Source organism: Acidiphilium acidophilum (assembly GCF_033842475.1).
GTDB classification, from domain to species: domain Bacteria; phylum Pseudomonadota; class Alphaproteobacteria; order Acetobacterales; family Acetobacteraceae; genus Acidiphilium; species Acidiphilium acidophilum.
This window is the reverse complement of the sequence record NZ_JAWXYB010000001.1, coordinates 1-112547: the sequence shown is the minus strand read 5'-3', so window position 1 is coordinate 112547 and position 112547 is coordinate 1. Positions and strand designations below refer to the sequence as shown.

General features: G+C 60.1%; 118 protein-coding genes and 3 pseudogenes (1 of these 121 running past the window's edge). 37 read left to right on the top strand and 84 right to left on the bottom strand.

Going from position 1 to position 112547, the window contains the following annotated elements:
• Together istB (SIL87_RS00595) and SIL87_RS00590 are read right to left on the bottom strand one after the other, a co-directional pair.
• Nucleotides 1–641, bottom strand: the 5' portion of a protein-coding gene (gene istB, locus SIL87_RS00595; protein ID WP_319612379.1) for an IS21-like element helper ATPase IstB. The gene continues 124 nt to the left of window position 1, outside the view; 641 of the gene's 765 nt are visible here — the first part of the coding sequence; the start codon lies at nucleotides 639–641; its stop codon lies beyond the left edge, outside the window.
• Nucleotides 628–1254, bottom strand: a complete 627-nt coding sequence (locus SIL87_RS00590; protein WP_319612393.1) for a Mu transposase domain-containing protein — start codon at nucleotides 1252–1254, stop codon at nucleotides 628–630. Before SIL87_RS00590 ends, istB (SIL87_RS00595) begins: the two co-directional genes overlap by 14 nt.
• Nucleotides 1255–1416: 162 nt before the next feature.
• On the opposite strand from SIL87_RS00590, the gene SIL87_RS00585 reads away from it, so the two are divergent.
• Nucleotides 1417–2598 (top strand): IS256 family transposase, encoded by a 1182-nt coding sequence (locus SIL87_RS00585; protein WP_319612316.1) that lies wholly within the window; start codon nucleotides 1417–1419, stop codon nucleotides 2596–2598.
• Nucleotides 2599–2633: 35 nt separating this feature from the next.
• Here SIL87_RS00585 and istA (SIL87_RS00580) read toward each other — a convergent pair whose 3' ends face one another.
• The 5 genes from istA (SIL87_RS00580) to SIL87_RS00560 all read right to left on the bottom strand — a co-directional run bounded on the left by istA (SIL87_RS00580) (nucleotide 2634) and on the right by SIL87_RS00560 (nucleotide 8121).
• Entirely contained in the window at nucleotides 2634–3488 is an 855-nt protein-coding gene (istA, locus tag SIL87_RS00580; protein WP_319612392.1) for an IS21 family transposase, read from the bottom strand.
• A 216-nt stretch (nucleotides 3489–3704) separates the two neighbouring features.
• Nucleotides 3705–4040 (bottom strand): hypothetical protein, encoded by a 336-nt coding sequence (locus SIL87_RS00575; RefSeq protein WP_319612377.1) that lies wholly within the window; start codon nucleotides 4038–4040, stop codon nucleotides 3705–3707.
• 196 nt (nucleotides 4041–4236) lie between these two features.
• Nucleotides 4237–4992: a hypothetical protein gene (locus tag SIL87_RS00570; RefSeq protein ID WP_319612391.1), complete on the bottom strand. Its 756-nt coding sequence runs from the start codon at nucleotides 4990–4992 to the stop codon at nucleotides 4237–4239.
• An 899-nt stretch (nucleotides 4993–5891) separates the two neighbouring features.
• Nucleotides 5892–6509, bottom strand: a complete 618-nt coding sequence (locus SIL87_RS00565) for a hypothetical protein (RefSeq protein WP_319612390.1) — start codon at nucleotides 6507–6509, stop codon at nucleotides 5892–5894.
• Nucleotides 6510–6939: 430 nt separating this feature from the next.
• Nucleotides 6940–8121: an IS256 family transposase gene (locus SIL87_RS00560; RefSeq protein WP_319612316.1), complete on the bottom strand. Its 1182-nt coding sequence runs from the start codon at nucleotides 8119–8121 to the stop codon at nucleotides 6940–6942.
• A gap of 137 nt (nucleotides 8122–8258) precedes the next feature.
• On the opposite strand from SIL87_RS00560, the gene SIL87_RS00555 reads away from it, so the two are divergent.
• Nucleotides 8259–8387, top strand: coding sequence for a transposase family protein (locus SIL87_RS00555; protein WP_319612389.1), 129 nt, complete (start codon nucleotides 8259–8261; stop codon nucleotides 8385–8387).
• 444 nt (nucleotides 8388–8831) lie between these two features.
• On the opposite strand, the gene SIL87_RS00550 is transcribed toward SIL87_RS00555, so the two are convergent.
• Nucleotides 8832–9209, bottom strand: coding sequence for a recombinase family protein (locus SIL87_RS00550; RefSeq protein WP_319612433.1), 378 nt, complete (start codon nucleotides 9207–9209; stop codon nucleotides 8832–8834).
• A gap of 57 nt (nucleotides 9210–9266) precedes the next feature.
• Nucleotides 9267–9443, bottom strand: coding sequence for a recombinase family protein (locus tag SIL87_RS00545; RefSeq protein ID WP_319612388.1), 177 nt, complete (start codon nucleotides 9441–9443; stop codon nucleotides 9267–9269).
• A gap of 372 nt (nucleotides 9444–9815) precedes the next feature.
• Between SIL87_RS00545 and SIL87_RS00540 the strand changes: the two genes are divergently transcribed.
• Genes SIL87_RS00540 through SIL87_RS00525 form a run of 4 tightly spaced genes read left to right on the top strand, consistent with a single transcriptional unit; the run spans nucleotide 9816 to nucleotide 18919 of the window.
• Nucleotides 9816–12704: an SNF2-related protein gene (locus tag SIL87_RS00540; RefSeq protein ID WP_319612387.1), complete on the top strand. Its 2889-nt coding sequence runs from the start codon at nucleotides 9816–9818 to the stop codon at nucleotides 12702–12704.
• Nucleotides 12705–12708: 4 nt separating this feature from the next.
• Nucleotides 12709–14499, top strand: a complete 1791-nt coding sequence (locus SIL87_RS00535) for an AIPR family protein (RefSeq protein ID WP_319612386.1) — start codon at nucleotides 12709–12711, stop codon at nucleotides 14497–14499.
• 17 nt (nucleotides 14500–14516) lie between these two features.
• Nucleotides 14517–16223, top strand: coding sequence for a site-specific DNA-methyltransferase (locus tag SIL87_RS00530; protein WP_319612385.1), 1707 nt, complete (start codon nucleotides 14517–14519; stop codon nucleotides 16221–16223).
• The gene (locus tag SIL87_RS00525) at nucleotides 16223–18919 is read left to right on the top strand and encodes a DEAD/DEAH box helicase (RefSeq protein WP_319612384.1); all 2697 of its coding nucleotides are present in this window, start codon (nucleotides 16223–16225) and stop codon (nucleotides 18917–18919) included. The genes SIL87_RS00530 and SIL87_RS00525 overlap by 1 nt, the downstream gene beginning before the upstream one ends.
• A gap of 427 nt (nucleotides 18920–19346) precedes the next feature.
• Here the strand turns inward: SIL87_RS00525 and istB (SIL87_RS00520) are convergent, their stop codons facing one another.
• From istB (SIL87_RS00520) to istA (SIL87_RS00490), 7 genes and pseudogenes are all read right to left on the bottom strand, one after another.
• Nucleotides 19347–20075 (bottom strand): IS21-like element helper ATPase IstB, encoded by a 729-nt coding sequence (gene istB, locus SIL87_RS00520; RefSeq protein ID WP_319612383.1) that lies wholly within the window; start codon nucleotides 20073–20075, stop codon nucleotides 19347–19349.
• Nucleotides 20075–20818: a Mu transposase domain-containing protein gene (locus tag SIL87_RS00515; protein WP_319612382.1), complete on the bottom strand. Its 744-nt coding sequence runs from the start codon at nucleotides 20816–20818 to the stop codon at nucleotides 20075–20077. Before SIL87_RS00515 ends, istB (SIL87_RS00520) begins: the two co-directional genes overlap by 1 nt.
• A 199-nt stretch (nucleotides 20819–21017) precedes the next feature.
• Nucleotides 21018–21257 (bottom strand): hypothetical protein, encoded by a 240-nt coding sequence (locus SIL87_RS00510; protein ID WP_319612381.1) that lies wholly within the window; start codon nucleotides 21255–21257, stop codon nucleotides 21018–21020.
• The gene (gene istB, locus SIL87_RS00505) at nucleotides 21254–22018 is read right to left on the bottom strand and encodes an IS21-like element helper ATPase IstB (RefSeq protein WP_319612379.1); all 765 of its coding nucleotides are present in this window, start codon (nucleotides 22016–22018) and stop codon (nucleotides 21254–21256) included. Before istB (SIL87_RS00505) ends, SIL87_RS00510 begins: the two co-directional genes overlap by 4 nt.
• Nucleotides 22005–23504 (bottom strand): IS21 family transposase, encoded by a 1500-nt coding sequence (istA, locus tag SIL87_RS00500; RefSeq protein ID WP_319612378.1) that lies wholly within the window; start codon nucleotides 23502–23504, stop codon nucleotides 22005–22007. The genes istB (SIL87_RS00505) and istA (SIL87_RS00500) overlap by 14 nt, the downstream gene beginning before the upstream one ends.
• 216 nt (nucleotides 23505–23720) lie before the next feature.
• Complete coding sequence (locus SIL87_RS00495) at nucleotides 23721–24056, bottom strand: hypothetical protein (protein WP_319612377.1); 336 nt, start codon at nucleotides 24054–24056, stop codon at nucleotides 23721–23723.
• A 226-nt stretch (nucleotides 24057–24282) separates the two neighbouring features.
• Nucleotides 24283–25182 (bottom strand): annotated as a pseudogene (istA, locus tag SIL87_RS00490) (IS21 family transposase); the annotation flags it as partial.
• Between the two features lie 639 nt (nucleotides 25183–25821).
• On the opposite strand from istA (SIL87_RS00490), the gene SIL87_RS00485 reads away from it, so the two are divergent.
• Nucleotides 25822–26994, top strand: coding sequence for an IS4 family transposase (locus SIL87_RS00485; protein WP_319612376.1), 1173 nt, complete (start codon nucleotides 25822–25824; stop codon nucleotides 26992–26994).
• On the opposite strand, the gene SIL87_RS20090 is transcribed toward SIL87_RS00485, so the two are convergent.
• From SIL87_RS20090 to SIL87_RS00470, 4 genes are read right to left on the bottom strand one after another with little or no spacing between them, the layout of a single operon-like run.
• Nucleotides 26883–27386, bottom strand: a complete 504-nt coding sequence (locus SIL87_RS20090; RefSeq protein ID WP_405055193.1) for a TlpA family protein disulfide reductase — start codon at nucleotides 27384–27386, stop codon at nucleotides 26883–26885. The genes SIL87_RS00485 and SIL87_RS20090 overlap by 112 nt on opposite strands.
• Before the next feature lie 4 nt (nucleotides 27387–27390).
• The gene (locus SIL87_RS00480; RefSeq protein ID WP_319612375.1) at nucleotides 27391–27999 is read right to left on the bottom strand and encodes a hypothetical protein; all 609 of its coding nucleotides are present in this window, start codon (nucleotides 27997–27999) and stop codon (nucleotides 27391–27393) included.
• Nucleotides 27962–29212 (bottom strand): MFS transporter, encoded by a 1251-nt coding sequence (locus SIL87_RS00475; protein ID WP_405055197.1) that lies wholly within the window; start codon nucleotides 29210–29212, stop codon nucleotides 27962–27964. The genes SIL87_RS00480 and SIL87_RS00475 overlap by 38 nt, the downstream gene beginning before the upstream one ends.
• Nucleotides 29213–29229: 17 nt before the next feature.
• On the bottom strand, nucleotides 29230–29973 hold the full coding sequence (locus SIL87_RS00470) for an MBL fold metallo-hydrolase (RefSeq protein ID WP_319612374.1): 744 nt from the start codon (nucleotides 29971–29973) through the stop codon (nucleotides 29230–29232).
• Between the two features lie 108 nt (nucleotides 29974–30081).
• Here SIL87_RS00470 and SIL87_RS00465 point away from each other — a divergent pair, with 108 nt between their 5' ends.
• The gene (locus tag SIL87_RS00465) at nucleotides 30082–30744 is read left to right on the top strand and encodes an ArsR/SmtB family transcription factor (protein WP_319612373.1); all 663 of its coding nucleotides are present in this window, start codon (nucleotides 30082–30084) and stop codon (nucleotides 30742–30744) included.
• A gap of 119 nt (nucleotides 30745–30863) precedes the next feature.
• Here SIL87_RS00465 and SIL87_RS00460 read toward each other — a convergent pair whose 3' ends face one another.
• The 3 genes from SIL87_RS00460 to merA are packed head-to-tail and all read right to left on the bottom strand — an operon-like array spanning nucleotide 30864 to nucleotide 33627.
• Nucleotides 30864–31352, bottom strand: a complete 489-nt coding sequence (locus SIL87_RS00460; protein WP_319612372.1) for a hypothetical protein — start codon at nucleotides 31350–31352, stop codon at nucleotides 30864–30866.
• A gap of 29 nt (nucleotides 31353–31381) precedes the next feature.
• Nucleotides 31382–31960, bottom strand: a complete 579-nt coding sequence (locus SIL87_RS00455) for a TlpA family protein disulfide reductase (protein ID WP_319612371.1) — start codon at nucleotides 31958–31960, stop codon at nucleotides 31382–31384.
• 26 nt (nucleotides 31961–31986) lie between these two features.
• A complete protein-coding gene (gene merA, locus SIL87_RS00450) occupies nucleotides 31987–33627 on the bottom strand; it encodes a mercury(II) reductase (protein ID WP_456304821.1) in 1641 nt (546 codons plus the stop codon).
• Between the two features lie 122 nt (nucleotides 33628–33749).
• On the opposite strand from merA, the gene SIL87_RS00445 reads away from it, so the two are divergent.
• Nucleotides 33750–34244, top strand: a complete 495-nt coding sequence (locus SIL87_RS00445; RefSeq protein WP_319612370.1) for a MerR family transcriptional regulator — start codon at nucleotides 33750–33752, stop codon at nucleotides 34242–34244.
• A 10-nt stretch (nucleotides 34245–34254) separates the two neighbouring features.
• Here SIL87_RS00445 and SIL87_RS00440 read toward each other — a convergent pair whose 3' ends face one another.
• From SIL87_RS00440 to SIL87_RS20085, 4 genes are read right to left on the bottom strand one after another with little or no spacing between them, the layout of a single operon-like run.
• A complete protein-coding gene (locus SIL87_RS00440) occupies nucleotides 34255–34587 on the bottom strand; it encodes a hypothetical protein (RefSeq protein ID WP_319612369.1) in 333 nt (110 codons plus the stop codon).
• Nucleotides 34588–34647: 60 nt separating this feature from the next.
• Nucleotides 34648–35004 carry a rhodanese-like domain-containing protein gene (locus SIL87_RS00435; protein ID WP_319612368.1) on the bottom strand — a complete coding sequence of 119 codons (357 nt, stop codon included), beginning with the start codon at nucleotides 35002–35004 and terminating at the stop codon, nucleotides 34648–34650.
• Nucleotides 35005–35019: 15 nt separating this feature from the next.
• On the bottom strand, nucleotides 35020–35502 hold the full coding sequence (locus SIL87_RS00430) for a hypothetical protein (protein WP_319612367.1): 483 nt from the start codon (nucleotides 35500–35502) through the stop codon (nucleotides 35020–35022).
• A complete protein-coding gene (locus SIL87_RS20085) occupies nucleotides 35499–35888 on the bottom strand; it encodes an ArsR/SmtB family transcription factor (protein WP_405055192.1) in 390 nt (129 codons plus the stop codon). The genes SIL87_RS00430 and SIL87_RS20085 overlap by 4 nt, the downstream gene beginning before the upstream one ends.
• 118 nt (nucleotides 35889–36006) lie before the next feature.
• Here SIL87_RS20085 and SIL87_RS00425 point away from each other — a divergent pair, with 118 nt between their 5' ends.
• From SIL87_RS00425 to SIL87_RS00400, 6 genes are all read left to right on the top strand, one after another.
• Nucleotides 36007–36429 (top strand): HesA/MoeB/ThiF family protein, encoded by a 423-nt coding sequence (locus SIL87_RS00425; protein ID WP_319612366.1) that lies wholly within the window; start codon nucleotides 36007–36009, stop codon nucleotides 36427–36429.
• A gap of 60 nt (nucleotides 36430–36489) precedes the next feature.
• Nucleotides 36490–36771 (top strand): hypothetical protein, encoded by a 282-nt coding sequence (locus tag SIL87_RS00420; protein ID WP_319612365.1) that lies wholly within the window; start codon nucleotides 36490–36492, stop codon nucleotides 36769–36771.
• Nucleotides 36772–37044: 273 nt separating this feature from the next.
• Nucleotides 37045–37626, top strand: coding sequence for a hypothetical protein (locus SIL87_RS00415; RefSeq protein WP_319612364.1), 582 nt, complete (start codon nucleotides 37045–37047; stop codon nucleotides 37624–37626).
• A gap of 228 nt (nucleotides 37627–37854) precedes the next feature.
• The gene (locus SIL87_RS00410) at nucleotides 37855–38541 is read left to right on the top strand and encodes an SCO family protein (RefSeq protein WP_319612363.1); all 687 of its coding nucleotides are present in this window, start codon (nucleotides 37855–37857) and stop codon (nucleotides 38539–38541) included.
• Nucleotides 38538–39098, top strand: a complete 561-nt coding sequence (locus SIL87_RS00405; RefSeq protein WP_319612362.1) for a TlpA family protein disulfide reductase — start codon at nucleotides 38538–38540, stop codon at nucleotides 39096–39098. The genes SIL87_RS00410 and SIL87_RS00405 overlap by 4 nt, the downstream gene beginning before the upstream one ends.
• Nucleotides 39099–39362: 264 nt before the next feature.
• Nucleotides 39363–39977, top strand: coding sequence for a DsbA family protein (locus tag SIL87_RS00400; protein WP_319612361.1), 615 nt, complete (start codon nucleotides 39363–39365; stop codon nucleotides 39975–39977).
• 293 nt (nucleotides 39978–40270) lie between these two features.
• On the opposite strand, the pseudogene SIL87_RS00395 reads toward SIL87_RS00400, so the two are convergent.
• The 4 genes and pseudogenes from SIL87_RS00395 to SIL87_RS00380 all read right to left on the bottom strand — a co-directional run.
• A pseudogene (locus SIL87_RS00395) lies at nucleotides 40271–40462 on the bottom strand (integrase core domain-containing protein); the annotation flags it as partial.
• A 43-nt stretch (nucleotides 40463–40505) separates the two neighbouring features.
• Nucleotides 40506–41687: an IS256 family transposase gene (locus SIL87_RS00390; RefSeq protein WP_319612316.1), complete on the bottom strand. Its 1182-nt coding sequence runs from the start codon at nucleotides 41685–41687 to the stop codon at nucleotides 40506–40508.
• Nucleotides 41639–42454, bottom strand: coding sequence for an IS3 family transposase (locus SIL87_RS00385; RefSeq protein ID WP_319612360.1), 816 nt, complete (start codon nucleotides 42452–42454; stop codon nucleotides 41639–41641). The genes SIL87_RS00390 and SIL87_RS00385 overlap by 49 nt, the downstream gene beginning before the upstream one ends.
• Nucleotides 42451–42738 carry a transposase gene (locus SIL87_RS00380; RefSeq protein WP_319612359.1) on the bottom strand — a complete coding sequence of 96 codons (288 nt, stop codon included), beginning with the start codon at nucleotides 42736–42738 and terminating at the stop codon, nucleotides 42451–42453. Before SIL87_RS00380 ends, SIL87_RS00385 begins: the two co-directional genes overlap by 4 nt.
• A 415-nt stretch (nucleotides 42739–43153) precedes the next feature.
• Here SIL87_RS00380 and SIL87_RS00375 point away from each other — a divergent pair, with 415 nt between their 5' ends.
• Together SIL87_RS00375 and SIL87_RS00370 are read left to right on the top strand one after the other, a co-directional pair.
• Nucleotides 43154–43663 carry an IS630 family transposase gene (locus tag SIL87_RS00375; protein WP_265638298.1) on the top strand — a complete coding sequence of 170 codons (510 nt, stop codon included), beginning with the start codon at nucleotides 43154–43156 and terminating at the stop codon, nucleotides 43661–43663.
• 135 nt (nucleotides 43664–43798) lie between these two features.
• Nucleotides 43799–44941, top strand: coding sequence for an IS110 family RNA-guided transposase (locus tag SIL87_RS00370; protein ID WP_319612358.1), 1143 nt, complete (start codon nucleotides 43799–43801; stop codon nucleotides 44939–44941).
• Between the two features lie 369 nt (nucleotides 44942–45310).
• Here the strand turns inward: SIL87_RS00370 and SIL87_RS00365 are convergent, their stop codons facing one another.
• Nucleotides 45311–46492, bottom strand: coding sequence for an IS256 family transposase (locus SIL87_RS00365; protein WP_319612316.1), 1182 nt, complete (start codon nucleotides 46490–46492; stop codon nucleotides 45311–45313).
• 104 nt (nucleotides 46493–46596) lie between these two features.
• Here SIL87_RS00365 and SIL87_RS00360 point away from each other — a divergent pair, with 104 nt between their 5' ends.
• Together SIL87_RS00360 and SIL87_RS00355 are read left to right on the top strand one after the other, a co-directional pair.
• On the top strand, nucleotides 46597–47106 hold the full coding sequence (locus tag SIL87_RS00360; protein ID WP_319612430.1) for an IS630 family transposase: 510 nt from the start codon (nucleotides 46597–46599) through the stop codon (nucleotides 47104–47106).
• A 66-nt stretch (nucleotides 47107–47172) separates the two neighbouring features.
• The gene (locus tag SIL87_RS00355; RefSeq protein WP_286705482.1) at nucleotides 47173–47805 is read left to right on the top strand and encodes a tyrosine-type recombinase/integrase; all 633 of its coding nucleotides are present in this window, start codon (nucleotides 47173–47175) and stop codon (nucleotides 47803–47805) included.
• 185 nt (nucleotides 47806–47990) lie between these two features.
• On the opposite strand, the gene SIL87_RS00350 is transcribed toward SIL87_RS00355, so the two are convergent.
• Together SIL87_RS00350 and SIL87_RS00345 are read right to left on the bottom strand one after the other, a co-directional pair.
• A complete protein-coding gene (locus SIL87_RS00350) occupies nucleotides 47991–49268 on the bottom strand; it encodes a type II toxin-antitoxin system HipA family toxin (protein WP_319612357.1) in 1278 nt (425 codons plus the stop codon).
• Complete coding sequence (locus SIL87_RS00345; RefSeq protein WP_265638022.1) at nucleotides 49258–49599, bottom strand: helix-turn-helix domain-containing protein; 342 nt, start codon at nucleotides 49597–49599, stop codon at nucleotides 49258–49260. Before SIL87_RS00345 ends, SIL87_RS00350 begins: the two co-directional genes overlap by 11 nt.
• Nucleotides 49600–50026: 427 nt before the next feature.
• Here SIL87_RS00345 and SIL87_RS00340 point away from each other — a divergent pair, with 427 nt between their 5' ends.
• Nucleotides 50027–50347 carry a hypothetical protein gene (locus SIL87_RS00340; RefSeq protein ID WP_319612356.1) on the top strand — a complete coding sequence of 107 codons (321 nt, stop codon included), beginning with the start codon at nucleotides 50027–50029 and terminating at the stop codon, nucleotides 50345–50347.
• 41 nt (nucleotides 50348–50388) lie between these two features.
• Here SIL87_RS00340 and SIL87_RS00335 read toward each other — a convergent pair whose 3' ends face one another.
• The gene (locus SIL87_RS00335) at nucleotides 50389–50793 is read right to left on the bottom strand and encodes a MerR family transcriptional regulator (RefSeq protein ID WP_319612355.1); all 405 of its coding nucleotides are present in this window, start codon (nucleotides 50791–50793) and stop codon (nucleotides 50389–50391) included.
• Nucleotides 50794–50927: 134 nt separating this feature from the next.
• Between SIL87_RS00335 and SIL87_RS00330 the strand changes: the two genes are divergently transcribed.
• The gene (locus tag SIL87_RS00330; RefSeq protein WP_319612354.1) at nucleotides 50928–51161 is read left to right on the top strand and encodes a cation transporter; all 234 of its coding nucleotides are present in this window, start codon (nucleotides 50928–50930) and stop codon (nucleotides 51159–51161) included.
• Nucleotides 51162–51274: 113 nt separating this feature from the next.
• Here the strand turns inward: SIL87_RS00330 and SIL87_RS00325 are convergent, their stop codons facing one another.
• The 4 genes from SIL87_RS00325 to SIL87_RS00310 form a co-directional block, all read right to left on the bottom strand.
• A complete protein-coding gene (locus SIL87_RS00325; RefSeq protein WP_319612353.1) occupies nucleotides 51275–52228 on the bottom strand; it encodes an AAA family ATPase in 954 nt (317 codons plus the stop codon).
• Nucleotides 52225–53070, bottom strand: coding sequence for an ExeA family protein (locus SIL87_RS00320; protein ID WP_319612352.1), 846 nt, complete (start codon nucleotides 53068–53070; stop codon nucleotides 52225–52227). The genes SIL87_RS00325 and SIL87_RS00320 overlap by 4 nt, the downstream gene beginning before the upstream one ends.
• Complete coding sequence (locus SIL87_RS00315) at nucleotides 53067–54521, bottom strand: DDE-type integrase/transposase/recombinase (RefSeq protein ID WP_319612351.1); 1455 nt, start codon at nucleotides 54519–54521, stop codon at nucleotides 53067–53069. The genes SIL87_RS00320 and SIL87_RS00315 overlap by 4 nt, the downstream gene beginning before the upstream one ends.
• An 88-nt stretch (nucleotides 54522–54609) precedes the next feature.
• Nucleotides 54610–55032, bottom strand: coding sequence for a hypothetical protein (locus SIL87_RS00310; protein WP_319612350.1), 423 nt, complete (start codon nucleotides 55030–55032; stop codon nucleotides 54610–54612).
• 191 nt (nucleotides 55033–55223) lie between these two features.
• Here SIL87_RS00310 and SIL87_RS00305 point away from each other — a divergent pair, with 191 nt between their 5' ends.
• From SIL87_RS00305 to SIL87_RS00295, 3 genes are all read left to right on the top strand, one after another.
• Entirely contained in the window at nucleotides 55224–55676 is a 453-nt protein-coding gene (locus SIL87_RS00305) for an SEC-C metal-binding domain-containing protein (protein ID WP_319612349.1), read from the top strand.
• Nucleotides 55677–55806: 130 nt separating this feature from the next.
• Entirely contained in the window at nucleotides 55807–56382 is a 576-nt protein-coding gene (locus SIL87_RS00300; protein WP_319612429.1) for a cation transporter, read from the top strand.
• 3 nt (nucleotides 56383–56385) lie between these two features.
• Nucleotides 56386–57384 carry a cation diffusion facilitator family transporter gene (locus tag SIL87_RS00295; protein WP_319612348.1) on the top strand — a complete coding sequence of 333 codons (999 nt, stop codon included), beginning with the start codon at nucleotides 56386–56388 and terminating at the stop codon, nucleotides 57382–57384.
• Between the two features lie 99 nt (nucleotides 57385–57483).
• On the opposite strand, the gene SIL87_RS00290 is transcribed toward SIL87_RS00295, so the two are convergent.
• Both SIL87_RS00290 and SIL87_RS00285 read right to left on the bottom strand, forming a co-directional pair.
• Nucleotides 57484–58068, bottom strand: a complete 585-nt coding sequence (locus tag SIL87_RS00290; RefSeq protein ID WP_319612347.1) for a cation transporter — start codon at nucleotides 58066–58068, stop codon at nucleotides 57484–57486.
• Nucleotides 58069–58206: 138 nt separating this feature from the next.
• Complete coding sequence (locus tag SIL87_RS00285) at nucleotides 58207–58953, bottom strand: hypothetical protein (protein ID WP_319612346.1); 747 nt, start codon at nucleotides 58951–58953, stop codon at nucleotides 58207–58209.
• 215 nt (nucleotides 58954–59168) lie between these two features.
• On the opposite strand from SIL87_RS00285, the gene SIL87_RS00280 reads away from it, so the two are divergent.
• Entirely contained in the window at nucleotides 59169–60350 is a 1182-nt protein-coding gene (locus SIL87_RS00280; RefSeq protein ID WP_319612316.1) for an IS256 family transposase, read from the top strand.
• On the opposite strand, the gene SIL87_RS00275 is transcribed toward SIL87_RS00280, so the two are convergent.
• From SIL87_RS00275 to SIL87_RS00175, 21 genes are all read right to left on the bottom strand, one after another.
• Entirely contained in the window at nucleotides 60325–60756 is a 432-nt protein-coding gene (locus tag SIL87_RS00275) for a hypothetical protein (protein ID WP_319612345.1), read from the bottom strand. The genes SIL87_RS00280 and SIL87_RS00275 overlap by 26 nt on opposite strands.
• A gap of 15 nt (nucleotides 60757–60771) precedes the next feature.
• Nucleotides 60772–61047, bottom strand: coding sequence for a metal-sensing transcriptional repressor (locus tag SIL87_RS00270; RefSeq protein ID WP_319612344.1), 276 nt, complete (start codon nucleotides 61045–61047; stop codon nucleotides 60772–60774).
• Nucleotides 61048–61201: 154 nt separating this feature from the next.
• Complete coding sequence (locus tag SIL87_RS00265) at nucleotides 61202–61723, bottom strand: GNAT family N-acetyltransferase (RefSeq protein WP_265638017.1); 522 nt, start codon at nucleotides 61721–61723, stop codon at nucleotides 61202–61204.
• Nucleotides 61720–61995 (bottom strand): type II toxin-antitoxin system TacA family antitoxin, encoded by a 276-nt coding sequence (locus tag SIL87_RS00260; protein ID WP_265638015.1) that lies wholly within the window; start codon nucleotides 61993–61995, stop codon nucleotides 61720–61722. The genes SIL87_RS00265 and SIL87_RS00260 overlap by 4 nt, the downstream gene beginning before the upstream one ends.
• A 381-nt stretch (nucleotides 61996–62376) precedes the next feature.
• Complete coding sequence (locus SIL87_RS00255) at nucleotides 62377–63291, bottom strand: hypothetical protein (protein WP_319612343.1); 915 nt, start codon at nucleotides 63289–63291, stop codon at nucleotides 62377–62379.
• Between the two features lie 37 nt (nucleotides 63292–63328).
• The gene (locus SIL87_RS00250) at nucleotides 63329–63760 is read right to left on the bottom strand and encodes a hypothetical protein (protein WP_319612342.1); all 432 of its coding nucleotides are present in this window, start codon (nucleotides 63758–63760) and stop codon (nucleotides 63329–63331) included.
• A 327-nt stretch (nucleotides 63761–64087) separates the two neighbouring features.
• Nucleotides 64088–66763 carry a type IV secretory system conjugative DNA transfer family protein gene (locus SIL87_RS00245; protein WP_319612341.1) on the bottom strand — a complete coding sequence of 892 codons (2676 nt, stop codon included), beginning with the start codon at nucleotides 66761–66763 and terminating at the stop codon, nucleotides 64088–64090.
• Nucleotides 66760–67239 (bottom strand): hypothetical protein, encoded by a 480-nt coding sequence (locus SIL87_RS00240; RefSeq protein WP_319612340.1) that lies wholly within the window; start codon nucleotides 67237–67239, stop codon nucleotides 66760–66762. Before SIL87_RS00240 ends, SIL87_RS00245 begins: the two co-directional genes overlap by 4 nt.
• Nucleotides 67236–68414: a secretion/conjugation apparatus DotM-related subunit gene (locus SIL87_RS00235; RefSeq protein ID WP_319612339.1), complete on the bottom strand. Its 1179-nt coding sequence runs from the start codon at nucleotides 68412–68414 to the stop codon at nucleotides 67236–67238. The genes SIL87_RS00240 and SIL87_RS00235 overlap by 4 nt, the downstream gene beginning before the upstream one ends.
• Nucleotides 68411–68986 carry a lytic transglycosylase domain-containing protein gene (locus tag SIL87_RS00230; protein WP_319612338.1) on the bottom strand — a complete coding sequence of 192 codons (576 nt, stop codon included), beginning with the start codon at nucleotides 68984–68986 and terminating at the stop codon, nucleotides 68411–68413. The genes SIL87_RS00235 and SIL87_RS00230 overlap by 4 nt, the downstream gene beginning before the upstream one ends.
• Nucleotides 68983–69480 carry a hypothetical protein gene (locus tag SIL87_RS00225; protein WP_319612337.1) on the bottom strand — a complete coding sequence of 166 codons (498 nt, stop codon included), beginning with the start codon at nucleotides 69478–69480 and terminating at the stop codon, nucleotides 68983–68985. Before SIL87_RS00225 ends, SIL87_RS00230 begins: the two co-directional genes overlap by 4 nt.
• 14 nt (nucleotides 69481–69494) lie before the next feature.
• Complete coding sequence (gene icmT / locus SIL87_RS00220) at nucleotides 69495–69743, bottom strand: IcmT/TraK family protein (RefSeq protein ID WP_319612336.1); 249 nt, start codon at nucleotides 69741–69743, stop codon at nucleotides 69495–69497.
• On the bottom strand, nucleotides 69733–70938 hold the full coding sequence (locus SIL87_RS00215) for a type IV pilus twitching motility protein PilT (RefSeq protein ID WP_319612335.1): 1206 nt from the start codon (nucleotides 70936–70938) through the stop codon (nucleotides 69733–69735). The genes icmT and SIL87_RS00215 overlap by 11 nt, the downstream gene beginning before the upstream one ends.
• A complete protein-coding gene (locus tag SIL87_RS00210; protein ID WP_319612334.1) occupies nucleotides 70931–71611 on the bottom strand; it encodes a hypothetical protein in 681 nt (226 codons plus the stop codon). Before SIL87_RS00210 ends, SIL87_RS00215 begins: the two co-directional genes overlap by 8 nt.
• Before the next feature lie 88 nt (nucleotides 71612–71699).
• Entirely contained in the window at nucleotides 71700–72914 is a 1215-nt protein-coding gene (locus SIL87_RS00205) for an ATPase, T2SS/T4P/T4SS family (protein WP_319612333.1), read from the bottom strand.
• A gap of 13 nt (nucleotides 72915–72927) precedes the next feature.
• Entirely contained in the window at nucleotides 72928–73896 is a 969-nt protein-coding gene (locus SIL87_RS00200; protein ID WP_319612332.1) for a type IV secretory system conjugative DNA transfer family protein, read from the bottom strand.
• Nucleotides 73893–74033, bottom strand: a complete 141-nt coding sequence (locus SIL87_RS00195; protein WP_319612331.1) for a hypothetical protein — start codon at nucleotides 74031–74033, stop codon at nucleotides 73893–73895. The genes SIL87_RS00200 and SIL87_RS00195 overlap by 4 nt, the downstream gene beginning before the upstream one ends.
• Nucleotides 74034–74112: 79 nt before the next feature.
• A complete protein-coding gene (locus SIL87_RS00190; protein ID WP_319612330.1) occupies nucleotides 74113–74634 on the bottom strand; it encodes a DotD/TraH family lipoprotein in 522 nt (173 codons plus the stop codon).
• 607 nt (nucleotides 74635–75241) lie between these two features.
• On the bottom strand, nucleotides 75242–77275 hold the full coding sequence (locus SIL87_RS00185; protein WP_319612329.1) for a VTT domain-containing protein: 2034 nt from the start codon (nucleotides 77273–77275) through the stop codon (nucleotides 75242–75244).
• 789 nt (nucleotides 77276–78064) lie between these two features.
• On the bottom strand, nucleotides 78065–78709 hold the full coding sequence (locus SIL87_RS00180) for a hypothetical protein (RefSeq protein ID WP_319612328.1): 645 nt from the start codon (nucleotides 78707–78709) through the stop codon (nucleotides 78065–78067).
• A 96-nt stretch (nucleotides 78710–78805) separates the two neighbouring features.
• Entirely contained in the window at nucleotides 78806–79225 is a 420-nt protein-coding gene (locus SIL87_RS00175; RefSeq protein WP_319612327.1) for a MerR family transcriptional regulator, read from the bottom strand.
• Nucleotides 79226–79308: 83 nt separating this feature from the next.
• On the opposite strand from SIL87_RS00175, the gene SIL87_RS00170 reads away from it, so the two are divergent.
• Entirely contained in the window at nucleotides 79309–79686 is a 378-nt protein-coding gene (locus tag SIL87_RS00170) for a mercuric transporter MerT family protein (RefSeq protein ID WP_319612326.1), read from the top strand.
• Nucleotides 79679–79912, top strand: a complete 234-nt coding sequence (locus SIL87_RS00165) for a GDCCVxC domain-containing (seleno)protein (RefSeq protein ID WP_319612325.1) — start codon at nucleotides 79679–79681, stop codon at nucleotides 79910–79912. The genes SIL87_RS00170 and SIL87_RS00165 overlap by 8 nt, the downstream gene beginning before the upstream one ends.
• Nucleotides 79913–80224: 312 nt before the next feature.
• Here SIL87_RS00165 and SIL87_RS00160 read toward each other — a convergent pair whose 3' ends face one another.
• The 8 genes from SIL87_RS00160 to SIL87_RS00125 form a co-directional block, all read right to left on the bottom strand.
• Nucleotides 80225–80446: a hypothetical protein gene (locus tag SIL87_RS00160; protein ID WP_319612324.1), complete on the bottom strand. Its 222-nt coding sequence runs from the start codon at nucleotides 80444–80446 to the stop codon at nucleotides 80225–80227.
• Between the two features lie 520 nt (nucleotides 80447–80966).
• Nucleotides 80967–83012: an ATP-dependent helicase gene (locus SIL87_RS00155; protein ID WP_319612323.1), complete on the bottom strand. Its 2046-nt coding sequence runs from the start codon at nucleotides 83010–83012 to the stop codon at nucleotides 80967–80969.
• 7 nt (nucleotides 83013–83019) lie between these two features.
• A complete protein-coding gene (locus SIL87_RS00150; RefSeq protein WP_319612322.1) occupies nucleotides 83020–84030 on the bottom strand; it encodes a hypothetical protein in 1011 nt (336 codons plus the stop codon).
• Between the two features lie 169 nt (nucleotides 84031–84199).
• Entirely contained in the window at nucleotides 84200–84976 is a 777-nt protein-coding gene (locus tag SIL87_RS00145; protein WP_319612321.1) for a hypothetical protein, read from the bottom strand.
• A gap of 14 nt (nucleotides 84977–84990) precedes the next feature.
• Complete coding sequence (locus SIL87_RS00140) at nucleotides 84991–85893, bottom strand: phospholipase D-like domain-containing protein (RefSeq protein ID WP_319612320.1); 903 nt, start codon at nucleotides 85891–85893, stop codon at nucleotides 84991–84993.
• Nucleotides 85890–86315: a hypothetical protein gene (locus SIL87_RS00135; RefSeq protein ID WP_319612319.1), complete on the bottom strand. Its 426-nt coding sequence runs from the start codon at nucleotides 86313–86315 to the stop codon at nucleotides 85890–85892. Before SIL87_RS00135 ends, SIL87_RS00140 begins: the two co-directional genes overlap by 4 nt.
• Nucleotides 86296–86613 carry a hypothetical protein gene (locus tag SIL87_RS00130; RefSeq protein ID WP_319612318.1) on the bottom strand — a complete coding sequence of 106 codons (318 nt, stop codon included), beginning with the start codon at nucleotides 86611–86613 and terminating at the stop codon, nucleotides 86296–86298. Before SIL87_RS00130 ends, SIL87_RS00135 begins: the two co-directional genes overlap by 20 nt.
• Nucleotides 86610–89174 (bottom strand): ATP-binding protein, encoded by a 2565-nt coding sequence (locus tag SIL87_RS00125; protein ID WP_319612317.1) that lies wholly within the window; start codon nucleotides 89172–89174, stop codon nucleotides 86610–86612. The genes SIL87_RS00130 and SIL87_RS00125 overlap by 4 nt, the downstream gene beginning before the upstream one ends.
• Nucleotides 89175–89274: 100 nt before the next feature.
• Between SIL87_RS00125 and SIL87_RS00120 the strand changes: the two genes are divergently transcribed.
• Nucleotides 89275–90456 (top strand): IS256 family transposase, encoded by a 1182-nt coding sequence (locus SIL87_RS00120; RefSeq protein ID WP_319612316.1) that lies wholly within the window; start codon nucleotides 89275–89277, stop codon nucleotides 90454–90456.
• Here SIL87_RS00120 and SIL87_RS00115 read toward each other — a convergent pair.
• From SIL87_RS00115 to SIL87_RS00070, 10 genes are all read right to left on the bottom strand, one after another.
• The gene (locus SIL87_RS00115; RefSeq protein WP_319612314.1) at nucleotides 90431–91033 is read right to left on the bottom strand and encodes a hypothetical protein; all 603 of its coding nucleotides are present in this window, start codon (nucleotides 91031–91033) and stop codon (nucleotides 90431–90433) included. The two genes, SIL87_RS00120 and SIL87_RS00115, sit on opposite strands and share 26 nt — an antisense overlap.
• Before the next feature lie 7 nt (nucleotides 91034–91040).
• The gene (locus SIL87_RS00110) at nucleotides 91041–91394 is read right to left on the bottom strand and encodes a hypothetical protein (RefSeq protein WP_319612313.1); all 354 of its coding nucleotides are present in this window, start codon (nucleotides 91392–91394) and stop codon (nucleotides 91041–91043) included.
• 38 nt (nucleotides 91395–91432) lie between these two features.
• The gene (locus tag SIL87_RS00105; RefSeq protein WP_319612312.1) at nucleotides 91433–92056 is read right to left on the bottom strand and encodes a hypothetical protein; all 624 of its coding nucleotides are present in this window, start codon (nucleotides 92054–92056) and stop codon (nucleotides 91433–91435) included.
• Between the two features lie 65 nt (nucleotides 92057–92121).
• Entirely contained in the window at nucleotides 92122–92625 is a 504-nt protein-coding gene (locus tag SIL87_RS00100; RefSeq protein ID WP_319612311.1) for a hypothetical protein, read from the bottom strand.
• 176 nt (nucleotides 92626–92801) lie between these two features.
• Nucleotides 92802–93335 carry a hypothetical protein gene (locus SIL87_RS00095; RefSeq protein ID WP_319612310.1) on the bottom strand — a complete coding sequence of 178 codons (534 nt, stop codon included), beginning with the start codon at nucleotides 93333–93335 and terminating at the stop codon, nucleotides 92802–92804.
• 15 nt (nucleotides 93336–93350) lie between these two features.
• Nucleotides 93351–94640 (bottom strand): hypothetical protein, encoded by a 1290-nt coding sequence (locus SIL87_RS00090; protein WP_319612309.1) that lies wholly within the window; start codon nucleotides 94638–94640, stop codon nucleotides 93351–93353.
• Nucleotides 94641–94871: 231 nt separating this feature from the next.
• Nucleotides 94872–96110: a DotG/IcmE/VirB10 family protein gene (locus SIL87_RS00085; protein WP_319612308.1), complete on the bottom strand. Its 1239-nt coding sequence runs from the start codon at nucleotides 96108–96110 to the stop codon at nucleotides 94872–94874.
• A gap of 1 nt (nucleotide 96111) precedes the next feature.
• Nucleotides 96112–97176: a DotH/IcmK family type IV secretion protein gene (locus SIL87_RS00080; RefSeq protein WP_319612307.1), complete on the bottom strand. Its 1065-nt coding sequence runs from the start codon at nucleotides 97174–97176 to the stop codon at nucleotides 96112–96114.
• The gene (locus SIL87_RS00075) at nucleotides 97173–97838 is read right to left on the bottom strand and encodes a DotI/IcmL family type IV secretion protein (RefSeq protein WP_265637972.1); all 666 of its coding nucleotides are present in this window, start codon (nucleotides 97836–97838) and stop codon (nucleotides 97173–97175) included. The genes SIL87_RS00080 and SIL87_RS00075 overlap by 4 nt, the downstream gene beginning before the upstream one ends.
• A 121-nt stretch (nucleotides 97839–97959) precedes the next feature.
• The gene (locus SIL87_RS00070) at nucleotides 97960–98925 is read right to left on the bottom strand and encodes a hypothetical protein (protein ID WP_319612306.1); all 966 of its coding nucleotides are present in this window, start codon (nucleotides 98923–98925) and stop codon (nucleotides 97960–97962) included.
• Nucleotides 98926–100386: 1461 nt separating this feature from the next.
• Here SIL87_RS00070 and SIL87_RS00065 point away from each other — a divergent pair.
• From SIL87_RS00065 to SIL87_RS00030, 8 genes are all read left to right on the top strand, one after another.
• A complete protein-coding gene (locus tag SIL87_RS00065; RefSeq protein WP_319612305.1) occupies nucleotides 100387–100896 on the top strand; it encodes a hypothetical protein in 510 nt (169 codons plus the stop codon).
• On the top strand, nucleotides 100893–101489 hold the full coding sequence (locus SIL87_RS00060) for a hypothetical protein (RefSeq protein ID WP_319612304.1): 597 nt from the start codon (nucleotides 100893–100895) through the stop codon (nucleotides 101487–101489). Before SIL87_RS00065 ends, SIL87_RS00060 begins: the two co-directional genes overlap by 4 nt.
• Before the next feature lie 118 nt (nucleotides 101490–101607).
• Nucleotides 101608–102720, top strand: a complete 1113-nt coding sequence (locus SIL87_RS00055; RefSeq protein WP_319612303.1) for a hypothetical protein — start codon at nucleotides 101608–101610, stop codon at nucleotides 102718–102720.
• Nucleotides 102717–105419, top strand: a complete 2703-nt coding sequence (locus SIL87_RS00050) for a DUF3991 domain-containing protein (protein WP_319612302.1) — start codon at nucleotides 102717–102719, stop codon at nucleotides 105417–105419. The genes SIL87_RS00055 and SIL87_RS00050 overlap by 4 nt, the downstream gene beginning before the upstream one ends.
• Nucleotides 105420–105468: 49 nt before the next feature.
• A complete protein-coding gene (locus SIL87_RS00045; RefSeq protein WP_319612301.1) occupies nucleotides 105469–107946 on the top strand; it encodes a DotA/TraY family protein in 2478 nt (825 codons plus the stop codon).
• Between the two features lie 14 nt (nucleotides 107947–107960).
• A complete protein-coding gene (locus SIL87_RS00040; RefSeq protein WP_287995515.1) occupies nucleotides 107961–108419 on the top strand; it encodes a hypothetical protein in 459 nt (152 codons plus the stop codon).
• A gap of 147 nt (nucleotides 108420–108566) precedes the next feature.
• Entirely contained in the window at nucleotides 108567–108866 is a 300-nt protein-coding gene (locus SIL87_RS00035; protein WP_287995518.1) for a hypothetical protein, read from the top strand.
• Nucleotides 108867–108875: 9 nt separating this feature from the next.
• Entirely contained in the window at nucleotides 108876–109634 is a 759-nt protein-coding gene (locus SIL87_RS00030; RefSeq protein ID WP_319612300.1) for a site-specific DNA-methyltransferase, read from the top strand.
• Between the two features lie 57 nt (nucleotides 109635–109691).
• On the opposite strand, the gene SIL87_RS00025 is transcribed toward SIL87_RS00030, so the two are convergent.
• The 3 genes and pseudogenes from SIL87_RS00025 to SIL87_RS00015 all read right to left on the bottom strand — a co-directional run.
• Nucleotides 109692–109907, bottom strand: coding sequence for a hypothetical protein (locus SIL87_RS00025; protein ID WP_319612299.1), 216 nt, complete (start codon nucleotides 109905–109907; stop codon nucleotides 109692–109694).
• Nucleotides 109904–110200, bottom strand: coding sequence for a plasmid mobilization protein (locus SIL87_RS00020; RefSeq protein WP_319612298.1), 297 nt, complete (start codon nucleotides 110198–110200; stop codon nucleotides 109904–109906). Before SIL87_RS00020 ends, SIL87_RS00025 begins: the two co-directional genes overlap by 4 nt.
• A 69-nt stretch (nucleotides 110201–110269) precedes the next feature.
• Nucleotides 110270–110731: pseudogene (locus tag SIL87_RS00015) on the bottom strand (SIMPL domain-containing protein); the annotation flags it as partial.
• 82 nt (nucleotides 110732–110813) lie between these two features.
• Here SIL87_RS00015 and SIL87_RS00010 point away from each other — a divergent pair.
• Nucleotides 110814–111955 (top strand): IS3 family transposase gene (locus SIL87_RS00010; RefSeq protein ID WP_319612297.1). Its coding sequence is split into 2 segments (ribosomal slippage): nucleotides 110814–111081 and nucleotides 111081–111955, totalling 1143 coding nucleotides; the frame shifts between segments, so codons are not numbered across the junction.
• Between the two features lie 322 nt (nucleotides 111956–112277).
• On the opposite strand, the gene SIL87_RS00005 is transcribed toward SIL87_RS00010, so the two are convergent.
• Complete coding sequence (locus SIL87_RS00005; protein ID WP_319612296.1) at nucleotides 112278–112517, bottom strand: SIMPL domain-containing protein; 240 nt, start codon at nucleotides 112515–112517, stop codon at nucleotides 112278–112280.
• Nucleotides 112518–112547: the final 30 nt, after the last annotated feature.

Below are 112547 nucleotides of genomic sequence, written 5' to 3'. Positions count from 1 at the left end.
ACCAGGGACACGACGCAGGCCGCGTTGGGGAAGACCTCGCGCCACTCAGCGAACGGTCGATTGGTGGTGACGATGGTACTCTTGTTCTGATACCGCCGTGAGATCAGCTCGAACATGAGATCGGCATGACGGTTGGAGTAGGCCAGGTAACCGACCTCATCGATGACCAAGAGTTGAGGGCGGGCGTAGTGGCGGAGCCGACGGCGCAGAGCGGAATCACTATCGAGTGCGGCGAGGTCGCCGAGCATCTGGCCGGCGCTGGTGAACAGCACGGTATGCCCCGCGATCAACGTTTGGTGTGCAATATTCTGGGCCAACGTCGACTTGCCGATGCCATTTGGGCCGACGAAGACGATGTTGGAGGCGTCGGCGAGGAAGTCGAGCGCCATGAGGGCATCGATGGCGGCGCGATCGCATCGCTTTGGCCAGGACCAGTCGAAGTCGCAAAGCGGCTTGAAGCGGCCGATGTGGGCGGTCTTCAGCCGGCGCTCCAGGCTGCGGCAGGATCGCTCTTGTTCCTCCCAGGCAAGCAGCGGGGGTAACCAGGTTTGGGTTGCAACCTCGGGCCAATGTGCGATCAGGCCATGCAGGTGCAGTGCCTCGGCGCGGGCCCGCAGGGCTTCAGGTTCAGTTGTTGTCATCGGAACAATCCTTGATCTGGTCGTATGTTTCGAGGGCATGCGGTTTGACCGGTCGATCGCGGGCCTGAACATGGGCGGGCAGTCCGGCAGCGACCGGCGGCGCAGCGCCCCGTTCCTCGCGCCGCCGATCGAGAGCGAGGCGGACGGCATTGGGATGAGGAACGTTGCGAGTCAGCGCTTCGCAAATACTGGCTTGCAGTTCACCCGCCCCATAGCGATCGAGCAACCGCAGCAAGGTGGCGGTGATGGCGCCGAGATTTTCGCCGCGCTCGGCGGCGCGCATCAGCAAGGTCTGACTGGCAGGTGCCGCCCGCACCAGACGATCGGTCGCGCGATGCTTGCGGGCCGAGCGTTTCTGATCGACCAGAGCCTGAACATGGGCCGGCTCCTCGATCTGCGCACCCTTGTCGTAACAGCGCGGATGGAGGGCAATCACTGCGCTACCATCGACGATTCGTACCTCTTGCGGATCGGCGAGGATGGTCAACCCGCGCCGGACATGATCGTGGGGAACCGAGTAATCGTTCAGGTCGAAGCGGACATAGGGCATCTTGCCGACCCTGACCGCCACCTGCTCGAGCAGAGGTGCCGGGTTGTCGGGTAACGCGAGCAACCGCTTGGCTTCCTCGGCGAAGACCTCGCGGAGGTGGTGTAACCTGACGTCTGGAAATTCATTTTGGGTTGGGAGTTGGTGCCCTTGCCGGGGCATGCCCCGGCAAGGGCTGTTCATTCTGGTATTCCATGCAGTTGTTCACACCAACATGGAGACCGATGAATGGACGCCAAAAAGGATACGATTATCGAGGCACTTTTGGAACATCTGATCGAAAACGGCGCAGGCGATATCGCCACGGTATTTGCCAGGACCTTCGAACTCGCCATGCAGATCGAGCGCGAACGCTTCCTCCACGCCAGTCACTACGAGCGCAACCCCGATCGTCAGGGTTACGCCAATGGCTACAAGCCCAAGCGGATCGATACCCCGGCCGGGTCGATCACCGTCGATGTCCCCAAAACCGCCGGTCACGTGGGCGAACCCTTCTACCCACAGTCCCTCGAACGCGGCCGACGCTCGGTCCGCGCCGTCATGGTCGCCGTCGCCGAAATGTACATCAAAGGCGTCTCCACCCGCGACGTCGAGGCCGTCATGCGCGAATTCGGCATCGAAAGCCTCTCCTCCGCTCAGGTCAGCCGCGCCAGCAAGCTGCTCGATGACGAACTCGCCGCCTGGCGCACCCGACCCCTCGCCGAGATCCGCTACCTCATCCTCGACGCCAGATATGAAAAAATGCGCGATAATGGCGTCGTCCGCGATGCCGCCGTGCTCTCGGCCATCGGCATCGGACCCGATGAACGCCGCCGTGTCCTCGGCGTCTCGGTCGCCCTTTCCGAGGCCGAAGTCCATTGGCGTGCCTTCCTCGAAAGCCTCCATCAGCGTGGCCTGCGAGGCGTCGAATTCATCGTCTCCGATGACCATGCCGGATTGCACGCCGCACGCCGCGCCGTCTTCGGCGCCGCACACTGGCAACGATGCCAGTTCCACCTCGCCCAAAACGCCATCCACCACGCCCCCAACCACGCCATCCGCAAACGCATCGGCGCAGAACTCCGGACCGTCTGGAACGCAAATTCCCTCGCCGCTGCCCAGATCGCTCTCACAACCCTCGTCAATGCCTATCGCGACACCGCACCAAAGCTCGCCGATTGGCTCGAACGAAATATCCCCGAAGGCCTCACCGTCTTCACACTGCCAGAACCCCACCAGCGCCGGCTTCGCACTTCCAACCCCATGGAACGCGGCATCCAGCAGGAACTCAAACGCCGCACCACCAAAATCAGGGTCTTCCCCAACGAAGCCTCCCTCGAACGCCTCGTCAGCGCCGTCCTCGTCGAAATCGATGAAAAATGGGCCGCCGACACCAAGGGCTACATCAAGTGGGACTACCAGGATGCCTGACCCCCGCTCGCCCTATTTTCCAGACATCAGGTTGCTCAATCCTCGCGGACGCTGCGCAGTGATTCCTCGGGGCAGCGGCGGTCGGCAGCCGGGCCGTTGCACCAAGCATCGGCCTGGGTATTGAGATCGGCAAGATCGGTGAAGCGGCGCGCGGCGAAAAAACTATCGCGGACGTAGCGGATCGCCCGCTCGACCCGCCCCTTCTCGTTGCCGCGGGCGATCGCCACGGGGCGCGGCTCATAGCGGTAATGCCCGGCAAAACCCAGCAAGGTGGGATGGAAGCGGATGGCATCACCGCGCCGTTCCAGAACCGCACTTTTAAGGTTGTCGTAGAGCAAAACACGAGGAACCCCGCCCCAGGCAGAAAAGGCCCCAACGTGGCCGCGCAGAAAGTTCTCCATCCGCGCGTCCGGATAGAAACGCAGGAATATCTGGCGCGAATAACTCAGCACCATGACGAAGGCCATCAGCGGTCGCCGCGCGCGCCCGATCTCGAGGTGGCCAAAATGGCCCCAATCCACCTGCGCTTGTTCGCCGGGCAGCGTCCGCAGGCGCAAATAGGCCTCGACTTTTGCCCGGGGTCGGTGGCAGGCGATGATGTGGCGGAAATGGTCAGGACTGCCGCGATAACCGCGCTCGCAGACCATCGCATAAAGCCTGCTCGCGGTCAGGCTGGGAAACGTCTCCAGGGTCTGGTGAATGAACGGCAGATAGGGATCGATCCGCGACGCGCGGGCCGGTGAACCAATCCTGGGAAGACCAGCTTGCCCCAGAACTCGGCGCACCACGCTATGATGAATATGCAATTGTTGGGCGATCGTGCCGATGGTCCATCTCTCGGCATGATAGTAGCGGAGGATCTGTGCCTCGATGTCAGCCGGTATCACCATGTCCAGATCTCCCGCGGGATGGCATCACATCTCGCACGGGACCGCGGCGGCGCAGGAAACCTTGGCGGACCAGCCCAGAGCATCGCTGCCCGCACCAGTGGCAGTGCGCAACGGATCGCTGGACGCAGACTGCCTGAGGCGTTGCGCCGCTCGCACTCGCTGGCGAGTTCGACGCCAGCAGATCACCAGATCGAGCTGGCAGTGAACCCTGATGCGTCACGTTTTTGCATCGAGCCCGATATCGGCGTGCCCGGGCTGCATGAGTAAATCGCCCACGTCGGCTGGTTTGGTAACGTTGAGCGGCGGCGCGTTGCGCCAAACAACGCGCCAGGAGGGCGCATTCTCCCGCACAATAAATCTGGCCGCGATCACAAGACCGACACACCACCACCTGCACGCGGCAGGCTGCACATAAAAACATCCGGGCCGATATCGGGGCCGCACCGTCACAGTCACAATTCCCCTGTAGACGCTGATTATGATTGCGGAAATACTGGCCTTGCATGCGTGCTCCGGCACCGTGCGGGGCACGGCGTCGAGCAGAACCGCCAAGTCGAGATCGGCGCCGTGCTTGCCCCTCAATAGCGGCAAACCTACCCCAGCACCTGACAGCGCGTCACCTCACCCACCGCGCCGTCCACACAACCACGAAATCCCTCGGGAGCCATCGAAACCAGTGCAGGAAGCGCAACCCGACTACCGGGTGCCGCACAAGGCAATTATTGCCGCTCCAAGCGCCCCGCGCCGTTTATGCGCGGATTCTCACCGCCGCCAACAACGGTTCCTTCATACCTTTGTCCTGCACGCAAACCACCGTGCCGACGGTGAACCGTTCCGCGGTGACCGCGGCTGCGCGGAGTGTTCTGGCGCGCCCGGCGGCCATCACCCACTCGGCGGCTGGTCTCGCCTCGCCGCTCGCCGCGGTGACCAGGATATTGCCGCGGAAGCGGATCACGTAGTCGAACTTCAACTCCTCCGTCAGCACCCGGTAGAGCTTATGATCGCCGAACCCACGATCGGCGACGATGCAGACGCGTGTCTCGGCCGGCACGATTTCCGCCAGCGCGACCAACAGGCGGTATTCCTCTTCATTGCGCCGGTTCTTCAGATTGGCCTTATCGACCGAATGCCAGATCAGCGGCGTCGCACGGCCGTGCGAACTCAGCAGCGAGAGCATCAGCGTCGCTTGACCATCAGCGTCGAATTCGGTCCAATCCATCGCGACAACGATACGCTCACGCGCACCGATCACGAACGATACCCAACGCCGCAGCACAACGTCCAGATCAATCCCGGGGTTCGAGAGCATGCGATCGACCTGCTTGATCGCATGCTTGGTCAGTCGCCCACGTGCCAAAGCCAGCCCCTGGCCAATCGCGCCAATCGCCAGCGATGCGGTCTCGATGACCCCCAGCGTTGCTCCTGCCAAGGACAGGATCCGCTTGGCATGCAGATCATCCCCCAGCAAACCTTCCAGAAAGCGCTGAACATCGTCAAACGACATATGTGTCCTCTTGGCAGCCATCCGATCCTCCAGAAATCAGGATTGATTGCCGGGCAACCTTGGAATCGTGCACCGAGGAACAAGGGCTGCCAGAAAATTCGAACGAAAAGAACCTGGATCAACCGATCCCGATTCCTTCCGAAAATCCAACCCGGCCCGTTCGATTCTCTTTAACCGATAGTTGCGGAATCAGTATGAGGGGATGGATGAGCGTCCGGGCGGGTCTTGCTGCTGGAGATCAGAGACCTTGGCTACACCGGCAGCCTATCTCATCTGGGTCGGCTTCTGGCGGGTTGGCACCGTGCCGGTCGCCCTGTCACTGTCGATGCCGCCACGGCTGCAACGCCCAATTTGATCGATCCATTGACCGGACATCTGGTCTCGCCGATCGTGGCCGCTGCATTGTGTGTCAAGCCGCGCGGCTTGCTGACGGACGCCCAGGCGGCAAAACTGGATGCGTTCAAGACAATATCTCCCGCATTCGCCTGTGCAGCTGAGTGCAACAGAAAAGTAGCATAAGGAAGATTACTACTGAACAGCAGGGATTCGCGCATTTATATGTTTCATACAGTGATTATTCTAGAATATTGTTACACGCCTATCCCACGCAAAAGTTACTGCAGAAGTAGATGTTTTCGCACGGGAGTTTTGCGAGGCCTAAGCCGTTGAAATGCCTTATTCCGCCTGGACTTCGCAGAAGTTAGGAGTTTCGCACAAGTGGGTATTTTGCACCGCCTTACGCCGCTTTTCTGTTCCGTTCAGCCGCACAGGCCTACACCACGCAAAGGGGCACGATCCACTCCACCGCCTCGGCTATCCCCAAAAGAGAGACAGCAGAGGTCAGAGTGGGAAGAAACGAAGGAGAAATATCGGCTTCTGCGGGAAAACCTCGGCTTTGATTAATGTAAATTTAGAGAAAAGTATTGTTCTTTAACTTTATTATGGTGTTTATAGTAATAAGCTGCCGCTTCTCTGATTGTAAATGTTGGATTTGATTCGCAGAATTGTGTTATAGATAATATAATTCCGCTAGAATTAGATTGGTGTTCTGTTACACTTTTCTTTTCTGACATTACCTTAATAAGTTTTTCCTCTTTTTGAAGTGTTTTATTTATTTCTTTATTTTCCATTAACTCATGCGCGCCTATCCAATTTTTTATTAATTCATTGATAAATATTTCGCTTTTTAGACCAACTATTTTTTTATCTTTAACTGTGTGCTCCTTTAGAATAGGCGTATCCCCGTATAATATATAGTAATCAGTGTTCGCTTGGGCTTTCGACCCAGCGTCGATGCCAGCCAGATATCCTAAAACCCAATCTTCTTGCTGATATGCTAAGTCATTATCCTTTTCTTGATTGATTACCCAGGAGCCACAGGAATTCGGCATAACAATAAAATATTTTGCTGCCTCAGCCTGCTTCGCTGACAGAAAAACTATCCCGATCGAAAGCATTAGTTGTGCTATTCTTTTCATTTTTTTGCTCCTTTTTTCAACAGAACCTTCGGTACTCAAGTAAGAGAGGCTCCCCTGTTAATCCCAGAAACTCTAATTGTGGGAAGCGGCGAGTAGTCACGGTGCAATCGCTGGTGCCAGGGACGTACGGCGAAATAGTCACAAGCTCGCGGGTAATGGTCAAGCATCCCTACCACGATCTTGCGCGCCGTGCCAGATATGTAGGATTTCGACGCTCGCAGGCGTAATTCGATAGACGATCACGTAAGGCCAGATCACCGTCAACTCAGGGCTGTTCAATCCTCTGAACTGACGGTTTTCTGAGTCCGATATCCAACAGGACGTCGGAAAGTGAGACGGCGGGCATTTTGCGGATTCCCGAAGCGATCGATCTGGGATTCGTGGGGAGGTAACCGATTCGGAGGTTGCCATGGCCACGTTCACCCCGTGATTGAGCAACCTGATGTCTGGAAAATAGGGCGAGCGGGGGTCAGGCATCCTGGTAGTCCCACTTGATGTAGCCCTTGGTGTCGGCGGCCCATTTTTCATCGATTTCGACGAGGACGGCGCTGACGAGGCGTTCGAGGGAGGCTTCGTTGGGGAAGACCCTGATTTTGGTGGTGCGGCGTTTGAGTTCCTGCTGGATGCCGCGTTCCATGGGGTTGGAAGTGCGAAGCCGGCGCTGGTGGGGTTCTGGCAGTGTGAAGACGGTGAGGCCTTCGGGGATATTTCGTTCGAGCCAATCGGCGAGCTTTGGTGCGGTGTCGCGATAGGCATTGACGAGGGTTGTGAGAGCGATCTGGGCAGCGGCGAGGGAATTTGCGTTCCAGACGGTCCGGAGTTCTGCGCCGATGCGTTTGCGGATGGCGTGGTTGGGGGCGTGGTGGATGGCGTTTTGGGCGAGGTGGAACTGGCATCGTTGCCAGTGTGCGGCGCCGAAGACGGCGCGGCGTGCGGCGTGCAATCCGGCATGGTCATCGGAGACGATGAATTCGACGCCTCGCAGGCCACGCTGATGGAGGCTTTCGAGGAAGGCACGCCAATGGACTTCGGCCTCGGAAAGGGCGACCGAGACGCCGAGGACACGGCGGCGTTCATCGGGTCCGATGCCGATGGCCGAGAGCACGGCGGCATCGCGGACGACGCCATTATCGCGCATTTTTTCATATCTGGCGTCGAGGATGAGGTAGCGGATCTCGGCGAGGGGTCGGGTGCGCCAGGCGGCGAGTTCGTCATCGAGCAGCTTGCTGGCGCGGCTGACCTGAGCGGAGGAGAGGCTTTCGATGCCGAATTCGCGCATGACGGCCTCGACGTCGCGGGTGGAGACGCCTTTGATGTACATTTCGGCGACGGCGACCATGACGGCGCGGACCGAGCGTCGGCCGCGTTCGAGGGACTGTGGGTAGAAGGGTTCGCCCACGTGACCGGCGGTTTTGGGGACATCGACGGTGATCGACCCGGCCGGGGTATCGATCCGCTTGGGCTTGTAGCCATTGGCGTAACCCTGACGATCGGGGTTGCGCTCGTAGTGACTGGCGTGGAGGAAGCGTTCGCGCTCGATCTGCATGGCGAGTTCGAAGGTCCTGGCAAATACCGTGGCGATATCGCCTGCGCCGTTTTCGATCAGATGTTCCAAAAGTGCCTCGATAATCGTATCCTTTTTGGCGTCCATTCATCGGTCTCCATGTTGGTGTGAACAACTGCATGGAATACCAGAATGAACAGCCCTTGCCGGGGCATGCCCCGGCAAGGGCACCAACTCCCAACCCAAAATGAATTTCCAGACGTCAGGTTACACCACCCACCCCGTTGCTCGACATCCTGGCTGATGTGCCTGACCCACGCCGCGCGGAGGGTAAACTCTACAAGTTGCCCCACGTGCTTTTGTTTTCGATCCTCGCGATCGTGAGCGGCAGCGATTCCTATGGCCAGAACTGACGAACTGGCCTTCTGATACGCATAAGCGGACAAAAGTGGTACGGAGGTGCTGCGAACCGCTGGTATTCCATGGCTTTTGGGTGGCTTTGGCATTCGGCGGTCCTTTCGCCGGCGTGACGGCAAACATGTGTTTTCCGTACACTCAGGATCGGATCCCAAATCGGAGCAAAAAACGGCCTCCACCCTTGGCGGAAACTCCTGTCGGTTTGACCGAATGTACGGAAATAATGAACGCAAGGCTTTTCGACACCCGTGCTCCCGGCTTATGCGTATCAGAAGGCCCGTTCGTCAGTTCTGGCCGAACAACCCGGACGACGGACAGAAAAATCCTGTCGCGGCGATCGGCCGGGTTTTCCATGGGATCGACGATGCAATGCGTTACTGGGTCATCCGCCCTATAAAACACACATCTACGTCAGGAATGGACGTACTGTGAAGCGGAGATTAGGACACGACATCGCGCGTCACTTGATTGAGTGGCCCTGTCGAAACCGTGCACGAATGATTGGTTTGACGGCTGGTTTCATACTCACGGGCGAGCGCGGACACGGAACTACCGGCATCGAGCCGGGCGACAACCTGGCATTTCTGATCTTCACTCAGGCTCGCAGGTCGGCCAAGTTTCTTGCCGGTCCTACGCGCCCGGCTCAACCCGGCCTGGGTGCGCTCAACCATAAGGTCACGCTCGAATTCGGCGACGGCCGCGATGACCTGCATCGTCATTCGCCCCGCCGAACTGGTCAGGTCGACACCGCTCAAGGCGAGGCAGTGAACCCGCACGCTGATCGCGTCAAGGGCGTCGACCGTGGTGCGAACATCCATCGCATTACGACCAAGACGGTCGAGCTTGGTGACGACGAGAACGTCATCAGCTTCCAATCAATCGACGAGGCGGCGGAAGGCTGGTCGCTGCATCGCGGCTACACTACCCGAGATCGTGTCGGTCACGACACGCGAGGGCTGGATGGCAAACCCGGCCGTCTTGGTTTCGGCAACCAGGTTCGCGGCAGTCTGACCAAAGGTCGATACGCGGGCGTAGATGAAGGTACGGGACATCGGGTGAAATTCTGCCCAAAATGGGTGCCCGATAATTACCTGTGCTCAAAACCACGTCAACTCTATATTCTGGGCAGGTATTTTCGGGGTGCCCGAATACGATCGATTGTGCTCAGTTTGCCTCAAACCTAAGTGCGGGACAGGCGGTCTTTATGGAAATTAGGGAGATCCTGGCTAAATAGGGCTAAGTTTCCGCCGGCCTATCATCGCCTGATATCGCACGGGAATTCGTCCTCTGCACCTTCAACGTAGTCGAGGAATCTTTGAGCGCGATCTTCGGGGTTGGGATACTCCAGCACATGACGATGGTGTTGCGCGTAAGGATAGGTGAAGGTATCTCATCCCAAGGATAATAACATTGATGGGGCACGCATGAAGGGACGTGTTCCCGACGGGATGATGACGACGGACTGCCAGGCGAAGTATTTCGCCTTTGACCTCACGCGGAGATATGCGCCGGACAGCGCCGAGCGCATGGCCGGCGCGGTTGCCGGCGCACAGGTCGATCTCAATCCACATCAGGTTGATGCCGCGCTGTTCGCCTTTGCCTCCCCGCTGTCCAAAGGAGCGCTGCTCGCCGATGAGGTCGGGCTGGGAAAGACGATCGAGGCCGGCCTTGTCATCTCTCAGCGTTGGGCGGAGCGAAAACGCCGGATTCTGATTATCGCGCCGTCCAACCTGCGGAAGCAGTGGCACCAAGAACTGAGTGAGAAGTTCTTCCTTCCCTGCGCGATCCTGGAATCGAAGTCGTACAATCAGGCCATCAAGGTCGGTAACTTCCGGCCGCTGGACCTCGACGGAACGGTGGTGATCTGTTCCTACCAGTTCGCGCGGAGCAAGGCGGCGGACGTTCACGCCACGCCGTGGGATCTCGTCGTCATCGATGAGGCCCACCGGCTTCGCAATGTCTACAAGCCGTCGAATGTCATCGCGAACACCCTCAAGCAGGCGCTCGCGCAGAAGCAGAAGCTGCTTCTGACTGCGACGCCTCTGCAAAACTCGCTTTTGGAGCTTTTCGGCCTCGTCAGCTTCATCGACGAATATACGTTCGGTGATCTCAAAAGCTTCCGCGAGCAATTTGCGAACGCCGCGCCCGATCGTGTGTTCAATCTTCTACGGGAGCGCCTGAAGCCAATCTGCCATCGGACTCTGCGGCGGCAGGTCACCACCTACGTCCCGTATACGCGCCGGTATCCCATCGTCGAGGAATTTACCCCCGAGGACGGTGAGGACAAGCTTTACGATCTCGTGTCGGAATACCTCCGACGGGACAATCTGCAGGCGCTCCCTGCCAGCCAGCGGTCGCTCATGACGCTGGTCCTGCGCAAGCTGCTGGCGTCCTCCACATTCGCGATCGCGGGCGCGTTGACATCGATTTCGCGCCGCTTGCAATCGAAGCTCGATGATGACGCGGCACTCGGCTCCGCCGAAGAGGATTTGGCTGAAGACTACGAGGCGCTCGATGAGACGGAAGATGAATGGACCGACGATGACAAGCTCGAACCTCTAACGGCCGCTGACCGCAAAGCGATCGAGGCGGAGATCGCTGATCTGACAGGGTTTGCCAAGCTTGCCACCTCGATTGATCAGAACGGCAAGGGCAAGGCCCTGCTGAAAGCGCTCGGTGTCGCCTTTGCCAAGGCGGAAGAGCTCGGAGCCGCCAAGAAGGCGATCATTTTCACGGAATCCCGCCGTACACAGGCGTATCTCCTGCGCGTGTTGGCCGACAGCCCCTACGCCGAGGGCATTGTCCTGTTCAACGGCGCCAACACTGACGAGCGTTCGAAAGAAATCTACGCCACCTGGTTCGCCCAACATCAGGGCTCGGATCGTGTCTCCGGCTCTCGCACCGCCGATATGCGATCAGCGCTGGTGGACTACTTCCGTGACAAGGGTCGCATCATGATCGCGACCGAGGCCGGGGCCGAGGGCATTAATCTCCAATTTTGTTCACTGGTCGTGAATTACGACCTGCCCTGGAATCCCCAGCGCATCGAACAACGGATCGGTCGCTGCCACCGCTATGGCCAGAAGCACGATGTCGTCGTCGTCAACTTCCTCAACCGCAAGAACGAAGCGGATAAGCGCGTTTATCAGCTGCTCTCAGAGAAATTCAAACTCTTCGAAGGCGTGTTCGGCGCGAGCGACGAGGTTCTCGGCGCGATTGAGTCGGGTGTCGACTTCGAAAAGCGTATCGGGACCATCTACCAGAAATGCCGCCAGACGGACGAGATCAAATCGGCATTCGACCAGCTGCAACTCGAACTGAGCCTCGAGGTTAACGAGGCGATGAGCCAGACTCGGCAAAAGCTGCTCGAGAATTTTGATGACGAGGTTCGCGAGAAGCTGAAGATCCGCGATGACGACGCGAAGGTCTATCTTGACCGCTTCGAGCATCTGCTGATGCGGCTGACGCAGCATGAACTGGGTTCGGATGCGGAATTTCGGAATATCTCCACGTTCGAATTGCGGTCTTGCCCGTCATGGACAAGCGCATGCGATATCCCGCTCGGTCTCTATGAATTACCCAGGCGCTCGGGCGAGGCGCATCTCTATCGGCTGAGCCACCCCCTTGGTGAAGCCGTTGTTGAGCGGGCAAAGGCAAGACAGCTCACCCCGGTGCAAGTCACCTTCGACTACACCAACCATGTGGGGCGGATCAGCGCCCTTGAGCCTCTTCGCGGCCGGAGTGGATGGCTCAGCGTCTCAGCACTGACCGTCGAGGCGCTTGACACGCCAGAAGACCACATCCTTCTGGCCGGCGTCGGGGATGACGGCGTGTCCTTGAGCCGTGATGAGGCGATGCGCCTCCTGACGCTACCGGCGGATGATGGTGCCCCGGTCGAAACCCCTGCGCCATTGGCCGACGTCCTCAGCGCCCGGCTGGGCGTTGAGGCCGGCCAAATTCAGCGTGTCGTATCAGAACGCAATGCGCGGTTCTTTGGCGAAGAAGCGGACAAGCTGGATGGCTGGGCGGATGACCTGAAGGTCGGCCTGGAACGGGAGATAAAGGAAATTGATCGTCAGATTAAGGAGGCGCGACGTGCCGCGACCGCGGCGTTGACGCTGGAAGAAAAGCTTGCCGGCCAAAAGCAGATCAAATCGCTGGAGGCGCTTCGCAACGCCAAACGCCGAAACCTTTTCGAGGCGCAGGACGAAATTGACAGGCAGCGCACTGCGCTCATCGCGCAAATCGAAGCGAAGCTGGAGCAGAAGACCGATATAACCTCGCTATTCACGATTCGCTGGTCGTTGGTCTGAGCCGATGCCCACACCTGCCGAGAAACTCAGCCACATCGAAGACGCGCTACGGCGCAGATTTTTTCCGCTGGTGCCGAAGCGCACTCAGAACTGGACAGAAGCGCAACACGATATCGATCGATGTTCACGTTCCTTTGCCGCGTATGCCATCTGCGGATTGTGCGCGGCCGAAGATGCGATCGGGGTCGGGTCGCTCGTCGATGGCGGAAATGACGGCGGCATCGATGCATTGATGTACGACCGCGTCGGAAACCGACTGATCGTGGTTCAGTCGAAGTTTAAGCGCCCGCGCGATCCTGCAAATCCGCAGGGCGCTGGGCCAGATCAGGGCGAGACCCTCAAGTTCACGAATGGTGTGAAGGCGCTGATCGAGCGACGGTTCGATGGGTTCAATTCGGCGATCCGCGATCGTCTTGATGAGGTTGAGGAAGCTCTAGACACGCCAGGGGTGAAAATTTGCCTCGTTCTGACGTTCCTGGGAGAGACCCTGGATCGCCATGCGAGTGATGATCTCACGGTGTTGATTGCGGGATCCAACAAACTCGCTGAACGCATGAGTCTTGAGATCGTGGGCCTATCGCGCACCTATGATTGGCTCGTGACCGAGCAAGCGCCGAATACCATCGATATTGAAATCACGCTGGAGAATTGGGCGTCGATTACGAGTCCGCGCAAAGCGATTTATGGACAGATCAAGGGTGAAGAACTGGCACGGCTGGTCGGAACGCATGGCACGGCGCTCTTTGAGCGCAACATCCGGTTCTACCTTGGCTCGATTGGCGTGAATGCGGCGATTGAGGACACTGTCCGCTGGAGGCCTGGCGAGTTTTTCTATTTGAACAATGGCCTCACTGCCGTAGCGGAGAAAATCACGCCAGCGGCGGGAACGAGTGCGCGATGCGTTTTTGGGCTTAAGAAGGTTTCGATCGTCAACGGTGCCCAGACTGCGGGCTCGATCACCACTGCATCGCTCTCGGGCGCTATCTCGCCTGACGCTAAGCTGCTGATTACGGTGATCCAAATCGGCACCGCCGTGGACGATCTGGGGGTCAAAATCACGCGGGCACGCAATCACCAGAACGAGGTGCGAGGGGTTTATTTCGCCGCTCTTGATCCGAACCAGGAACGCCTGCGGCAGGAGCTGGCCGTCGTCGGTATCAAGTATCACTACCGCCCTTCCGCGGAAGCGCGAGCGCGACGCGATGATGCCTTCACATTGGAAGAAGCTGCCGTTGCTCTCGCGTGTCTGTCTTTTCGGATCGCTCACAGCCGGGCACGGCCACGCCCAACTCATAACGCGATAGACTTTGTGGTCACCGCAAAGAAGGAAATTGGCAGACTCTGGGAGCAGGACGGAACAATCTACGGCCAAGTCTTTCCACCAACTCTTTCGGGTCTCCGTGCGTGCCGCCTTGTCCGCATCTATAGGCTGGTTGATCGAATTCTGGCGGGCAGTGAGCGATCTGAAGCGATTTACTATCGTCGCATGTTCTTCCGGCATGGTCGTTATTTTGTGATGGCGTTCCTCGCGCACCGCCTACCAGAGGTCGTACAGCGTCCGCAGGTCGCGATCTCGGCGGACGATGAGCGGACGATCTCGCAACAGACGAACGAACTTGCGGAATTGATTTACGCCCAGTCGGTGCCGCAGCAAACGTTCAAGGGTTACCTCTCGATCTTCCGCAATTTGACCGATTCTCAACCGCTCGCTGATGCCGTGCTCGATCGGCTGGCGGAGCAGGCCGCCGCCCTGGCGGCTGCGCCCGCCCGCCTTCCGCCAGACACGCCAGCGTAACAAGACGTGGACACACCATGATAAAGAAACAGAAACTTGAACTAACTTGGGTGGGCAAAGAGAACAAGCCTCGGCTGGAGCCGCGTATCCTGCTTGAGGACACTGAAATGTCTTATCACGCGGCGTCTCGCGTCAGCGACGATGATATTTTCGATAACCGATTGATTTTTGGCGATAATCTGCTTGCCCTGAAGGCCCTGGAACAAGAGTTTTCCGGGAAGGTAAAATGCGTCTTTATCGATCCACCTTACAATACGGGTAGCGCATTTGAGCACTATGACGATGGCGTAGAGCACTCCCTTTGGTTGTCTCTCATGCGCGATCGTCTCGAATTGATCCGACGTTTGCTGTCAGAAGACGGATCTCTTTGGATTACTATTGACGATAACGAGGCGCATTACCTAAAGATTTTGTGTGACGAAGTTTTTGGTCGAGCTAATTTTGTCGCGAATATAGTCTGGCAAAAGAAATTTGCTCCTCAGGCGAATGTTATCGGGGTCTCTGATAGCCACGATCACATACTGGTTATTGCTAAATCAAAGACGGATTGGCGGCCTCGATTGCTACCACGCACTGATGAAGCAGATGCGAGATATTCGAATCCTGATAATGACCCACGCGGTCCATGGATGTCTGATAATTTCACGATTAGCTTAACCGGAGGTGCGAGAGGAGCTCAGTTTGCCCGGACCGGAATAAGCCCAAACATCTACGAGATCGAGACGCCCTCCGGCCGTCGGTTGATGCCAACACAAGGCAGGTGCTGGGGCACTAGCAAAGAACGCTTTCATGAGATGGTTCGTGAAAACCGCATTTGGTTTGGACGTGACGGTGGAAATGTGCCGCGCGTGAAGCGGTTTTTGTCAGAGGTGCAGTCTGGGGTTGTTGCACGTACTTGGTGGCCTCGTGAGGAAGTTGGTGACAATCAGGAGTCAAAGAGAGAGGCGGCACAATTCAATGCCGACAATGTCTTTGCTACACCAAAACCCGAGAGGCTAATTAAAAGAATACTTCAAATTGCTACTTGGCCCGGTGATATAGTTTTTGACTCATTTGCTGGTTCAGGAACGACTGGCGCTGTCGCCCACAAAATGGGACGTCGGTGGATCATGGTCGAACTGGGCGAGCACTGCCACACTCATATCATGCCGCGTTTGAAGAAGGTTATCGATGGCCAAGATTTAGGCGGAATCACAGCAGCGGTAGGATGGCAGGGCGGTGGTGGGTTCCGCTATTTTAAGCTCGCGCCTTCATTGCTTGAGAAGGATCGCTTTGGTCGCGATGTAATAAGCAATTCTTACAACGCCGAAATGCTAGCTGAGGCCCTTTGTAAGCTGGAGGGTTTCACCTACTCACCGAGCGACAGCGTGTATTGGCAGCAAGGGGCGTCGACTGATCGCGACTTTATTTACGTAACAACCCAGACGCTTGGCCAAGAGCAGCTCGCCCATCTGAGCGACGATGTTGGCCCTGACCGGTCCCTACTTGTCCTTTGCTCAGCGTTCCGAGGCACGTCAGCCGCCTTTCCAAATCTCACGGTCAAGAAGATTCCAAACCACGTGAGAAGCCGTTGCGAGTGGGGCCATGACGACTACAGCCTGAACGTCGAAAACCTGCCGAAAGCTCCGCCAAAGTTCGTCGCAATGGAAGATGACGGGGGGGCAGCGTCGGTTGGCCTCTCCAAGCGCCAGGCCGACCTGTTCGGATCAGAGGGGGGCAAGTGATGAACCGTCATGTCAACGCTATCGCAGGCCGCCTGAGCCTTCGTCCGCCACAGCGACGTTCGCTCGAAATCCTCGACCGCATTTCTGAGATCGTCCCGCCGAAGAAGGGTGGCGACTTGGCTGCGGCTGTGGCCGCCATTCGCAGTGAGTTCCCAACCGTCGCTGACTTTGAGCGAGAATTTCCAAGCCTTTGCTTCGCCCTCGCCACCGGTGTCGGCAAGACCCGCTTGATGGGCGCGTTCATCGCCTACCTGCATCTTGCGCACGGGCTGAACAACTTCTTCGTGCTGGCCCCAAACCTGACGATCTACAACAAACTCATCACCGACTTCACGCAGAACACGCCGAAATACGTCCTGAAGGGCATTTCCGAATTCGCCATCTCACCGCCGGTCATCACCACAGGCGAGAACTATGAGCGGCAGATTGCGAGCGGCGGCAATCTGTTCCCGGTGACGATCAACATCTTCAACATCTCAAAGATCAACTCTGAGGTCCGCGGTGGGCGGTCGCCCAAAATCCGCAGCTTCAAGGAGGAAATCGGCGAGAGCTATTTCGAATATCTCGCCGGCCTCGATGACCTCGTGCTGATCATGGACGAATCGCACCGCTATCGCGCATCGGCCGGCATCCGCGCCATCAATGAGCTCAAGCCGGTCATCGGCCTCGAACTGACGGCCACGCCCTTCGTCGAGACATCGCGCGGGCCGGTCCCGTTTCAGAACGTGATCTTCGACTATCCGCTTGGGAAGGCGATGGCCGATGGCTTCGTCAAGGAGCCGGCGGTTGTCACACGGGAGAACTTCTCCCCAATTGGAAAATCGCCGCAGTCGATCCAGCAGATCAAGCTCGAAGACGGGGTACGCTTGCACGAGAGCGTCAAGGTTGAGCTGGAAACCTATGCACGCCAGGTTGGCGAACGCATCGTCAAGCCGTTCATGCTGGTCATTGCCCGCGACACGACACATGCCGCCGATCTGATGCAGCTTATCAAATCCGATACCTTTTTTGAGGGCCGATACAAGGACAAGGTCATCCAGGTCGATTCCAGCGTGAAGGAGGAAGAGACGATCGAACGTCTGCTTAAGGTCGAGCATACCGACGAGCCGACGGAGATCGTGATCCACGTCAACATGCTGAAGGAAGGCTGGGACGTCACCAACCTCTATACGATCGTGCCGCTGCGTGCCGCGAACGCCCGCACGCTCATCGAGCAGTCGATCGGGCGTGGCCTTCGACTGCCCTATGGCAAGCGCACGGGCGTGACGGCCGTGGACCGGCTGAACATCGTGGCGCACGATCGCTTCCAGGAAATCGTCGACGAGGCGAAGAAGCCTGACTCGGCAATCCGATTGCAACAGGTGATCCTCTCGAACGAACAGCTTCAGCAGAAGACCGTCACCGTCGTCTCGCAACCGCAGCTCGCGTCTAAACTGGGGCTCCAGTCTGACGGCGCCGCGCCTTCTGCGGCAAGCGGCTTCCACGAGGCGCAGTCGGTTTTCAACGCCGATGAACAGAAAATTGCCAAGATCGCATACGACGTTATCCGGAAGTTCGAGACGCAGCCGTCTCGGTTGCCGAGCGTCGGCCATCTGCAAAGGCCGGAGGTTCAGGCAGCACTGCTCCGCGAGGTCGAGAGCCAATACCGGCCTGCGCAGATGGAGCTCGATGGAATCTCAACCCAGCCCGATCTGGCCGCCATCGTTGCGAAGACCGCCGAAATGGTGGTCCAGCAGACGATCGACATCCCACGTATCCTCGTCGTTCCTAAAGGCGAGGTGAAGTCGGGGTTCCGGCCGTTCACCCTTGATCTCGTACGTATGAGGTATGAGGCGCCGAATGAAACCCTCTGGGCGGCCCATCTGCGGACTGGCCAAATCGATCGGATCGGCGTCTGTGCTGGGGCGATCGATGAACAGCGTCTTGAAGATTACGTGGTCAGCGGCCTCATCGACTTTGACGACGTCGCCTACGACGAACACGCTGACCTACTCTACGATCTGGCCGAGCAGGTTATTCGTCACTTTCTTTCATATCTCTCCGAAGAAGATGCGCGGAAGGTGCTGCGGCTCCATCAGAAGGAGATCGCCAGCTTCGTCCATGTCCAGATGCAGAAGCACTTCTGGCAGGACACGCAGGTCGCGTACGACGTTGTGATCACGCGAGGGTTCACTGAGCTTCGCAGCAGCGCATACACGACCGCTGCTGACGAAGCGCCGCTCGATTTCCGCATCTCGCCGTCCGACAAGACTAAAATGTCGCGCTACCTTTTCGGTGGATTCTCTCGCTGCCTCTACCCCACGCAGAAATTCCAGTCGGATGCGGAGCGTAAGCTCGCCGTTGTGTTGGAACGTGAGTCACTCAAATGGTTTAAGCCGGCGAAGGGTCAGTTTCAGCTTTTCTATCGAAGCGGCATTGAAGATCTAGAATACCAGCCGGATTTCGTCGCCGAGACGGATACGCGCATTTTCATGATTGAGCCCAAAGATAAGAACCAGATGGGCATGCAGGATGTGATTGCCAAACGGGATGTTGCAGTAGAGTGGTGCCGGCGGGCGACCGAACATGCCGCGAGTTTTAACGGTAAACCGTGGAACTATGTTCTCATCCCTCACGATGCCATAGCTGAAAACATGACGATCGCCGGCCTCGCCAAGTTATACGCAGTTGGCGTCACCCCTCGCGACCGTCGCTGACCCAGCGAGTTTTTGAGGTATACCCCAGAGGAACGGTTAGTTGAGACAGTTTTTTCGCGTTAATAGGGTGGTTTTTAGTATTTTGAAACGATAACGTGAAGACGTCTAGAATCGTATGAGACACTTTGTGACCATTCGTGACTATGCCGGCGTCAGGACGATCGATCATGGCCTTGCGATTCAGCAGCGCGCCTTGGATTCGGCAGGCTGTCAAATCGCGTTCAAACGCGACCCCCTTTTCGCGTCCAATTCCGACCCCTTTGGGCGTTAGAAACAGCGTTAGCGGCGGGGGCTTATCCACGTAGTGCATAGGGGGGACCCGCGCGCCGCGGAGTGCCCGACGAGAGGCTGACGCAGCGGCGCGCGGGGGGTCCCTGTGCACCCACGTGGATAAGCCGGGTGGGGGTCTGGGGGAGGGTTTTCTTGATCAGCTTCGGTTTTTGAAGCGCCAGCTTTCGTTGCCGGTCTCGATGATATCGCAATGGTGGGTCAGGCGATCCAACATGGCGGTGGTCATCTTGGCGTCGCCAAAGATTTTCGGCCATTCGGCAAAGGCGAGATTGGTGGTGATCAGCAGCGAGGTGTTTTCGTAGAGTTTGCTGATCAGGTGGAACAGCAGTTGCCCGGCGGTCTGGCTGAACGGCATATAGCCGAGCTCATCAATGACGATCAGATCATGGCGGAGAAGCTTTTCGACCAGACACCCGCTCCGACCGGCGGCTTTTTCCTGCTCGAGTTGATTGACCAGATCGATGAGGTTGTAGAACCGGCCTCGCGCTCTGGCCCTGATGACCGTGGCTGCAATTGCGATGCAGAGATGGGTCTTTCCGGTGCCGGTTCCGCCAACAAAAATCCCGTTCCGCCTGGCATCGAGGAAGCTGCCGGTGGCCAGTTCACGCACAAGCCCTTCATCGATCGGCGTGCCCTTGAAGGTAAAGCTGTCGAAGTCCTTGAGCCCCGGGAATTTGGCGCTGCTGATCCGGTAGCTGACCGATCGTGCCTGGCGGAAGATCCGTTCAGCGCGGATCAGGCTGGCGATCAGATCGTAGAACTCGTCGCGTCGCGCCACACCTTTGCCGGCGATCTCGTCAAAGCTCGCGCGCATGCCGTGCAGCTTGAGCTCGGCCATCGCCTGGAGAATATCATGGCGCTCCATCAGGCGGCACGCCTGAGGCTGTCATAGCGCGCACAATCGGCCGTCGGTTCGACCTTCAGGCGCAGCCCGTCGGGAATGGTCATGCTCGGCGGTGTGGGGGGCTGAAGTTGGCGGGCCAAAACGGCAAGGATCACGTCACCGCTGGCAATGCCTGCTTCGAGCGCCTCTGCGCAGGCGGCCTCGACCGCGACAAGACCGTGATCCACCACCGCGCAGAGGATTTTGACGAATTGTCGATCACCATCGGCGTACTGCCTCAACTTTGCCTGGGCGGCCGCAAGGCCCGGGGGTAGATCCCAATCCTTGAAGGGTGCCCCATTCCGCAAGGCGCCAGGCTTTCTCACCAGGATCGGCAGGTAGTGCCAAGGATCGTAGATCACTTCGCCACGCCGGAAGTCGCGCGGATGATCAGCAACGACATCGTCATCCAACAGCACGACGATGCGGTTGGCATGCGAGCGAATCTGCACCATCCGCCCGGCGGCACGCGCATCGACGCTGTAGCGATTATGATCCGCCATGATCAGGCAGGTCGTACTGGCGCGCACCACTTTCTCGGCAAAACCGTCATAGGGGCCGCGCGATACTACCAGGCTGGCCTGCTGTTGGCGGCGGTGAGAATCCGCGCATAAACGGCGCGGGAAGATATATCGGCTGATTTCGAAGGCGGCCTGATCCTGATGGAGCGGTGGTGATGTGCTGCCCTTCTGCTTTGATGGTTCCGCCGTGCTCGCGGCCGTCAAGGACGCTGCGCGCCGCGCAAGAGCGCGGTGGCCTCCGGCCATCCTTGACCGCCACTGCGCGCGACGGTGTTTTGGTATGCAGGTCGGGACGACAGGATGGCCGCTTTAGTCGAACCACAGGATGGTTGCTGAAGAGAAGCGCGGAGGCGGTGTGCAATCGGCCTGGGGGGTCGTCACACCAAGGCGCGGAGGCGGTTGATCAGAAGACCTGAGGTGGTCCGCCGATTGGGGCGATATCCTCGAAATGATCAGCTTGGTGTTGCTCGCGCATCATGCGCTGAATCTGGCAATTATAACGGACCCAGATTTTTTCTCTCAGATCGTCGAGTAGCTCGAAGATCGCAAGGGCCTGATCTGGCGTCCAGTGGATCGGGATTTCGAGGATAATTGGTTGCAAGTGCGCCGGATTCTTTGCACGGCCCTTTCGGGATTTTGTCATGATTTTGCATTGCGGGCGCGGCGCTGGCCGGCGCGCTGATCCGCCCGTTCGCGCGCTTCCTTGAGGCGGTAGGACTCGCCGTCGAGCGCGATGATTTCGGCGTTATGGATCAGGCGATCAACCAGGGACACGACGCAGGCCGCGTTGGGGAAGACCTCGCGCCACTCAGCGAACGGTCGATTGGTGGTGACGATGGTACTCTTGTTCTGATACCGCCGTGAGATCAGCTCGAACATGAGATCGGCATGACGGTTGGAGTAGGCCAGGTAACCGACCTCATCGATGACCAAGAGTTGAGGGCGGGCGTAGTGGCGGAGCCGACGGCGCAGAGCGGAATCACTATCGAGTGCGGCGAGGTCGCCGAGCATCTGGCCGGCGCTGGTGAACAGCACGGTATGCCCCGCGATCAACGTTTGGTGTGCAATATTCTGGGCCAACGTCGACTTGCCGATGCCATTTGGGCCGACGAAGACGATGTTGGAGGCGTCGGCGAGGAAGTCGAGCGCCATGAGGGCATCGATGGCGGCGCGATCGCATCGCTTTGGCCAGGACCAGTCGAAGTCGCAAAGCGGCTTGAAGCGGCCGATGTGGGCGGTCTTCAGCCGGCGCTCCAGGCTGCGGCAGGATCGCTCTTGTTCCTCCCAGGCAAGCAGCGGGGGTAACCAGGTTTGGGTTGCAACCTCGGGCCAATGTGCGATCAGGCCATGCAGGTGCAGTGCCTCGGCGCGGGCCCGCAGGGCTTCAGGTTCAGTTGTTGTCATCGGAACAATCCTTGATCTGGTCGTATGTTTCGAGGGCATGCGGTTTGACCGGTCGATCGCGGGCCTGAACATGGGCGGGCAGTCCGGCAGCGACCGGCGGCGCAGCGCCCCGTTCCTCGCGCCGCCGATCGAGAGCGAGGCGGACGGCATTGGGATGAGGAACGTTGCGAGTCAGCGCTTCGCAAATACTGGCTTGCAGTTCACCCGCCCCATAGCGATCGAGCAACCGCAGCAAGGTGGCGGTGATGGCGCCGAGATTTTCGCCGCGCTCGGCGGCGCGCATCAGCAAGGTCTGACTGGCAGGTGCCGCCCGCACCAGACGATCGGTCGCGCGATGCTTGCGGGCCGAGCGTTTCTGATCGACCAGAGCCTGAACATGGGCCGGCTCCTCGATCTGCGCACCCTTGTCGTAACAGCGCGGATGGAGGGCAATCACTGCGCTACCATCGACGATTCGTACCTCTTGCGGATCGGCGAGGATGGTCAACCCGCGCCGGACATGATCGTGGGGAACCGAGTAATCGTTCAGGTCGAAGCGGACATAGGGCATCTTGCCGACCCTGACCGCCACCTGCTCGAGCAGAGGTGCCGGGTTGTCGGGTAACGCGAGCAACCGCTTGGCTTCCTCGGCGAAGACCTCGCGGACGCTGCGCAGTGATTCCTCGGGGCAGCGGCGGTCGGCAGCCGGGCCGTTGCACCAAGCATCGGCCTGGGTATTGAGATCGGCAAGATCGGTGAAGCGGCGCGCGGCGAAAAAACTATCGCGGACGTAGCGGATCGCCCGCTCGACCCGCCCCTTCTCGTTGCCGCGGGCGATCGCCACGGGGCGCGGCTCATAGCGGTAATGCCCGGCAAAACCCAGCAAGGTGGGATGGAAGCGGATGGCATCACCGCGCCGTTCCAGAACCGCACTTTTAAGGTTGTCGTAGAGCAAAACACGAGGAACCCCGCCCCAGGCAGAAAAGGCCCCAACGTGGCCGCGCAGAAAGTTCTCCATCCGCGCGTCCGGATAGAAACGCAGGAATATCTGGCGCGAATAACTCAGCACCATGACGAAGGCCATCAGCGGTCGCCGCGCGCGCCCGATCTCGAGGTGGCCAAAATGGCCCCAATCCACCTGCGCTTGTTCGCCGGGCAGCGTCCGCAGGCGCAAATAGGCCTCGACTTTTGCCCGGGGTCGGTGGCAGGCGATGATGTGGCGGAAATGGTCAGGACTGCCGCGATAACCGCGCTCGCAGACCATCGCATAAAGCCTGCTCGCGGTCAGGCTGGGAAACGTCTCCAGGGTCTGGTGAATGAACGGCAGATAGGGATCGATCCGCGACGCGCGGGCCGGTGAACCAATCCTGGGAAGACCAGCTTGCCCCAGAACTCGGCGCACCACGCTATGATGAATATGCAATTGTTGGGCGATCGTGCCGATGGTCCATCTCTCGGCATGATAGTAGCGGAGGATCTGTGCCTCGATGTCAGCCGGTATCACCATGTCCAGATCTCCCGCGGGATGGCATCACATCTCGCACGGGACCGCGGCGGCGCAGGAAACCTTGGCGGACCAGCCCAGAGCATCGCTGCCCGCACCAGTGGCAGTGCGCAACGGATCGCTGGACGCAGACTGCCTGAGGCGTTGCGCCGCTCGCACTCGCTGGCGAGTTCGACGCCAGCAGATCACCAGATCGAGCTGGCAGTGAACCCTGATGCGTCACGTTTTTGCATCGAGCCCGATATCGGCGTGCCCGGGCTGCATGAGTAAATCGCCCACGTCGGCTGGTTTGGTAACGTTGAGCGGCGGCGCGTTGCGCCAAACAACGCGCCAGGAGGGCGCATTCTCCCGCACAATAAATCTGGCCGCGATCACAAGACCGACACACCACCACCTGCACGCGGCAGGCTGCACATAAAAACATCCGGGCCGATATCGGGGCCGCACCGTCACAGTCACAATTCCCCTGTAGACGCTGATTATGATTGCGGAAATACTGGCCTTGCATGCGTGCTCCGGCACCGTGCGGGGCACGGCGTCGAGCAGAACCGCCAAGTCGAGATCGGCGCCGTGCTTGCCCCTCAATAGCGGCAAACCTACCCCAGCACCTGACAGCGCGTCACCTCACCCACCGCGCCGTCCACACAACCACGAAATCCCTCGGGAGCCATCGAAACCAGTGCAGGAAGCGCAACCCGACTACCGGGTGCCGCACAAGGCAATTATTGCCGCTCCAAGCGCCCCGCGCCGTTTATGCGCGGATTCTCACCGCCGCCAACACCTGCTCGTCCTGGAACACCTCCCAGATTGTGCGACCCTTGAATTCAGGGTGTTCCATCCGCTTCGCATAGGCAATGCATTCATCCACCAACCGGTCATTCAGCTCGACGAGGCTGCTGACCCGCGGCTTGGGCAGGAACAACTGATCCCGCAGATTGCCGACTTGATTCTCGACCTGACCCTTTTCCCAGCCTGACGCCGGCGTACAGGCCACCGGCTCGACCAGATGATGCGAGCACATCTGCAGAAATCGCTGATTGTAGCGGCGCTGCTTACCCAGGAAGATCGCCTCCACTGCAGTCTTCATGTTGTCGTAGATTCCGCGCCGGCAGCCCCCACCGAAAAAGGCAAATCCCTTGTCGTGCGCATCGAAGACCATCTCCTGGGTCTCGCGGTGATACACCTGTACAAACGGCATCCGACTATGGGACAGCTTCATGTGGGCCGCCTTGACCGTCACAGGCAGTCCTTGCAGCGTGATCACCTCGTGGCTCCAGTCGAACTGGTAGGCTTCGCCCGGGGCAAAGCTCAGCGGCACATAGGCCCGCACCGGAACCAGCGTGTGCTCACGCCGCCACGCCTTGGCAAAACGGTGCACGCTGTCATGCGCCCCCTCGTAGCCACACCCCCTCAGTTCCTCGAACAGGCGTTGCGTCGATCGCCGCTCCCGTCGTGGGAGCTCGGCCTCCCGCTCCAGGATCTCCGTCAGCCCCTTGACCCACTCGCCCAGCTTCGGCGCGGGCTGCTTGTCACGCTCATAGCGAAATGCGGTCGCCGAACTTCGTACCACCTTGCGCACCGTCGACCGCGATACCGATAGCCGGCGCACAATCTCTTTGATCGACAGACGCTCATCAAAATAAGCCCGCCGTATCTCACCAATCCGATCCACTGCGATCATCCCCCATTAGCCTCCTCACGCCCGCTGCGAGCGTTAAGGAGGGTGCTGACATCAAACGTCAGAGGGGTCGAAATTGGACGCGATTTTCGCCCCTCAGGGGGTCGTTATTGCAAGCGAATTTACAGGCAGGCTGCCGTATAGGGCAGACCAATTGAACGGCAGCTTTGCGCTGCATCCCGGCCATAGGAGGACGTTTTAGCCTCCCCCAAAAGCGGACATTCTATGCCAGATGGTCGCTTATCCATCAGCCATGCATGCACAAGCCCCTTGCATTTCGAGAACGGAAAGCTTGGATGAATGAGATGTCCAAAGTTAATGTGGAAGCGGTTTATTGTCGGTGCATAAGGTAGCTAGTGGATAGCGCGTCATTATTCAGGCTGCGATCAATTTTTCAATAATCGAGCGGATGTCAGAATCTGCATAATTCCTCCCGCCAACCGCTTTATAGGCAATACGCCCCATTTTATCGATGAGGAACGTGGTTGGAATACCCGCGACGTGAAACGCATCTGCCACTTTACTATGTTGATCGAGGAGGATTGGAACTCAGGAATCCCCCCATTTTCCATAGGTCCAGGTATTGCGCCGATTCGCTGCGATTCTCTACCAAGCGTTGGAATGCATGGATGAGGGTGGATCATGGGAATTGCAGCATCGAAAAAGCGTGATGGTGGGCGGTTGAAGGACATCCGCGCATTCATTGACGAGTTGTATGCCCACGATCTCCACGCCAAACGCGTTGACTCCCTGTCTGCTGCGACACTGGGCGTGATGACCGGCGCGTCGCTCGCCGTCGCGATGATCGGTCAGGCGTTGGCACAGGCGCGCGGGCTGGTGACCAAGCACGCGATCAAGCAGGTTGATCGCATGCTCAGTAACGAGAGTATCGACGTCTGGGAAAGCTTCGCCCGTTGGGTACCGCATCTGGTGGGTTCGCAGACCGACATCGTCGTTGCCATGGACTGGACGGATTTCGACGGCGACGATCAGGCAACGTTGGCGCTCAACCTGGTGAGCAAGCATGGCCGGGCGATGCCTCTGTTGTGGCTGTCGATGTGGAAAGAGGAATTGAAAGATCAGCGCAACGCCATCGAGGATACTTGCCTGCGCCGCCTGTCGGAGGTTGTCCCGCCCGGCTGCCGCGTGACCATCCTGGCCGACCGCGGCTTCGGTGACCACAAGCTGTTCGCGTATCTTACGGAGCTTGGCTTTGCCTATATCATTCGCTTCCGCGGCAACATCCATGTCACCGATGCCGCAGGCGAGACGCGAACCGCGGCGGACTGGGTCGGCAAATCGGGCCGGGCGCGCAAACTGCGTGGTGCGCGCGTCACCGCCTCGCACGCCTATCAGGTCGGTGCCGTGGTGTGCGTACATGCGCGTGACATGAAGGAGCCGTGGTGCCTGGCGAGCAGTGACGCCGTGGCGTCTGCAGGGACATTGATCAAGCAATATTCCCGGCGCTGGACGATCGAACCCAGCTTCAGGGACGTCAAGGATTTGCGTTTTGGGATGGGGATGGCTGAGATCCGCATCGCCGAACCAGAGCGGCGCGATCGGCTGCTGCTCATCAGCGCGTTTGCGATGGCGCTGCTGACCATGCTCGGGACGGCAGGCGAGAGCCTGGGAATGGATCGACAGCTCAAGTCCAACACTTCGAAGACCCGCTCACACTCGTTGTTCCGTCAGGGGTGCATGCTCTATGAATTGATCCCGAACATGCCGAAGCACCGGCTACTGCCCCTGATGCGGCGGTTCACGGAAATGCTGCGCAGCAGCGGCATATTCGGCAATTCCATGCCGGCTACGTAATGAGGGGATGAGTGAGGGATTGGAAAGGTTGGTGACGGCGTTAGTTGACCCAGGTACGCAAAGACAACGCTTTGCGTCTCGCCTTGATCCAGTGCCAGGATTTGAAGATCCTTGTTTTTGATCGATTGATGCAGCCGCTCGATCGACGGCATTTCGGCGCGGCACGGCGGGCACCAGGTGGCCCAGAAATTCACCAGCACGACAGTGCCGCGAAATTGTTTCAACGAATAGGTCGGACCGGCGACGCTGGGTAGTGTGAAATCTGGTGCGGGTGGACGTGGCGCGAGAGCTGTCAGTGGGGCGTTCACGCCGGCAAGTGCCGATCCTGTAAGTGCGGCTCCCGCCGCAGCAGCGCCAAGTCCAATCAGCGTTGCGCGGCGTGTCCATCGCATAAGTTCATTTGCCGTCGGCACATTGCAAGTGGCGGAGGGTGGCTGTGTGGGTGTGTCCATGGTCGGTCCAGTGATAAATCAGGTTGAAACGCGTGCCGGATTTGAGTTTGATCGTGGTGAAACCTTCGCCCCAGTCGCCGGGCTGGAACGTCTGCTGGGCAGGGAAAATCGTAAATCCGTAATCGACTCCTTCCGCGCTCCAGATGCGCTGCCAGCCACGTTTGCTGCGCAGTCGATGTCGGGCGTGACCGGCGGTCACTGCTCGCCACGTGGCGACATTGTATGTGATTGACGATTTAGCATTGTTGCGCGCATCGGTGCCAAACACGCAATATTTCGCAATCCGATCGACATTTGCCGACGATGCGCCCATGCCCTCGTAGATCGCACGCACGTTATCCGGCGTCAGTTGCTGCAGGGAAAGGCTGAAACCGTCCTTCACATTTGTCCAGCTCATGAGACCCGATTTCGGATTGCGGTGGGAAATGGTTGCGGCATCCGCGTTCGAGGCAGTGCTGATACTGGCAAGCAGGGCGATGGCGATCCAGCCACGCTGGATGCGGCACCTGTCTGGATCAGGATTTTTGATGGTGTGGTCGAACAAGTCGGACATCCTTTGCGATCCATAGTCCCGAGATAACGACGAGCGCTGCAGTCAACCACATCGCCGGCCGCACCTCATCGGCGAGTTGCGCAATACCGCCGAGCAAAAGCGCGCCGATCGCGTAACCGGTGTCGCGCCAGTAGCGATAGGTGCCCAAAGCCTTGCCGCGCGACAGAGGCGGGGTCATGTCCGACATTGCAGCGATCAAGTTGGGATAGAGCAGCGCCATCCCGATGCCCATGATCGCGGTGGCTGGCAGCCAAAGCATGGGGCCACGCCCGATCGCAGTGAGAGCGATTCCCGCGGCCAGTAGGAAAAACCCGGCCACAACCGGCCTGCGCCGCCCGATCCGGTCACCGAGATGCCCGGTCCAGAGCTGCGAGAGGCCCCAGACCATCGCATAAATGCCGGTCAGCCAGCCGATCTCTACCAGACCCGCGCCATGGCGCCTGAAGAATACCGGGAACATTACCCAGACCAGCGTATCGGCGATCTTGTTGACAATGCCGCCCTGGCAGATCGCTCGCCCCGCCCGGTCGCGGAACGAGATGCGCAGGAAAATCGAGCCGAACCCCTCTATTTGGTCAGGCGGTGCATGGCCCTGGGCCTCGGCATGTTCGGCCTTCACCCAGGCAAGCGTGTCGCGCACGCGGGTGAGCGTCGCTAGTGCCGCGATGATGGTCCCGAGGCCGAAGATGAGCAGCGCCGGCCGCACGCCGATGCCGTGCGCTAGCACCGCAGCGCCGAACCCAGCGAGGCCGACGGCGACATAGCCGGTTGCCTCGTTGATTCCGACCGCGAGGCCGCGCTGATGGCTGCCGGCGAGGTCGATCTGGCTGGTTACCGTCATCGTCCAGGTGAAGCCCTGGCTGATGCCGAGGAACACGTTTGCCGCGACGATCCACCACCAGTTCGGCGCGACATAGATCAGCAAGGGGACCGGGATCGCGGCGATCCAGCCGGCGACCAGCACCGGTTTGCGGCCAAACCGGTCGGCAAGCCCGCCAGCGACAAGGTTGAGCGCGCCCTTCACCAGGCCGAATGACAGAACAAAACTCGCGAGGAACAGGAACGCCTCCGGCGCCACCCCGAAATTCCGTGCCACGTCCGGCAACACGGCGCGCTCCATGCCGATCACCAAACCGACAAAAAAAACTTGCAATGCCTGCAGGGCAAACTGACCGCGATTGGCGGCGATGCCACGTTCCAACCGCGAGGCCACAGGCACGACCACCGGGGTCAGGCCGCGTGCTTCGGCAGTGTCCCGGCATTCCAAGTGCGCAACTCGACAGCCTGCGGCGGCGCGGGAGGGATGTTCTGGAGCATGAACGCGACGAACGTGTCCTGATCGTCGATCTGCAACGCGGCATTGTGCCGCCGCTCGAACCCGATGGTCGAGCCAGGTTTGCCGGACAGCCCCCGGCCGCAGACCGAGCCGGCCAGGGCGCCGGGCAGGACTTCGACGTAGTCAGGCAGCGCCTTCAGCCGGACCAGGCTGGCGAACAGGGCGCGTGCACCGGTCGCGGCATCCGCCGCCAACTCGGTACGACCGACATCGCCGACCATGAGCGTATGGCCGCCAAGGAGACACCATGGCTCATCCGCGCGCGTCCGGTCAGTGACCAGAAGACAAAGATGCTCTGGCGTGTGCCCCGGCGTATGTAGAATATCGAGCACCACGTTGCCGAGCTCGATCTGTTCGCCATCGACAAGGCGTCTGTAGGCGTAGCTGGCATCGGCGGATGCGTGGAGCGCGTATTCGGCTCCGGCCGCTTCGGCCAGCGCGCGACCGGCGGAGCGATGATCGGCATGGAGATGCGTATCGATCACAAGTGAGATTGGCGTGCCGGCGGCTGCCGCGGCATCGAGATAGGGTTCGATCGGGAAGAGCGGGTCGACCACTACGCCGACGCCCTTGCCGACGCAGCCGAGCAGATAGGATGCGGCGGTCGGCTCGGCGTGTAAGAATTGGCGCAGAATCATCGTGATTTCCTCCATTTTGGCGGCATATTTTGTTGGCTCGGGCGCGATCTTGTTTGCCGCCTTCCAAAAGTCTATTACTATCGATATTAATTGAATATATGGTGGCTAGTGTCAAGCAATGGACCGAAGCAGCGGATTTTCTCCCACCTCGCCGAGGTTGCGGCGGCGCTCGCGCATTCGCATCGTCTCGAAATTCTCGAATTGATTGCGCAGGGCGAGCGCTGCGTGGAAGATCTTGCCGTCCGCACCGGCCTCTCCGTTGCAAACACTTCGCGGCACCTACAGGTATTGCGCCGCGCGCGCCTCGCGGAACCGCGGCGCGCGGGCAAGCGGATGCTCTACAGCCTGATTTGCGAAACCGAAGTGATTGCCCTGCTCGCGGCATTAAGTCGGGTGGGCGAGCGTAATGTCGCCGAGATCGAGCGGATCATGAAGACGTATTTCCACTCCAGGGATGCGCTCGAAGCGGTGCCGCGGGGGGTGCTTCTCGAGCGGCTGCATGCTGGAACTGTGACCCTACTAGATGTGCGCCCGGCGGATGAATTCGCGCTCGGTCGCCTGCCAGGCGCGATCAACATCCCGCTTGATCAACTCGATGCTGCGCTTGGGGGGTTGACGACGGATCACACGGTGGTCGCCTATTGCCGCGGGCCATATTGCCTTCTTTCATTCGAGGCCGTTGCCATGCTACGCTTGCACGGCGTCGAAGCATACAGGCTGGAAGACGGATATCCCGAGTGGAAAGCCGCAGGGTTACCTGTCGAGGGATGAGCCGGTTGTCCGCCCCCTCCGATCATTGCTCCGCTGCTACCCGGGATTTATCGCCTTATAAAGAACAGACTGCTCCAGGAAGCGAGTCTTGTGCTCTACTCCAAGGGTTTGCTTATCCATCAGCATGCGCAGTAAAGTGCGCGTCGTGCGTTGGCGTAGAATCCCCAGGCCATGAAGGCGATTGCGATTGCATAGATCCACGCTTCATGCGTGGCGATGAAACCTTGGATCGGCAGGCCCAGCGTCCCTGCCGCCGGCACCACCGATGCGATCGCCGCGATTCCTAGGGGCAGGATTGGCGAGCAGCACAGAAGCGTGGGTACAATCGCGACAATCGCGCCCAAAATCGTCTTGCCGGATGTAGCGGGAGCTCCCTGCCTCAGCCCGTAGATTCCGAGCGCGGTCGTCAGGCCGAGCAAGGTTGCCATGATCAGAGCAAGACCAACCTCGCCCAAGGTGAGAAAACGCAGTGAGACCAGTCCGATCGCGCCGCCTGTATCCGTTGCTGGCAGAACCAGCAGATAGAAGCCAAGACCAATCAGGAAGGTCGCCGCGCCCCAGACCCGCGCTCGCCGATCCGCGAGCGCAAACCGGATCGCAACCGGCATCTTGACGATATTCTGGATCGTTGCAGCCATCATGATTTTGGTTCCGACGCGATGAAAGCTTTGATCTTGCCGAAAGTGGCCGAAGGTGTGGACGAGACGGTCTTGATTTTGCCGTCCGCGCCGATCAGATCGTAGACATCGACATAATGATGCGGATTGTAGAGCGTATAGAGCGCCTTGGTATCATCGCCGAAGACGAAATGGGGGTCGTGTATGAGGCTCGGCGCCGTCTGCTCCGCAAATTTTTTGATGCCAATGCCCGGATAGCCGCCATTTTTGTAGTCGCGCAGAACAATTACCCGGATATTCGATTTATCGATCAGCGCCTTCTCGTGCGCGAAGGTGCGCAACCCTGCCCGGCAGCTGCCGCACCAGGTGGCGACCTGCCAGAGCATGACCGGATGCCCGTTGAATGTATCCAGCGTAAAGGTCTTGCCATCGGTGGTGAACGATGCGGCCGGCGCCGGTTGATCTGCTGCGCGCGGCCCATTCTTCGGCCCCATCACGCCGGAGGGCGAGGCGAGGGCCATTGCTGGCAAGGCGAGTAGTCCGGCGACGAGCGCCATTCGACGCGGGAGGACGTGGTTCGAAATCAGAGGTTTGATCATGAGAAAATCCTTGTTTGATGCGATAGTTAACCGGCGCAGCAGGAGAGCTGCGATATGTCCTTGGTGAAAGTCTGGGCTGCGAGCTTGATGCCCTCTGCCATCACGAGATACGGGAACAACGTATCGCCGAGTTCTTGCACGGTCATTCGATATCGAATGGCTAGCGCCGCGGTCTGGATCATCTCTCCAGCGTTGTGGGCAAGAATTTGCGCGCCGATCAGCCGGCCAGTGCCGGCTTCGGCGACGAGCTTCACGAAACCCCTTGTGTCGAAATTGGCGAGCGCGCGCGGGACGTTTTCCAGATCGAGGCGCCGCGTGATGGTTTCGATGCCGGCCGTTCTCGCCTGCCCCTCGTCGAGTCCGACAGTTGCGACCGATGGATCGGTGAAGACCACTGCCGGAACCACCGAGAGGTCGAGGCTGGCGTCACCGCCCATCATGTTGATGGCAGCCCGCGTACCGGCCGCCGCGGCGACATAGACAAGCTGCGGCATCGTGCTGCAGTCGCCGGCCGCATAGATGTTCGCGGCCGATGTCCGCAGGTGGTCGTCGACGACGATCGCACCATTGTGATCGGTCGTCACCCCGGCCTTGTCGAGGGCCAGTCCTTCGGTGTTCGGCTGGCGTCCGGTCGCCACCAGCAGCCGCTCCGCCTCGATCTGCTCGGCACCGAATGCCACGGTGAAACGACCAGCGTCATAACTGATGCGTTCAGCCTGCGTCTCATTGAGCACTCGGATGCCTTCAGCCTCGAATGCCTGCTGTAGTGCCGAGCCGAGTTCTGGGTCGTCGCGCGTGAGCAGCGTGCTGCGTGCTAGCAGTGTCACCTCGACGCCAAGGCGGCGATACGCCTGAGCCAGTTCGAGGGCCACGAATGACGAGCCGATCACCACAAGCCGAGTGGACAGTTCTTCGGCGAACAGCGCATCGGTCGAGGTCCAGTATGGTGTCTCAGCCAGGCCCGGAACCGGCGGAATCATAGGTGATGCGCCGGTCGCGATGAGGATGCGGTCCGGCGCCAGCCGCGTTACCCCGCCGGCGTGATCTGTAATCGTGAGGGTGTGCGCATCCGCGAAACGTGCCTCGCCGGGCAGCAGTGTGATATTCGGATTGTTGTCTATGATCTTCTCATACTTGGCGGCGCGCAATGCCTCCACGCGGCCGCGCAGCTGATCGAGCAACGGCTTTCGGTCTACAGGTTCTTGACTGCGAGCGATCCCATCGAACGGGTGATGGCTGCGCTCATGGCGGATTTCTGCTGCCCGAAGCATGATCTTCGAGGGGACACAACCGACATTGACGCAGGTACCGCCGACCACTGCACCACGTTCGGTCAGGGACACCCGCGCCCCGGTCTCGACTGCGCGGATGGCCGCAGCGAATGCCGCACCGCCGCTGCCTATGATCGCGACATGCAAACCGCTGCCCGGATCGCTGACACGGTCTAGTGATACCGGCTTGGTCAGAGGTTCCAGTCCGTAGCCGCTTTGTCCTATCGCCGTCCTCAGAGCCTCGATCTCGATACCCGCATCGTTCCGGATATCGGCGATACCGCGATCATAGGAGACTGAGGCATCGATGCCGGGCATCCGGTTCAGCGCTGCCTCGGCGGTCCGCGCGCAGTGCTCACAAGTCATTCCGGTAACCCGTAGCGATATCATCTCCATGCATCTTTCCTTTCGTATATACGGCTTTCGGATCACCGATCCGCAGCACGACTACGGCATTGGCCAGATCGACATATCGGGATATAGGTTCGGGAGTAACTACAGGAGCAAGAGGTATTTCGATGATCGCTGGAGAAAAGTATTCGTCGAATTTCGGATCGGCAGCGGCGCCGGCCGGTCGCGAAGTCCCGATTGGCATTGTCGCGGTGCGGAGCGGTTGTGGCATTGAGACCATCAGGTTCTATGAGAAGGCTGGCGTTCTGCCGCGAGCACGACGCGCCGAAAATGGACGGCGGGTTTATGACAATCGGGATGTCGCGCGGATTACCTTTATCCGCCGGGCGCGGGAACTCGGCTTTTCGCTCAGCGAAGTGCGCGGTCTGCTCGCACTCGCGGAAGGGAATGGGGGCACCTGTGAGAAGGTGCAATCGATCGCTCTGCGCCACCTCGACGACATTGCGGCGAAAATCTCCGATCTGACGACGATGCAAACGGTGCTCAACGCGCTCGTCACGCGTTGCGTGCAGGGCGACGACACTGCCTGTCCATTGATCGACACCCTGTCCAGCGATCGTCAGCGCTATGCTCCCGAAACCACCAGTGAAATTCACATCTGATCCCACGTCTCTATCCTTGAAACAGAGCGAGCACGAGACCGCCTGATACAATCAGCGTGCCACCTACCAGGGTCGGGATGGACGGTGTGATGCCGTAGACGAGACGATCTACGATCTGTGCAACGATGAAGAAAAGGGCGACGTAGACGCCGAGAACACGACCGAAATCCCATGGCCCGAGATTTACGGTGACCCCGTAAACCAATAGCGTGAGTGCGCTTGCGAAGAATAGAAGATATCGGGTCATGCCCTGGCCGTGTAACCCGGAACGAGCCAGCGCATCGCCACCGACTTCCAGACATGCGGCGAGCGTGAGCAAACCAAAAATGACAAGTTTACTCATTTGGCCAGCCACCTCTCTGGTCCGGAAAAGTGCCTTGCTTGTAAAGGATACCGCGCGTTCTCATGCAGTCTCGACGGGCAATCCGGATTCAATCCAATCAGCCTTGCCTTCGTGGTAATCGAGTACGTTACGATAACCGAGTTCGACCAAACGCTCGGCTGCAAGATCAGAGCGCCGGCATGGTCCATTGGCACAATACACAACGATTGTTGCCTCTCGATCGCGAATCTGCCGAGGAGCGGCGGTAACGATATCGTCGGATACGATGTTGATTGCACCCGGTAAATGGGATTTGCGGAAGATCGTTGTCGGCAGGGTGTCGATCAGGATGAAATCATCGCCTCGTTCCATCATCCGGCGGAGTGTGTCGCGTGAAATGCGGGAAATCATGGAAAAACTTTTGCGTTGCTCGAACAAACTGATTTTATTACTTCAGGTTTGTCCTGAAATGCCCGTTGCGTGATGTCCCGGTTGCGGGAAAAAGACCCGGCAAAGTCCCCAGACAAATATGCAGAACAAAGAATGCGTGATGAAGAGGCCCAAAATGATCTGCGGCCCGACCTTGAGCCCGAGCATGCCCCAGCCAACGATCGGAACGAAGACGATCAACGCGAAGATCCACAAACCGGCTGCCAGCATTGCCGCCCTGGCAAAGGTGAGGTGCGGCCGGAACAGCGCCACGAAGACAACCGACCAGAACGTGACGTAGGCAAGATGGAAAAGAAGCCCGATCGGCAGCGGTAAGTGACGTCCGGATATCGTATCGGCGAAAGCCAGGCCGAGCGGCGCAGGCATCGGGGACAATCCCGACTTTTTGAGCGTGACCATGATAACGGCGAGCAAAATGCCATTGATCAGGCCGAGGGCAATGGCTTTACCCCATTCTCTTTGTGTCATTGAGTCCCTTTGAATCATGATTTGATTTTCTCGTGGGTTATTGACTGCGAACCCTCAGCAACCGGAGATCTGGAAGGTCGGCGGTTGCCACTGCATCCGGGCAGACACCCGCCAGGTGCTAAGCCGCAGCAATCCTCAGTGAGGAATTCGGTGATTGCTGTAATTGCCGCATAGTTGGCAGCGTAGAACAAATGCCTCCCTTCGCGTCTCGCGTGGATCAGGCCAGTCTGTTTCATTCGGTTGAGGTGAAACGACATTGCGGTACCTGGAATGTCGAGATGGGTGGCGATGTCGCCCGCTGTCATGCCGATTGCGCCGCTTGGAATAAGGAGGCGGAGTAGGCGGAGTCGGACAGGATGGCCGAGAGCCACAAAAGCATCGGACGCGTTTTTTTCATCAATCATTCAACGCATGTTGGATGATTGATATTAAATATCAAGGGGGGGTGCCGTAAAGAGTCCGTTCTCTAACGATCGTGAACGCGGCGTAGAATTTCATATAATTACCGATTCCGAGCGCATCTTGCGTGATTCCATCGTCGGATTTGCCGGCCTCGGCGGGGGCGGCTCCCACATCGTCCAGCAATTGTCCTATATCGGCATCGGAACCTTGGTGCCGGTCGACCCCGATCATGTCGAGGATAGCAACCTCAACCGCCTGGTCGGTGCGACCGATGCCGATGTCGCGGCAGGCACACCCAAAACAGTTGTGGCGGAACGGGTCATAAAGGCCACTAACCCGAAAGCGCAGGTAACCCCTGTGATCGGCCACTGGCAGGAAGCTCATCTCGAGCTTCGTCGTTGCACATGCCTCTTCGGCTGCGTCGATAGCTGGACCAAGCGTGAACAACTGGAGCGCTTCGCACGACGTTTCCTGATACCTTACATCGATATCGGCATGGATGTGCATGCCATAGAGCAGGGTGAGTTCAGCATCAGCGGCTAGATCTTCCTTTCGATGCCGGGCCAGCCATGCTTGCGTTGCGCCGGGCTTCTGACGGACGACTTGCTTGCCGAAGAGGCTCAACGATACGGCGCTGTCGGCGGAAAACCTCAGGTCATCTGGCGCAATGGGCTTCTCGCCTCGGCCGCTATTGGGTTGTTCATGCAACTGGTCACTCCCTGGCACCCGGATCATAGAAACTTCGCTTACCTTGAGTATGATGGCGACAATCAGATCCTCCAGCCAAGTCCGCTTGCCGAGTCGATCCGGCGGAAGCCATGCGAGCATATTGAGGCGGGTGAACTGGGCGATCCGCTGTTCGAAGATATAGCACCGGCCGGTTGATGATCAGTGAGCCGACTTCCTGCACATTTGGCCCGAAGACCCTGCCTGATCGGAAAAGAGGTGCGAGGGTCGCTGCTCTCGAAGCCTCCCGCTATCCGAGGCTGGCGCAAGCGTCTGATATGGTCGCTTTCACTGAGAGTAGCGTTGTTGCGTAATTTAGGAGTTGTGCAACATATTCATAATTCAAGATTCCAACGTGCCCTTTACATTCCTACAATGGGAATGTTTAAGTTTGTTTTGTCGTCACCACCAATTAAGAAGTGTGAAAATCTTATGAAGCGCCGCACCATCTCCGCTATCCTCGGCAGCACGTTTTCTGGCTTTTTCGCCCTTCTTGGCCTTGGTTCAAGACAGGCTGTGGCAAAATCGCCAGGTGATTCTGGTTCACCCGGCGGTATGATGGGTGGAATGATGGGGTCAAGCATGTCCCACATGGACATGCAGGGGATGATGTCCCGCGGTAATATGATGGGACCCATGAAGCTCGGTATGAAACTGTTCGAGCGCCATGCCGAAATCACGCGCGCCACGGACTACATGCCAAACGGCATTATTGACACCACGGTCTCGAACAATCCGACAACCGCTCATCTTATCCAGGCGCATGTGATCGAAATGTATAATCGCCTCGCTGAGAATCGGCCGTTCCCCTATCCGATGAGCAACAGTGTCCCAACCATGTTTGCTAATAGCACGAAATACCAACGATCTTATAAACTCTTACCAACCGGGATTCAGGTCACCGAAACTTCGGACGACCCAGAAATGGTGAAGGTGATCTATGCTCACGCCCGGGAATTGGACCGCTTTGCGAAAGACGGCATGCCAGCGATGATGCGCGGCATGATGAAATAGGAAGAACCTATAATGCATTCCGGTATGATGAGCGGCTGGATGATGGGTGGAATGGCCATAATTAGCCTGGCTATCCTGCTAATAATCATCCTAGCAATTGCGGCTTTGTTAAAATACTTGTTCGGTTCGCCACGTCATAAATAATCGAATGTCTCTGCTCACGTCTGGCGTTGCGATTCAGGCAATTTGGCGCGCGGCCGGGGCAACGCCAAATGATCAGGCAGCACTATGAACGTCTTCAAGGGTAAACGGATCGGTCGGCGCATTGCGCTTGGCGCGGCGACTGGCTTCGGTGCAGCATTGACCGCCATCGCCATCGATTCCGGTATTATCGGGGTGAAGGACAATACGCTTGAGGCGCGTTTGCTCGGCGGGAACAGACCGCACGGTCGGCTGGCAACCACCACCGATTCCGCGATTCCGCCTGGTGCGCCAATCGGCGGCCCATTCATTCTGACCAACCAGTTCGGCCAGACCATGACCCAGGCGAACTTTCACGGGCGCTGGATGCTAATCTATTTCGGTTACACTCGCTGCCCGGATGAGTGCCCGCTTACCCTCGAAAAAATGGCGATCCTGATGAACGCTCTCGGGCCGCTTGCCAAACATGTTGCTCCCGTCTTTATCACGGTCGATCCCAATCACGACACGCCGCCAGTGCTGAGGACCTATCTGCTTAAGTTCAGCAACAAGATCATCGGTCTTACCGGCAAGGTGGCGAAAATCATCAAGGTCGCCAAGGAATACGACGCCTATTTCAACACAACAGACCACGAAGCGTCCGGCCAAAGCCTGATCAGTCATTCGACCTTTATCTATTTGATGTCTCCTGCCGGAAAATTCGAAAATCTGTTCCCCTTTTCCATCACGGTGCCACAGCTCATCCACGTCATGAAAAAGGCGATCTCCCAATGACCCTTTCATCATCCTCGCGGCGTGCCTTTCTTGCTCTTGCGGCTTCGGGCGCCGCGCTTGGACTGCCGCAATCCGGCTCGGCCGCCCGCCCTGAGGCCCCGCCCCTCTATATCACCACACCGAAGCCGTTCCCGGCATTCAAATTCTCCGACGCATCCGGTCACCCCCTCTCGCTCGCCGATTTCCACGGCAAATTCGTACTGCTGAACATCTGGGCGACTTGGTGCATCCCCTGCCGCAAGGAAATGACCACCTTGGATCAGTTGCAAGTGAAGCTTGGTGGTCCGCATTTCGAAGTGGTGCCGGTTTCGATTGATGCCGAGGGACTCGCAGCGGTCAGGAAATTCTATGCGGAGATCAAGATCGAGCGTCTCGGAATTTTTTTAGACCCGAGCGGCAGCGTGATGCAGATGCTCAACCTTGAAGGGGTTCCAACAAGTTTTTTGATCGACCCGAATGGCAAGCAGATTGGCCGTGAAACAGGCGCCGTCGTCTGGGACAGTCCTTCGGTGGTCAGCTTTCTGAACCACCAGATATCCAGGCACCCTCATGACTAACGAAAGGCGGCGCTCAATAGCTGCGTATCGACAAGAAATGGACGCTAGGTATCGATTGCCCGCCACACAGCGCGAATTGCTCGAACTATCCCTTCTGTCGGTCACCAAGGACGATCATAGGTCTAAAAAATCCAAGTGGGATAGCCCTGGGCTAAAGCCTCGCCGCTGCCACAATCGGCGGCTATAAGTTGGTATCCTGGGGTTGGCTGATTGCAAGAACGGCCCCGTATGGTGTATCTTAAACCACAATATATAGAGGCCCATATGCTTATTTCGCGTCGTAACACACTATCCCTAGTCGGTGCTGCCGCACTCGCACCGGTGACCAGCCTCGCGGCGGGACAACCCAACCCGATGGGTTTGCGCGCGATCGGCAATCCAAACGCCAACCTAAAAGTCATCGAATATTTTTCGATGGGTTGCCCACATTGCGCCGAGTTTGCAGCCCACACTTTGCCGAAAATCATTCCCGCTTATGTGAAAACCGGAAAATTATACTACATTTTTAGAGATTTTCCGCTGGATAGCGTGTCGATTATGGCCGCTGCAGTCGCCCGTTCGCTCCCTGAAAGTCGCTATGTCGCGTTCAACGCGATGCTGTTTTCTCACCAATATGAGTGGGCTTATGATCCCAAACTGAAAACGCTCCCCGAATATCAGAATGCCTTGTTCAAATTCGCAGCCTTGGCTGGCATGGATCGCGCTACCTTCAATGCGGCGGTAACCAGCGTGCCGTTGCAAAAATTCATCATTGGTGAGCGTAAGCGGGCCGAAAAAGTCTATCATGTCGATGCGACGCCAACTTTCATATTCAATGGGAAAAAATATCCAGGTGCGGTTGATTTCAAACAATTCTCTTCGATGATCGGGGAGGCATAGGGCTGCATTGGTCAATAACTGCTTTTGGCGGCCGCCGTTTGCCCATTGGGCGTCTCATGTGGTGAAAACGGCTGTCGCATAAATCAAGACTGAACTGGACCCTGCGGTGAGGACCAACGGCGAGTGGAATTAAGGTGGAAGTGGCGCCGTTCTGATTTCCATTTATGTCACGCTGCTTGTTGCTGTTGTGGCTGTGGGTATGTGGGCAACGCGTTAGCGTTGTCCAAGCTGGACCGAAGGACCAGCGTCATATCCACAGCCATCGGCGGCAGCGCGCCGATCATCTCTTCGCGCCAGACCTCCATCGGCACCCGATTGCTCAACGCCTGATGGGGGCGTTGATTATTGTAAAAGGCCATCCATTGAGAAATCCCGGCACGCGCCTCGCTCCCATCGGCATAGAACTTGATGTAGAGGTCCTCGTATTTCAACGATCGCCAGAGCCGCTCGATGAACACATTGTCCATCCAGCGTCCCTTGCCGTCCAGATTGAGCAACCTGATGTCTGGAAAATAGGGCGAGCGGGGGTCAGGCATCCTGGTAGTCCCACTTGATGTAGCCCTTGGTGTCGGCGGCCCATTTTTCATCGATTTCGACGAGGACGGCGCTGACGAGGCGTTCGAGGGAGGCTTCGTTGGGGAAGACCCTGATTTTGGTGGTGCGGCGTTTGAGTTCCTGCTGGATGCCGCGTTCCATGGGGTTGGAAGTGCGAAGCCGGCGCTGGTGGGGTTCTGGCAGTGTGAAGACGGTGAGGCCTTCGGGGATATTTCGTTCGAGCCAATCGGCGAGCTTTGGTGCGGTGTCGCGATAGGCATTGACGAGGGTTGTGAGAGCGATCTGGGCAGCGGCGAGGGAATTTGCGTTCCAGACGGTCCGGAGTTCTGCGCCGATGCGTTTGCGGATGGCGTGGTTGGGGGCGTGGTGGATGGCGTTTTGGGCGAGGTGGAACTGGCATCGTTGCCAGTGTGCGGCGCCGAAGACGGCGCGGCGTGCGGCGTGCAATCCGGCATGGTCATCGGAGACGATGAATTCGACGCCTCGCAGGCCACGCTGATGGAGGCTTTCGAGGAAGGCACGCCAATGGACTTCGGCCTCGGAAAGGGCGACCGAGACGCCGAGGACACGGCGGCGTTCATCGGGTCCGATGCCGATGGCCGAGAGCACGGCGGCATCGCGGACGACGCCATTATCGCGCATTTTTTCATATCTGGCGTCGAGGATGAGGTAGCGGATCTCGGCGAGGGGTCGGGTGCGCCAGGCGGCGAGTTCGTCATCGAGCAGCTTGCTGGCGCGGCTGACCTGAGCGGAGGAGAGGCTTTCGATGCCGAATTCGCGCATGACGGCCTCGACGTCGCGGGTGGAGACGCCTTTGATGTACATTTCGGCGACGGCGACCATGACGGCGCGGACCGAGCGTCGGCCGCGTTCGAGGGACTGTGGGTAGAAGGGTTCGCCCACGTGACCGGCGGTTTTGGGGACATCGACGGTGATCGACCCGGCCGGGGTATCGATCCGCTTGGGCTTGTAGCCATTGGCGTAACCCTGACGATCGGGGTTGCGCTCGTAGTGACTGGCGTGGAGGAAGCGTTCGCGCTCGATCTGCATGGCGAGTTCGAAGGTCCTGGCAAATACCGTGGCGATATCGCCTGCGCCGTTTTCGATCAGATGTTCCAAAAGTGCCTCGATAATCGTATCCTTTTTGGCGTCCATTCATCGGTCTCCATGTTGGTGTGAACAACTGCATGGAATACCAGAATGAACAGCCCTTGCCGGGGCATGCCCCGGCAAGGGCACCAACTCCCAACCCAAAATGAATTTCCAGACGTCAGGTTACACCACCTGCCGTCCATCGAGATCCGGATTCCCGCCGCGCTCAGCACACCGGTGAATTCCGCCGAGGTGAACTGCGCGCCTTGATCAGTATTGAAGATCTCCGGCTTGCCGAACCGCGCCAACGCATCTTCCAGCGCCGAGACGCAGAAGCTGACATCCATCGTGTTCGATACCCGCCAGGCCAGCACCGCACGGCTATACCAGTCCATGATCGCCACCAAATACAGAAACCCCCGGCCGATCGGCAAGTACGTGATATCGGCGCACCACACCTGATTTGGCCGGTCGATCTTCAGATCCCGCAGTAGATACGGATAGATTTTGTGACCCGCACCCGGCTTGCTGGTCCGCGGCTTGGGACCTAGCGGCACGATCCCCATCAGACGCATCAGCCGCCGCACCCGCTTGCGGTTCACGCGCAAGCCATCGGCCCTCAGCAGCGCCACCAGCCGTCGCGACCCCAGAAACGGGTGCCGCAGGAATAATTCATCAATCCGGCGCATCAGTTCGAGATCGTTGTCATTCGCCGGCCGGCGCGCTCGATACACTCCAGATCGGGCCACATGCAGCATTTCGCATTGCCGGCGGACCGATAGATCGGGATGGTGCCGGTCGAGCTTCGCTCTACGGTCCGGTGCGCTCATTTGCCGAACCTCTTTGCGAAAAAATCGTTCTCAATCGTCAGCTGTCCGATCTTCGCGTGCAGCTTCTCGATCGCCCGGCTCGAGGCCGCCTCGGCGTCCTGGCCGATCTTCGGATCAAACGCGCGCGCCGCATGCTCCTGCAACTGCTTCTTCCACGCGTAAATCTGGTTCGGGTGAACCTGATAGCGGGTCGCCAAATCGGCCACCGTCGCCTGCTCACGCAACGCTTCCAAGGCAATCTTCGCCTTCAACGCCGCATCAATCGTCCGTCTGGTTTTGCTCATAATTCGCTCCGTTTACCACGAAAGAGCGACGCCTCCTCCAATTAAGCCGGTGGTCCCATTTTCGGGGCCCAGTTCAGACTTCTGTAAACGCAGCGTGTCCAAAGAAAACCAATGGATTGCAGCCTTCAAAAGATATGACCGAAACGCGAAGTACACCATTCGGCTCTTTTTTTGTTTTCTTTCCGAGGTTTAATCCGACGGTACCCGGCAGATTATTCTGCCTCACCCGCAGCGAGTCTCTCGGATGAATATACGCTTGTCGACAAAGCGTTCTCCAAACCTGACCAGCCGGATTCGGCCAGCTTCCCAAGGTGGGCCTTATACCAACCGGCTAAACGGTTGACTCGCGGGGGATTCTCAAATTTTTGTGGCTGTGTTTGAATGATTTCTGTCGATTCGCGAGGACGGAGGGATCATGTCGCAGGCATTGGCGATCACCAATCATGATCATACGGCGGCCGATTTACGCCGTTTGATGTCGCGCCAGCGCGACGGCGATGTGGTTCGCCGGCTTTCGGCATTGGCGCTGGTGCTTGAGGGCAAATCGCGTGCGGAGGCAGCTGCGTTGAGCGGCATGCAGCGTCAGATATTGCGCGACTGGGTGCGTCGCTACAATGCCGAAGGGGTGAGTGGCTTAACGTCACGGGTAGGTTCGGGGCGTCGACCGGAGCTGAGCGAGGCGCAAATGCAGGAGTTGAAGGCCTTGGTGATCAAGGGCCCTGATCCAGAGACCGACAAGGTTGTGCGCTGGCGCTGCGTTGATCTGAAGGCGCTGGTGGCGCGGCGGTTTTCGGTGGAAGTGCATGAGCGCACGATCGGCAAGTGGTTACGCCAACTGGGCCTGACCCGGCTACAGCCGCGCCCTTTCCACCCAAAGAAAGATGCGGCGGCGCAGGAGACTTTTAAAAAAACTTCGCCAGCCTGAGCTGCGATGCGCTGCCAGCCTCGGCGGCCGGCAAATCAATCGAGGTGTGGTTTCAGATGCTATGAGGGCGGTGGCGCCAAGTGTTTTGTGCATAATGGCAGGCATCCGCAACCACTGAGAGAGGAGTCTGTTGTCATGTCGTTCAATAATACTATTCGTATCGCTATCGAACTCAGCGTCTCGTCTTGGCTTGTTGCCGTGCGGACGCCTGGTGGTAGCGAGAAGGCGCGTCTGCATCGCATCGAAGGGGGCGAGAGCGCCGCACTCCTGGCGTTGATCACGTCGGTACGGACGCGAGAGTCGGCCAAATCGGGTCATAGTGACATCGGCGTTGCGTGTTGTTTTGAGGCAGGCCGGGACGGGTTCTGGCTGCACAGATTGCTGACGGCGCATGGTGTCGATGCCTACGTGCTCGAACCGACCAGCATCCTGGTCAACCGGCGCGCACGCCGCGCCAAGACCGATCGGCTTGATGCCGAAGGCATGCTTCGCGTGCTGGCGGCGTGGCTGGCGGGCGATCGGCAAGTATGCAGCATGGTGCGCGTTCCAACCCCCGAAGAGGAGGATGCCAAGCGTCCGCACCGAGAACGCGAACGTCTGGTCCAAGAAAAGCAGCGCATTGAAAATACCATCGAGGCATTGCTGTTTACCCAGGGCATACGGGGAAGACCGTCCCTGCGCTCCTGGGAACGCGACGTCGAGGCACTGCAAACTGCTGACGGCCGCCCGTTGCCACCTTTGCTGCGAGCCGAGATCGACCGCCTGCGGCGTCGGCTCGTTTTAGCTTTGGAGCAGATCAGGGAGGTAGAGGCTGAGCGGACTGCACGGCAGGCTGCGACGTTTGACGACACGATCGTCCAGAAAATATCGGCGTTACAACGCATCCGCGGCATTGGCGAAAACTTCTCCGCCGTGCTGGTGCGCGAGGTGCTCTACCGCCCGTTTGACAACCGCCGCCAGCTCGCCAGCTACGTCGGTATCGCACCGATGCCGTATCAAAGCGGCAGCATGGTTCGTGATCGACATATCGGACGTGCCGGCAATCCGCGCGCACGTACGACGCTGATCCAGCTTGCGTGGCTGTGGCTTCGCTACCAGCCGGGCAGCGCGCTCGCAGCTTGGTTCCGCGAGCGGGTCGGCACGCTGCAAGGGCGCACCCGGCGAATTGCGATCGTCGCAATGGCAAGAAAATTGTTGATCGCGCTCTGGCGTTACGTCGAAACCGGACTGCTGCCCGACGGCGTCGAGATCAAGGCCCAAGCAGACACTATGGCATAAGCTGACAGAATTGCCGTTGGTGGGATAACTGCCGACGGTAATGCGGGGTGCGCGACCGTCTTCTTCTTTGGTGGCCCCCAGCCACCGCGTTTCAGGTGGGTCGCGTCTCACCAGGGCTACGCCTCGTGAATGAGGCATTATGGTCACGGATCCGGTGTTGTTGGACCCGACCGCATGTAAGGTGACGCAGCATAGCTGCGAGATTAAAGATCGCCCTGGACCTGCGAACTACGTTGATGTTGAAAACCGGATTTAAGGAGTGCCATCTGCAAAATCACCATTGACAGCCAAACCCTCATGTAAGGACGAAGCGCGGGTCGGGCAGAAGGATTGAGCAACCTGATGTCTGGAAAATAGGGCGAGCGGGGGTCAGGCATCCTGGTAGTCCCACTTGATGTAGCCCTTGGTGTCGGCGGCCCATTTTTCATCGATTTCGACGAGGACGGCGCTGACGAGGCGTTCGAGGGAGGCTTCGTTGGGGAAGACCCTGATTTTGGTGGTGCGGCGTTTGAGTTCCTGCTGGATGCCGCGTTCCATGGGGTTGGAAGTGCGAAGCCGGCGCTGGTGGGGTTCTGGCAGTGTGAAGACGGTGAGGCCTTCGGGGATATTTCGTTCGAGCCAATCGGCGAGCTTTGGTGCGGTGTCGCGATAGGCATTGACGAGGGTTGTGAGAGCGATCTGGGCAGCGGCGAGGGAATTTGCGTTCCAGACGGTCCGGAGTTCTGCGCCGATGCGTTTGCGGATGGCGTGGTTGGGGGCGTGGTGGATGGCGTTTTGGGCGAGGTGGAACTGGCATCGTTGCCAGTGTGCGGCGCCGAAGACGGCGCGGCGTGCGGCGTGCAATCCGGCATGGTCATCGGAGACGATGAATTCGACGCCTCGCAGGCCACGCTGATGGAGGCTTTCGAGGAAGGCACGCCAATGGACTTCGGCCTCGGAAAGGGCGACCGAGACGCCGAGGACACGGCGGCGTTCATCGGGTCCGATGCCGATGGCCGAGAGCACGGCGGCATCGCGGACGACGCCATTATCGCGCATTTTTTCATATCTGGCGTCGAGGATGAGGTAGCGGATCTCGGCGAGGGGTCGGGTGCGCCAGGCGGCGAGTTCGTCATCGAGCAGCTTGCTGGCGCGGCTGACCTGAGCGGAGGAGAGGCTTTCGATGCCGAATTCGCGCATGACGGCCTCGACGTCGCGGGTGGAGACGCCTTTGATGTACATTTCGGCGACGGCGACCATGACGGCGCGGACCGAGCGTCGGCCGCGTTCGAGGGACTGTGGGTAGAAGGGTTCGCCCACGTGACCGGCGGTTTTGGGGACATCGACGGTGATCGACCCGGCCGGGGTATCGATCCGCTTGGGCTTGTAGCCATTGGCGTAACCCTGACGATCGGGGTTGCGCTCGTAGTGACTGGCGTGGAGGAAGCGTTCGCGCTCGATCTGCATGGCGAGTTCGAAGGTCCTGGCAAATACCGTGGCGATATCGCCTGCGCCGTTTTCGATCAGATGTTCCAAAAGTGCCTCGATAATCGTATCCTTTTTGGCGTCCATTCATCGGTCTCCATGTTGGTGTGAACAACTGCATGGAATACCAGAATGAACAGCCCTTGCCGGGGCATGCCCCGGCAAGGGCACCAACTCCCAACCCAAAATGAATTTCCAGACGTCAGGTTACACCACCGGCAGACTCGATCGAGTATGTCTGGGCCGAAACCGGCTCGCGGCCGGCGATGGTACGTGATACCCGCCATGATAGCCTGTATATCTTTGGGGCAATTTGTCCGGCGCGCGGGGTCGGTGCTGCCATCATCATGCCGAGCGTGAATACCGAGGCGATGAACGAACACCTCAAGGAAATCAGCACCCAAATCGCGGCCTCCGCCCACGCGATCCTGGTCTGCGACGGTGCTGGCTGGCACCAGCCAGGCGAACGCCTGATCGTGCCCGACAACATGACCCTGATACCACTACCGCCCTACGCCCCCGAACTCAATCCAATGGAAAATGTCTGGGATTATCTGCGCGGAAACAAGCTGAGCAGCCTCGTCTGGAACAGCTATCAGGACATGCGCAATGCAGCCAAAAACGCTTGGAACTTCCTCGTCAGCGATCCTGCAAAAATTACCTCAATCGGGACTAGAGATTGGGCACAGGTTACGCGTTAGGGCGGTTGGTATTAGCCTCTTTTCTTCTCAAACCGACCAATAACGGCCGGCGGAAAGGAGATCAAAATGGGACATTCAGAGTATGATCCTGGTAGCAAAGGCAAACGTCCATGGAACGCCGGCCGATTAGTTGGCGCTAAGCGGGGTTTGAAACTCCAGCAGGTATGGGCCATCAGGTTCTGGTTAAACAACGAGGGGCGATTACGTGACCGGGCTATGTTTGATCTGGCAATCGACAGCAAGCTGAGAGGCTGTGATGTTGTGAAAATGAAAATTGGCGACCTTGTGAGCGGTGGTCGGGTTCGTTCACGAGCGATTGTTGTTCAACAGAAGACTGGCAGGCCCGTCCAATTTGAGCTTCTGGAGCCTGCCAGGGCTAGCATTCTCGCTTGGCTTGAATGCCGCGGAGGAACACTGGATGACTTCGTGTTTCCCAGCAGAATCAATCACAACGACCATGTCAGCACGCGCCAATATGCTCGACTTGTTGATGAGTGGGTAACCGGGATTGGATTGCTAAGGCAGGACTATGGCACCCACTCGCTGCGTCGAACCAAGGCATCCATTATTTACAAACAAACCGGCAACCTGAGGGCTGTGCAGATTTTGCTCGGCCACACCAAACTTGAGAGCACGGTTCGATATCTGGGCGTCGATGTCGAGGATGCCCTCGCACTGGCAGAAGGCACAGAGGTCTAGGGATTTTAGGCTCCTTGATTTGAGCGTCGAGGAGCCGCCCTTCGCATTTGCGCGCATCCCGGTCATAGATCGGCAGAATTGCTACACCCGAAAGTCGCCGTCCCCGGGGACCTGCGCCTGGCTCATCGGCTCTCAGAGGGCCAACACTTGCTCATGCCGCTGCTGCTGATGATGATGATGATGCGTCAGTTTCCTGATTGGGTCTGGAACCCCGGATAGGCGAAAGCCCCCGCGATCAGCGCGCAATCAGTTTCGGTGACGCCGGTGCTGCGCGCGATCTCATACCAGCGATCCCGTACCTTGCGCGTCATCTCCATGATGATCGCCTCCGCAGCCTCACGGGTCAGCATGAAGCGACTGCATTGAGAGAGCAGGTTTTGCGCGTTGGCGAACCTGCCTTGGTCGCCGATCAGCAAGGCGAGATCGCGATGATCCTGGCTCACAGGTGATGTTGGCGTCAGGTCGTAGGCCGGCGACAAGCGCCAGCCGGTATGCTTGGCAATCATCGCGTGATTGCGCGGATGATCGTCTGCGTTGGAGATCAGGGCGTTGAAGCACATGCGCCTAAAGAGCTCTTGCGCGTCGGCGTCGGGACGCGCGCTGGCGCGGCGCAGCTCTTCGACCAACAGCACATACGACCAGCGACCGCGATTTCCCGGTGCATCATCGGTGCGCAGAAGTGTGAGGCCGCTGATCATGCGCGCGCGGTGGTAACCGCCGCCGGCGCGCTCCCGATCGAAGCGTTTCACCAGCAGCACGTCGCGGTCGCCGATGTTGTCGAGACGGCTTTCGGCGGTGCTGAGGCCGCACGCTCGGGCAAGCATCAGCATGGCATGCTCAATGCGCGCCATGTTCCAACGGTCGTCTTTGCGATTGAACTTCGCGATCCAGAGTCCGTCATCATCTTCGACGACGGCCTTTGGACGTGCGCCGCCCACCGACGTCCCGACCAACAACAGTTCTTCGACCTGCGCGGCTTCTACGCCTGTCTGCGGCACCTCGTCGGCGATGATGGCGTCCGCGATCGCCTGAAGCTTGGCGAGCTGAATCGTCCTGTTGAACGCGCGCAGCGGCGCTGGCGGCACTTGGTTCAAACCAAAGCCGAGCGCCCCCGCCCTGTCGTCAGGGGAGTGGAGTAGATAATCGAGTTCGCCCAGCTGCGGCTTGCCGGCATGGCGCTCGATCACGCGCCGCCCCCAATAGTCGGGGCCCGCATCGCGGAGCGCGCCAAAAACGCCGCCCAATGCTACCGTCTCATAGGTACGATCGGAGAGCTTAAGTTCGCCGGGGTCAAAGGCGACGGCGTCCTGCCGTGCGAGATAGCTACGGCCATAGACGAAGCGGCCGAGGATCAGGCCGCTGCGTTGACGCTCTTGAACAAACCGGCCCGCAGTCAGCGGCTCGGTCGCGCCGGGCAGCGTGATGTAGACAAAGCATTCGGTGGCGGTTCCGTCAGAAGTCATTGTCGAGTCCGCCTGTCTGGCGGGCGCGAATGCGCGTTTGACGCTTTGCCAACGCGATTCCTTCGACGTCGTGCGAAGGGTCAGCAACGGTATCCAGATCTCGGATCAAATCGAACGCCCACAGCAGCGCGGCATAGACGGCGACGCTCGTCGAGGGTTTGCCCTTTTCGGCGTCGCCAACGGCGCGCGAGCCCGCGCCGATCTTCTTGCCGACTTCGGCAACGGTGAGGTTACGGCGGAGCCTAGCCGTGCGTAGGCGCTGCCCAAGGCGCACGAGGGAATCCTCCACGGCAAAGGGCGGAGACGCCAGAAGTGGGTTGCGAGCGGTCATACTTCCTCAAGGGCGCATTATGCCGTTTAATTAGCTCTTGAGAGCCTATAGGAAATTGAGTCGAAGTGCAAGTACTGTGCTTCTTGAGAGCATATTAAGGTCGATAATATCCCCTTACGAGCTATTAAAAACCGTCAATGGTGCTTCAGTGGAGATTGGTTTATAGCAATTCGTCCTTGCTTGCGTACAATGCGCTCAACCCGGCCGTTATGGCAAGCTGTGCCATTTCTCTAAAGCAGCCGTTCGTTAGTGCAGCGGCAAACGCTCGGGATAGTTGGAAACCTATCAGGCTTCCAGGCTTAAGAAGCTCTTTATCGACGGGGTCTCTAGCCAAGAATCGGATTTTTGCCGATCCGATGACCACCTCGATTAACTGAACGCACATTTTTTCGACGATTGACAGGACCAGATTCTGCCTGCCCTGCTCATGCTTACCCTTGCCGCCTTTTTGGAATCCGGCGGGGACGCTCTTATTCGCAAAGGGCTTGGCGTGAGCGGAATGCCGCGCGGGCTTTGGTTTGTTGCGGGTGCGGTGACGCTGTTTGTTTATGGCGTCGTGGTCAATCTTCCCGGTTGGGATTTCGGCCGCTTGCTTGGTGTATATGTGGCGTTATTCTTTGTGGCGGCCCAGGCCATCTCATATTTTGCCTTTGGCCAAGCGCCTACGGTGCCGATTTTAGTTGGTGGCGCTTTTATCGTGATCGGCGGCCTCATCATGACGTTTTGGCAACAGGCCGCAGCAGGCTAATCAATACGGTGTCCACCAAGCGAATGCCTTTGCTGTGACGATCAGTCTGGCGATAACGCCTCGATGATCCTGCATTCAGCGACCGTGCCGTGCCTGCATTGCCCAACAATCTGTCGCAACTCGTTCCCCAACGCGATCAAATCCGTGATTTTACGATCCACTTCGGCCAGGTGACTGCGGGCGATGATGTCGATTTGCGCGCAAGATTGGTCTTTTTGATCAGCCAGACGCAACAATTCGCGTACCTGATCCAATGAAAACCCGAGATCGCGTGCCCGGCGCACGAAGCTCAACCGCGCCAGATGTTCGGCTCGGTAGGCGCGATAATTTCCTGCAGTGCGTGAGGGTTCGGGGAGTAGGCCCGCTTTCTCGTAGTACCGGACCGTCTCAACCTTGGTGTCGGTCGCGCGCGCCAGATCGCCGATGCTCAAATTGTCATGATCCATGGTCTTGACCCTGTAGCTGCTACAGGGTGCATACACCATTTTTCACTGCTTCGTCGAGGATGAGCATGTCTAAAAGCTGTTGCGCGCCTGCTACGGCCACGCCCGTCCTGGACCCGGGATGGCGGCGCGTTCTCTTGATCGCGTTGATCGTCAATGGCGGGTTTTTTGCTGGCGAGATCGTCGCCGGGGCCGCGGCGGGGTCGGCAGCTTTGCAGGCGGACGCGCTCGATTTTCTTGGCGATTTCGCCAATTACGCCATCAGCCTGGGTGTTGCCGGAATGGCGCTCGTGAGCAGGATCACGTTGTTTGATGGTCCTCCGGTCGCGAAATCTTATGGACTTCCGGGTTCCACTTCCCGTGTTCTGTAGGGGGGCCGGGAAGCGGGAAGCGGAAGTATGCATTGGTGATGCGGGGCCTGGTTGGCGCGGTGGTTGAGGTTTGCCGTGCCTTAATCGCGGTTGATGCCCTGGCGGGACTGGGGTCAGTTTTTGGTGAGGCGGTATCCGTCGGGGGATTTGATGACGCAGCCGTTGTCGATCATCGCGGTGAGGCGCTGATAGAGGGTGGCGGCGCGGATGCGGCAGCGGGCGCGGAGATCGGTGAACGGCTGGGGCTGGCCGGTTTCGGCGAGGGCGGCGGTGATGCGATCGTCGAGGGATTTTGGTGTGGCATTGTCGGGTGATGGTTCGCTCGCGTGAATGGGTTCGAGTGCCAAGGCAGTCTCGTGCTGGTTCAGTTCGAGTGTGATGCTGGGCATGGCGGGCGCGGCGCGATGCTCTGGGGTGAGGATGATGCGATCGTCGCCATCGCGGCGGAGATAGAGGTTGGAATCGCCCCAGGCGTGGAACTCGGATGATCCGCGCAGGGCCTGACCGGCGCGGAGTGTCCCGGCGCCTTTTTTTGCATGGTGGACGACAGCGACGGCGATAGCATGGTGCCGCTGCATGTCGCGCAGGAAGGCGAGCAGGGGTGCGACTTCGCCGCTGACGTTCTCATCGATGCGGTGCAGGCGCACGAACGGATCGAGCACGAGGAGCCGCGGTTTCAGCCTGGCGATGGTGTCGGCGAGACGCGCGCGGTCGTCTTCGAGATCGAGGCGCAGGCTGGGTGCGGTGATCACCTGAACATCGAGTGCGGCGAGTTGGGTACCGGCGGCCGCACAGATGCTTTCGAGGCGCTGGCGGACAATGTGAAGCGCGTCCTCGGCGGGGTAGAGCAGGACGCGGCCGGGGCGTGTCACGGCGAAGCGGCGCAGACAAGGGACGCCCGCGGCGACGGCGACGGCCAGATCGAGGGCGAGGAAAGATTTGCAGCATTTGGGTTCCCCGCCGATGATGCCGACGGCTTCTTCGGCCCACAGTCCCTCGACGAGCCAGCGGTGCTGCTCGGGGCGGTCGGTGAGGTGGTAGGCTGGCTGGACCGGAAGCGGGGTCATCGCCGTTGGCGGGCGGTCGCCTTGGTTGTGTTTGGCGTGGGTATGGCGAAGGTTTCGAAGAACAGCGTCTCGTCGATCTGACGCGCCTCGCGCTGTGCAGCGGCGTCCAGCAGGTCGGCCGCCATGATCATCAGGGTTCGTAGATTGCCTTGGGCGTGATCGCAGATCGTCGCGATCACTTCCGGGGTCATCAGGGTGGGGGCGCCGGCCTGGCGGATGGCAAGCTGCAGGGTCTCCTGCAGATCCTGGGGGGTGGCGCGTTCGATTGCCAGGCGGACACGCATGCGGCTGGCGAGAGGGAGGAACTCCTCGGAGCGCAGGCGTTCGGCGAGCCGTCCGTCGCCGGCCAGGACGATGGTCAGGAGGATGTGGGAATCGAGGTCAGCTGAGGCGAGGAGGCGGAGTTCAGCGAGGACGGCGGGCTGCATCTCCTGGGCTTCATCGACCAGCAGTACCGGCCTGGAGAGGGTCGTCTGGATATGAGCCTGCCAGCGTTGGCGCAGGATTTTAGCGCCACCCCAGCGATTATGCGGGCGCAACTCGACGCCGAACAACTCGCCCATCTCGCGGTAGAAATCGGCGATGTTGGCCTGAGGCCGGCTGATCACGCCGACGGTCACGTCGCGCAATGTTGCCAGCGACGCGGCCAGGATCCGCAAGGCGGCCGATTTGCCGGAACCCGGCGCACCGGTGACCAGGGCGAAGCCGCCTTCGCCGGCAAGATGCTGGACGCGCCAACAGAACGACTCCAGACGAGGCGAGACATGCAGAGCCTCGGTCGGCACGTTGGGCGTGAACGGGTTCCACTTGAGACCGTACAGTGCGAGCAGTTTGTTGTTCACGCGTCGTCTCCTTCGTCTTTGTGGAGATAGGCTGGGGGCAATCCGGTTGCCGCTTGCCGCTTGATCATGTCGGCCAGCAACGGCGCGATCCCGCGGGCCGGCGGCGCGACCGGGTCAGCGCTGACAGGCTGCAAACCGCGGCGCAGACCGTTGGCGTTGGCGGCCTTGTCCTGGGGGAACAGCCTGCAGAGCACGGTGCCGGTTTGCGGATCGACGAGGTGAACCAAGGTAAGATCCCAGGCGGCGAAGCGGACCTCCAATGTGGTGAGGTGCCGATATTGGTTCGGCACTTCGAACCGGCGGCCTTCGATGACGATCGTGCCATCGCTCCTTCGCAAGGTCCGCTGCTCGCTGCGGGTGAACGCCAGTCTCAGAGTTGCGGCATCCGGGCATGGTCGTGTCACGGTGGGGCCGGCGAGAAAGCGCGCCAGGGGGGTGGCGTCGATCTCGCTGTGGTGCTTGCGATTGTAGTCGTAGTCTACCCAGGCCTGGGTCGCCTCGTTGAGCCGGGCCAGGGTGAGGTCATTGACACCTTCGAGCATGGCCATCAGCCGACCCTCGACCGATCCCCAGAGGACCTCCTGCTTGCCGTTCATGTAGGGGCTGTAGGGCAGCGTGGTCTGATGAACCACGCCGAGCCGGGCGAGACCTTCGGTGATCTCGGTCGCCGTCATCGCCGCGCCGTTGTCACTCATGGCCGAGCGGGGCATGCCGCGCTTCTGCATGGCCTGCGACAGACCGTGGGCAATGACCTCCGCGCTCTCGGACAGATACCATTGCAGGTGGCAGGCCAACCGCGAGCGGTCATCGAGCACGCCGAACAGGATCGGCGTTCGCCACTCCCCTCGCGGTGTCAGCACCTTGCGCGAACCGGAATGACAATCCCAGTGCCAGGTCCCGTTCACATACTCGCACTCATAGCTGCGGACCTCCCGGGCATCGAGCCTGGCTGCGGCAGCCAGGGCACCGGCGGTCTGGCGCGCCGTCATCGGGGACCGCTTGGTCATGCCGTGGGTCGTCAGGAAGCGCCGGACCGTGGCGTAGGAGGGCACCGGGCGCAGTTCTGACCGGGTCTCGGCCAGGGCGACGAGGTTGTCGTGATGCAACCGCACACTCCAGCTCTTGTGGGCTTGATATTGAGCTCGCAAGGCTTCGCGGAGCTCATCAGTCATCGACGCCTGCTGACCGGCGTCCTCGCGGCGTTTGCGCCGCAGCACACCCACCGGGTCTTGGCGCTCATTCCGGCCGATGTAGAACCAGCGCTCGATCGTCGAGACACCAAAGCGAACCGGTTCACCGGTACTCGGATGCCGCCATTCACGGGCCGCCAGTTGCTTCAGGGCCGCGCGTAGCGCGCCCGCCTCCGGCGGTGCGGCCAACAAGTGACCGATCACCGAGAACCGCAGTTGCGCCCAGCGATCCTGAACACGCGATCTGCCTCGTTCCGTCACGTCCGCCCTCCAAAACAATCAGCGGGCCTACGGTAAGCACCTCGCCGATCGTCGGCGACGTGCATCTTCTGCGGGTCGGCGACGCCCGTCAGAAAGCGCGCATCGCCGAGGCTCCGCCGGTCAACGGCCCCAGGAACCGAAGCAGGGAGACGAGCTGTTGTTCGATGCCGCCGCGAAAACGAGCGAGCACCGAGGCTGGCAGAGTTGCGGTGTCGACCGGAGGCATGAAGGCTGCCGCGGCAATCGGGCGGAACGCGCTCTCCTCGGACGTGAATGTCGAGAGCCACCAGACGCGCCAGCGCGCGACCGTCCGCCGATCGATCCCGAGCGTGGCTGACAATTGCCGCAGGCGGGTGGCGGTGGGCCCATGGCACATCGCCGAAATCAACGTCACCACTGTGGCGAGATAAACCTTACGACCCAGAAAGCGCAGCGATGCCGGGGTGGTTCGCTTGCGACAACCGTCGATCGCGCAGCAGAAGCTGAAGCGTTGGCCGAACGCCTCACTCAAACCTGGGGGACCACCGCGCGGTTTGCGCTGAAATTGCGCCGAATGAAGGACGCCACCGCATGTCGTGCATCCTGACGCCCGGGCGGCCGCCGCGATATCGCGATCAAACAGGAGCAACTGTTCATGAAACTTGGCATCAGCCAGCACTGCTTGATACAAGGGGCACCATCCTTTGAATTGAAATTGGCGGGATGACCAAAGTCGGACGCAATAATCTCTGTCCCTGCGGCAGCGGCAAGAAATACAAGCGCTGCTGCATGGCTCAAGATGAGGCAACCGCCCGTGAGGCCCGCGCGCGCGCCGCAAGCGCCGCAGTGTCGCCCCTCTCGGCCCATCTCTGCGAGGACTGCAACCACGATCTGGATGATGCCGCCAATGCGGTGTTTGCTTTGATCGAGGCGAAGCAATTCGATGAGGCTGAACGGGGCGCCCACGACGTTCTGGCACGCTTCCCCAACGTCCACGACGGCTACGAGTGCCTGGGCCGGCTGCATCAGGCCAAGGGGGACCATCGCCAGGCGATCGAGTGTTACCGCAAAGTCATCGCGTTCGCCCTCGAGGAACCGCAGTACTACGACCCGGAATTCGTCGATCACTTCCAGGCACTGATCGCCCACATCGAAACTCAGGCATCCAGCGGCTGATCCTTCCGGCCCACCCCTGCCCAGCATCGCCGGGTGCTCGGCAGCGTCAAGGCATCCACGCCTGCGGCGCGGAGCCTCCTTGACCCTGCCTGCGCTCCCGGCGGTAGCAAATGCAGGTCGGCGCCGAGGAATGGTCTTTCAGTCTTACCAAGGAATGAATGGAAGGAAGGAATTCCCTACCCACAGATTATCCACGATCCGCGAGGTCGCCTCTCGGCCAAACCTCAAATACCGTGATCAAATACCGCCGAAAACCCATCGCTTTGCATGCTCAGGCTCACTCGCTTGGCGTTCCCGCGCTGCCCTGGCGAAAGGCTGGACCATGCTGGCATTCGCGGCATGGGTGCTCGCGAACACGGTCTGGCACGCTTACGCCGGGACATTACCGAGCGCCGTCGTTATGGGGGGCGTAGGTTTCGCGGCTCTCCTTGCGAATGGCGGTGTCGCGTTGATGCTGTGGCGTTACCGCGGCGGTGACGCGAACCGGCGCTCGGCCTGGATATGTTCGCGCAATGACGCCATCGGAAATCTGATCGTCCTACTCGCCGCGGCCGGCGTGTTCGGCACCCATACCGATTGGCCGGATATTATTGTTGCCGCTGTCATGGGGGCGCTAGGCCTGCAAGGCGGCTGGCAGATACTTCGCCAAGCGCGCGCCGAACTGCGCCTTAACCCTTCACCGCGCCCCATCCCAGCTGGAGAATAGCCTATGTCCGCACATCAGCACGCCACCGTCGGCAACCAAGACGGCCACGATGATCACGATGATCATGATGACCATGATGACCATAAGGGGCATGACCATCACGGGCATGGACACCAGCACACCCCGGCAAATTTCGGGAAGGCGTTCGCGATCGGCATCGTGCTCAACCTCGCTTACGTGGTTGGCGAGGCGTTTTACGGCATCGTGGCGCATTCGCTGGCACTGCTGGCTGATGCCGGGCATAACCTTGGCGATGTGCTTGGCTTGGCCAGTGCGTGGCTGGCCTCCATCTTGGCACGGCGGCGCCCCAGCACGCGCTATACGTATGGGTTGCGCCGATCCTCCATTCTCGCTGCCCTCAGCAATGCGATTGTGCTGCTGATCGTAACCGGCGGGATAGCCTGGGAGGGCCTGCGCCGGCTGATCGAACCAGAACCATCCGGCGGCTCCATTATTATGGCGGTCGCGGCGATTGGCATCATGATCAACGGCGCCACTGCCTTGCTGTTCATGGCGGGCCGCAAGGACGACCTGAATATCAAGGGGGCGTTCATGCACATGGCGTCTGATGCGTTTGTTGCCTTGGGCGTGGTGGTCGCCGGTGCCGTGATCTATTTTACGGGCTGGCTGTGGGTCGATCCGGCCATTAGCCTTGTCGTCAGCGCGATTATCGTGGTCGGCACCTGGTCACTGCTGCGTGATTCCATGAACCTCGCTTTGGACGCCGTACCGCCCGGCGTGAATGCGGCAAAAGTCGAGGCCTTTTTACGTGGGTTGCCCGGCGTGGCCGACATCCACGATCTCCATATTTGGGGCATGAGCACAACTGAGACAGCGCTCACCGCGCATCTGGTCAGGCCAGGCGCGGGGCTGGATGACGGGCTGTTGCATGAGGCGGCCGAGGAATTGAAAGAGCATTACGGAATCAGCCATGCGACGTTCCAGGTTGAAGATGGCACCGGCGCACATGCCTGCGCGCTGCACTCCAACGAAACGGTTTGACATAGACGCGCGCCATAAAGAAATGGCTCTCACGAAATAAGTCTGAGGAGACTATTTTATGAACACGCAAGCCTTGTTTTGCACCGCATAAATCAAGATTTATGCGGCGCCATGCTTCCAAGCGGCGCGGCCTTCCGTCACCCCGTAATACACGATGACCAAGCCAGCCAGAGGATCGGCCCACCACCATCCCGCGAGGGCATTGAGGCCGACACCTACCAGTACAGCAGCAGCGAGAGCGGCATCGATTACGGTGACGCGCGCTTCCGTAGTGAGCACCGGATTGCCAAGCTGGCGACCAGTCGTCAGCTTACCCCACGCCAGTAACAACATGATGACGCACGTCACCGCGAGCCAGACGATGCCAAACAGCGAAGGTTTTGGATGGCTGCCGGTCAGCAGTACCCACCCCGATTGCACAAAGACGTATATTGCCAGCGCGATGAATGCAGCACCGATAAGTTTTAGCGCCAAGCCTTCCCGGCTTCGTTCAACGCCTTTGAGCTGCCAAACGACGACAACGGACGCAAAAATTTCGATGGCACTATCAAGCCCGAAACCGACAAGGGCTGTTGACCCTGCTTTTTCAGCCGTGATCAGCATTACGGGTGTGCCCACGACATTCCAGCCGAGGGTTATGTATTCGAGCCAGAGGCCACGTTGAAGCAATGAAGCGATTCGCATACCGCACATTAGCGCAGCCACACAGGCATCGCGAGCCAAGAGTCATGCAAAAATCAAGACTTTCGAGTCCTCATAAGTTATCGTCGAACTGGTATCGTATCGTTATTTTTGATGTTGGAACGAACCTCTGCCCCCCTATCACACTACAGGGAAAATCCAGAATACGACGCCGACGATGGCGATAAACACGCCGCTGATGACTTCGCCATAGCGTTCAACCGGCCCGAGACTCACGCGCTGCAGGCCGGCGGCCGAATAGACGCACAGAAGCACGTAGGTCACGATTGTGCTGATGCCAAAGACGACTGCCATAAGCGCGATCACCGCAATGCCGAAGCGGCCTGCGGCGAAGAACGCCGGAATCCCTTCGACCATTGGCGAGGACCCAAGGATTAGAAGCAGCGCCATCCGCGTGCCGGTTTTATGCTTGTGCTGATGTACCGGCGGCGTGGTTTCTGTCGCGGCCGTGATGTCGTGGGTGGTCGCGGCCTCATGATCATGCTGATGCTTATGGACGACGCTGCCGTGCCGGTGCGGGTGTGCATGGCGAGACAGAACAGCAACGCCTTCCAGCGGGGCGTAGAGTTTGTCTTCATCGTGATCGTCATGGCCATGATCGTGTCCATGGCCACCATGTTCATGCTCGGTAAAATGGACGGTATAGGTATGGTCATGCTCGCCGTGACCGAGTGTGACAGCTACCTCGAATCCGTGTGGCTCGGGAATTTCGTCGAGGGATTCCCAATATTTTCCGCGATTGGTGAAGGTGAAAGACTGGCGCTTGCCCCCTTCGCGGATTGTCTCAGCCCTCACCCAATCGACAGCAAGGCCAGTGAACCGGAAATGCGGCGGGATACCGTCCTCGAATATTGACAGCATGGCCACCCCGTGCCCTGTGTCGATGCTTTGCAGTTCCGGCCCATGGATGCCGTCGGCGGAATGGCCGTGATCGTCATGCCCTCCGTGGCTAGGTGGTGTAACCTGACGTCTGGAAATTCATTTTGGGTTGGGAGTTGGTGCCCTTGCCGGGGCATGCCCCGGCAAGGGCTGTTCATTCTGGTATTCCATGCAGTTGTTCACACCAACATGGAGACCGATGAATGGACGCCAAAAAGGATACGATTATCGAGGCACTTTTGGAACATCTGATCGAAAACGGCGCAGGCGATATCGCCACGGTATTTGCCAGGACCTTCGAACTCGCCATGCAGATCGAGCGCGAACGCTTCCTCCACGCCAGTCACTACGAGCGCAACCCCGATCGTCAGGGTTACGCCAATGGCTACAAGCCCAAGCGGATCGATACCCCGGCCGGGTCGATCACCGTCGATGTCCCCAAAACCGCCGGTCACGTGGGCGAACCCTTCTACCCACAGTCCCTCGAACGCGGCCGACGCTCGGTCCGCGCCGTCATGGTCGCCGTCGCCGAAATGTACATCAAAGGCGTCTCCACCCGCGACGTCGAGGCCGTCATGCGCGAATTCGGCATCGAAAGCCTCTCCTCCGCTCAGGTCAGCCGCGCCAGCAAGCTGCTCGATGACGAACTCGCCGCCTGGCGCACCCGACCCCTCGCCGAGATCCGCTACCTCATCCTCGACGCCAGATATGAAAAAATGCGCGATAATGGCGTCGTCCGCGATGCCGCCGTGCTCTCGGCCATCGGCATCGGACCCGATGAACGCCGCCGTGTCCTCGGCGTCTCGGTCGCCCTTTCCGAGGCCGAAGTCCATTGGCGTGCCTTCCTCGAAAGCCTCCATCAGCGTGGCCTGCGAGGCGTCGAATTCATCGTCTCCGATGACCATGCCGGATTGCACGCCGCACGCCGCGCCGTCTTCGGCGCCGCACACTGGCAACGATGCCAGTTCCACCTCGCCCAAAACGCCATCCACCACGCCCCCAACCACGCCATCCGCAAACGCATCGGCGCAGAACTCCGGACCGTCTGGAACGCAAATTCCCTCGCCGCTGCCCAGATCGCTCTCACAACCCTCGTCAATGCCTATCGCGACACCGCACCAAAGCTCGCCGATTGGCTCGAACGAAATATCCCCGAAGGCCTCACCGTCTTCACACTGCCAGAACCCCACCAGCGCCGGCTTCGCACTTCCAACCCCATGGAACGCGGCATCCAGCAGGAACTCAAACGCCGCACCACCAAAATCAGGGTCTTCCCCAACGAAGCCTCCCTCGAACGCCTCGTCAGCGCCGTCCTCGTCGAAATCGATGAAAAATGGGCCGCCGACACCAAGGGCTACATCAAGTGGGACTACCAGGATGCCTGACCCCCGCTCGCCCTATTTTCCAGACATCAGGTTGCTCAATCCCGTGGCTATGCCCAAAAATGCCGCCATGGCTGTGACCGTGGCCTTTGCCGCCTTGCAGCTCGCGCCATGATGAGATGGCAATCCAGCCGCCAAAGCCGGTCAGGAGAAGGCTGGCGACGGTATCGACCCAATGGCCGAAGCGGGTGGCGAACGCGACGCCGGCGCCCCAGACCACAAGGGCGATGATGAGAGTCGTGACAACGTGGCCGGTTCCAGCCGTCAAAGCCGCTTTTGCGGTTTCCATCTTCGTCCAGCCGCGCTGGCGCGACATGAGCGTGATCGGCACCCAATGGTCAGGTACAGCAGTATGCAACACGCCGACGACACCAACAGTTAAGACGAGCAGGAGAGCATCTGCATTCATGATGGACTTCCTTCGTTACAGATAGCGAGTGATGGCTTTGAAATCTTCGACAGGCTTGCCGCCTTTTTTGGCGGCTGGATTCAGCGCCGCCTCGATGCAGTTATCGAGGTGGTCGTGAATGAGGGTTTTTTTCGCTTCGTGAATCGCGCTTTCGACAGCGTGTAATTGCTGCGCGAGGTCGAGGCAGGGGCGGCCTTCCTCGATCATGCTGATGACTTTCACTAGGTGCCCGCTGGCGCGGCGCAGGCGCTGGAGGATTTCAGAGTGTGAGGTGTGCAGTTCTGTTGTCATGACTATATCCTATCCCCCTGGAGAGGATATTACCAGAAGCTCTAGCAAGCATTCGAAAATCAAGGCTTTCGATAGCTCCCAAAAACCTAGCCCGACTAAAGGGTTCCGGCTTGCAAAAGATAAGCCCGCAATTCCTCACTAGGCCGCAGCCGTCTTATCTCGCCCGTCCAAGCGCATCGGCGGCAACCGCAAGCGGCAGAACGAGCGATAGCGGCGCGTCCTCCAGGCGAAGCGCGCCATAGGATTCATACCATCTGGCGGCACGGTCGCCTTTTGCGTCGATCAGCAGGGCAACGCCGCCGACATCCTGCGCTACACGAATGCAGCGGTCAGCGGCACGAAGCAGCAGAGCGCCGCCCAGCCCCCGGCCCTGCACGCTGTTATCGACTGCCAGGCGGCCGAGCCGAAACACCGGCACGTCATAGCGCCCAAGGCCCTTTTTCGCGAGCGTGGGCGTGCGGGCATATTCAAGCGAGGCGGGGCTGAGCGTGTAAAAACCGAGGATGCGCGCCGGCGTGTCGGCTGGGGCAGCGACAAAGCACTTGGCACCGCCGCTTTCGTGGTTTTGCCGGGCAAATTTCCGCACATAGAGATTAAGGTCGGCATCTCCGCAATCGAAACCCGCGCGATTATGCTGCTTAGTAATCGCCGCTTCCTCCCAGACAAGGGCAGTCATCGGAGCGTGAGGCCAGCCTTTGCAACCCGCACAAGACGATCTGGCGCGGCGGGCGGGTTTTCGAGAAGGGCAAGAACGCGCATCGAGTCGCGCTCGGAGAGCGTGAGTCGTTCGGCTTCGGCGACTTCCGCCGCAGCCTTCGGCAGCACGGCGCCAAGAATATAGCCGGTCAGGTCAAGCCGTCGGAGCGACGCGGCGCGTGTGAGCGTCGCCTTGTCTTCGGGCCGGAGCCGCAATTCGACGCGACCGGTTTCAGTGTGAGGGCGTGGCATGAGAACTCCTTACTTTCTCTAACTCTAGTATACGGAATGAAGCCGTACAACAAGCTTTGTACCGGTCACAATCTTTTATGTGATAATGTCCTCTATCATCCGTGCAAAAATCGATACGTCCGAGATTTCGAAGACTTTCTGTTTTTGGAATATGTCGCGCTTATCCGAAAATCTGCGACGGACCATTTTGATTTAAGTGAAATTACGATGGTATCCTCTCGTCGACCTTCCTCGACCCCCCTCGCCTTGAGCCGTCCTCGCCACAACCGCAGGTCTGCTGAATTCAGGCCCGCGTGCATTGCTAATGCGAATTGAGCCATCATCCCCGAAGGGTAAGGGTCATCCCGGTGAACCGCTGACGTCGATCTAAAAACATTTCGGTCAAGAATTTTTGTTTTTCTTCTTGGCCTTCCTGCGCCGGCGCTTTTTGTCCTTGCCTTCATCCGCCAGCTTTGTCGCTTTCGGAATGGGTACGACACCTGCAGCCACCCGCCGCGATCCCAGAGTATGATGCAGTCGAAACAAATCGATGCCCGTGATCTCCGAGATCTGTTTCGACGTATATTCCCCGATCAGAGGCCATAATTTCTTTGCTTCGGCCATCGCCGGTTCCTCTGTTGTAAAGGACCTAAAAGGGCGATAGGGCGAGTTGACTTCCCGAGTCTTAAAACGAACGACTATGCGATCGGCCGGCGGCTTTATCGGCGGATCTGGATAGTTAAGGATCAACCGGTCATCGGGTTCAGGTAAACCCACATAGGCGCGTTGGGTCAGGATCGAGAGATCAGACTTCCATTTGATCTTCTCCAGACTCTCATGGAGCTTTTTTTGTTCCGCCGCATAGATCTCGAGTTGTTCATGGGTGATGCCCCGGAAGGTCCGCATCTGATAATCTCTCGGATCCAGAGGATGAAGCGGCCGGTCGAACTTGCGTAGGCTCGCAATGTGACACTGCTTACAAAGGCACATCAGCCGACGCAGCGTTCGTATTTTCCGCCGTTTGTCATAGACCCACCGATCGAATGGCCGATGAAAATTAGTCCTGCCACACACCTCACATTTGAACCCGGCGCGACGAACCACAAATCGTTTCAAGTCAAAGAATACACACGGCACCAGCAAATCAAAGAGAAGTGGCAGGTCCGGCCCGTGCGGTTCATACCCGAGGAGATTGCCGCCCAGATTGCGATCCTCGCCGACGATCGGCGTATGAAGTTCATCTTCGGTCCACAGTATGTGGCCCGCGACGAAAGATCTCCGCAGAGTTACCAGTTTCGGCGATTTACCTTTTTGCATTACTTTACCGAAAGCCCGATCTTCATTGCTGGGCCGCTCACTGAGCCACCGGCCCCGCGATCTCACGATAATCCTGACCGCTCATCAGGAGAATGCTCGACATCAGATGTTTTCGTTCAGAGGACGGGTGGATGCCCGCGTTTCTGAGAACGGTGAGGGTTCGGCCAAAGAACTGTGCCTGGGTGTAAAACGGGAGTGGCGGGAAACCATGAACCCGGGTCATCGCGATCGACATCTCATAGGCGGCGGAATCCTCACCCAGACACTCGATCTTGCCAAGCGTCAGCCCGGGGGATGGTGCCATCACGCGATAGCATCCATTCACGGCCTGTACGACCTGAGCCATGCCGCCGGTCTGATCGTATTTCCGGAACAACTGGACGCCGACATAGACGGCACGGGGGATTGGTTGGGCAGGAAGCGCCGCTTCACCCGATGCCGAGGTCAGCATGGCCACGACGAGCCCCATGAGACTGACTCGGATGACGAACATTCCCATACGCTCCATTTTCCGTCCCTGAAGAAAGATTTATTTTCAAAGTGCCTGATTGGCAACTCACCCGGATCATCCAGACCGATGCCCCGATCGTGTGGGATGTTGATCGCACCACCCATCCCGCCGGGGACCACCCCAAACCTGCCGAGGCGGTTACTGGACGCACCGTGATCACAGCGATAGCACCAGTCGCAGGGGCGTCCGGCAGGATGAGATACCGCTTGAGTCGGGCACGATGTCGCAGATTACAGCGTGCTCGATCGCGTAAGGCGGACCATCCATGCAACTCCCGCTTCCCGCTTATCGTCCCGGGCTGAACCGTCGCTGGGTGGCGGTGGCATCGTCCGGTGCCGGTTTGCTTTGATCCTCGCCAGTTCCGCCATTCAACACCGGCGATCCGACCGGGGCATCCTGACCAGGCGCAGCTGCGTCCTGCACACCCTGCCCTGCCTCCCCCTGCCCTGCCTCACGAGCGTCCGAAGCCGCCGGATCGTCCGTTGTTGCGCGGTGTTGTGTCGGTGGTATCGGTGGCGCTGCCATCGCGACAGCATCGCCCTGTTCCGTCGATCCGGACGGTGGGATCGCCTGGCGGAAGGTCTCGATCAGATAGTCCAGACTGATGAGATAATCCCGAACCGAAATCCCACCCAACGCGGCTTGGATGCGTAGTTCTTCATCGGGAATGAGCGTCATGAGATTGCGGCCTGCCGGTAACGACAGCTGATCGGATGCAGCGCCATCGACCGGTTTACCTTCGGCGGTTTTGGCATCATCGCGGTGGATGACGGACCGTTGGAGCATGAAGCGTTTGAGATCATAGCGGGGGCGCTTCCGTTCATCGCCCTCCTTTTCATCGTCAGGCATGCGCGGGAACACCTGGAACGCCTGATAGTAGATGCCGGGTGCGCGCATGTCCGGATCAAGATCGGCAAGAGCCGCGGTGATCGCATCGCCGATGGCGGTATCGCCCGCCTCGCCTACCAGCTCGCCCGACCCGGTTTTCACCATCACCGCCTTGATCGCCGGCTCCAGGGATCGGATGATCGCCTCGAACGGACCACCCGGTTCTGCGGCAACCGGTCGATCGTCCTGCAGGGCCGTGAGCGCCGCCTGGACCCAGCCGTCGCGGGTTACGCCCGACTGCTTAGCGGCGGGCAGCAGGGCGAGCGGGCGGTTGATCCGCAAGGCCCCCTGCGCCTTCGGCTCAGCATCGAACGTCTTGGCATAGACCCGAAAGCGCCCGTAGAGCATGATCGCCTCACCCTCGATCAATCCCCGGACATCCTGCCAATCGACCCGTGAGACCTGGCGGACCTCGGCCTGCATCCCTTCCGAATAGCCGCCCAATCCGGTCGCATCGAAACGGCTGGCCTGGGTGACGTAGGTGTCGCCGGCGGTCTTCTCGATATAACTCCTCGTCTCGGATCCCTCCTGCAGACGGGTGATGATCTGGAGATTGGCGTTGCCGAGCATGGATAGCGCTGATTCCCCCATCCTGACCTTGAGCGCCACGATCTCCTGAAACCCGAGCAGGAAGAACAGGCCGAGCTTGCGCCCCATCGCCATCATCTTGTCCATCGAGGTCACGGCATAGTAGCCGACCTCATCGAAGATCACCGGGAACGGCGTCGCGGACTCGGCCGCGTTGTTCGCGATGATGTCGTCGAAATTTCCCTCGAGATCGGCCCCCAGCGTCTGCGCCATCATGTTGCGCAATGTCGCGACGACGATCTTGCCCAAAGCCGCGGTACTTTCGCCTGAGTTCTCCAGGGTCGGGAGATTGACCGCCAGAATCCGGCGATTGAGCACGATGTCGCGCATGTCGATATCGCTGCTCTCGACCTTGAAGATGTGACCGAGCGATACCGCCATCTGGGTGAAGGTCTGGGAGAAGTGCATCACGGCGAACGAGTGCTGCCGGGCCGGTTCATCGCTCCGCCGCAACGCCTCCTCGATCTTTGCGGCGGAACTGTCCTTGCCGAAACTGCCGACATCGAACCCGCCGGTCTCACCCAGATAGGCTTGCAGGGGGAATAGATAGGCGGGCGGGATCGCCGGTTCCTCCTTGAGATCGATCTCGGTGAAGGTGCCGGCCTCGGGATCGCGCAGACGGTATTTCGAGTGCAGCGCGAGTGCGATGACCGAGCGCAATTCGGTGGCGAGGCGGATCTTCTCGATATCGATCGGGATGTTGCGGTTGTCGCGCAGCCATACCAGCACGGGGGCCAGGGCACCGAGCAGAGCGACCGCGCGCGAGAGGAAGACACCGTTCGGATCGTTGGCCCCACCCTGCGGGTTACGCTCGATCTGGCTGACCAGCAATTCGCGCAGCACGTCGGCGTTGCACGAGGCGAACGGGTTGAAGGTGTTGGTATCGCGGTTGCCGCTGGCGACCAGAAAATTCAGCGCCACCACGTCATCCTCGCGGTTGAAACGGCGGGCCTGGGAATAGAGCATGGCGTACAGGCTGTTATCCGCCTTGCCGTCGACGAAGATGAACCCGCTGCCGTGGATGAGGGAATTCGCGACCATGCTGACCAGGGTGTAGGTCTTCCCTGCGCCGGTGGTGCCGGGCACCACGCCATGCTGACGGCAATCCTCGTTGGTGAGCCAGATCTGTTGCCCGGTCCGAAAATCCGCCCCGAGATAGAAAATCCCCGCCGGTTTCTGGGGCGAGCGGTCGCGTGGTGACGGATGGTTGCGATCGCGCCCGCGGGCGTAGCTCGGCAGGCGCATCGGCAGGATGGTCGGGCGCGTCAGCACGTAGGTCGCGATGATGACCGCCAGCACCACGACCGGATCGAGGATCACCGGCGCGAAGAACGATCCGACTCCACCCGCGATCAGGAGAAACCCGCTGAGCGGGGTCTGCAGCGCCTGGAGAAACCGCACCGATCCGGGGCGGATGTCGCGGGTCAGCTGTGGCCCGGCCCGTTCGGTATTGGCTTCCGGGCCTTTGACTTCGCGCGGGATCATGGGTCGAGCCCAAAGCGCGCTTGCGCGGCCGCCGTTCCCGGGGCGATCGTGGGTTGATGAACCGTGCCGATCGGCTTCGCGCCATTGGCCAGCGCATCGTCGATCGCGGCTACCGGCGGCACGATCCGGTGTTTCGCCGTGGCCGGTCTCTGCTTGCCGCCCGATGATGCACCACCCGAGAGGGACATCGGCGCCATCGCCACAGGCGGCTGTACCGCGGTGCGCGAGGCCCCCGACACCACCATCCCGACCTGGATGAACGCCACCAGTACGACGCCGAGGGTCAGCAGGCGCACGGGTCGCGACTGCCACCAGGAGGAGGAGAAGCGGGAGACGGTCGAGGTATGGAGCGTCGGTCTGGCCGTATCGGCACTCCCAAGCGACGCCAGTCCCGCGATCGTCACCGGCGGATCGCCGGCGAGCGGTTCAATCCTGAGAATGATGGCTCCACCATCATGAGAGATCGTGATGTTCATCTGAGATCCTTCAGCGGCTGTTGCCTGGTGCTTGCTGCGTCGACCCGCCCGACCACGAGATCGATCGCCATTTCGATATGCGGCAGGACCAGGGCGACACGCTCGGCGCGTTCGGTCTGCCAATGCGCCCGCGCCCCGAGCGCCTCGATCTTCGGATTGGGAAACGGCCCGTCCTCGGTCTCCGAGACAGGAAAGCCGAGCGATTGCAGCGCGTACCAGAGGTTCCGGTCGATCAGTTTCAGGAAATTGAACTGCGCCGGCGGAAGCAGTCCGGCGCGTGCCCGCGCGAAATTCAACAATCCCATCACGGCGGTGGTCACGAAGCCATGCTGACGCAGCACGGGTTCGACTTCGGAGCGGACCGGGGTTTCGGAGAGGATCCGGTCGACCGCCTGCATGATGGTGGACGACAGCACGAGGGGGTGCTCTGGCCCCGTACCGCCTTCCTGTGCGGCATTGACCGCCAGACTCTCCGATACGAGCCCGAGTAATGCGGTGGCCTCCTTGCGCCGGCGGCACGCGTGCAATCCGCAGACGGCGATCATCATGCGTGCCGAGGCGGGAGCCCGATCGATGCCGCTCCATGAATCGCCCAGCTGTGCCTCGAGCGCTGCAACCGCCTGATCCTGCTGAAACACTCCCGTCTCGCCCAAGGCGTGGCAGGCGAGCCACTCGCCAAGATGCAACGCCGGATCGGCGGGTCGTGGTGCCGGCAGGTTCGGGGCGACCGGTACGAGGCGGCGCGGCAGATAGGCGGCGATCGAGCGGAACACCGGCGCCTGCGCCTTGATCAGGCCATCGAGGTCGAGCGGTGTCGCGTAGCGGCTTGCCGGGGCAAAGATCACCAGAATGATCCCGAGTACCGTCACAAAGATCGACAATGGGACAGCGAACAGCGCCGAGACCGCACCGACCACCCGGAACAATCCGACGATGGACAGGGAGGATGCCGGGATCGTCCTGATCTCGTCGGCCAGCGCGTGCGCGTGCGTCGCGGGTGTCCAGTCGAAATGCAGGATCTGGAATGCCATGAACTCCAGCACGGCACGCGAGATCGCCGTGTGGGCCTTCAGCCAGGCGAAGCCGAGGACGAACACGAGGGCGACAAGTATGAACGCCAGCGACAGGACGACACTTTCGACAGCCGCCTGCTGCTGGCGGACGTTGCCGCTCATGATCGGTGCCCCGGTGACGAGGGGGCGTGACCGACTTCGGCTTCGAGTCGCTCAACCTCGCGCAGGACGGCCCGCAGGTAGGCCGATTGATAGCGCGGGGTGCGGGAATGGTAATACGCCACCCCCTGCCAGAGATGGCCATCGGCATCGTGGATCGAGCGTGCCAGGATCCAGCCACCCGCCGCGACATTGGCGCAGAAATTATCCCGGATCGCCCGGAAGGTCGCCCGTGTCGTTGCATGCCAGTGACGCGCCAGTGTCGGCAACCAGATCTGGTTGATCTGCATCGGGCCGATATCGACGGTGCCGTTGGTATTGAAGCTGACGAAACCCGGACGCCCTCCTTCGACATGAAGGAGGATCATGAACAGGGCGGGCGGCAGATGATACAAACCTGCCGCGGCGTCGATGCAGGATCTGATCGTATGATCCGCGGCCTGCGGTGTCGCAGCGATCGGCACCGGCCGGGTCGCGTCGTGATAAGGCCCTGCCCATGCTTGCGGGACGGACGAGATGGCGCTCAATCCCATCAGCACGCCGACCGCGCTGCTGAACGCGCCCCGCCTGCTCATGACGCGAGCGCCGGTTTGGGCTGCGGCACCATCGCGAGTGTGGCACCATCCAATTCCGCGCCGGGGGCGCGCTCGATCAACGGGCCGAGGTCATTGACGAGAATGCCGGTCTGATCGGCCACCTGGCTGATCGCTTCCATCATCGCAAGCATCAACGGCGTCAGATTACCGTCCGGCGCGACGATCGAGACCAGTTCGATGCCCGCCAGCGCACGCCGGCAATCCTGCATCCGGACCGGGAACGGTGTTTCCCCGAGATCGGCCCACACCGCATTCCCGGCCAGCACGAACAGCGGCAGAAGGCCTTTGGCGTGAGAGGCGAGGAACGGCGAGATTACGGTCGGTTGCCAACTGTCGAGATCGCGCAGCAGGACCGGTCGCCGGCCCATGACGAACAACCGGGAAAACGCTGTGCTCAGGAGGGCGATCGCAGATCGGGCCTGCCCGGAACCAGCCACGACGGTGAGGGTTTCGGATGGGGGTGGAGATTTCATGGCGACCTCCCCGCTCACACGAAACGCCGTTTGCGGTCGCGCGGAACCGCCGGACGCAGCGGCCCGACCAGCCAGCGTCGCAGGATCCGCATGGTCGCGACGATATTGACCCCGAACCAGCCGATCACGCCGAAGAAGATGATGCCGACCAGCGCGATCACCAGCGTGGTGAATGACCAGTAGAGCAGGAAGATCAGGGCGGGGACCAAGGCCCAGGCATCGATAATGAACAGCCGCAGCGGCTTCATCGTGTCACGCCACATCACCAAACTCCTTTTTGAAATAAAACGCGGTTTCTTCGGAGATACGCCCCTGGGCGAGCGCGCGGTCGGTTGCGACCGAGAAACTCTGCCCCTGGGTTCGCAGCGCTTCGCGGCAAATCAGCGGCCAGTCATCGGGCGAGGCGCTGACCAGCCGATGGTTCAGGGGCTTGTCGAAGACGAGGAACTCCCGCAACGCGGTGCGTTTGCCATCCACCGAGGGAACCAGACGTTGATTGATGATCAACCGCAGCGACTGACCCAGCTGGACGGCGACCGCATTGCGTTCATTGACCGGGCACAGGCTGACCGCGATCTGGGTGGTTTCCTCGACCGACCCCGCGTGCATGGTGCCGTAGATCGCGGTGCCCGAGATCGCCATCTGTGACATCACCACCATGGTTTCGGCATCACGGATCTCGCCGAGCACGGCGACCTTGGGGTTGCGCCGCTTGGCGTTGCGGGCGCCCGCGGCAAAACTGGGGACGTCGCGCGGGATTTCGGCCGGGCTGATCAATGCGGACGCACCGCGCACATCGTCATAGACGAACTCGATCGGCGAGGCGTATTCGAGGATCGAGAGATCGGCGTTGAGGTCGAGCAGCATGGCGCGGATCATTGCGGCCAACAGGGTCGATTTACCGTTCTCGGTGCCGCCGCTGACGATAACCACCCCTTTGCTGACCCGATAAGCGGCGAGGATTTCGGGTTCGAGGGCGAGGCTGGACAGGTCGGGTGCCCGTTCGGGCAGGACGCGGGCGACGATCGAGACCGTGACGACACCATGGGTCTCGCAACCGGTCGCATTGACCCGAAACCGGATCGAACGATTCCGCTCTGGTCGCGCCTTGAAGCTGACGTCGAAATCCATGCCCTGTTTGAGCCGGGCCATGCCATCCGCGCCGTAAAACAGGTTGGTGGCGGTTTCGACCTCGGGGATGGTGAGATCGCGCGGGGTTGCCGGCCGCAACCGACCGTAGCGCTGGACGAACGCCGGCGCGAAAGGTTGCAACCTGATATCCGAGACGTTGCGATCGGCCGCCCAGACCATGAAGCGGTTCCAGTCCGCCTCGTACATCCGCGGTGGCATCGGCTCGAATACGAGATCCGTGTCAAGCGCGTGCTTCACCGAGAGGGCATCTGGCGGGGCTTCGGAAGCAGGAACGATCCGAAGCTCGTGACGGTTGGGTTCAACCATGACGATCCCCCTTGGCGATGGTTCCGATGAGGCGGCCTGCCTCTGCGGTGGACCCCAGGATGTAGCGATGTTGAAGAGGATCATCCGGCGCAAGAAATCCCCTCCCATGCCCCGGTTCGGCATAGTTTAAGTCAACGGGAGGACCGGCACTCTTGTCCCAAGGGGAGGACAGGCAGGACCGATAATCATTGAGCGCCGCATCGTCCGCGTTCTTGTCCGCATGTTGATCCGCGCCGGACGCCGGCGCTTCCATAAGCCTGGCCGGATCATCCAGCGGCTGTTCATCTCCCAACAGCGCCAAGGTTGCCCAACCTGCCCGTGTCACCAGAACGATATCTCCACCAGCCGGATAAAGCGGCCTGCCGAAGCCCTCCTCCCGAGCACAGATCTCGTAATGCCGCACCATAGTCGCCCGGCAGGAAGTCTCGATTTCGGCGGGGAGCGGATCGGGGACACCGCCACGCTGGACGAGACCGGCATCAACCAGTTCGCTGACAGCATCGCTCCCGAACCGGGCGATGATACCTCGGTCACACCAGTCACCCGGACGATCCGCGGGCGAGGCTTGTGTCGCAAGTGTCGCCAACGCGAGTCTCGCGTGATCGCTCAGGGGCGAGGACCGCAACTCTTGAACAGAGGATGGCGGGCAGGATGCCGTATCATGGGTTTTCATTGTGGATATCCTTGTATGAGTACGCCGACCACCTGGATCGGGAGCGAGTCGAGGCGGTGATGCAAAATCGATGAGATCAGGATTCCTCTCATGGCTTCGATTTCCGGGGACGACGGGGAATGATGGGCGCGGTTGTTTCGGCGACGACGCGACGAAACACCTCCGGGCTGATCACACCGGCGTTGCGAGCAACGCTGGCGCAGGCCGCAAAACTCTCGCCTTCCTCCTCGAAACTCTTCAGGAAAGGCAGCAACCAGCCGCTTGGCGCAGTCTGAAGCAGGGCTTCGCGGAGCGTAGGACCAACGATCTGGTATTCCTGAAGCGCCGAGATCGATCCCTGCTGGTTGCGGACCATCTTCTGCGAAATGATCGTGCGCAGCTTCAGCGCGAGTTCAGGTAGGCCAGGGGCGTAATCCTCCCCCTGCCCCCGGCTCAGCAGCGCCAGAACCCGCGCCACTGTATTCATCACGCCACTGGCGTTGACGCCCACGAACACCCGCTTGCCCTCCGCCGCGAGCGCCAGCGCGATTTCCATCGTCGCGGGATCACGGCATGCACCGATCGCCACAACGTCCGCGCCAATCGAAGTCGCCTGCACCATCGCCCGGTTCAGAGGTTCGCCTGGCGGTGTCTCGATCTGCAGGATCGAGGATTTTTCCCATTCGATCGGCCGGATTTCCTGGGTGAACGAATAATCCGTCAACCCGTAGATGACGGCTCGGTGCTCGACGCTGCGGTCTTCCACAACCCAACGGACAAGGGCTGCGATCAGGCCCGTCGCGTCGCTGTCGATGCCGCCGCTGACCAGCACAAGACCACTCCGCGGCAGATGATCCCACAGTTCTCGATCGAGTTCATAGAAATGAATGTCAGGCAGAACATTGGGCAGGAGACGCAGGACGATCTCATGGCCGCGGAGTTCCGATGCGTCATGGATCTCGGTCTCGGTGACCTCATAGCGCAGATATTCCCTGTCCTTCAGATGCACCCGGCCGATCTTATGCCAGTGCCGATGGGGGCTGGCGGGTTGGGTGTGATCGCCAAACAGGAATTTCCGGAGACCCTTCAGATCGTGGGGGGTGAGCAGGTGGTGCGTCGTCGTGCAAAATTCCCAGTCGATCTTCGCGACGACCGGTCGCTGATCGCCGAAGAACAATTCGCTGACACCTTCCTGCACGGCACGGCGGAGAAACTCCTGCACCGCAACAGGTCGATCGAAATTGTCGGACGGATCGATCAGGATGGGGCGGTGGAATTTCCGATAGTCATCAATCGGACGATTGTCTGGACCTCTGCTGACCATGAGCACACCCCCCTCAGCGTGAAGGTGGCTGGCCGATCGGCCCGCCACGCGGGACATCGACCGAACGCCAGTTCGCGGCGTTGGGATCGAGGCCCGGCTGATTGGTGATCCGGATGACGTCGTTGCCGATCAGCATGCGGTTGCGCCCACCGGAGACCGCCTCGTGATGAAAGACCAGATCGGGGGATTCCACGAGGCCGGCGCGCAGGAGCACCTGGTAGCGGACCATCCCGATATAATTGTTCTCGAGACGGCTCAGATCGTCGAGGAAGATCTGGGCACCCTGGGCCTCGCCCAGCGCCCAGCCTTCGGCCACCCATTTGTGCCAGTATTCGACTTCCAGTCGCGTGCGCGGCCTGATCGCGCTCGGCGGGGGTGTCGGCTTCGCCCAGGTTCGGACCAGATAGGTGCGCCAGTTGGGCGGCGCGGAGGCAAGCTGTGCCTGCTGGGTGATCTCGTAGACCTGATCGGTCTGCTTGGCGATCTGACCACCGGGCGCGAGCGCAAAGGCCATTTGCGCCTCGGTGACGATCGGTGGACGCAACAGGGTTTGCCCATTGCTCACATTGACCATCAGCTTCCCGAAATCGAACGTGCGATCGAGATCGGCCTGATAATTCACCAACATCAGATTGATGGCATAGCTTTCCGCAGCCAGACCGCCCTGAGCACCGTAGCTGAGCGCGTTCTGCCGGAGTGCCTCGCGTCGCATCGGCGAGATCGCCTTGTGCTTACCCGTCAGTGGCCGGAGTGCCTGGAGTTCATTGAGAGAGGGTGGAGCCTGTCCTCCTGTCAGGATGCCGTTGATCCGCGCCCCGGCGACCGGATTGTTGAGCGGATTGGCGTTATCGTGCAGGCTCCGCGCGATCGCGCCGGGACTGTCCGAAATACCGATCTGGGGGAACAGCGCCTGTGCTGCGTAAGCCGCCGGTGCCAGCAACAGGGCGACCGGCAGCACGGCCATGGGTAGAACGCGACTCATCGATAGTCTCCTCGGGAATTGAACAATTCGGGTGGCAAGGGGTCGGTGATGCCGAGACGGAAAAGCAACGCGCGCCGGCGCGCGCCGGAGACGAGATCGGACAGAAAATCACTCATCGGATCGGTGATCTGGATCATCCGAACCGGCAGACGGAGCCGGGGTGACGAGCGGCGGGGGGACCGGAGCCGACGACATTTGCGCGCCATGACACCCTCCTCACGGCTGGCCCGACGCGGCGGCCACCGCATCAGGTCGCGGATACCGCACGTCGATCGTCTGTTCGGCGGGAATGACGGTGACCGTCGCACGCGACCCGGCCTCGATGCCGAGCGTGCGGATCACCGTCGAGACGGGGATCTGGTCGGCGTGAACCGAGACCAGAACCGGGGCGACACCTTTCGGATGATGGATCAGCACATGGTAGTTGATCAGCCTGCCGAGCGCGTGGACCGCGGGGCCGAGATTACCCTCGTAATTCCAGCGGATGCGTTGTTCGAGTTCGTCGGGCAGAGCCTCTGGCAATCGCGCCGAGGCCAGGGTCATCACCGGTTCGCCATCGAGCTGATCGACCGACTGGTCGGTGCGCAAGATTGCATTGTTGAGCGCCGTCTGGAGGTTCGGCATGCCGGGTGTCACGACATCCGAAGCGACTTTCGGAACCGAGCCGGTCGCGCAACCGGCAAGCAGGGCCGCCGCGAGCAGACCCGAAGCGATAGCCGAATGGTGAAAAACGCGCATGGTGGTCTCCCTTCGAAGACCACGGTGCGAAACCGTATCGCCAGTGCGAACTGATTTTTTGAGCGATCACGCAATCGGGAAAATTAAACCTGTCGGTCAGGTTGCGACGCCGGCTTTCGGGAGAACATTCTCCTTGAAGATCAGGAGATCGCCACGCCACTGGTTCAGATTGGCGCTGCGGTCGCGCTGGTTGGGTGTGGTTATGCTATCTTCGGAGTCGTCGGGCACGGTCAATTGCGACCATGAGCCATGATCGTCGCATTATTTCCCAATTAAATCAGGAAACTATTAGGATGCGGTAACCGCTGCAGAAGCGTGATCGCTAGTGTAAACTTTGAGAACAAAAAAAGGACATAGTAAGAACTTGACATAGGCTGTGTGACTGATGGGTTAATCCTGACCGTATCAAAAAAGCAAGGGGTCGAACCAGGGTCTGAGTCACGCCTTCGCGTAAACCCTTGGCCTTACCAAAGTGGCTAGCAACGGTGGATAATGCGACATCATGTTGCACAGCTTTCATCGACGGAAAGCTGCATCTCCGGATCCGACAAAGTCGTTAATGGCGGATTCAGCATGGTTCGGCGGATATTGTTCACCATGCACTTCGCTAGTGATGATTTGACGATCCGAGCAGCGTGTCTCCGTTCCATCGCCATGTGGTTGATGTATACGAGCGCCGAACGATCAGACTCTCCGGAATCGCTGAGGCAAGTTGGCGCAGAGGTTTATTCAGGTTGTGCGTATCGACTGGTGTATTCAATGTCGAAAAAAGCCGTTGAACGTGCTCGACGACTATTGTGCCATCCCAGAGCCAGGAGATTTTTCCATCGGGCTGCGAAATGTCTATATTCGACCGCCAGAGACGAAGTACGATGCGGTTCCCTGATCTCGCCGCGCCGGATGGCCGAACCATAACGAGTCCGTCGGTTCGGCCACTGGCAAGTCGAGGCAACACCGGAAGCAAAGCAAGATTCACGTGGGGCGCCAGAAACTGCAGCATCGATTTGAAGGTCCATTGCGGTGCCAATGTCCAGCCATGAGCATGCAGCTCCGATCGGATCGCTGCGGTGCTACCCACCCATTGGACCGTAAAAGGTTGGTCGAACTCACCGAACAACGCCAGTCTGCGCCGCGGCAAGTGAGTCCAGCCGCCGTGCCGCCACTGTGTCAGAGACATCGTTTGTGTCTGGGTTTGTAGGGAAAAACGCCGCATGTCGGTATCGTGGAACACGCGAATGTTGACCATACCTACCACGACAAAAACGATGGCCGTTGTGCAACCAAGTCCAACCGGACGAACGACCTCCGCCTTGCGGGCGAGGTATGCGATGCTCAGGAGCGTCGCCCATGCGGCGCCAAAAGCGATACTTTCCAAGGTAATGGAGAGGTACTCAGTCCCCAAATAGAGCCGTGAAAACGCCAATGCGACCAGGAATGTGATCGTGATGATCGAGATGAGGACGCGGTAGCGCGTTGTTAACTCGCGACACATCACAATCGTTAGAAAACCCAAAAGTGCGGCGAACGCCGCCAAGTGGATCCCCGGAAGGATTGATGTTCGCTGTCCTGTGTTCAGGAGCAACGATTTCGAATGGCCCAGAAGGAGGTTTAAACCAGCTGAAAATAGGACCGCGCCCAATATGGTGCTCACCGTATACACCATTGCCCGCCAAGCCTTCCGCCTGCCTAGCCAGATCAGAGCTGCACCCGTAGCAGCAAGCGCGCCCGTGCCGCTACCGATTTCGGTCACCGCTGCAGCGAGTTGGGTCACCCAACCGACATGCATCGATAAGAGCAGATGCAGTAGCGAGCGATCCGCCCGAACTAACGGGTCACCCGATATTAAGTCCTGCATAACGCCGAAAAAAAGCCACGTACTGCCGATCAGGACACCACCCAAGGCCACAAGCCCGGGAATTTCAGTGGTATCCGGGTCGAGCAGTGAGACAATTTTTCGCCGAAACCAGCTATCGCGTGACCGTGCCCAAGTTAGCGCCGGTCCTCTCAGATGATTCATCAGCCGCACAAGCCAACCGATTGCGCGTGGGGTGAGCCATATGATGAGGAGTAATACGACGAAGAAACCGACAATCAGAGCTTCGAGTCGTCCGGCGACAGCTCCCAGAATTGTCAGAGAGGCCCCGATCAATACCCCCATTACGACGTGAGCCGGCGCCCATAGAACCGCTGATATGATGTTCAGCGTATAGAATCGGACCGCTGGCATTCCGGTGATCCCGGCCACAAGCGGAACGACGGCACGAACGCCTGGCGTGAATCGGGCAACCAGGATCGCTTTGCCGCCATACCGGCGGAAAAAGGCTTCTCCACGCTCAATCAGGCTCGGATGGCCCCTCAGCGGCCAGTGGTTGGCTGCCTCTAATTTGTAGCGATGCCCGAGCCAGTATGAGAACCCATCGCCCGCAATAGCACCAGTGGTCGCAAATGCCACGAGCGGCCAGAAACGCAACGCGCCGGCAGGTACAAGAGCACCCAATGCGATGATCACGGCGGTGCCGGGTACAAGAGCCCCAACAATTGGAAATGCTTCTGCGCCGGTTAGGAGGAAGGCCAGACCATACGCCAAGAGCGTATGTGCCCGAGCAAAATCCACCACGCTCTGAACCCAATGAGAAATCATAATCCGCTTTCTGTCACCTCTGGACGTATGTCCTTCATATAGCGGCGCGACGCGTACGTGCACTCAGGTGGGCCAAAAGTGAACAAAACAAAAACATCGACCCGCGTCCGTGTCTGATATGTCTGTGTCGAGAAATGCCCCTTCAAGTCGCCCTGATTTGGGCCAGCGGGACATACTTGGTCGATCTGGTGTCAGAGTGAATGCGACGATGGCCCGGTAGCGTTTTCGTGTTGTACCGTGAAGGGAATATTTCGCGGTCAGTGGTGGTCTTTGGGATATCAACAACCCTGGAGAACGTCATGACCATCGAGATTGAGGCTCCAACGTCGGTCCTTCCCTCGCGTCGGAAGGTCATGGAATGTGCGACCTGGATCGGAGCTGGATTGGTTTGGACCTTCGCTGGTGGCGTGCCCACTACATTGGCGATGATCGGGGACGCGTCTGGCGCTACGTCGCGCTTCAGTTTTTTGCAAATAAGCGACAGTTATATTGGCTTTAAAGCGCCGCTTATCCTGACGTGCCGGGCACGCTGACCAAAGCAATCGGTCTTGCTAAATCCATGCGCCATGAGGCCGCGTTCATTCTGCAAACGGACGATATTACCCAACTGTCGAAGCCGGCCGAATTCGACACGGCGCACGAGATCAACAAGGGGGCCGGCATGATGATTCACCATGTCCCCGGGGAGCACGATAAGCTCGATCCCGGCAAGAGGGGCTATTTGGCGCGCTATGGTAAGAGCACCAAGGGCATGGGATGGTGCAGTTTTGATGCTGGACTCAATCGAACCTACATCCTCTTGCCCATCATTCCCCGCATCATAGCCGGCATGCCCTCTGCAGCGAAGCGGTCGAGCTCCTTGGCGTGGGCATAGATAACCTTGACCATTTCGGGGTCATCCGAGGTTTCAGTCACCTCGATGCCCGTCGGTAATAAACGGTACGAGCGCCGATAGCGGGTGGGGTTTTGCAGCATGGTCGAGGCGCTTGGACTCATCATGTAATTGAAGGGGCGATTGGCGGCCATTCGGTTATACATTTCGATGACGTGAGCCTGAATAATGCGGGCAGTTTCTGGATTGGCGGAAACGGTGGCATCGATGATACCATCGGGCAGGTACTCGGTAGTGCGGTGAATCTCAGCATGCCGTTCGAATAACTCCATGCCGAGTTTCATTGGGCCCATCATGTTGTGATCCGCCATCATGCCGCCCATCCCACCGGACATCATGCCGTCCATGCCCCCCATGCCGGTCTTGGCTGGCGCGGCCAATGCGCTCCGCCGATCGAGCCCGACAAGCCCGAACAGCCCGGAGATGATGGTGCCTAGAACGGCGGTAAGGGTACGGCGATCCATCATGGCAATCCTGGGTGAGGGTTCAGCGGCCAGTTTCGATCGAACCGCGGAGCCTTTATAGCGGGTCGCGGCCATCATGGCACCGTCGTGGGATAACGATTATGGAACCGAATTACCCAGTGGCCGGGTATCCTGTGGACCCGATCGTGTCCGGCCACTGTGACGGCTGGTAGGCTAAATCTTGCGTTGGGCGGTCTCTGCAGAGAGCACATCGATCAGAGGGCATGTCGCCTTCAGCCCAGCGTCGCATTGCTCGACCGCCTGGGCAAGAATGCTCTCCATCGAACGTAGGTCGGCAATTCTTGTCCGAACATCCGCTAGATGCGTGGCTGCCAGGATCCGGACCTCGCCGCACGCTTCACTGCCCAGAGCTGATAATCCCAGCAACGCGCGAACTCCCTCGAGGGTGAAACCCAACTCACGGGCTCGACGCACAAAAATCAGACGTCCGACATCGCTCGCCGAATATTGACGGTAGCGGCCGCGCCGCTGCGCTTCAGGCAGCACGCCCACTTTTTCGTAAAAGCGGATTGTCTCGATGGCGCAGCCTGTTCGTTGCGAGAACTCCCCGATGAGCATGTTACCGGCGACCATGAGACACGCCTCCAAATTTATCTTGAGTCTGTAGTTACTACAGACTGTAGGACGGAGCTGGTATCACAGCAAGGAGCGTGGATATGATCTCAACCAAGACTGAGCCAGAGACGAACGGCCAACCGCTTCGCGATACGAGTGCAACACTGCTGACCGTAGGCGGTACGCTCGCGGCATTTGGTGTAGCATCCTGTTGCGGCCTGCCCTTCATGTTGGCGACCATTGGTATCAGCTCGGCTTGGCTGACCGGCATTGCCCTGCTGGCTGCCCCTCACCGGTCCCTCCTCCTATGGGCAGGCGCAATATCCCTTGCTTCGGGGGCGGTACTCCTGTGGCGCCGCCAGACGGCAGTCTGCACCACAACAGATGCGATATGCTCTAGTCCCATTGTGCGTGGTCTCACGATTGCTGCCTTGATCGCCGGCCTAGTGCTGCTGACCATAGGCTATCTGTATGCCTGAAACCTCGATAATCGCTGAGTCGACTATAACCTGCCCGGACTGTGGCTTCACGGCTACTGAGACGATGCCGACAGACGCCTGCCAGTTTTTCTACGACTGCAAGGGCTGCGGTAGGCTGCTGCGGCCAAACCGCGGAGATTGTTGTGTGTTCTGTTCGTTTGGAACAGTTTCGTGTCCACCTATCCAGATGAATGGCGCGCAAGCGCCCTGCTGTACATCTTGCTGATGAGCGCGGTCGAACCATCCTCGAATGTATCGCCCGATTTTAAAGTTTGTTCTCAATGGCATGGAGTTTAGCGAACACTTGATATCGACGCGCCAGAGCGTAACTACCGTCGGTATTATTAATTTGCCGCTCGAGTTGGCTGGGGGGGGGGAAGAAATTGGCGATTCTTGCCCATACGTCGGAACTGCTATGTCGAGGGTCGCGACGAGTGCGGCGACCACGGCCAGTCTGGCCTTGGCACAAAGCCCTGATAGCGGGATCTATGGGGCGCTGCCATCGTTCGGCGTGGGGCTGAACGATGGCAGCGGCCGCTCAAACCGCAACGCGGATGTTCTGGATCGCCTTCAGCTGGTTGGCATGGGCCGTGCGGCCCTCTGCCAGCTTCGCATTTCGGACCGTTGCTTTGCCTGACGGCGCGTGGACGATGATCGGCCCAGGCTGGTAGATCGACGTGCCGACAGCAGCGTTAGCTGCCACCGGGGCGAACGCGCCGACAATACTCAGAACAGAGGCCAGAAGGGCTAATTTACGCATTGTAGTCTCTCCTTGATCAAACGATGCAGGGGTTCCCTGCCTTGCCGCCAGAGATAGCCCAACTTCACTTTGGTATTAATGCCTTTAGAATTCCTATTTCCCATACCGAATTGGCATATATCAGGTGAACGAGGACGGAATGGCGACGGCGGGAAGCTTAAGTATTATGGGGATGGAAACGCTGGGGAATGCTGCAAAGGAGGAGCACCGTATCGCGGCGAAACCAAACCAAAGCAGGCTTGCTGGAAAATGAAGGATCGGTGACCGACAGCCCTGTTGTGAGCATCATTCCGCTTTGGTCGCTGCTCGTCCATCGTTTGGATCAGCTCGAACCCTTACCGAAATCGCGGTAAACCTGGATTGCAAACTCGCGCTCGCCGAGTGATTTGACCTCGATGCCGTAGCCCCAGCCATTGTCCAGCGGTCTCCCTCATCGCAATTGACATGACGAGAACTGCACCCGGTGATATTCGGTGCGTTCTTCATCGAGATAACGTCTGCCATATTTCGTGATGACGACTCAGAGACCCATGTGGCGATCGAGCATCTCGGCATCGCTCATTTGGGTCAGAACAGGTTCCCCGCGATTTCTCCGGCCCGACCGATCGTCCGCCCAAAGCCAACCTGCCACTTTATGCGCGGCTGGAATATCGTCGACGTAGAGCGACGGCGCTTCGTACCCGCGCCGGTACTCGCAATGCGAGACCGTGACCCGACGCATGCCGCGCGTCAGCGCGACATAGGCGAGCCGGCGCTCCTCGGCGACGTCGCCATAGGGCGGCGGGAACGCGCCCGCCTCCCAGCCTGGCAGAAACACATGCGGAAACTCCAGCCCCTTGGCTTTGTGCAGGGTCATCATCTTGACCCGATCGACCCGATCCTCGCCGGGTCCGGAGGTTGCCAGCGCCGCGTGATCGAGCAGGTCCCGCGCCGTATGAAATCCCGCCGCGATTTCGAGGAGCTCCTGCAAATTCTCCAGCCGATCCTCCGTCGTCTCCGCCCGGCTGGCCCGCAACATCGCCCGGTAGCCCGTCTGATCGAGTAAAGTGGAGATCTGATCGGCGACACTCGCTTGGGTGTCCCGCCCGGCGGCCCGGATCAGGTCGATGAAATGGAGGCCGGCGCTGCGGCACTTCGTCGGCAGATCCGCCGTCTCGATCGCCCGAAACAGCGAGGATTGCCGGAACGAAGCCTCGGCTTCCAACTCATCGAGGGCTTTCGGACCGAAGCCGCGCGGCGGGGTGTTGATCACCCGGCGGAAGGCTTCATCGGATTGGACATCGTCCGGTGTCGTCGCGATGCGCAGGAACGCCAGCCCGTCCTTGACCTCGGCCCGCTGATAGAAACCGACGTCACCCACCAGCACATAGGGGATACGACGGCGCATCATCGCCTCCTCAAAGCCGCGCGAGAGGAAATTGCTCCGATACAGGATCGCCATGTCATCCCAGCCGATCCCCTCGCCGTGACGGCGCTGGATTTCATCGGCGATCCCGTTCGCCTCCGCACCCGCGTCAGGAAAACGGAGGATTTCGATCAGGTCACCGGCGGGCTTGCGGGTGAACAATGTCTTGCCCATCCGCTCGGCGTCATGGGCGATGACGGCGTTCGCGGCATCGAGGATGTGGGCTGTCGAGCGAAAATTCTCCTCCAGCCGGATCAATCTGCCGTCGGGATACTCCCTGAGAAACCGGCGCAGATAGGCGAGATCGCTGCCCCGCCAGGAATAGATCGCCTGATCGTCATCGCCCACGCAGAACAGCTGGCGGTGATCTGCCGAGAGCAGGCGCAGCCACGCGTACTGGACGTAGCACACGTCCTGATATTCGTCCGCGAGCACGCAATCGAACCGCCCGGCCCAGCGCAGCCGATAGGTTTCATCGCGCTGCATGGTCAGGGTCGGCCATAGCAGCAGATCCCCGAAATCCGCCGCGTTGGCTTCGCGCAGGCGACGTTGATATTCGGCATAGACCGGAACCGCCGCGCGGAACCCCGCGGCATCGATCGGCCGGCGTTCACGGGTGGCCGCCCCGATCAGTCCCTCCACCCGCAACGCCGCGTCTTCCGGCGCGATGAGATTATCCTTGAAGGTCTCGATCCGCTTGGCCATCAGCTTGATCGGATCCCGCGACGTGGCCATGCCCTCATCGATCGCGGCGTCGATCTGCATCGACTTCACAACCCTTTTGAGCAGGCGGCGACTATCATCGGCGTCGAGAATATCGAAGCCCGGTCGCAAACCCGCCACTTCGGGTTCGATCCGGAGCTGACGCGCGCCCAGTCCATGGAATGTGCCGACCCATCCGGGTTGGTCGCTCTCGCCCAGGGCGGCAGCAATCCGTTCTATCATCCCGCGTGCCGCCTTGTTCGTGAACGTCACGGCGAGAATCCGTGACGGGGCGACTCCCGCGCCGATCCGGCGCGCGATTGCGGCCGTCAGTGTCTTGGTCTTGCCGGTCCCGGCGCCGGCCAGCACCAGAACCGGTCCGTCCTGATGGGCCGCGTCAGATTGTGCGGCCGTCAGATCGGCAAGGAGAGGAAGTGGTCTTTCAGGGGGGCGGTCCATCGTAGGGCTAATTCAGCAGGCCGGAGGGCGGGGGTTCGGACCGCGCTGCCTCGGGATGGCGTTGCAGATAGGGTGTGCGGGTCAGGGTGCTGGCGGGTCCCGGACCGGAATCGAGTAAGGCGTCCGCCTGATCGAAATCCGGATGATCGCCGCGCAGATAGCCATCCAGACACGATTTCAACGCCGGGCTTTTGGCGAGATGGTTGAAGGTCCAGTTCCCAAAATCCTGCCAGTATTGAAAATGCTCGAACACCAGAGCGGGATCTTGCAGACGCTGCTGGTCCAGCAAATCGAGATGCCAGGTCGAATCACCGACGAGGAGCGGGAGCTCACGGATATGAGCCGTCCCACCGGACAAGGCGTCATAGGTGTCATCGGAGACGATGATGCTCATCATTCCCTGACCGGGAACGCCACCGCGCCGGACATGCAGGCGCGACAGGAAGGCCATGTTGAGGAGCAATGCTCCCGGCTGCCAAGTCCAGGCGCCATCCTGCGGAGCGTCCAGAGGGGTGGTGGTTCTGATAACGCTGTAACGGTGCGGATTGAGCGCGGTGCCCTCGTATTCGCAGATGATCAGGACACTGCCATAGGCTGGATAGGCGCAGGCGACAAAGATGATGGACTGGACTGGACCCCATCTGCAGCTGTTACGAAGACCGGCCAGGATCGCAAGGAGGCTGATCGGTTCATCTCCCAGCGGCAAGGTGCCGACGACGAACGGATGACCTTGCCCTGACCCCAGCCACCTGGACGAAACACCCAGCATCGCGGCAAACGCATCGGTCTCGGAGGGTGAAAGCGTCGCCTCTCCGCTTGCCACAGCGCGATACCGATCGAGACCGCGTTTGCCCATCATCCGCGACAGGTTCCGGACGAACCGGCGATCGGGGGGCAGGGCGAGGTCTATCGCCTTGCGGAAACGCGCCGCGAAATTCGCCGTCTCTGCCCCCGCCGCTGCCCCTGCGCCGGCCCCAACGCCGGCGACGGCTGTCTGATCGGTGCGCACCGATGACATGATGTCCCCCGATCCGATCATTGCGGTCCCAGATTATGCCATAGGAGCGATGGGGATAGGCGGTTGGTCCGGAACTGTTTCATGGAAATCTCCGTTGGTAGATAAACGAGAGCGGCGGGAGGGCTGCGGTGCCCCCGCGCCGGAGCGGTGACCCCGCCGGCCGGGGTGCTCAAAACGACCTCTGGTGGACGGGGGTGAACCGGGGTGAGGCGATCGAAATCGTGATCGCTTCGTCGTCCGATACGGAAAACTGCTCGCGCAGATAGGCATCCCGCCGGTCCCGATAGATGTTGCGGAACCCGAACCGGCGGCTCGGCTGCTTGCCCGCGACCAGCATGATCACGGCGCCGAAGGAGACGACGAGCGCGTCGAACGCTATCAGGCTGCGCGCCAGGTCACCGATCCGGATGATCTGCGATCCGGTGACCGCCGCGTGAAGCAAGGGCATCTTCAACCCGCCGAAAGCAAACAGGAACAGCATCTCCCAGGCCAGCGCGAGCGGCGCGACGACGAAGATACTGGAGAGAAGACGCACCATGACCTTGAACAGATTGAGGGCCTGCTCGACGGCGAGCGTCGGATTGTCGATCAGCACGAGGTCGAGCGCGGCGAGATCACGCACGGGCACCATGGCGATGATGTCGCCTTCGGCGGCAATCGATTTCAGGAGACCCGCCGGCCGGTCGGCCGCCCGACGCAGACGCGCGCGCCAGGCCTGGAACAGGGCGACCACGGCCGCGGTCACGGCGACGATCATGAGCAGGATCGATCTCGTCTCCCCCGCCTCCCCGAGCAGCAGGCCGGGCAGATCGAAACATATCGCAGGGATCAGCGCCACGCTGATCCCGAGGAAGATCCGGCTCAGGAGCGGCTCCATACCTTGTCCGGTTTTCGGGGCAGACGGGAGGCGCAGATGCGCGGGTTCATCATGGAAATGATCGTTCATGGCCGTGCCTTTCCTCATGTCGGCTGATGCAGATGATCGGCGTCGTGCCAATCGATCTCGAACTGCCGCCGCAAGGCGGCACGGTCCGGGCCGGAATACAGCATGATCCCGATCTCACGATTGGCGTTGAGACTGGTCCGCGAGAAATTCTGCGAGCCAATAAACCCGGCCTGCGGCCCAACGATCATCTTGGCGTGCAGATAAACCGGGTGTTTCGGCAGAAATTCGACCTGCACGCCGTGGCGCTGCAACGACGCGACCCGATCACGATCCGATGGAGCGAGTGTCATCGGAAAGATGATCCGCGCATCGGCGCCCTTGGCCTCGATCGCCCGGATTATGACGGGATCGTCGCCGAGTTCCTCGGCTTCGATATCCACATGGCCGGGCTGGTCGATCACACGGGCGAGCGTGGGTTCAGAACCGGGAGAGACGACCAGGGTGGGCGCGCCACTCCGGCCCCGATCACCGGCTGACCGATTATACCAATCTGCCCGGAAGATCCGCTCCAGCGCCGCCACCAGAGCCGGGCTGGCGGTGCGGTCGATATAGTCACGGTCATGGTGGAACGCTGCTGCGTCCCAGTTCGCCGAGCCGATCAGCACCTCGCCATGGCTGACCGCGTATTTGGCATGATCGAACCGGTACCTGCCCTCGAAGCGTCTCGGCGCGACATGAACATGCGCGCCGGTGGCCCGGAGATTCGCCATCTCACGCGATACCAGCGAGCGAGATATCCCATAGGGTTCGCCATCCACGATGACATAGGTTTTCACACCGCGCCGCACGTCTGCCTTGATAGCCCGCAGCACCGGCTTGCTCGCGAGATAATAGACATTGATCCCGAGCGTGACCCGCGCCTTATCGAGGAAACTGATCACCGGGGCCGGGCCGGATTGCGGACAGATCGAGATCATGACCGCAGATCATCCGGGTTGCCGCACGACCGGATTTTGCGGCCCTCGATCTCGCGGGTTCGTCGCATAATGCCGCCGGATTCCGACCGGTCATAGGCCAGGGCGACGATCCGGAAGCCCCCGAAGGCCAGAAAGATCAGACCCAGCAGCTCGAGGCTGAACGGATCATCCGGCAGGTGCAGAAGCCACCGACCATCGAAAGCCGTGTTGTAGGCTATCCAGGCCAGAGCGGCAGCACCCCCTGTGGTGGCACCGGCGACCAGCAGATCGAACAGATCGCCCGCGCGGGCGGCACTGATCGTCGAAGGAGCAGGCTGACCACCGACGGCAGTGGTTGCGGGGAGACGGCGCGCGAACGCCATTGGCGCGCCGGGCGTAAAGGGTTCAAGGGGAATGTCCCGTTCATGTTCCATGGCGATCAACCTTTCGTTCGAGATCGTCGAGGCCGAGTTCGGCGGTGACCAGCCGGCGTTTCATGTCGTCGAGATCACCGCGCATCTGCCGGATCATCGCGCGTGTGTCCGGGTCGGGTTCGATCACGGCCAGGCTTTCGAACGCCATGTTCATGGCCTGGTTTGCGGTGTGGGCCAGCTGTGATTGCCGATCGAGCCACGCGCTGAGAGCGCTGGCGGAGCGGATGGTGAACCGGACCGACGCCGAGGTTTGCGGCTCCGGGCGCCAGATCCGTTTGGCGATGAGGCGATCTTTGGGGGCGGTCATTCGGCGGCCTCGCGGTAGGCTTGTCTGGCGGGTCTGACGGGTTCCTGGTCGAAGCCGCGCAGCATGATCGCGATGCCCCGGCCATCGTAAATGTCCTGTGCCAGTTCGTCGGTGACGCCGGCCTCGATGGCCGCCTGATCGGCGTCCCGCGTGAGGCGTTCATCACGCCGGCGACGGATCTCGCCCTCGGCACTGCCTTTGGGAAACACCAGGGCGAGGCGACGGCGCGCCTCGGCCGGGCCGAGCATGGAATAGAGGCGGGTCCGCAGATGCACATCCAGCGGCGTCGTGCTCAGCGCCCAGAGTTCGATCGGACCCAGGCTGTTCACCATCATCTGCTCGTATTTGGCGTTATCGACTTCGGCGATCATCAGGAACGGCGCACCACCCCCGTTCCGGTCGGGACCGGTCAGCCGGTTGCGCAGTACGAAAGCAGAGGCCGCCGATAACTGGAACCGCTTGATGATGGTCTCGCGTTCCTTGTCGTCGCGGGCACCGAGGACGATCTGCTCATTGGTGTTCCGGATCAGATCGTCGTCAAAATGCTCGATACTCTGCGAGGCGACGACGATCTGGACATTGTGCTTGCCCCCTTCGAGGAGATCGCGAACCACCTGGGCGCGCACGAAGGGCGAGGCCTTGGTGCGATGGTATTCATCGTAATCGAGACGCTTGACCGATTCCTTGAATTCACGGAACCGCGGCGCGTGATAGGCTTTCATCGCATCCGGGACATGGACCAGATAATCCGGATGCAGGAAGAAGTTCCGCCCGATGATGTGGCGCGCCAGCATATACATCAGCGCGGTTTTGCGATCGGCATCCGCGCTGCCGCTGGGCGCGACCTCTTGCAGATCGAGTACGATCACCCGGGCCGGCCCGAAATCCAGACTGGTGGCCTTGTTGAGGGTCGGGATCTCGCGGATCAGGGATTTGATGTAGCGCTCGAACATCTCGGCGAGGGTCTCGCTGGTTTCCTTGCCCCTGAAGGAGAAATCCCCCCGGATCCGCTCGGCACGCGCGGCGCTGATTAGGTCTTCGAGGATCGGCACGGCATGGCGCTGGGCGAGTGCTGCGAGGGCGTATTCACCGCGGGCGCAGAGCACATCGACGATCTCCCACCACCAGGGATGGGTCGCCTCGATGCGGATGGCGTTCGCCGCGAGATAGGCGTCGACTTCCGGCACGGTGCCGGCGACGTAGACTTTCGGGGTGATATTCTCACCGCCATCGCCAAACATCCGGTAGGCTTCATCGATCACGAGGCCGATGAACTGGTTCATTCCCTCGAAGCCGACCGAGGCATCCTGCGACAAGGTCGCCAGCGACAGGAAATTGATCAGAAACGATCGTTCGAGCGGCAGAGGATGGCGGCACCCCAACTGGAGATCGAAGGGGTTGTATTCATAGCCGGAACGAAAGCGCAGGCGGACATAGATCGCCTCGTTCTGGCGCTCCGGCGGAAGTCCGTTGCGCAGCAGCAGCACGAAGCCCTCCGCGGAATCGCCGATATCGATTTTGCCGATCAAGGGCAGCTTGGCACCCAGAGGGCCCTGGGATGCGGTCGACAGGCAGAGGCCGAGGTTGATTGCATTCGCCAGGGTGGATTTGCCGAAGCGCGGCGGTGCGACGATCAGGGTGAAGACGGCACCGCGCCCGGAGCCAGAGGGATCGTACGGCGCGATCCGCCCGTCAGGGCTGCGGAACAGCACGCTCCCCTTGCGCCAGGCCGACGCAGGGCGGCCCCAGGGCAGCATCCTCAGCGCCTGCGAGATCGGCGGGGTACCCGAGGGGGCGGTCGAGCCGAAGGCCAGCCCCAGCGCGCTGCCCATGAGTGCCTCGAGGGGATCACCCGCGGTCAGCCCGACATTGCAATTGCCCCAGGCCTGGACGCGCTGGGCGAGTATCGCCGCCTGACGGCGCAGCATCGCGCGCTCGCCGCGCGGTGCCCAGGTGGCAAAGGAACAACGCCAGCGTACGGTCACCTCGGCGGTCGTCTCCTTCAGGTGGCGGAGGTTCTGGAATGCCCGCATCACCGCGCGGTTGGTCGGATCGAACGCCAGCATCGTCGCGATGCCCGATTTGAGCCCTGCGAGGATCGCCCCGCCGCCCTCCACCCACATCGACATCCGCCAGGGGATGTTCGAGGCGGCCATGCGCGCGACCAGCTCGGAGAACGATCGCGCATCCTCGGGACCGACCGTGATTTCAACGGTGGTCCATTCGTAGGCCCCCATGGTGACGATCCGCATGCCCTCGGTCTCGGCATCATCTGCGAGCAGCTGGGATGGCAGCGAGGGCCACAGCAGGAAATCAACCTGCCCCTTCTTCGGCTTGCCGTCGGGCAACCGAGGGGCAACCGGATCACCGGGCAGGATCGCCCGCCAGTGCGGCTCAGTGGTCTGCCCGATCGCCTCGCGGATACAGCGCAGGGCGTCGCGCGGATCGAGTTCGTCGCAGGCGACGTCGATCCCCCGCAACGCCGTGACCACCCGGGCGACGAAGGCGGTGTGTTTGGTCGCGAGCAGATCGGTGGTGTAACCTGACGTCTGGAAATTCATTTTGGGTTGGGAGTTGGTGCCCTTGCCGGGGCATGCCCCGGCAAGGGCTGTTCATTCTGGTATTCCATGCAGTTGTTCACACCAACATGGAGACCGATGAATGGACGCCAAAAAGGATACGATTATCGAGGCACTTTTGGAACATCTGATCGAAAACGGCGCAGGCGATATCGCCACGGTATTTGCCAGGACCTTCGAACTCGCCATGCAGATCGAGCGCGAACGCTTCCTCCACGCCAGTCACTACGAGCGCAACCCCGATCGTCAGGGTTACGCCAATGGCTACAAGCCCAAGCGGATCGATACCCCGGCCGGGTCGATCACCGTCGATGTCCCCAAAACCGCCGGTCACGTGGGCGAACCCTTCTACCCACAGTCCCTCGAACGCGGCCGACGCTCGGTCCGCGCCGTCATGGTCGCCGTCGCCGAAATGTACATCAAAGGCGTCTCCACCCGCGACGTCGAGGCCGTCATGCGCGAATTCGGCATCGAAAGCCTCTCCTCCGCTCAGGTCAGCCGCGCCAGCAAGCTGCTCGATGACGAACTCGCCGCCTGGCGCACCCGACCCCTCGCCGAGATCCGCTACCTCATCCTCGACGCCAGATATGAAAAAATGCGCGATAATGGCGTCGTCCGCGATGCCGCCGTGCTCTCGGCCATCGGCATCGGACCCGATGAACGCCGCCGTGTCCTCGGCGTCTCGGTCGCCCTTTCCGAGGCCGAAGTCCATTGGCGTGCCTTCCTCGAAAGCCTCCATCAGCGTGGCCTGCGAGGCGTCGAATTCATCGTCTCCGATGACCATGCCGGATTGCACGCCGCACGCCGCGCCGTCTTCGGCGCCGCACACTGGCAACGATGCCAGTTCCACCTCGCCCAAAACGCCATCCACCACGCCCCCAACCACGCCATCCGCAAACGCATCGGCGCAGAACTCCGGACCGTCTGGAACGCAAATTCCCTCGCCGCTGCCCAGATCGCTCTCACAACCCTCGTCAATGCCTATCGCGACACCGCACCAAAGCTCGCCGATTGGCTCGAACGAAATATCCCCGAAGGCCTCACCGTCTTCACACTGCCAGAACCCCACCAGCGCCGGCTTCGCACTTCCAACCCCATGGAACGCGGCATCCAGCAGGAACTCAAACGCCGCACCACCAAAATCAGGGTCTTCCCCAACGAAGCCTCCCTCGAACGCCTCGTCAGCGCCGTCCTCGTCGAAATCGATGAAAAATGGGCCGCCGACACCAAGGGCTACATCAAGTGGGACTACCAGGATGCCTGACCCCCGCTCGCCCTATTTTCCAGACATCAGGTTGCTCAATCAGCAGATCCGTGGCCAGAAAGATGTTCTGGGTGTCGGCAAGTGAAGGGGCTCCCTCGGACAATTTGGCCTGTTCGGCGGAGACGATCTTTTCTTCATCGCGGGTCAGCAGTGCCCGACGAGACCAGACCACGAGGAAACAGCGCTCCCAGCGCATCAGCTTGGGAAACACCACCTCACGCTCATTGAGGATGTCGTCGAGATTGATGTCGAGTTCACGCGCCATCGCCCGCGGTGCGGCCAGATGGGTGGCGATGGTCTCCTGGATGAGACCGGGATCGGTCGCAAACCACGCTTGAAGGCCGTGGCCCTGAAATTCGAATCCCGACTGGATATCGAGACGCAACGCCTCAACCTTGGCATCGACGTCGCTGGTATTGAACATCCGCCGTGATCCGTGGATCTCGATCAGCGTGATATACTCGCCCTTGCTGCTCAGCAGCGCCGCGCCATCCACCGTCTCGAGATCGCAATACGCATCGAGGGGCTGCTTGAAGAATCCGAAAATGCCGCCGAGAATTTTATCCGACAGGGCCATGATCCCCTCACGCGCCACGCGAGGGTGGTGGGGATGTACGCGGATAGATCGGCGTCGCAGCTGCGGATGAGGTGATACACGCAACACCGGTGATCCGGCTGACCATCGATTCAAACCGCGCCATATAGATGAGACCACGCAGGATTGCGGCCGTAGCGGCGATGGTCAGACATGGTTGCAAGCGCGACGGATCACTGATCACCGCGTCAAGCCCAACATGATCGAACCAGGCTGTTGCCAGCACCCCACCGGCTCCGACCGTGATTGATGCAGCGCTCGCGGCCTGAGCCATACCAAGCAGGGTTTCGCCGGAATCAAGGCAGGCCCCGGCGATGGATTTTATGATTTCGGGAAGAGGCATCGGCTGCATACTCCTGATGTGGGATTTGATTGTCGGCATCACGCAGCAACCAGATCTGTGTTGATTGCGTCGAGGGCGGGTGGTTCAACGCCGAGTGCTGCGGCATACCGATCCCGACCATCGACGACGTAGCGACCGAGCGGCAGCAGGCGCAGACCGACACTCAGCTTCTCAGGACAGGATCCGCGGCCCGGATCGACTGCATAGAACAGGGTCACCAGATCGCGGGCATTCGGTGCATAGCCGCCGAGAATGATCCTGAGGCGCACGTTTCGATTGGCCAGAGCAAGATAGGTTGAGACCAGATCCCTTGTTGTCTGATCGTCGAGTGCGGGTCTGTTCCGATGATCGATGATCGGGGTTTCGCCCGCGCTGATCAGACGCTGATGCAAGAGCCGAGTCAGCCGGTTGATGGCGATCTGCGGGATCTCCGTTACCCACACCGGCAGAAACTCGATCGCCGCATGGGACCGGTGCAACGACTGACATGAACGGCAGAGCGGGCAAGCCGCGATCAGATTGCTGCGCCTGAAATTCCTTGCGTCATTGTCCAGGAAATAGAGATCGAGCCAACCACCACGCGCCGTGCAGATGGCGCAAACATCTGTCGCGTCCGCGATGACGGACAGGCGCGTCTCAGCATCGCCCCGATCGAGCGCCACCGGATGGGCGGGACGGCAGACCGAAGGGATAAGATGCTGAAGACGCGCCATCACATGAACTCCGGTCAGCCGGCGCCAGCGCCGTTGCCGTAGGTCATCTGCGCCGTCTGGCCGGTGACCGTTGCCGCACCACCGGTGACGGTTTCGGACGATTTGCCGACCATGCTGGGCAGACCCGCCATGAACCCCGCGGCGAGCAGCGACGCGAAGGCGTAGCTCATCTTGTGCTGCCCGTTGGGGTTCTTGTGGTGCTGCCAGAAGGTGTAGGCGGCATAGGCGGCTGCGATGCCGGCGATGCAGTAGCTGACAAACTCCAGCGCGAAGCCGAAGCCGTAGGAGAGATCGCCGGATGTCGCCGCGGCCTGCGCGCCGATGCCGCCGGTAACGGCGGTGGGCGCGGTGCCCGCCGCGAAGGCGATGCCGTGACCGAACGTGATCGCGGCGATGGCCACCGCACCGGCCCCGAGGATCCGGCGCAGGGCCGGGCGGGATTTCGGTACAATGGTCGGGGTGGTGGACCCGGCACGGTCATCGACCGGACCGGATTGACGCTTGAAAAGGCTGGTCATGAAAACACTCCGTGATTGAGAGGGACAATTCCCGGCGACAGGAGAGCGATCTGCATTGCAAGTGGAGCGGACAAAATGCGGGTTGCACGCTTTTGTGATTTGGGCGTCCGAATTAGGCCGGACGCCAGGGGCACGCGGGGGAACGGAGCGGTGCCGGATGCGCCCGTTCCCGCGTGTCAGGAGAAATTCGACATGAGCCATTGCGTCACCGTGACGATATTGATCAGCCCCAGGCCGAAGATTGTCTGAATGAACGGGCCGGAATATCCGCCGCGTCGTTCGCCCTTGCCGATCGCGTAAACCTTGTTTCCCGCAAGGAAGACCATCAACGCGCCGAAGGGGATGAAAAAGCCGATGAACATCTGAACCATATTGAGCACGGTCGCTTCCGGCGTCGCGCCGAGTACCCCGGTCGCGGTCGAAGACGTGTAGGAGGTGATCTGCGAGGCGATGCCGAAATTGACCGTGCCGCCGAAGCTCGCCTCCAGCTTGTCGAGGATGCGATCGAAACTCAGGAAACAGCTGCCGATCCCGAGGGCGAAGAACGGCAGATATTTATGACCGGCCCAATAGGACCCGGGCTTGGCCGACTGCCAAAGCCCGTAGCCGCCGAGGATGAACAGGCTGCTGCCGATGATGTAACAGAGAGCGGGCAGGATGATCGTGATCGCATTGCCGATCGCATCCGCCAGATTGAGAAACCCCTGCACGGCAGCACCCTCCCCTTACTGGTGGATCTGGCCATGCGTGGTGTTGACCACCCAGGATGTGCCATCCTCCGTCACGGACAACACCCGACCGACCCCCGGCACCACATCACCGACTGAAACCTCATCGGTGCGCCCGTCGCGGGAGATGATCGCAACACCGGGCGAAGACGCTATGATCCGATAGCTTGACGCCGAGATCTTCCCGGACGGAACCGCGCTGTGCGACTGGAAAATATGCGGATGGATGGCCGCACGCGGGGCCTGAGCCGGTTGCACGGCCAGCGCCAGCGCGCTCTTTGCCTCATCGAGGTGCAGGGTGCGGCTGAAAATATCGAGGCGCCGCGTCGTCGTTGCCTGCAAGGTGGCCACCTGATGCGCCAGCGCCTCATTCTCATTGCGCAGCTGGGCCACCAGAACCCCGAGCTGGGAGACCAGCGAGAGCACGGGGATCTCGGATTTCGGGGTCAATGGCCCGGCCACGAGATGAGTTGCCGTCTGCACCGGATGGGCAAGCGTTGCCAGCGTGGCAGGGCCACCGGCTGTTCCGATCGGCAGTGAGTGCGGGGGGGCGGTAATATCGGTTGCCATCGGAAGTGAAGCGTTCGAAGTGGCTGGTGTGGACGTGACGTGCGACGCCATTGTCGGCGCAATCGGATGAAGCAAGGCGTTGACCGCAGGTGTCGTGGGCGTCTGAGACGCACCGACAGCAGCGGCTGACTTCGGGGTGGGCGAGAGCACCTTGGGCGCGACCGCTGATCCCGTTGGAGACGTCGATGCGGTCGTCCCCGATGACGCAGCAGGAGATTTTGTCGGCACAGGCTGGTGGGGGATCGGGGCCATGACAGGAACAGGGGCAAGCCGTGCCGTGGTGGCTGGATTTTTATCGCCCATGACAGGGACAACGACGCTCTCGCCCAATCGCGACTTTTTTGCTTCGGTCGCAGTCGGCCTGGAAGCGACAGGCTTGTGTGATGCCGTCGGGATCGATCCTGGCTTGAGGTCCAGGATCGATTGAAAGGTGGATTTCGACAGATTTGCCGGATGCCCGGACGACGACATCGTGTGGCTCATGACATGCGTCTTCGCCGCATCTGTATGGGTATGGGCGACACCGACAATTGTATCGGTCGATGTTGCGGCGGGTCGTGCTTTATCCGATGCGACCGCGTGATCGCCAACGCGGAAAGCCGGCGGGGGTGATAATTCCGGGATGACCGGGCTGGAGGCCATAGGCCGCGCGGGAGATGACGGCGTGGAGCGATTCATCTTGTGGTTGAACACATGCGCAATCAACGGTTCGATCACCGGCTCGATCCGGTGACGTAGGATCACGCCCGCCGTTGCGCCGACAACGACCAGGGCGGTTGTCGCAAACAGGATCGTGTCGCGTTTACGCGGTCGGCGTGAGGCGGCAGTCTCGGTGGTGGGGGCGGTCGGAGCGCGCGGGAGGGGTACGTCGGAGGTTGCATCAGACATGGTGGGGCCTTTCGGAACGATGGAACGGCAGGGAGAACAGCAGGGAGGGATGACGGCGTGTCACGGCGTGGCGGCTTTCAGGGGCGACAGAAACAGGACGCCGACATCGGTCCCTGCCGCCAGTTTGACCGTGGGGCCTTTTGGTGCCGTCTGCTGGATGATGTTGCCGAGTGTTCCGGCGGCATTGCCGAAACCGGCCGCAACCGCCTGACCGGTGTTGACGTGAGAGAAAACGGTCAATCCACCGAGCGGGGAGGTTTGCTCTATCGATCCGCTCTGTCCGAGCGATCCGCCGAGCGCCTCGACGAAAGCCGCCGCGGCCGGCAGAACGATCCGATCGACATAATGCTCGTTCACCGACGTCGCGACCGCCGTGCGCATCGTATCGGGTGTCACGACCAGCGCGTTGATCGACGACTGCTCGCCATCCTTCAGGGTGATCGAGTTCAGCTTGACGACAAGCCGGTCGCCCTCGCGGCTGAAAGACCCGAGCATGTCATCCCCGGCAATCGGCCCGGACAAGGCCTGGACTTCGACCGGACTACCGCCCTGATCGGAAGACACGGCGAGCTTCGTGACCCCATACACGCCGTGACCGGCCGGTATCAGAACGCGCGGGCGCGCGCGTGGCGCCCCGAAGGGGAGCTTGCCGGTTTCGCGCGAAGGGCCACCCTGCGCAGCGGTGACCGGGACCGGGGGCGGGTCTTTCACGGCGACGGGTTTGACGATCACATTTGTGACCGGACCCGGGCCGGACATCTGGCCCATCAGCATCCTGATCTCAGCCGTGTAAGTCTTATACCGTGATGGATCATACGAAGCGACGGAGGTTGGCGGAGGATCTGTGACGCGCGGATCCGCACCTCCTGGCTTGTGTATTGGCTGGGTCGATTGCTTTGACGGAGGGGCAGCAGAATGCGCCGGCAATGTCTGATCGACCGCAACGATGGGCGGTGTCACGGGTTGTGCCATCTGCCGGGGATGATTGGCGACAGCACTCCCAAATGGGCCCGCATAGCTTCCGCCCGTTGCGGCGGCTTTCTTCGCGTCCAGCTTATCCTGATACGCCATCAAATGCTGGTCGTAGGTCGAGGTCGAGCGATTCCGTGTGCCGCCGCCATGCCCAAGCTTCGGGACCACGCCGGCGACACTGACCGGCAGCTTGGGCTTCGGCTTGACCACCGCGTACGCACTGATCGCCGTGACTCCCAACACCCCGGCGCCGATCAGCAGCTTGCGCTTGCCGACGGCCGACACGCCGGTACGGATCTGGTCAAAGATGGGAAATTTAGTGGCCATATCAGTCCTCCTTGAAAGAGACGGAGAAAGTGCGGCCATCGCCACCTGACATCAGGACGACCGGCGTATTGGGCACGACGTAGATCCCGACACCATCGGGGCCGTATTCCGAGCCGTCCCATTCCGGCGACAGGATCTTGTCGCGCGTGCGGATGTAGATCTGGCCGCGATACCGCCAGGCCCGGATCGCTTCGGGCGATGCGCCAATGACACCGAGCGGCACAGCATCCGCCGGCGGTTCGCCATTCAGCATCGCGGTCAAAGCCGGAGCGCCGGTCTCGGGAGCGTTCGACCGGACGTAGACCTCGGGGGAGGCGTCCGGACCGCGCTGATTGATCTGCACATCGAGGCGGGCCTCGTAATGCGTGGAATTTGTCAGAATCAGAAACGGAAGCGGGGCCGCAGCGCCCTTGAGATTGACCAGCAACCCGCCGCGCGGATAGCGCGAACGGGGAGAGATCTCGAGGACGTTCGATCCCTTGTACGGAACGCAGACAATGAACCCACTGGCCACAATCGCGGGCATAGCCGTGCCCGCAGTCGCTGCGGTCGCAGGATTACCGCCGTTCACACAGGTATCCGATTTGGTGGTCGGAGAGCCGGGCGCCGGATTGGAATTGGTCGTCCATGCGATCGGCCAGGGCGCTCCGGAACTGTCAAGAAATGCAACCGCGGTCGGAAATCCATAGGCGGTTTCGATAATGTTTGTGACCGATTGCGGCCCGAGACCGATCGTCACCGTGCTGGTCACGGGGATTGCCATTGGCGACGTATGAGCATCCGCGATTGCCTTCGAGACGCCGTCATAGCGATGCTGCAGCGCGCGGATCATCCCCGGGGTAATCGGAATGGCGTTTTGCGCTGCGGCCGAGAAATTCGGATGAGGTGATCCGTTTTGGGGTAGAAACGCCGGGGTAACGGATCGCGCCGCGCCCGAGAGTTGTCCGTCAGCCGGTTGGGCGTTCTGCGCCCACGCCGGACACCCGCACATGATCATCAAGGCGGTAGTCGAGCACAGGGTGAGGCTGATGCGCTTGTGTCGATACGTCGAATACATCTGGATCATCCCATTGGTGCAGAAATAATCTGGCTGATCGCGAGACCGGAAGGATGGTGAAACAGTGAGGCGCGGACAACATCGACAGTCATCATGCGTGTCTCGGTGTAATGGCGCTCCTCATTTCGGTACGTCACGACCATCGGAAATTGCAGAATCCACGTATATCGATTGCCCACAACGCCTTGTTTCTTGATCGCAGGGCCAGCCGTCGGGACAGCGCTGCCAACAAGGTCGTAGAATTTCATCCGCTCGAAATCATGTTCCTTGATGAAACTGGCGGCGAAGGCCTGCCATCCGGCTGGGGTGAATTTTTTGGAAACACGGGTGAACTGCGCGCGATAGTTCACAAAATTGACGGAATAAGCCTGATCAGTCGCATCGACCGCGAAACGGAAAACGCGGCTCTGGGCATAAATCGCCTGATTAAGCGGATAAAGCCGGATCGGATCGCCGGAGCGAGATGTGCCAAAGAAAATCTCTTGTCGTGGATGCAGGAGCGTCCAAAGCTGGCATCCCGCGAGCATGGCCACCGCAATCGCCAGAATGAAATTGGCCGTCAAAAGGCTGCGGATCCGCGCAAGCAGAAAATACGGATTGAGAATCTGACGCGAGGATGGCCCCGTCTCCGGTGGTACGCGTAGCTCAGTTCCTGCCGTCACGTCGCTCATCCATTGATCTCCCGATCCCGATTTGTCATCGTGGGGGGAAGAGTCGCAGGCGCTATCGCGAGTCCAAAGAGGAAAAAAAGAGTGTCGGAATTTGGCAAAAACGATGAAATAATCAGCATAGTCACAGACTGTACCCCTCATATCCATGTGCGCTCGCGATGATGTGAGGTGCGATATGTCGGGACGCGATTTCGGTACGACGAACGGGGAACAAGATGCCGCTACTCAGGCATTTTTTGAAAACGAAATTCTGTGCCCCGTAGGACTGCGAGATCTGGGCCAGATCGAAGCCCGGGCTGAGCCGCCCGGGCCAGACGGCGCGACTGGATCGGCCGTAGTTCGCTTCAGATCTTCCGCAATAATTCGAGAAGGTCCGCGCGACGACGTGGCGCGAAACCCCGACAATGCGTGCGCAGCCATCGGGAGACACGCTGGCGACATAAAGCACGCCGAAGCACTCGCGCAGCAACGGGGGAATTCCCCGCGCCGGCTTCTCGATCCGGAAATCAGGATTGCTCGCGGCTCGATAGACGGTCTCCGCCGCAGTCTTCAGCCGAGCCAGGGAAGACGAATCCAATTCAGAGCCCACCTGTGCCACAAAAGAGGTCAAAAGCTGGTCGGCGCGTGCGGCGGGATAAAGCGGCGACGGGCACCGGGGCTTTGCCTGCCGGCCCGGGCGCGGTGACCTGCTCCGCGCCCGGGCACGCTTGCGTCGGCGGTCCGACTGCGATGACATCGATGGCGCGGATGAAGGTCCCGCCGGCCTCGATAGGCCAGGTGACGGGATAGCAGATTCAGGATCAGCTTCGGCATTGCCCAAACCAACCGCGGGGTCAGCCAAATCTGCCCAAAGCGCGGCGCGCATTGAGCCACCGCGCCCATACGGCAGTCCCATGCGACGAAGGCATGACAGTAACTGGGTCCGCGAGCGATCAACCAGCGAGGCGATAGCCTCGATCGGAACCTGTGCCACAAAATTCCGAACGATCAGCCCGCGTTGATCGTGCGACAAATAGCGCGCGGACTTGTAATGCCGAAGTGGACGGTCGTGTGGCGGCGAAAGCCCTGCATCCTGCGCAATACGCACGACTAATTCCGGTGACAGACCGACCCACGCGGCAATCTGGCGACGACCGGGCCCCCGCTCAGGTCGCAGCGCAAATCGGGTCATCATCTGCACGGCGACAATAGTCGCCTCGCGCTCGGAGAGAGGGCCAGGAGCCGTCGCTCCAACGGCCGCGGATACCGACGGGCAGTCTGGGTCTCGCAGATCATCACGCCGCGCCGGATCCTGCTTGAGGAGCGTAACCGAATTACCTAACGCGACCGCTCGTAAGCCGTTATTCCAAATATATCGGCTTACAGAATCCTGCTCATCCCCGGGAAAGCCCTGGAGAGGTTGCGTGCCAGCATTAAAAGGCAATGAGTGGACCGTAGTCACGGACATACGAGCCTCCGACCCCGATCGAAATAGACCGGATACGGAAATTCATCCCCTACAGCACGATCTGCATGCAAGCCCTAATTTAAGTCCCCCCGGAACACCCGCAAAATCGAGTTGCGCTATAAGAACGTATTCGTAACGGAAAGCGGTTTTTATAAACCAGATACCAAAAGACGAAACTAACTGGCTGTTTTTTGCGATCTGAGAACGCTATCAATCCAAATATTGAGTCGCGCTGGGAGCGCCGTCGGGCGACGTGGGCCGAGTCGACAAAAGACTCGCGTGACATAGGGTTATAAGCTGGGATTCGAGTCCGGAATGAAGTTGAGAAACCGAAAATCACCCACTTATTACAACGTTGCGTTGCAACAATGAGTAACAGATGTTGATAGTGACTAAATAGTTACATCCGTGTCGCCAGTGACTAATCACAAACGAGTGAATAGAAATTAGAGCGTAATGAATAATGCGTAATGTCAGAAAACAGGTTATTATCTTTCATATTTGTCTATCATTCCGATAGAAAATAATGCTTTGAAGTGGCGATCGCAGACGGCATTCGCGGGCGATACCTGAAAGGACAGCAACATGCCCGCCCTGCTTATCAGAGATCGACAGACCCGCAATCCAGCCCTCTTTGGGATTGCCTTTCTGGCAGTCACAGCAATGACGCGACCAGCACAGGCGAATGTCGTTATAATCGCCGTACCTACAAAGACAGTCACATCCAATGTCTACACGCGATCGGTAACGAAAGACCCGCCACGTGAGTCCAATGCACCACCGCTGCCGTCACGGCACCCCGATTATCCAATCGTGAAAGGATTTGGCACGGCCATACCAATCGCTACGGCCCTCCGATTGATTGTACCGCCATATGTCACTGTGCATTTCGGGGTAGGCGTGAACCGCGAAATGCCCTGTTCCTGGCGTGGCGGGTTGCCGTGGCCCGCCACATTAGCCACCGCTTTGGCCCCCCTCGGCTTGCACCTCAGCGCCACCCAGACCACCGCAAAGATCACCATAAAAAAAATTTCGTAGCCGCGATTTTTTATAGGTCCACTTGCATTCGCGCCTGCCACGCTCCGCGTGAAAGGACCGCTCATGCCCGATTTACCTTCGCCTCTGACACTCGAACGCAAAGCCGTTGAAGCCTGGATCATCCGATGTTACCCGCAGATATTCCTGGCGCCCGGCACCATCCTTGCCGACACACCCGAAGTCGAGGCCAAAGTCCAGGAGGTCGGACAGCGATTTAACGAAATCTGCACGAGGCCCCCCAACGTCGTCGCTGATCTACTTCTCGAACCAGAAACGCTCGACCACCTGCTGACCGGGTTGGCCTGGCTCGATCTCCAGCGACGCACGGCCCTGCTGATCTACCTCGAACATCTGCCTGACGACGTGGGCAACCGGATCATCAGAGCCATGGTCGGTGCCGATCCCGATCACCGCGGCCGGACGGTGCGCGAGACAATCACCCTGATCCGCCGCGCCGAAATCATCGAGCGCATGACCCAGCCCATCCGCATCGAGGCGTTACATGCCGCCACGTCCGGACGCCCTCTCCTCGCCCCCTTCACCACTGGAACATCCACAAGGACACACCTATGACCACGCGCTTATCAAAGGCGCTCCTGATCGTGAGCGCCATTGCACTCCCCCTCGCCATCACAGCAAGGGCGGCCACCTCAGCGCAAGGATCGTCCGCCGAGCAGACGGCCGGTTGCGTCGCGATGGCCAACGGCGCAGCCGCCGGTATCTCAGCCGGATTATCAGCTGACTCCAATGTGCTGACCGCCCCCACGCCGGTCACCCAATTGACCTGCCTGTCGAACTTTTTTCACGGCGTTGGGCTCAATCTCATCACGTCAGTCTTCAGCGCCAGCACATTGACTTCCATTTTTCAGGACGTGGAGGGACAGATCTGCGCCAGCGTCAATCAAGCCTGGCAGAATGCCACGTCCTCGGTCAGCCAATGTGGCATCTCGATCAGCGGGTTTCAGATCGGCGGCTTCGGCACGACCGGCTTCGGGAATTTCTGCCCCCAACTCTCCTTCGGAGGGGGCGGCGCCAACCTGCTCTCCGTCACCGGATCGCCGAGCCTCGGCCAAAACACAGGTATCTACGTCAACGGCACATCCCTGATGCCAACCGGATATCCCGCTCCACAAACGACGCAGGGGAGCGCCGGCAATGGCTCATGAATTCAGAAAATCGGTCCTGCTGACCGCCGGCGCTGGCGTCCTGCTCGGGGCGACGATCCTCCAGCCGCCCAAGGCGCACGCTTTATTCGGAACCGATATCGCGGCGCTGATTGCCGCCGTGAATGCGGTCGCCAGCAAGGTCGTCTCAGTCGGCACCGACGTCACCAACATGCAGAACGCGATCGAGGGCAAACTGGCATCCGAATTCGGGTACTCTGGTGCCCAAGGCGGCGGTGATCTGCGCACAACCTTGCAAAACGGATTTAATCAGAACGCCAATTACGCCAAGGCCGCAGTCGGCGCCAACGAGCAGGTCGCCGATGCCGTGCTAGCAGATAAAGCCACAGAAAATCTCCAGAACCATCAAATCCAGATCCAGAACAATCACGTTCTCACCCCCCAGGCCTGCAATGCACTGACCAATGGCCAATCGATCGTCGTCGGTGCCCATCAGACAAGCGGGATCGCCAATTCGATTGAATCGGTAACCGACCCGGTGACGATCGCCGCACCGGGCGATCCCTCCTATAATTCGGTCAGCGAGGGCGTCGCCTCGATCAATGCGTTGCATGATCTGCGCTATTGCTCTGCTCAGGACATGGCGGCCGGCCTGCCGTGCAAGGATGGATTGAGCCCAGATCCCGACGCCGACCAGGAAGCGGCCAGCCTCCTTGGGGTGGAAACCTACCCGAATCAGACATCGGCCACGGCCGCCAATGATTATAGCCAGACCCTGATCGAACCCTACGCGCCGGCCGCCCTGCGGGGGCCAGCGCTCACGTCGCTCAAAGGGCAGTTTGCTGTCGTCAAACGCCGGCAATACAACGCGCAGATGTCGTTGGCGCGGCGCGTCGCCACCGACATTCAGGCTACCCGCACCCCCAGCGTGGACCTCACCGCCAGCCAACAGGCCGAACAGACAGCGCTCGGCATGCCTCAGACCCAGACCGCATCGTGGCTCGGTGCCCTCACCCTCGCCGTCGATCGCCGGGAAAGCAGCACGTCCTGGCACGCGGCTCTCGAATCTGACCCCAACGCGAAAACGGTGCTGATCTCGGTCGCCGATGAGCTCGCCCAGAGCAATTACATCGCATTGCATCGGCTGAAATCACAGCAGCAAACGAACTTGCTGCTCGCGAGCATCCTCGCCGACAAGGCGAAAGTGCTGCTGCCTTCATCGGCCACCCTGCCGACACCGCAGATCGCATCGAATGGGGGAGGCGGATCATGAGCCCGCAGCCCGACAACCAGATCCTGAAATCCGCTGTCACCTGCCCGGTCGTACTGGAAAACGCCGGGTGGCAGACGGATGACAAACCGGGTGGCGACAAAATGGTCTGGCGCGAACGCAACGCGCCTCCGAGTGCGCCGTCGATCGTCACCACATACGGCGGGCAGGGATTCTTTGTGCAAGGCACACAGACGAAGGGCGACGTCTTTGATCTCGCCGGCTACCTCGATCCGACCCTGACGTCTTTCCCGGCCCGGCGGGCACGGGTCGCGGGTATGGCCTCACCCGATGCAATCGAGCAAGCACGAACTGCCACTGCATCCAGCACTCCCGACGATGCACGGCGGAGCAGCTACTCCCGTCTCTGGGTCACGCATCACCCGCTGAAGGAAGGAAGCCCGGCCTATACCTGGCTCACCGAGCAGCGGGGGATCCACCCGATCGTCGCCCAGGCCGCTATCGCACAAGAGGAACTGCGCGAGGGTCCCAATGCTACCCTTTGGGCAGCACACCGCACCGCTTCGGGTGACATGACCGGGTGGGATGCCGAAGGGCCGGGATTCAAAAACTTCGCCTCCAACGCCACACGGTCCCTGTTCACGCTCGATGCCGCCAATGGCAACGCCACGCGCATCGTCGTCGCCGACACGCCGATCGAGGCGATGAGCCTCGCCACGATCGAACGCATGCGCACCGACACGCTCTACACGGCAGTCAGCGGGGCGGTCGGGCCGGAAACCAGCGCGACACTGCGGGCCTACATCGACCGGATCAACCCGGAAACGCTGTCACTCGTTGTCGCCACCCCCACGACCGACGCCGGCAATGCCCTCGCCGATCGGATCGCTACCATCGGCCACGCCGCCAACTTCGTGCCCGATCGGATCTTCCCCTCCCATGGACAAAAGGACTTCAACGCCATGATCACCCGCGACACCACAACACGCGCCCCGGAAAACGACGGCGCTACCGCCCCGCGTCCCGCTACCTCTGAGCGGACCGCCCCGAATATCGAGACGATCGAGCGCGGTCAGCCGCGAGCGGTCAACGAAACGGCCAAGCTCAGCGTCGATATCGGCCAGAGCGAGGCCGGCTTCCATTATAAGAGTATCGTGACCCTGAATGGTCGTGACCTGCCGGCATCCGAATGGAGCCAGTCCTTCCCGACCCGCGACGAAGCCCGCGAAAGTGCCGCTTTCAGCGCCGGCCGGGATGTCGAACGTGCCATCGCCGGAAATACCGGCCCGAAAGCCGCCGCAACATCGAACACGAACCCTTATCTCCAAGTGCTCGATGAGATTGGGAAGAATGCCGCAAACCTCCCAAACACAGGAGAGTATAAGCAGCTATCACAACGGATCAGTGATCTCGCGGAGCGTGCGCGGGAACCGGGCGCGCTCAACGACAAGGCAACACAACAAGAAATCGCCTGGGCGATGGCAGACACCGAGCGGGCAACCGGGGTCAGGACGAATGTAGGAGACAATATCCGCGACCAGCTTCTCACGCTCGCGGTGACGATCCAGGGGTTGAGCGATCCGAGCGTCGTTCGATTGATGAAATACACGAACCGTCTGGATAGCCAGGACACAGTCGACCAGATCCGCGATTTTGCGGTCCGGGTCGCCCAGAACAACCCCCCGCAGGTGCAGTCTGGCGACAATATGGTCCTCGCCAAACTCGAACAACGCGTTCTCGACGAAAATCTCAACCAGATGACACAGCAGCAGACCCTTTCAGTCGAGAGGGGCGCGCGAATGGAGCAGGACAATCAGCTTAACCAGGAAGTCCGGCAGAACCGGACTGTCGAAGCGCGGGCTCAGACCGCACAGGCCCCGTCGGAAACAGCAGGGGCCGCTGCCGGACAGGGAACAACGCAGCGCCCCGTCGTGCAAGCCACCACAGCCAATGTCAAGGTCACGCCAGGCACATCGACCGGTCCCGGATGGTTGGAGGCAGTGGCCAATCGTGTGAAGGAATCGCCATTGTTCCGCGCCCCCGCCCCTCGGGCGAGCAACAATAACGGTTTCACCCACAACGCCGAAGCGGCACAAACCTCAGCACCCGCACCAACCCAGCCCGCCCCCTACGCTGATACCAGTTTCGATCATAAGGGTGCTGTTGCCGGCATTGAGCGGGAGCTCATCGTCGAAGGCGTCACCGAAGCCGCCGTCACAGCAGCACAGGCCCTGACCAGCCTGCGGCAGATGATGGGGGGTATTGGCCAGAAGATCGACGCTGCCGCTGAAAATGATCCCGGAGGCTACGCCAACGTCATGTCGGGCATGAAACCCGGCGGCCAATACGCCGAATTGCGGTCGGAACTGGATGCGCAGATCCAGCAGACCCAAGGCTTTGCCGGAACCTACCAGCAAGCCACCGCAGCCCTGGATCAATATGTGTCGAGCAGATTGGATGCGGAATCCTGGGTTCGCAGCAATGCCATGAAGGTCAGTGATCTCGATAAGGACCTCGCCCCCGTCGAAAAGGGGTTGTTCGAATCACTGCAAAAAACGCCCGGACTGACGTCGGGCTTGAGCATGCTTGAGGAAATGGCCACGAAATTTGGCGAGGCGATCGGGCAGATCATCGACCGGGCACGAACCGCCCTCGGCTTCGGTCCTGGCATGGGAAACGACCCCTCTCCCTCCTCCGCTGGACCACAGAACGAACAACGCCCCGGCCCGCGCCCCGGCTGATCCGCCTCACCCGCTTCGTTATTCCCGGACCCCGCACAGAGAGACCACCATGATAGGAAAAATTGCGCGACTTGCGAGGTTGATCCTGATCTCGTTCATCCTCACAGGAACGGTCGTCTTGCCCGCCTTCGCCGCGACCGGCGCGGGGTCCACCCAGACCGGCACTCAGGTCACATGGCAGCAACTGAACGCGCCAAACGATTGGGCCGGCGGGGTGATCAACGATTTGTTCCCGATCAACCTGACCGGCCAACAGACCGGCACACCCACTGCCGGAACCGGGATCGGCAACGAGCAGACGGTCATCGGGACCATGATGGGCTTGTTCAACGGCATCGTCGGTCTCATTGCGGCTGCCTGGTTCGCCTACGCGACCTTGATGGAGATCCATCGCGGTGCCGAAACCGGTGAAGTGCTCTCCGAACGGACCAGCTCATGGGTCGCACCCCGGATCGCCATGGCCGCGATCCTCATCATCCCGGTGGCCGGCGGGTTCAATGTCGGCCAGGCGGCCGTCGTGCAGATCGCCCAGTGGGGCGTCGGTATTGCCGATCTGGTCTATGATGCCGGGCTGACCGCCCTCGGTCCGGGTGCCCTGCCGATCGCCACCCCGCAAGTTCCGAACGCGCAGCGTATCGTCGCCGGCATGGTGGAGGACGAGGCGTGTCGGGATCTCATCAACGATGTCTCCGGCTCGAACACGCGGACACTGATCGTACCGGAACCCGCGCCGATCTTCCGGCAAAGCTCCTACGGCAGCGAATGGGGTATCCCATCGAGCATCGGCAGTGCGATCAGCAAAATCCCCTACATCGGACCTGAACTCAACGCCTTCGTGAACCCGGCGGTGGGCACCGGAGGCACGCTGATCTATCCCTTCTCCGCCACCAGTGGCGATAGCGGGGGAACGCCCGTCTGCGGCGAAATCACCCTGCGCACCCCTGCACCCACCAGCGGATCAGCACTGAATGCCACGGAAAATATCGCGACCGATCAGGAAGCGGCCCTCGACAAGGTATACTACGGCGACATCGAGCCCCAGGTTTCGACGATCATCGCCAATTATTTCCAGTCGGATAATCCCCAGCTCCTCACCGGTCTGATGAACGTCATGACCACCGCAACGTCAGACTATTCGAGCGTTCTCACCAAGGCCGCGTCCAGCGTCGTGAAGGAGGAGGGACAGAGCACGATCCAGAAGGAGAACCTCAATCAGATGAAGGCGCTGGGATGGAGTGGCGCCGGCGCGTATTTCATCCAGATCGCCGCGATGAACGGCCGCAACCTCAGCATTCTCGACAATACCGCCAGTGTCGCGGCACCCAGCTGGAGCGGACTCCCCGCCGATCTCAAATCCGATCTCGCCCAATACATGCCGCCGGTGACCAGCTTCCTGAACGAGATTCAGATCGATACCAATGTGGACGCCGGTGCTACCCCCCCGACCGCCCTGATCAGCAATCGCCCCTCATCGAGCGGGCTCGGGATCATCAACACCGTCTTCGATGCCATCGGCATCAACCGTCGGCTGTTGAACTTCGTGGCAACCGCCGTGCTGCCGACCAACGGTGAATGGTCCGATCCCTTCGTGCCGATGATCAATCTCGGCCAGCACATGGTCGAGGCCGGTATCTCCGCGATCGGGCTTTCCGCTCTGCTGAATACCAAACTCGGAACGGTTGCCGCGGTCGGGGGGCAAGCGCTTGTCGGCGACGAGGTCGGTGCGGTTGCGACGGCCGCGATGGCTGCCAGCGGTGTATTAAGCCGCTTGATCAACTTCATCTATTTTGTGTGCATTGGATTGATTTTTCAGGGGCTTATGCTCGCCTATGTGATCCCGATGATCCCGCTCGCCCTCTGGATCGCCCAGGTGATCAACTGGTTGATCCTGGTCTGCGAAGGCGTCATCGCAGTCCCGGTCTTTCTACTGGCTCATATGACGTATCGCGGCGATGGTTTCCACGGGGCCAATGCTAGCTACGGCTACAAGATGCTCCTGAACATCCTGCTTCGGCCCGTCGTGATGTTGTTCGGCTTGATGCTCAGCTATTTCATCTTCACCGCCGGGTCGTGGTTGATCTTCAACCTGTTCACGCTGGCCGCGGATTTTGTGTTCAATCAGGGAAACGTGGTGACCAATTTCTTCGGGCTCATGATCATGGTCTCGGTGATGGTGATCATGCTCACCACGCTGGCGATCCTGTCCTTCAGAATGATCTCGATGGTCACCAACATCATGCGGTGGGGCAACCTCGAACCGGCAGATCGAGTGGATGGCATGCAATTCGCTCGCGAGGCGACTTATGGCGGGGCTGAGGGTGCCGCCCGCTGGGTTTCCGGGAAGGCACCATACCAGATTGCCAATCTTGCCACGGGTTATGGCGGCTCCGGAAATAACGGGATGACACCGGGCGGGTATCTGCCATATAATAAATCAAGTCCTGGTGGATCAGGAGGCGGCGGCGCTGCTGCCGAGGTTGATTCCACACTGGCGGCGACCACCGAGGTCATTCCGCCGGCAGAGTGAAAGGAGTGCCTGCTATGAGTGATTACATGGCTATGCAGCTGGGCAGCATCAACGGAATCCTTGCGTCTGAACAAGCGCAGCGTCGGCTCGACGAGATGATTGCCTGGAGAAACAGGAATCAGAACGCTCCGCCTCAGGTCGACCCTGCTAGCTTCTACGACCTGATCAACCAGCATAATGCCCTGGTTGAAGACTTTAATCGGCAGAGCAAAGAGAATGCCAATCTAAAATGGCAACTTTTGCAGAAGGATGCCGTTGTCTCGAGGAAGAGTGTCGAAATCGAGAAACTGAAGCTCGATCTGATGGATGAACGGATCAAACTTCACGAAACCGAGTTCAAACTGCAACGCTCGGAACAACATGGGCTTCAGTGGGTCGAGACAATCGGCAAGTTCCTGAAAGCCTACCGGCATTATCGCCGTCTGCTCGGCATCAAGCGCGGCGACCCCTACGACGTTCCCGGCTACTGGTAAGGTCCCTCTGACCACCACCGAAAGGAGCGCCAACGGCGCTCCTTTTTCGTTCCAGCCCCGGAAAACCAGCCCTCCTCCACCCAAAAAAATTATGCGTGCAGTGGCGATAGCACCCGCCATGGTGGTCTCCTTCGAAGGAGATCACCCATGCGTCTACCCATCCTTGCCGTCATCCTGTCCTGCACCGCCCTCGCCGGCTGCGCCTCAGGTAACCTCAAAACCGAAGCAGATTACCACGCCCCGCCCGCGCGACCCGTCGCCGATCCCTCTTTCAACCCCTACGCCCCTTATGGCAGTACCCACGCCACCTGGGAGCCCCCAGTCCTCAATCGCTGGCAAACCATCGTCAAACCAAACGATCCCAGCGTCACCCTCACCCGTCCGGATTACGAAGCCGCTCCCTGGGCTACCGGCGCAAAATCCTCTGCCTTCAGCGCCACGTTCTGAGCCGTCGCAATGTCCGATCCAATCGAGCGCGTCGATATCGGCCGCGCCAGCCTCTATCGCGGCAACGCGCTCGATGTTCTGACCCAGATCGGGGCCGTCGATACCATCCTGTCCGATCCTGTCTGGCCGAACTGCCCCACAGGTCTCATCGCCGGCAGCGAAGATCCGCCACGGCTCTGGCAGGAAACCATGCGGGTCATGCGTATCCCCACCCGCCTGGTCGTGGTGCTGCGCGGGGACAGCGACCCACGGTTCCTTGCGCCGGTGCCGACCGCCCTGCCCTTCTTCCGCCTGATCCACCTGCCCTACACCATCCCGGCGTTCGTCGGGCGCAAACTCGGCCGCGACGAAATCGCCTATTGGTTCGGCGATCCAATCCGCCCTGGTCGCGGCCGCAACCTTATCCCCAGCCGCGCACCGGCCGCCCAGCCGACCGACGCAAGGACCAACGGCCACCCCTGCTCCCGCGCGCTGAAACATTTCGACTGGCTGGTCGAATGGACCAGCGATCCGGGCGAAACCATTCTGGATCCCTTCATGGGATCAGGAACCACCGGCGTCGCCGCCATGCGCCTCGGACGGCGTTTCATCGGGATCGAGATCGATCCCAAATGGTTCGATCTCGCCTGCCGGCAGATCGATCAGGCCGAACGACAGGGCGTCCTGTTCGACGGCCCCGCCATCCCCCGGCCGGGGCGGTCCAGAAATCCCACAGCAACCGCCGGCGTCACGCCCATGCTGCCGCTGCTGGATCGACGTCCACCGTAATCCGCTTTCTGGATGACCGACCCTGAAGAGCCTCAACCACCGTCGAGACACACCGTATCAGTCGGTCTTTCCCCGCGGCGGTAACCGGCGCGACCGGTTCGAAACGGGGCTGACCGTCATTCCCGCAATCATCCCTTCGAGCCTGCTGACCCGATCGCGGAGGTCCTGCACCACCACGGTCAGGTCGCGATTCTGTTCCGTTAACTGGGTCACCCGGTCATCAAGCAGAACGATCCGCCGCATCGCAGCGATCGCCTCCCCGTAAAGACTCACGGACGAGACGCCGATCGCGGGGCTTTCGGTGGAGAGGAACGTAAATGGGAAAGGTGCCGCGCGGTCTCGGCAATCGCGGCGTCGATCCGGCTCAGGGCGGCGGGATGCGTGTCCTCGAACAGGTCGAGCAGAACCCGCAATTCGGCAGCTTCAGCCTCAGAACCGATCTCATAAGCCGCGGCACCACGACGCATCAGCTCGCCGGCGGACATCCCGGCCGCGCGCGCCTTCGCGTCGATCGCCGCCCGCTCCTCCGGCGTCATCAGAACCAGCAATCGGGCAGATGCACTCATATCGACCCCCATAACCTATATAGGTTCCTATATAGATCGGGCAGGTCCGGCGATGCAATTGGAATCCGCTCAGCCCGGGGCCGGCTTGCGACCGAAATGCTCCCAGAACCGGCCCGCGGTGGGGCCAAACCGGAGATCTGCCGTCATGGTCACCGTCGCGCTGATCTTCGAACGCGCCGGCGCCACCTGAACCGGTCTCGCCATCGCCGCCAGCATCACCGGACTGCCCGGCCGAAACGGGGGCGGCGGCATCACAATCGCGGTCTCGGCCGATTTGATGCCGACCACAGGCTCATGAAGCCCCACGGACAGACTATGCAAGCGGACCTCGGCACGCGTGAGGGCGGCACGCAAGGCCACCAGGCGCATCCGCTCCTTCACGCGGGGTGAAACCTCACCCCGCATGGTCTCAATATCGAGGCCGGCCGATTGCAGCCGGGATAGAAGCCTGCCGAACGACGGGGGAACCGGCCCTGCCGCCAGCGGGATCATGACCGTCAGATCCTGGCGCCCCGACCAGGAGACCACCCGGGTCCGCTTGGTTACTGCGGCGGCTCCGGTTTTTTGGACAGTTGTTTAAGCTAAGGCTGGCCGGTCGAGAGAGGAGCCAGAGATGGGTGTAAAGAGGAAGCAGCACGGGGCGGAATTCAAAGCTCGTGTGGCGATGGCGGCGCTGTCGGGGGAGAAGACCCTGGCGGAGTTGTCGGCTGAATTTGGGGTTCATGCGACGATGATCAGCGCGTGGAAGCAGGAGTTGGTGAAGCGCGCAGGGGAATTATTCGAGCGCGGCAACAAGGCGGCCGTTGCCGAGGACGCACAGAAGATGATCGATGATCTGCACCGCAAGATCGGCCAGTTGCAGGTTGAACGGGATTTTCTTGCCGGGCAGCCCGCCATCTCCCGACTGCTGAGAGGCGGGCGATGATCGCGCCGAATGCGGAGCTGTCCATCAACCGGCAATGCGCCCTTCTGGGTGTTGCGCGCAGCAGTTTTTATCATCGTCCGCAGGCGGAGTCGGCGGAAGAACTCGATCTGCTGGCCCGTCTTGACCGGATTTTCACCGATCATCCGGTCTACGGCAGCCGCCGGTTGCAGGTAGCGTTGGGGCGAGAGGGAATTTCGGTCGGTCGCCGGCGGATCCGGCGCTTGATGAAAAAACTCGGCCTCTGCGCGGTCCGGCCAAAGCCCGACACAAGCAAGCCCAACCACGAGCACAAGATCTACCCCTATCTGCTGCGCGACAAGGTGATCGACCGGCCCAATCAGGTCTGGTCAACCGACATCACCTACATCCCAATGCGTCAGGGGTTTCTGTACCTGGTCGTGATCTTGGACTGGTCGACCCGGAGGGTTCTGGCATGGCGGTTGTCCAATACGCTCACGGTGGGGTTCTGCATCGAGGCGCTGCGTGAGGCGCTGGCGCGGTTCAGCAGGCCAGAGATTTTCAACTCCGACCAGGGATCGCAGTTCACCAGCGAGGAGTTCACCAAGGTGCTGCGCGAGCACGGCGTGCAGATCAGCATGGACGGGCGCGGGCGCTGTCACGACAATATCTTCGTCGAGCGGCTCTGGTGGACGGTAAAGCATGAGTGGGTCTACCTGCGTCCGGCTGCGACCGGCATTGAACAAAAGCGCAGCCTGAGCGAATTCTTCGACTGGTATAACCGGCGACGACCGCACCAGGCGTTGAACTGGCAGACGCCGGACGAGGCGTATTTCGGGTCGACCGCTGCGGCGACGGCGAAGGCGGCGTAACCCGATGGAGGCGAGACGCTGTGAATTTGTGGACAGTCGGCTGCGCCGATCCCCGCCTGACCGCGAAGACGCGGTCCCCTGTGGACAAGCCGGGGAAAACGAAGGGTGTTTTCCCCGCCTTGCCCACAGGTCGGCGGCTGCCCACAAGCTTCACAGCGCCACAGCAACCGAAGGATTGATTCTGAATTTGTTTCCGGGGATCATGTTCACCACAAACCGGGAAACCAGCTTTAGCTTATTCTCCCCCGGAACCTGTCCAACCTACCGGCACCACCGCATACAGCCACTTGACGCGTGACATGATAATCCGCCGTCCGGGCCTTTACCCCAGGCACGCCCGGACCAGCGCCATGGCCTTGCCCATCTTCGCATTGATATCCGCCTGCACCGCCGCAGCCGTGCTCTTGTCAGCCTGAGCGGTGAGGGTCGCCATCATCCGGTCCGGACGGACAAGTTCGGTCGCCCGCCCCGAAACCGTCACAACCGTCGCCGCCTTCGCGCATCCCATGCCGCCGACCAGGATCGTCAGGATCAGCGCGGCCGGCAGGATGACCCTATCCACAACCCCTACCCCACCCCGTCGAGGTCATCG

What these genes read in the sequence shown, in the direction of transcription:
- SIL87_RS00585 (WP_319612316.1), top strand. Translation starts at nt 1,417, where the DNA reads ATGGACGCCAAAAAGGATACGATTATCGAGGCACTTTTGGAACATCTG.
- istA (WP_319612392.1), bottom strand. Translation starts at nt 3,488, where the DNA reads ATGGTGATACCGGCTGACATCGAGGCACAGATCCTCCGCTACTATCAT.
- SIL87_RS00570 (WP_319612391.1), bottom strand. Translation starts at nt 4,992, where the DNA reads ATGTCGTTTGACGATGTTCAGCGCTTTCTGGAAGGTTTGCTGGGGGAT.
- SIL87_RS00560 (WP_319612316.1), bottom strand. Translation starts at nt 8,121, where the DNA reads ATGGACGCCAAAAAGGATACGATTATCGAGGCACTTTTGGAACATCTG.
- SIL87_RS00550 (WP_319612433.1), bottom strand. Translation starts at nt 9,209, where the DNA reads ATGGATGTTCGCACCACGGTCGACGCCCTTGACGCGATCAGCGTGCGG.
- SIL87_RS00545 (WP_319612388.1), bottom strand. Translation starts at nt 9,443, where the DNA reads ATGTCCCGTACCTTCATCTACGCCCGCGTATCGACCTTTGGTCAGACT.
- SIL87_RS00540 (WP_319612387.1), top strand. Translation starts at nt 9,816, where the DNA reads ATGAAGGGACGTGTTCCCGACGGGATGATGACGACGGACTGCCAGGCG.
- SIL87_RS00535 (WP_319612386.1), top strand. Translation starts at nt 12,709, where the DNA reads ATGCCCACACCTGCCGAGAAACTCAGCCACATCGAAGACGCGCTACGG.
- SIL87_RS00530 (WP_319612385.1), top strand. Translation starts at nt 14,517, where the DNA reads ATGATAAAGAAACAGAAACTTGAACTAACTTGGGTGGGCAAAGAGAAC.
- SIL87_RS00525 (WP_319612384.1), top strand. Translation starts at nt 16,223, where the DNA reads ATGAACCGTCATGTCAACGCTATCGCAGGCCGCCTGAGCCTTCGTCCG.
- istB (WP_319612383.1), bottom strand. Translation starts at nt 20,075, where the DNA reads ATGGAGCGCCATGATATTCTCCAGGCGATGGCCGAGCTCAAGCTGCAC.
- SIL87_RS00510 (WP_319612381.1), bottom strand. Translation starts at nt 21,257, where the DNA reads ATGACAAAATCCCGAAAGGGCCGTGCAAAGAATCCGGCGCACTTGCAA.
- istB (WP_319612379.1), bottom strand. Translation starts at nt 22,018, where the DNA reads ATGACAACAACTGAACCTGAAGCCCTGCGGGCCCGCGCCGAGGCACTG.
- istA (WP_319612378.1), bottom strand. Translation starts at nt 23,504, where the DNA reads ATGGTGATACCGGCTGACATCGAGGCACAGATCCTCCGCTACTATCAT.
- SIL87_RS00485 (WP_319612376.1), top strand. Translation starts at nt 25,822, where the DNA reads ATGGGAATTGCAGCATCGAAAAAGCGTGATGGTGGGCGGTTGAAGGAC.
- SIL87_RS20090 (WP_405055193.1), bottom strand. Translation starts at nt 27,386, where the DNA reads ATGCGATGGACACGCCGCGCAACGCTGATTGGACTTGGCGCTGCTGCG.
- SIL87_RS00480 (WP_319612375.1), bottom strand. Translation starts at nt 27,999, where the DNA reads ATGTCCGACTTGTTCGACCACACCATCAAAAATCCTGATCCAGACAGG.
- SIL87_RS00470 (WP_319612374.1), bottom strand. Translation starts at nt 29,973, where the DNA reads ATGATTCTGCGCCAATTCTTACACGCCGAGCCGACCGCCGCATCCTAT.
- SIL87_RS00460 (WP_319612372.1), bottom strand. Translation starts at nt 31,352, where the DNA reads ATGCCGGTTGCGATCCGGTTTGCGCTCGCGGATCGGCGAGCGCGGGTC.
- SIL87_RS00455 (WP_319612371.1), bottom strand. Translation starts at nt 31,960, where the DNA reads ATGATCAAACCTCTGATTTCGAACCACGTCCTCCCGCGTCGAATGGCG.
- merA (WP_456304821.1), bottom strand. Translation starts at nt 33,627, where the DNA reads ATGGAGATGATATCGCTACGGGTTACCGGAATGACTTGTGAGCACTGC.
- SIL87_RS00445 (WP_319612370.1), top strand. Translation starts at nt 33,750, where the DNA reads ATGATCGCTGGAGAAAAGTATTCGTCGAATTTCGGATCGGCAGCGGCG.
- SIL87_RS00440 (WP_319612369.1), bottom strand. Translation starts at nt 34,587, where the DNA reads ATGAGTAAACTTGTCATTTTTGGTTTGCTCACGCTCGCCGCATGTCTG.
- SIL87_RS00430 (WP_319612367.1), bottom strand. Translation starts at nt 35,502, where the DNA reads ATGATTCAAAGGGACTCAATGACACAAAGAGAATGGGGTAAAGCCATT.
- SIL87_RS20085 (WP_405055192.1), bottom strand. Translation starts at nt 35,888, where the DNA reads ATGATTGATGAAAAAAACGCGTCCGATGCTTTTGTGGCTCTCGGCCAT.
- SIL87_RS00415 (WP_319612364.1), top strand. Translation starts at nt 37,045, where the DNA reads ATGAAGCGCCGCACCATCTCCGCTATCCTCGGCAGCACGTTTTCTGGC.
- SIL87_RS00410 (WP_319612363.1), top strand. Translation starts at nt 37,855, where the DNA reads ATGAACGTCTTCAAGGGTAAACGGATCGGTCGGCGCATTGCGCTTGGC.
- SIL87_RS00405 (WP_319612362.1), top strand. Translation starts at nt 38,538, where the DNA reads ATGACCCTTTCATCATCCTCGCGGCGTGCCTTTCTTGCTCTTGCGGCT.
- SIL87_RS00400 (WP_319612361.1), top strand. Translation starts at nt 39,363, where the DNA reads ATGCTTATTTCGCGTCGTAACACACTATCCCTAGTCGGTGCTGCCGCA.
- SIL87_RS00390 (WP_319612316.1), bottom strand. Translation starts at nt 41,687, where the DNA reads ATGGACGCCAAAAAGGATACGATTATCGAGGCACTTTTGGAACATCTG.
- SIL87_RS00385 (WP_319612360.1), bottom strand. Translation starts at nt 42,454, where the DNA reads ATGAGCGCACCGGACCGTAGAGCGAAGCTCGACCGGCACCATCCCGAT.
- SIL87_RS00380 (WP_319612359.1), bottom strand. Translation starts at nt 42,738, where the DNA reads ATGAGCAAAACCAGACGGACGATTGATGCGGCGTTGAAGGCGAAGATT.
- SIL87_RS00375 (WP_265638298.1), top strand. Translation starts at nt 43,154, where the DNA reads ATGTCGCAGGCATTGGCGATCACCAATCATGATCATACGGCGGCCGAT.
- SIL87_RS00370 (WP_319612358.1), top strand. Translation starts at nt 43,799, where the DNA reads ATGTCGTTCAATAATACTATTCGTATCGCTATCGAACTCAGCGTCTCG.
- SIL87_RS00365 (WP_319612316.1), bottom strand. Translation starts at nt 46,492, where the DNA reads ATGGACGCCAAAAAGGATACGATTATCGAGGCACTTTTGGAACATCTG.
- SIL87_RS00355 (WP_286705482.1), top strand. Translation starts at nt 47,173, where the DNA reads ATGGGACATTCAGAGTATGATCCTGGTAGCAAAGGCAAACGTCCATGG.
- SIL87_RS00350 (WP_319612357.1), bottom strand. Translation starts at nt 49,268, where the DNA reads ATGACTTCTGACGGAACCGCCACCGAATGCTTTGTCTACATCACGCTG.
- SIL87_RS00345 (WP_265638022.1), bottom strand. Translation starts at nt 49,599, where the DNA reads ATGACCGCTCGCAACCCACTTCTGGCGTCTCCGCCCTTTGCCGTGGAG.
- SIL87_RS00340 (WP_319612356.1), top strand. Translation starts at nt 50,027, where the DNA reads ATGCTTACCCTTGCCGCCTTTTTGGAATCCGGCGGGGACGCTCTTATT.
- SIL87_RS00335 (WP_319612355.1), bottom strand. Translation starts at nt 50,793, where the DNA reads ATGGATCATGACAATTTGAGCATCGGCGATCTGGCGCGCGCGACCGAC.
- SIL87_RS00325 (WP_319612353.1), bottom strand. Translation starts at nt 52,228, where the DNA reads ATGACCCCGCTTCCGGTCCAGCCAGCCTACCACCTCACCGACCGCCCC.
- SIL87_RS00305 (WP_319612349.1), top strand. Translation starts at nt 55,224, where the DNA reads ATGACCAAAGTCGGACGCAATAATCTCTGTCCCTGCGGCAGCGGCAAG.
- SIL87_RS00300 (WP_319612429.1), top strand. Translation starts at nt 55,807, where the DNA reads ATGGTCTTTCAGTCTTACCAAGGAATGAATGGAAGGAAGGAATTCCCT.
- SIL87_RS00295 (WP_319612348.1), top strand. Translation starts at nt 56,386, where the DNA reads ATGTCCGCACATCAGCACGCCACCGTCGGCAACCAAGACGGCCACGAT.
- SIL87_RS00290 (WP_319612347.1), bottom strand. Translation starts at nt 58,068, where the DNA reads ATGCGAATCGCTTCATTGCTTCAACGTGGCCTCTGGCTCGAATACATA.
- SIL87_RS00280 (WP_319612316.1), top strand. Translation starts at nt 59,169, where the DNA reads ATGGACGCCAAAAAGGATACGATTATCGAGGCACTTTTGGAACATCTG.
- SIL87_RS00275 (WP_319612345.1), bottom strand. Translation starts at nt 60,756, where the DNA reads ATGAATGCAGATGCTCTCCTGCTCGTCTTAACTGTTGGTGTCGTCGGC.
- SIL87_RS00270 (WP_319612344.1), bottom strand. Translation starts at nt 61,047, where the DNA reads ATGACAACAGAACTGCACACCTCACACTCTGAAATCCTCCAGCGCCTG.
- SIL87_RS00265 (WP_265638017.1), bottom strand. Translation starts at nt 61,723, where the DNA reads ATGACTGCCCTTGTCTGGGAGGAAGCGGCGATTACTAAGCAGCATAAT.
- SIL87_RS00260 (WP_265638015.1), bottom strand. Translation starts at nt 61,995, where the DNA reads ATGCCACGCCCTCACACTGAAACCGGTCGCGTCGAATTGCGGCTCCGG.
- SIL87_RS00255 (WP_319612343.1), bottom strand. Translation starts at nt 63,291, where the DNA reads ATGCAAAAAGGTAAATCGCCGAAACTGGTAACTCTGCGGAGATCTTTC.
- SIL87_RS00250 (WP_319612342.1), bottom strand. Translation starts at nt 63,760, where the DNA reads ATGGGGCTCGTCGTGGCCATGCTGACCTCGGCATCGGGTGAAGCGGCG.
- SIL87_RS00245 (WP_319612341.1), bottom strand. Translation starts at nt 66,763, where the DNA reads ATGATCCCGCGCGAAGTCAAAGGCCCGGAAGCCAATACCGAACGGGCC.
- SIL87_RS00240 (WP_319612340.1), bottom strand. Translation starts at nt 67,239, where the DNA reads ATGAACATCACGATCTCTCATGATGGTGGAGCCATCATTCTCAGGATT.
- SIL87_RS00235 (WP_319612339.1), bottom strand. Translation starts at nt 68,414, where the DNA reads ATGAGCGGCAACGTCCGCCAGCAGCAGGCGGCTGTCGAAAGTGTCGTC.
- SIL87_RS00230 (WP_319612338.1), bottom strand. Translation starts at nt 68,986, where the DNA reads ATGAGCAGGCGGGGCGCGTTCAGCAGCGCGGTCGGCGTGCTGATGGGA.
- SIL87_RS00225 (WP_319612337.1), bottom strand. Translation starts at nt 69,480, where the DNA reads ATGAAATCTCCACCCCCATCCGAAACCCTCACCGTCGTGGCTGGTTCC.
- icmT (WP_319612336.1), bottom strand. Translation starts at nt 69,743, where the DNA reads ATGTGGCGTGACACGATGAAGCCGCTGCGGCTGTTCATTATCGATGCC.
- SIL87_RS00215 (WP_319612335.1), bottom strand. Translation starts at nt 70,938, where the DNA reads ATGGTTGAACCCAACCGTCACGAGCTTCGGATCGTTCCTGCTTCCGAA.
- SIL87_RS00210 (WP_319612334.1), bottom strand. Translation starts at nt 71,611, where the DNA reads ATGAAAACCCATGATACGGCATCCTGCCCGCCATCCTCTGTTCAAGAG.
- SIL87_RS00205 (WP_319612333.1), bottom strand. Translation starts at nt 72,914, where the DNA reads ATGGTCAGCAGAGGTCCAGACAATCGTCCGATTGATGACTATCGGAAA.
- SIL87_RS00200 (WP_319612332.1), bottom strand. Translation starts at nt 73,896, where the DNA reads ATGAGTCGCGTTCTACCCATGGCCGTGCTGCCGGTCGCCCTGTTGCTG.
- SIL87_RS00195 (WP_319612331.1), bottom strand. Translation starts at nt 74,033, where the DNA reads ATGATCCAGATCACCGATCCGATGAGTGATTTTCTGTCCGATCTCGTC.
- SIL87_RS00190 (WP_319612330.1), bottom strand. Translation starts at nt 74,634, where the DNA reads ATGCGCGTTTTTCACCATTCGGCTATCGCTTCGGGTCTGCTCGCGGCG.
- SIL87_RS00185 (WP_319612329.1), bottom strand. Translation starts at nt 77,275, where the DNA reads ATGATTTCTCATTGGGTTCAGAGCGTGGTGGATTTTGCTCGGGCACAT.
- SIL87_RS00180 (WP_319612328.1), bottom strand. Translation starts at nt 78,709, where the DNA reads ATGATGGCCGCGACCCGCTATAAAGGCTCCGCGGTTCGATCGAAACTG.
- SIL87_RS00175 (WP_319612327.1), bottom strand. Translation starts at nt 79,225, where the DNA reads ATGGTCGCCGGTAACATGCTCATCGGGGAGTTCTCGCAACGAACAGGC.
- SIL87_RS00170 (WP_319612326.1), top strand. Translation starts at nt 79,309, where the DNA reads ATGATCTCAACCAAGACTGAGCCAGAGACGAACGGCCAACCGCTTCGC.
- SIL87_RS00165 (WP_319612325.1), top strand. Translation starts at nt 79,679, where the DNA reads ATGCCTGAAACCTCGATAATCGCTGAGTCGACTATAACCTGCCCGGAC.
- SIL87_RS00160 (WP_319612324.1), bottom strand. Translation starts at nt 80,446, where the DNA reads ATGCGTAAATTAGCCCTTCTGGCCTCTGTTCTGAGTATTGTCGGCGCG.
- SIL87_RS00155 (WP_319612323.1), bottom strand. Translation starts at nt 83,012, where the DNA reads ATGGACCGCCCCCCTGAAAGACCACTTCCTCTCCTTGCCGATCTGACG.
- SIL87_RS00150 (WP_319612322.1), bottom strand. Translation starts at nt 84,030, where the DNA reads ATGTCATCGGTGCGCACCGATCAGACAGCCGTCGCCGGCGTTGGGGCC.
- SIL87_RS00145 (WP_319612321.1), bottom strand. Translation starts at nt 84,976, where the DNA reads ATGAACGATCATTTCCATGATGAACCCGCGCATCTGCGCCTCCCGTCT.
- SIL87_RS00140 (WP_319612320.1), bottom strand. Translation starts at nt 85,893, where the DNA reads ATGATCTCGATCTGTCCGCAATCCGGCCCGGCCCCGGTGATCAGTTTC.
- SIL87_RS00130 (WP_319612318.1), bottom strand. Translation starts at nt 86,613, where the DNA reads ATGACCGCCCCCAAAGATCGCCTCATCGCCAAACGGATCTGGCGCCCG.
- SIL87_RS00125 (WP_319612317.1), bottom strand. Translation starts at nt 89,174, where the DNA reads ATGAATTTCCAGACGTCAGGTTACACCACCGATCTGCTCGCGACCAAA.
- SIL87_RS00120 (WP_319612316.1), top strand. Translation starts at nt 89,275, where the DNA reads ATGGACGCCAAAAAGGATACGATTATCGAGGCACTTTTGGAACATCTG.
- SIL87_RS00115 (WP_319612314.1), bottom strand. Translation starts at nt 91,033, where the DNA reads ATGGCCCTGTCGGATAAAATTCTCGGCGGCATTTTCGGATTCTTCAAG.
- SIL87_RS00110 (WP_319612313.1), bottom strand. Translation starts at nt 91,394, where the DNA reads ATGCCTCTTCCCGAAATCATAAAATCCATCGCCGGGGCCTGCCTTGAT.
- SIL87_RS00100 (WP_319612311.1), bottom strand. Translation starts at nt 92,625, where the DNA reads ATGACCAGCCTTTTCAAGCGTCAATCCGGTCCGGTCGATGACCGTGCC.
- SIL87_RS00085 (WP_319612308.1), bottom strand. Translation starts at nt 96,110, where the DNA reads ATGGCCACTAAATTTCCCATCTTTGACCAGATCCGTACCGGCGTGTCG.
- SIL87_RS00080 (WP_319612307.1), bottom strand. Translation starts at nt 97,176, where the DNA reads ATGATCCAGATGTATTCGACGTATCGACACAAGCGCATCAGCCTCACC.
- SIL87_RS00075 (WP_265637972.1), bottom strand. Translation starts at nt 97,838, where the DNA reads ATGAGCGACGTGACGGCAGGAACTGAGCTACGCGTACCACCGGAGACG.
- SIL87_RS00065 (WP_319612305.1), top strand. Translation starts at nt 100,387, where the DNA reads ATGCCCGATTTACCTTCGCCTCTGACACTCGAACGCAAAGCCGTTGAA.
- SIL87_RS00060 (WP_319612304.1), top strand. Translation starts at nt 100,893, where the DNA reads ATGACCACGCGCTTATCAAAGGCGCTCCTGATCGTGAGCGCCATTGCA.
- SIL87_RS00050 (WP_319612302.1), top strand. Translation starts at nt 102,717, where the DNA reads ATGAGCCCGCAGCCCGACAACCAGATCCTGAAATCCGCTGTCACCTGC.
- SIL87_RS00045 (WP_319612301.1), top strand. Translation starts at nt 105,469, where the DNA reads ATGATAGGAAAAATTGCGCGACTTGCGAGGTTGATCCTGATCTCGTTC.
- SIL87_RS00040 (WP_287995515.1), top strand. Translation starts at nt 107,961, where the DNA reads ATGAGTGATTACATGGCTATGCAGCTGGGCAGCATCAACGGAATCCTT.
- SIL87_RS00035 (WP_287995518.1), top strand. Translation starts at nt 108,567, where the DNA reads ATGCGTCTACCCATCCTTGCCGTCATCCTGTCCTGCACCGCCCTCGCC.
- SIL87_RS00030 (WP_319612300.1), top strand. Translation starts at nt 108,876, where the DNA reads ATGTCCGATCCAATCGAGCGCGTCGATATCGGCCGCGCCAGCCTCTAT.
- SIL87_RS00020 (WP_319612298.1), bottom strand. Translation starts at nt 110,200, where the DNA reads ATGAGTGCATCTGCCCGATTGCTGGTTCTGATGACGCCGGAGGAGCGG.